We start from the raw sequence: 99,713 nt of genomic DNA on the forward strand, positions 1-99,713 counted from the left end.
CGCCCATCTCGGCATTGGCCGCGGTGCGGTGGCGCTGGAACAGCTTCGCGTAGACCTCGTTGAGGCGCAGCCGCGGCACGATGGCCGGGTTGAGCTGCACGCTCCACTGGCCGCGCACCTTCTTCACGATGACGTCGGGCACCACGTAGGCGACGTCGGAGGCGCCGAAGCGCCAGCCCGGGCGCGGGTCCAGCCGGCGGATGCGGTCGCACACGGCCTCCACGCGCGCCGGGCTTTCACCCAGCGCGCGCGCCAGCGCGGCGGTGTCACGCGAGGCCAGCGCGGGCAGGTGATCGGTCACGATGGCACGCGCCAGCTCACGCGTCCCGTCACAGTCGATGGCCGGCAGCTGCAGCAGCAGGCATTCGCCCACGTCGCGGGCAGCCACGCCGGCCGGGTCCAGCGACTGCACTCGCTTCAACGCGATCTGCATCTCCTGCGCGTCGGGGAGCGGGTCCAGGCCGGTCACCGCGTGCAACTCGTCCAGCGGCGTGCGCAGGTAGCCGTCGTCGTCCAGCGACTCCACCACCGCCCGCGCCAGCGTCAGGTCGCGCACGGACAGAGGCAGCACGTTCAGCTGGCCGTGCAGGTGCGCCGTCAGTGAGGTCTCCACGGCCATCAGCTCCAGCGCCCCCAGCTCCCCGTCATCGCTGCGGCGCTGGCCACTGCCGCCGTCGGCCATCCACAAGTCACGGTCGCCGCCATCGGCGGGATCGGCCGGGTCTCCCAGGTCGCCGACCGGCAGGGCCAGCTCGGCGGCACCGTCGCTCGTCACACGCTCCAGCGGTGTGGCGAGCTCGGCACCCCGCGCGCCATCGAGTTCGACCGGCTCCACCGCCTCGCCGGTGGCGTCGCCCTCATCGACCTCCAGGAACGGATTGCGCCCGGCGGTGTCACGCAGCGTGGCGGCAAAGTCCAGCGACGACATCTGCAGCAGGCGCACCGCATGCTGCAGACGCGGCGACAGCGCCTGGCTCTGGCGGTGGTCGGCGCGGAGATCAAGCGAATTCACGGCGGCAACTCCTAGGGTTCCAAGCTGCGCTTGCCCTTGCGCAGCCATCTGCTGCTCAACGCAACGTCCATGCCTGCCGTGACCGCGTGAACCCCAAATCGGGCGCAAATGCGGCGCACACCCCGCAGGCACGCGGCTGCGGCGTCATGCCACCAGTGCGGTCAGGCGCTCGGCGGCACCGCGCGCTGGCAGCTTTTACCGAACCACCGTCAACCCGCCGCGCCAGTGTCGGCAAAACCTGCCGGATTCCTGGGGCGTGCAAGCCGCCGCGCTGCCGGCGGGCACGCCGTTTGCCTTGGCGCTGACGCGAGCCCTTTGCCTCGCTTGGAGACCACTCATGAAGCACATCCTCGCCGCCTCCCTGATCGCCGTCGCGGCGCTCGCCACCACCGGCTGCGCAGTCACCAGCGGACAAAGCACCGTGGGCCAGTACGTTGACGACGCCACCGTGGCCACGCGCGTCAAGGCCCGTTTTGCGGAAGACGCCCAGGTCAGCGCCATGCGCATTCAGGTCGAGACGCTGAACGGCACCGTGCAGCTGTCGGGCTTCGCGACCACGCAGGCCGAGAAAGACCGCGCCGCTCAGATCGCGCGAGCCACGCCGGACGTGAAGGAGGTTCGCAACAACATCATCGTGAGGCCGGCGGCGAAGTGAGGCGCCTCGCCCGGCTCGCCGCACTGAACGCGGTCGAGCCGGGCCCCCCCGGAGGGGACGGCGATGCATGCGGCATTGAGCCGCATGCACATCGCTCGCCGGCCGGCTTGGTGAACTGGAGTCGGACATCAACAGTCCCTGAGGACTGTTTGTGCCTACGACAGGCCAAGGGCCCTTGGCCATTGGCAGCCCGGCGCTCGGCCCATAGACACCACACAAGAACAACGACATGGAATCGCCTCACGCATCAATCACAACGCCGCGCAGTGGCTGGGCCTTGCGCGGGCTGCTGCTGATCGCGCTGGTGTTCGCCGTGCGCGAGGCCCGGCCGCTGCTCGCGCCGGTGCTGATCGCCGTGCTGTTGACGCTGGCGCTGGCACCGGCCGTGCGCTGGCTGCGCCGGCGCGGCGTGCCGGAGATGCTGGGGGCGCTGGTGGTCGTGGTGGCGCTGATGGGCAGCACGGTGCCGCTGGCCATGAGCCTCGCCCGGCCGGCCGCTGCCTGGTGGGAGGCGGCGCCCACCACCGCCGCGCAGCTGCTGGACCAGATGGACAAGCTGCGCGCCGCGATCCCAGGCATGCGCCCCCAGCGGGCGGGGCGCGCCGTCTTGGCCTCGCCTGACCCGCTCCGCGAGAAACTGGCCTCCGAGGGCTTCGCGCTGACCGGCGTCGTGCTGACGCGCAGCATCGCATTCGCGGTGTCGGTCACCGCCACCGTCATCCTGCTGTATTTCCTGCTCGCGTCCGAGCACTGGGTGCTGCGCCGCATCGTGGAGGCGGTGCCGCGGCGGCGCACGCGCGCGCTACTGCTGGGCGGCCTGCGCACCGCGCAGCGCGAGACCGCGCACTGGCTGGCCATGGTGGGCGTCGTCAACAGCACCGTCGGGCTGATCATGGGCCTCGCACTGTGGATGCTGGGACTGCCCAACCCCACCCTGTGGGGCGTGCTGACTGCCGTGTTCTGTTTCGTGCCCTACATCGGCCCGATGGCACTGGCCGCGATGCTGCTGCTGGCCGGCGTCAGCGCGTTCGACACCGCGCCGCAGATCCTCGCGCCGGTGCTGGTGTTTGCCGTCATCCACGGCGTGGAGGCCAACCTCTTCACGCCGCTTGTCATCGGCCGACGGCTCGTGCTGAGCCCGGTGGCGGTGTTCCTGTCCGTCATGTTCTGGGGCTGGCTGTGGGGCATCCCGGGTGCGCTGATCGCCGTGCCGGTGCTGATCGCGCTGCGCAGCGTCAGCCGGCGCGTGCGCGGCCTGCGGCTGCTGCGCTGCTTCCTGGAAGGCGACCACCGCGGGGCGCCCCCGTCCCTGCGCATGCTGCTGCGCCGCCCCGCCGCCGCCGGCTCCCGCGCTTCCCGCAATCGCTACACCTGAAGGCCACCGTGCCCCACCGCCTCACCCTGCTGCCCTTATCGTTGCGACCCACGTTCGCCGACTTCAGCCTGCCCCGCCTCCACATGCCCGCCACGTTGCGCTCCCGACTGCTCCTGCTGGTGATGTCCGTGCTGCTGCCCGCGCTGGCGGGCGTCGCCTGGCTCATCTTCAGCACCTATGAAGCCGAGCGCGACGCCCACCGGCGCAACCTGCGCGACACCACGCGCGCGATGTCGCTGCTGGTGGATGTCGAGCTGGCGCGCCGGGCCAGCATCGCGCGCACGCTGGCGCAACTGCCCGAGCTGGACGGCCCGCTGCCGCCGGAGGGCGAGCGCCGGCTGGCGTTCGAGCGCCAGGCCCGACGCGCGATGCAGGGCCTGGCCGGCTGGGTTGAGCTGCGCGCGCCCGGCCGGGTGCTGCTCAGCACCCGGCTGCCCGCAGGCAGCGCCGACGAAGGGCCGGCGCCGGTCGCGCTGAGCGCGGTGCCGGCGATGCAGCAGCTCGCCATGGTCGGCGGCCCCGGCCGCGAGATGTATGCCGCCTGGCTGGAGCCGGTGCTGCGCAACGGCCAGCTGGTCTACAACGTGGCCGTCACAGTGAAGCCGGCGGAGCTGCAGCGAATCGTGCAAAGCCAGGGCGAGCCGGACTGGGTCGGCTCGGTGCTGGACAGCGCCGGCCGCGTCGTGGCGCGCCAGCCGGGCGGCGAGGCCTACGTGGGCCGCGAGATCCGCGCCGGGCTGCGCGAGCAGATGACCGGCAGCCGCGAGGGCCTGTTCGAAGCCGAGTCGCTGGAGGGTCAGCGCACGACCGGCTACTACAGCACGTCGGCGCTGGGCTGGTCGTACGTCACTGCCATGCCCACCAACGCCTTCGCCGGCCACCTGTCCAACGAGGTCGCGCGCGTCATCGTGACCGCGCTGGCGCTGCTGGTGCTGGCGATCAGCAGCGCGCTATGGGTGGCGCGCCGCATCGAGCAGCCGCTGCGCGCATTGAAGGCCGCGGCCGAGGACATGGAGGCCGGCCGCGTGCTGCCGGCGCAGGACACGGGCATGGCTGAATGCGACGAGGTGGCGGCAGCACTGGCCACTGCGAGCCGGCGCATGGCGCAGGCCCGCGGCGAACTGGAGCAGGGCATTGCACAGGCGGTGGACCGCACGCGGCAGATGGAGCAGCTCGGCGCGCAGAGTCAGCGCGTGGAGGCGCTGGGCCGCCTGACCGGCGGCGTGGCCCACGAGTTCAACAACCTGATGGGCATCATCAGCAACAGCGTGCACCTGATGCAGCGCCACCCCAGCGCGGCTGACCTGCAGACGCCGCTGGGCGCTACTCAGCGCGCCGTCGACAAGGGCAGCCAGCTGACCCAACACCTGCTGCGCTTCGCGGGCCAGCGGCCGGTGCGCGCGCAGACCGTGTCGCTGACGCTGTACCTGCCGGAAGTTCAGACGCTGATGCGCAGCGTGCTGGGACGGCGCATTGAGATCCGGCTCGACATCGCCCCTGACGTGCGGCCGGTGCACGTGGACCCAGGCGAGCTGGAGCTGGCGCTGGTCAACCTGGCGTTGAACGCCCACGACGCAATGCCGCGCGGCGGCGAGCTGCGCGTGAGCGCCCGCAACGCGAATGCCGCCGACAAGCAAGGCTTGCCGCAAATGCCACCGGGCGAGCATGTGCTGCTGACCGTGGGGGACGACGGCGTGGGGCTAGACCCGGCGCTCGTCGAGCACGCGTTCGAGCCCTTCTTCACGACCAAGCCGGTGGGCCGCGGCAGTGGCCTGGGGCTGAGCCAGGTGCACGGCTTCGCGACACAGGCGGGCGGCACCGCCACGCTGGCCAGCACGCCCGGCGTGGGCACCACGGTCTCGCTGCTGCTGCCGGTGGCGCGCGACGCCGCCCCGGTGAGCCAGGCGCCCGCCGGAGCACTGCCGTCCAGCATCGCCGACGCCACCGTGCTGCTGGTCGAGGACGACGAGTCGCTGGGCGACGTGACCGCCGCGCTGCTGGTTGGCCAGGGCGCGCGCGTGCTGCGCGCCAGCCGTGCCGAAACCGCGCTGCGGCTGCTGGACGCAGGCGCCAGCGCCGACATCGTGCTCAGCGACATCGTCATGCCAGGCGACATGGACGGCGTGGCGCTGGCGCGCCGCCTGCGCGACCTTCGCCCCGGCCTGCCGGTGGTTCTGATCAGCGGCTACAGCAACGCGGTGATGGCCGAGGGCGAGTTCGTGCTGCTGCGCAAGCCCTGCCCGCCGGCCGAGCTGCTGGCGGCGCTGCAGGTCACGCTCGCGCGCGCCCGCCGCGCGGCCGGACTGGCCTGACGCACGCGACGCGCATGCCGGGGCGGGCACGCGGCCTGCCAAGGTGAAAGGCCCGCCGGCGCGGTAAGCCGCGCGGCACCCTTCCCTCACTTCTTGAAAGGCAAGCGTCATGAGCAACGACGACATCATCGACACCCTCAACGACCTCATCGAGACCAGCAAGGATGGCGAGTACGGCTTCCGCACCTCGGCCGAATACATCGGCGACCCGGCGCTGAAGCAGAGCTTCCTCACCCGTTCGGAAGACTGCCGCCGCTCGGCCCTGGAACTGCAGGGTCTGGTGGGCCGCCTGGGCGGCAAGGCCGAGGACAGCGGCACGGCCGTGGGTGCCATGCACCGCGGCTGGGTCGCCGTGAAGGGCACGCTGGCCGGGTACACCGACAAGGCCATCCTGGAAGAGACCGAGCGCGGCGAGGACAGCGCGCTGGCCTCCTACCGCAAGGCGCTGGACGAGCCGCTGCCTCCGGAAGTGCGCAGCGTCGTGGAGCGCCAGTACGAAGGCGTGAAGCGCAACCACCTGCAGATCCGTACGCTGCGGGACGCTGCGCGCGCCGCTGCGAGCTGATCTGGCTTGGGGGCCGACGCCGGGCCGCCGCAAAAGTCGGCCTGCGTTGGGCGATGTGCAGGCGGCTCAATGCCGCATGCATCGCCGTCCCCTCGGGGGCTGAGGCCGGACACGACGAGTCCAGTCGATTCGTCGTGCCTGCCGAAGAGCGGCGGCTGCGTCCGCCGCGCGGTCTGCAAGACCGCTCAGGCGAGCCCGCGTTCAGCTGAGCTCGCCTGGACCAAAGGCTTCAGATCGCGCCAACACTCCCCGTGATGGGCAGCACGATGCCGGTGATGTAGCCTGAACACACCGGCGAGGCCAGAAACACGTAGGCCGGGGATAGCTCTTCGGGCTGGGCGGCGCGGCCCATGTCGGTGTCACGGCCGAAAGTGGCCACCTCGTCCGCCGGCTTGTCTGCCGGGTTCAGCGGCGTCCATACCGGACCTGGCGCCACCGCATTGACACGGATGCCGCGCTCGATCAGCTGGCTGGCCAGCGACTTGGTCAGCGCATGGATGGCGCCCTTGGTGGCCGAATAGTCCAACAGTGCGGCGCTGCCGCGCAGCCCCGTCACTGAGCCGGTATTGATGATGGCCGCGCCGCGCTGCAAGTGCGGCACTGCCGCGCGCGCCATGCGCAGGTAGCCGCCGATGTTGGTGTCCAGCGTCTGCTGGATCTGGTCATCGTCCAGGTCCAGGATGGACGGCACATGCTGCTGGAATGCGGCGTTGTTGACCAACACGTCCAGGCGCCCGAAGCGGGCGATGACCTGGGCCACCGCGCTGTCGCACCAGGCCGCGTTGCGCACATCGCCGCACAGCAGCAGGCACTGCCGGCCCTCGGCCTCGACCGCATTGCAGGTCTCGCGCGCATCCTCATCGGACGCGTGGTACGCCACCGCCACGTCCGCCCCCTCGCGCGCAAACAACACGGCCACGGCGCGGCCGATGCCCGAGTCGCCGCCGGTGACCAGTGCGACGAGATCCTTCAGCTTGCCGCTGCCCCGGTAGTCCGGCGCCATGAAGCGCGGCGCCAGCGCAAGATCGGACTCCTGCGCGTCGCCCTCCAGATGCTGCGCCGGCAGTTGCACCGGCTGTTCACGCGCGCCGGCCTGCACAGGCGGGTTCTCGATTTCGCTCATCGCTTGCTCCGTTGCATTCGTGCGGGCCGAGCGCCGGCCTGTCGTAGGAACAAAAAGTCCGCAAGGACTGTTAATGTCCGACTCCAGTTCACCATCCGGCCCCCCCAGGGCGATGTGCGTGCGGCTCGAGCCGCACGCACATCGCCATCCCTGGTCAGTCTTGCCCGCGTTCAGCAGCAAGTCCGGACGGGGGCCTCAAACCGTTCGTTCAGCTTCCTTGCCGGACGGAGTCTGCGCGTCCAGCCCGCGGTCGGGCGACTCGGCCACCTGCGGGGTGTCATCGGCATGCTCGATCAGCTCCTCGATGATGAAGCGGCCGTAGTGCTGCGCGCGCTCCGCGCCGTGGGCACGCGCGGTGTCGGCGATGGCGCGCGCCTGCTCGTCGTCGGCAGCAGCCACCACCAGCCAGTGGTAGCCGCGGCGGGCCAGCTCGCGGTGCGCGAGGATCAGGTTCATCTCCTGGCCGATGGCCGCGATGGGGCTGGCCGTCGCGATGTCAGCCTCGATCTGCGTCAGCATCTCCTGGTCGCTGTAGCGCCGCACGGCATCGTGCGCCAGGCCCAGCGTAGCCAGCGCGGTTTCGGCGCGAGACGCCGCGGCCGCATCAGGCAACGAGATGACCAGATGCCCGACGGGCTTGAAGACACCGAAGCTGCGGTTTTGATCGTTGGACATGGCTTTCTCCGGTCGAGTTGCAATACCCCAACGTGGCAAGCGAGATGCCCGCGTGTCAGCCGGCGGCAGCGCTGCGGACCACGCGATGCACCAGGTGCAGCTTGCGCACTGCCGGTGCGGACAGCACGAATGGATAGAAGTCCGCCATGCCCATCGAGCGCGACAGCTCGTTGAGCACGCCGGTCAACTCCATCCAGCTGTTGATGAGCTGCAGAAAGCCCGCCGCGTCGGGGTCGCTGGCACCATCACCGGCATCGGCTAGCACCTCGGGCCCGAAGCGTTCGTAGCTCAGCTCCACGCGCTCGCCGTCCAGGCCGAAACTGCGCGCCGTGTCCAGGGTGTCCACCAGGTGCAGGTAGTGCGCCCAGGTCTCGGCCCAGTCTTCCCACGGATGACAGCTGGCGTAGGCGCTGACGAAGCGCTGGCCCCAGTCCGCCGGCGGCCCCTGCTCGTAGTGGCGCTGCAGCGCGGCGCTGTAGTCCTCGCGGTCATCGCCGAACAGCGCGCGGCAGGGCTCCAGCCATTGCGCCGACGGCAGCACCAGCAGCTGCCAGTAATAGTGGCCGCACTCATGGCGCAGGTGACCCAGCAGCGTGCGGTAAGGCTCATGCAGGTCGCTGCGGCGCTTCTCGCGGTTGGCGTCGTCGGCCTCGGACGCATCGAGCATGATGACGCCATTGGCGTGACCGGTGATGACGGCCGGCCCCTCGGGCGGTGCCAGCAGCAGGTCGAATGCCAGGCCAAGCTCGGGGTCTTCGGCGCGCGAACGCACCGGCAGCTTCAGCCCAAGCAGCGTCGACACGAGCCGGCGCTTGGCCTGCTCGATGCGGTTCCACCACACGCTGGCCTCGGGCCGCGTCAGGTCGGGCACCGTGCGCGTGAGCCGGCAGCAGCGGCACAGCGTCTCGCCGGCCGCCACCTCGCCTGCGTCCAGCAGCCAGTTGCAGGCGGCGGCGCTGTTGAGGTTGGCACAGCGCTGGTAGCGCGCAGAGCCGCGCACGGGCGCGCCGGCCTGCCGCCAGCGCCCGCCGCGCAGCGGCTCCAGCGCGAGCAGCGTGCCGCGCAGCGGGGCATAGCCCAGCGCGCGCTTGCAGGCCAGGCACTGGCTGTTGCGGAAGAAAACGGGGCGTCCGCAGGCACAGCTGAAGGCGCGCGCCGTCGTGGGCGACGGCAGCAGGTTCACGGGAGAAGGCAGCAGGTTCACGGGAGAAGGCAGCAGGGGCATCATTTCAGTCATTCTCAGGCGGCCAAAGCCAGCGCCGGCACCGCGCGGCTCGCGCTGGCCAGCTGTATCAGCTGCTGCTCGAAGCGCCGCAACACGGGGGGCCAACCTGCCTGCAACGTGGCCTCGCGCGCCTGCCGGCGCATCGCGCCACCAGGTGCCGAAGCCTCCAGCGCGCGCGTGGCGGCGTCCAGGAAGGCGTCGGCGGCCGCCAGCCCGAGACTCGGCGGCGTCAGGCAGCCGCTGACGCCGTCGCGCACATGTCGTGCGGCCGCACCGGTGTCGAAAGCCGCGACGGCCAAGCCGCTGGCCAGCGCCTCCAGCGTCACGTTGCCGAACACGTCGGTGAGGCTGGGGTAGAGGAACACGTCCGCGCTGGCGTAGTGGCGGGCCAGCGCCGCGCCGGTCTGCATGCCGACGAAGCGCACTGACGGGTGCTGGCGCTGCAGCCGCTCGCGCATCGGGCCATCGCCCACCACCACCATGCGCAGGCCGGGGCGGCGCGCGCTGAGGCGCTCGAACGTGTGCAACGCAAGGCCCACATTCTTCTCGGCCGCGAGGCGGCCGACGTACAGCATCACGCGGTGCTCGGTCCCGGCACGCCAGTCCTCGCGCAGCGGCGCGTCGCGCCGCGTCGGCGAGAACAGTTGTGCGTCTACGCCCTGGCCCAGCACCTGCAGCCGCTCGAAGCCCTGCGCAGTCAGCAGGCCGGCCAGCTCGGCGGTGGGCACGAAGTTCAAGTCGGCCAGCGCGTGCACGCGCTTCAAGTGGCCCAGCACGACGGGCGCCAGCCAGCCCAGGCCGTAATGACTGCAGTAGCTGTGGAAGTTGGTGCGGAAATCGGCACTGGCCGGCACGCCCGCAGCACGCGCTGCGCTCAGCGCGGCCCAGCCCAGCGGGCCAGGGGTGGCCACGTGCACCAGATCAGGCAGGCCGCCGTGCTCGCGCCACAGCGCGCGCAGCACGCCGGGCGTGGCCAGGCCGACACGCAGGCCCGGGTACAGCGGCAGCGGCGCGCCGCCGCAGCGCCACTCGTCGGCATCGCGACGGGACGCCTCGCCGGGGCGGCGCGGGTGGATCAGCTGCACCGCATGGCCCGCGCCGCGCAGATGCGCCAGCGCGCGTTCGGCGGTCAGCGCAACGCCGTTGATCTCGGGCGGAAAGGTATCGGTGACGTAGGCGATGCGCACGGTGGCGTCCTCGATGCGGATGGGCAATCCGACTTAACAGCAAAGCCTGTGCCTGCCCCTGCGCTTCAAGCGCCGGCCATGGCGCTGCGTGAACGCAGCAGGCCCATCAGCTGGCGTTCGGCCCCATTCAACCCTGCATGCGCGGCCGGGGCGCGCGCCCACGGCGATGCGCTCAGCGCGGCGCGGGCGGCCTCATCACTCAGCGCGTCGCCAGTGGCCAGCACGCGCGGGTGGATGTAAGCCTTGCGGCAAACGGCGGCGGTGTTGCCCAGCTTGCGCGCCACCTGCTCCACCACCTGGGCCGGCCGGCACGGCTGCACGCCTTCACCGCAGGCCTGCAGCGTCAGCTGCAGTGCCAGCACGCTTCCGTGCCAGGTGCGGAAGTCCTTGGCCGTGACGCGCTCGCCGGCCGCCGCGGCCAGCCACGCGTTCACGTCCGACGAGTCCACTGCATGGCTGGTACCGTCCTCATCGACGTAGCGGAACAGCTCCTGGCCCGGCAGCTCACGGCAGCGCCGCACCACGCGCGCGACGCGGCGGTCGGTCACGCGCACGCTGTGGCGCACGCCACTCTTGCCGACGAAGGAAAGCGCCAGCGAATCTCCCTTCACGCCCGCATGGCGGTTGCGCAGCGTGGACAAGCCGAACGAACCGTTCTCGCGCGCATAGGCCGCATTGCCGATGCGCAGCCACGTTGTGTCCAGCAGCCGCACCAGCGTCGCCAGCACGCGCTCGCGCGTCGGCTCGTCGGGGCCGGACAGCGCCTGCTCCACGCGCCGGCGCAGCCGCGGCAGCGCGCGGCCGAAGCGGCGCAGGCCATCGAACTTGGTCTGGCCGCGGCCGGCCTGCCAGTCGGCGTGATAGCGGTACTGCTTGCGCCCGCGTGCATCGCGGCCGGTGGCCTGCAGGTGGCTGTCGGCGTGCGGGCTGATCCACACGTCCACCCAGGCCGGCGGAATGGCGAGCTGTCGGATGCGCGCCAGCGTCGCCTCGTCACGCACGCGGCGCCCGCGCGCGTCCACGTAACTGAAGCCGGCACGGCCGGCGCGTCGGGTCAGGCCGGCCTGCGCATCGTTGATCCAGCGCAGCACTGCGGGTGTGGGTTTGTCGGTCGCCATGCGCCTGCAATGCAAACCTCAGGCCAGCTCCGGGCGCGCCACTGGCCGAGCCGGACGGCGCCGATCTGCGCGCGACGATCTACTCGTCGTCGCGGCGCGGCGTGCTCGGCTCGGTCGCCGCGCCTTCCGCCGCGTATTCCTTCAGCCGGTTGTAGAGCGTCTTCAGGCTGATGCCCAAAGCGGCGGCCGTGCGCTCTTTGTGATGATTGAAGTGGCGCAGCGTCGCCAGCATCAGCATGCGTTCGGCCTGCGCCACGCTGGACCCGATGGGCAGCGTGATGCTGGGCACGTTGTCCAGCGGCGCAGGGGCGGGTGCCGGCGCCGGCGTGGGCGGCGCATCCATCGCGGGAGCACCGAGCGGGGCCCAGCCGGACACCTGCCCCGAGCTGCCGGGCAGCCAGGCGTCATCGATGGTGTCGCCCAGGGCCATCACGTAGGCGCGCTGCACGGCGTTGCGCAGCTCGCGTACGTTGCCAGGCCAGGGGTAGGCGGTCAGCGCCGTCAGCGCCTCGGGCGTGAAGCGGCGCACCGCGCCTTCCTGCTCGCTGATCGCGGCCAGGAAGTGGTTGGCCAGCAAGGGCACGTCGGACGAGCGCTCGCGCAGCGGCGGCAGCTCGATGGGGAAGATGTTGAGCCGGTACAGAAGGTCTTCGCGCAGCTTGCCGGTGGCCACCGCCTGGTAGGGCGAGCGGTTGGTGGCCGCGATGATGCGCACGTCGGTTTCCTGGCTGGTGGTGGAGCCCACGCGCATGAAGCGACCGGTCTCCAGCACGCGCAGCAGCTTGACCTGCAGCTCCAGCGGCATCTCGGTGATCTCGTCCAGGAACAGCGTGCCGCCGCTGGCGCGCTCGAAGAAGCCCTGGTGCTGGCGCTCGGCGCCGGTGAAGCTGCCCTTCTCGTGGCCGAAGATCTCGCTCTCGATCAGGTTGGGGCTGATGGCGCCGCAGTTGACGGCCAGGAACGGGCGCTTGCGGCGTCGGCTGAGGTCGTGCACGGTTTGCGCGACCACCTCCTTGCCGGTGCCTGACTCGCCGGTGATGAACACCGATACGCTGGTGACAGCCACGCGCGAGATCTGCTCGTAGATGCGCTTCATCGGCGCGCTGCGGCCCCACAGGTGGCCGAAATGACCCGACTCGTCAAGGTTCGCCGTTAGGTCCTGCACCTCGGCCTGCAGCGCCGCCGGCTTCATGATGCGCGACAGCACGCCCTGCAGCTGCGTCAGGTTGACGGGCTTCACGAGGTAGTCGGCTGCGCCCAGGCGCAGCGCCTGAATGGACGTCTCGAGGTTGGCGTGGCCCGTGCACAGCACGACCTCGGAGTTGGCCACCAACTTGGGGTCGGCCAGCAGGTCCATGCCGTTGCCATCGGGCAGACGCAGGTCCAGCAGCAGGATGTCGGGTTGCTGCAGCGCGATCTGACGGCGCGCATCGCGCAGGTTGTGCGCCACGGCCACCGTGAAACGCTCGCCCGCAATCAGCGCGCGCAGCGACTCGGCTGAGTCATGGTCATCGTCCACCACCAGGGCATGCGGCATCGAACTCTCGTCCTTTTCTTGGCTTGCGGACGCCTTGCGGCGGCCAATGGTTGCCATTCTCGGCAGATTTCGGAAGATTTCAGGGGCTCGACACACCGTTAGCACCCCCACGGACCGACAAAAGGAAGGCGGCGGGCACGGCCATTGCCGTCTGTCCTACAAACCGCCGCGGCACTCGCTGCGGGCGACTTGAAAGATTTGCCGAAACTTTGCCCGGGACGGTCGTTCCGGGCGCGAGGACGGCTGCGCCACCGCATTCAACGGAGACCCTCATGAACCGACCCAACGCCCCCAGCACGCCCCCGGTACCGGGGGCGCGTCCCGACGACAACTCCGTGGCCGGCGAGGAAGATCCTGGCGCCAGCTTGGGAGAACCGCCCCGACCCGCGCAGGCGCAACCGCCGCGGCCGGCGGTGCCGACGCGGCCCACTGCTGACTGACAGCGACTTCAGCACCCGCCGCGGGCATGGTGTTTGCGTGAAGCCGTGGCGGCCGCCTTTTCCGGTCGCCCTTGCAAACCCATGAAAAAAACTCGCGTCTGGTGGCGAGCCGGCACGCTGTGGACGGTGTTGGCGCTTTGGATCCTCGGGGCCGCCGCCTGCGGCAGCCTGCTGCCCCGAGATCAGGGCGTGCAGCCGCTGCCAAGGCAGCAGACCGCCGAACGCGTGACGGTGGTGGATCGCAATGGCCCCGTCAGCGCCGCCACCGAGGCGCGCGAGCTGGCGCGGGTGAAGGCGGAAGGCAGCGGCGCGCTGATGGAACGCCACCTGGGCGTACTGGCCGCCAAGGGCGACACCCAGCTGATGCGGGGCAACACGGCCAAGCTGCTGATCGACGGCCCGCGGACCTTCGCCGCGATGAAGGCGGCCATCGCCGCGGCCAAGCACCGCCTGCTGGTGGAGTTCTACATCGTCGAGGATGAGGGCGTCGCGGCCGAAGTTGCCGACATGCTGATCCGCAAGGCCGGTGAGGGTGTGCATGTCGCCTTCCTGTACGACGCGGTCGGCTCGCTGGGCAGCGACCGCGCGTTCTTCGACCGGCTGCGCGACGGCGGGGTGGCGGTCTGCGCGTTCAACCCCATCAACCCGCTGGAGCGCCCCGGCCACTGGGGCCTGACGCACCGCAACCACCGCAAGATGCTGGCGGCGGACAGCGATGTGGCCTTCACCGGCGGCATCAACCTCAGCAACGTCTACGCTGAGGGCTCGTTCGGCAGTGGGCGCCGCGTGCGCCCGCCGTCCGACGCTGAGAAGCGCGGCTGGCGCGACACGCAGGTGGAGGTGCGCGGGCCGGTCGTGAACGCACTGGCGGCGGAGTTCCGCGAGTCCTGGTCGCGCCAGGGCTGCGAAGGCACGCTGCCGCCGGCCCCGCCGCCGCAGGTCGCCACGCCGGGCCAGCGCGTCATCAAGCTGGTGGCAGGCGACCCCGACAAGGGCGTGAACCCGACCTACACCGCGCTGCTGCGCGCCATCGATGCGTCACAGCGCAGCATCCAGCTGACGATGGCCTACTTCGCCCCGGGCGACCAGTTGATCCAGGCGCTGTGCGACGCGGCGCAGCGCGGCGTGGCCGTCTCGCTGGTGCTGCCGGGGCGCAGCGACGTGAAGCTGGTCATGCATGCAGCGCGCGCCCGCTACGCCCAGCTGATGGAAGCCGGCGTGCAGATCTACGAGATGAAGCAGTCCGTCATGCACGCCAAGACGGCCGTCATCGACGGCGTGTTCTCCAGCGTCGGCTCCAGCAACCTCGACTGGCGCAGCATCGTCGGCAACAACGAGATGGACCTCATCGTGCTGGGCGAGGACTTCGGCGAGCAGATGCAGGCCTTGTTCAAGCGCGACGTGGCGGCCTCGACTGCCATCGAGGCTGCGCAGTGGAGCCAGCGCGGCATCGGCCAGCGCTTTATGGAACGCTTTGCGCGGTGGATCGAGCCGCTGTTGTGAGCTGGGCGGGCACAGCGTTTGCCAACACCTTCGGGTCACCTTTCAACCCCCTCACCCCCGGAGGCAGCATGGCCGTTGATGATTTCACGCAGACTTCCCTCTACAACCCGACGCCGATGCCGGGCGCCCTCGCGGCGGTGCCGGACGAGCCGCAGCAGGCCCGCGAGGCCGACAAGCCCCGTCGCCCCGGCGGCAGCAAGACCGGCCGTCTGATGTGGCGCAGCCGCACGCGGGCTGCGGGCATCCGTTTCGAGTGGGCGATGCGTTCCTTCGGCCCGGTGCTGCGCGTCGTCGCCACCTGGACTGACCGCCACGGCCAGGCCCACCACACGTCGTACTCAACCGAATGCAACGGCCTGGAAGGCGCCCTGGACCGCGCCATCGCGTCGCGGATCTCATGCGGCGCGCCCATGCCCGACCGGCAAGACTTGCTGCAACGGCTGCGGCACGAGTACGAGACGTCGCCGTTCGCCAAGATGCGCCGCGCGCAGCTGCTGGCAGCCTGACACGCCGGTTGCCGGCCGGGCCGGCGACCCGTTTTCAGGACGCCAACGTTTGCAGCAGCCGCTGCGCGTGCACCGCCATCATCCGCTCCTCGTTGGCGGGGATGACCAGCGCCTCGAAGCTGCCAAGGAACTCCAGCCGGCCCAGCACGGCGTCGCGCAGTGAGCCAGCGTTCTCGCCGATGCCGGCGGTAAACACCAGTCCGTCCAGCCCGCCCAGCGAGACCGCCATCTGCGCCACCTGCTGCGCGACCTTGTGCGCGAAGTAGGTCAGCGCGAAGGCGGCGCGTGGGTCTTCGCTGGCCAGCAGCGTCTGCACGTCATTGCTGATGCCGGACAGGCCCTGCAGCCCCGAGCGCTCGTACAGCGCGTGCTCCACCTCGTCCACGTCCATGCCCAGCGCCCGGATCATGTAGGTCACCGCGCCGGCATCCAGCGCGCCGCAGCGCGTGCCCATGGGCAAGCCGTCCAGCGCGGTCATGCCCATCGTCGTGTCGACGCTGATGCCGGCCTGCAGCGCGCACAGGCTCGCCCCGTTGCCCAGGTGCGCTACGACGACGCGCCCGGCCGCCAGCGCCGGATGCTCGGCCGCCAGCCGGCATGCAATCCACTCGTACGACAGGCCGTGGAAGCCGTAGCGGCGCACGCCCCGCTCCCGCAGCCCGACTTCCAGTGCAAACGTGTGCTGCAGCTCGCCGTGGCCGGCGTGGAAAGCGGTGTCGAAGCAGGCGATGTCGGGCACGCCGGCGATGAGCCGGTCGGCCGCCGCGATGCCGGCGAGGTTGAAGGGCTGGTGCAGCGGCGCCAGCGGCGCCAGCGCCTGCAGCTGCGCCATGACCTCGGGCGTGACGAACACCGGCGCGCGGAATGCAGGGCCGCCGTGCACGACGCGGTGCATGGTGGCCACGGGCGTCCAGCCGTCGTCATGGGCGTCAATGAGCCCCAGCACGGCCTGCAGCGCGCCGTCGTGGTCGTGCCGCGCCAGCAGCTCGTCGACCGACGCGCCACCGGCGGGGAAGCGCGCCGTCAGCCGTGCCGCGCCGCCGATGCCGGCGACCTTACCGGTCGCGACGACGGCCAGCGTGTCGGCATCGAACACTTGGAACTTCAGGCTGGACGACCCGCTGTTGAGCACCAGCAGCACGCGCATCACACCACCTGCGCCTTCGAGCGCGCTGCGGCCAGCAGCACGGCCAGCGCGCACGACAGCAGCCGCGTGCGCTGGCTGTCGGCGCGGCTGGTCAGCACCACGGGCACGCGGGCGCCCAGCACGATGGCCGCGGCCTCGGCCCCGCCGAGGAAGGTCAGCTGCTTGGCCAGCATGTTGCCGGCCTCGATGTCGGGCACCAGCAGGATGTCGGCCTGCCCCGCGACTGGCGACACGATGCCCTTGTCGCGCGCCGCGTCGGCGCTGATGGCGTTGTCGAAAGCCAACGGGCCGTCGATGCGGCAGCCGACGATCTGGCCGCGGTCGGCCATCTTGCACAGCGCGGCGGCATCCAGCGTGGCCTGCATCTTGGGGTTCACGGTCTCGACCGCCGCGAGCACCGCCACATTGGGCAGCTCACCGCCGCAGCCAAACACGACGCGCCACAGATCGACTGCGTTCTGCACGATGTCGGCTTTGGCCGTGAGGTCGGGCGCGATGTTGACGGCCGCGTCCGTGATGATGAAAGGCCGCCCGTAGCTGGCCACGCTCATCACGTAGGCGTGCGAGATGCGCCGCTCGGTGCGCAGCCCGCTGCCCGGGTGAACGATGGCGCCCAGCAGTTCGTCGGAATGCAGCGAGCCCTTCATGACGATGCCCACGCGCTGCAATGCGGCCATCTGCACTGCCTGCTCGGCGGCGGCGTGACTGTGCTCGGTGGGTATCAGCTCCCAGGCGGAGATGTCCACGCCGGCCTCGGCGGCGGCGGCGGCGATGCGTTGGCGCGGGCCGACCAGCACCGGCGTGATGAGCCCTGCTTCATGCGCCTCGGCCACCGCGCGGATGACATTGGCCTGCACGGGGTGCACCACGGCGGTGGCGATGGCCGGCACGGCGCGGCAGCGGTCGAAGATGGCGTCGATGGCGGAAGTCATGTCGGGCGGGCTGTGGCGGGCGGGGTGACGGGCCAGCGTAGCGCAAGCATCGGGCTTTCCCCTGAAGCGTCGCCGGCCCCACCCGCCCTCGCCCTGGGGCTTTGCCCCATGGCGAGGGCGGATGGTACCGATACCATCAATATCCATTCGCCCACCGGCCTTCAGTCCCGCACCATGCGCCTGCCCTCACGCCCCACCCTGCTTTTTGCCGTGCTGCTGCTGGCAGGCTGCGCCACGCCTCGCCACGACCCTGCCACGCCGCACTGGCTGGCGGCGTGGGGCAGCGCCCAGCTCGCTCAGGGCGGCCCCGCGCCTGACGGCACACCCCGTGTCTGGCAGGCGCCGCTGGCGGACGTGAGCCTGCGGCAGGTGGTGCGCACGACGGTGGCCGGCGACGCCGTGCGCGTGCGCATCAGCAACCTGTTCGGCCGGCAGCCGCTGCAGCTGGGCGCCGCCAGCGTGGCGCTGGTGCAGCCCGGTGGGGAAGCCGGCACCCCGCGGCTGCACGGGGGCAGCTTGCAGACACTGCGCTTCAACGGCAGCCGCACGCTGACGCTGGCGCCCGGCGCCGAGGTGTGGAGCGACCCGCTGCCCTTGGCGGTGCCGCGTGGTGCCGAGTTGGCCGTGCAGATGCATATCGTGCAGTCGCCCGCGCAGGCGACGGTGCACCCGGGCTCGCGCATCCGCAGCTGGGCCGCACCGGGCAACCGGGTCGACGCCGCCGACTGGCCCGACGGCGCGGCCCGCGAAGGCTGGTGGCACCTGGCGGCGGTGGACGTGCAGACGCGGCGCACGCAGCCAGTGCTGGTGACGCTGGGCGACTCCATCACCGACGGCTACGGCGTGGCTCCCGGCAGCTACCAGCGCTGGACGGACCTGCTGGCCGGCCGCCTCGCCGCACAGGGCCGCGAGGCGGCCGTCGTCAACACCGGCATCGGCGGCAACCGGCTGCTGCAGGACGGCCTGGGGCCCAGCGTGCTGACGCGTTTCGAGCGGGACGCACTCGCGCGCAGCGGTGCGACGCACATCGTGCTGCTGGTGGGTGTGAACGACCTGGGGACCAGCCACCGCCAGCGCACCACGACGCCGGAGTCGCGCGCCGCGCTGCTGGCCGACATGAAGGCCGGCTTCAGCACGCTGCAGCAGCAGGCACGGGCGCGCGGCGTGTGCCTGTTCGTCGGCACGGTGATGCCCTACGGCGGCAGCGGTTACTACCAGCCGCAGCCCGAGAACGAGGCCGACCGCCAGGCGCTGAACGCGTGGATGCGCCGCGACGCAGGCTTCGACGCCCTGGTGGACTTCGATGCGCTGGCGCGCGATCCGGCGCGGCCCACTCACCTGCGCCCGGAACTGGACAACGACGGCCTGCACCCATCGATGGCGGGCTACCAGGCGATGGCGGACGCTTTCCCGGTGGCACTGCTGGACCGCCGCTGCCCGGCGCGCTGAAACGGCGACAATCGGCATAGGGGGGCCTCCATCTTAGGAGGCGCCCCTGCCACACCACCCGGCATGCGGGTCCGCGCCGGGCGGTTCGAGAGTTTGAGGTCATGAGAGGCGAGGCAGGCCCAGTTGGTCGAACCAAGCAAGGGTGAGCACGCTGTTGAGTCCTGTCGTGCTGTTGCGCCACCAGCGCCGGCTGTTAGCCGCCACTCGGTGAGCCACTTCGGCCCGAGCGCCCATCGACAGCAGTTCGCGGTACATGGTTGTTCCGCGCTTCCACTGCTTGAGCTGTAGGGCTCTGAGTCGATGGCGCAGCCACTCATCCAGCTCGCGCCAGACTTTGGGCGTTTGCGCCATTCCGAAGTACCCCTTCCAGCCCAGCAGGTAGGGCCTGAGCCCAGCCACCACTTGCGCCATGCTGCGTCCGCCTGAGCGGCCCGTGAGTGCCCGGATGCGCGCCTTGAAGTTGTCCATGGCCTTGTGGGCCACCTTGCACTTCACCTCGCGCCCCTTGGCCACCCACAGCTCGTAGCCCAGGAACTTGCGCCCGAAGGCGCTGCACACGGCACTCTTGGCCTCATTGATCTGAAGCCTCAGCTTGCCGTACATCTTCCTGAGCCACACCATCACTCGCTCGCCGGCTCGTCTGCTGCGGACGTAGACATTGCAATCATCGGCATACCTCGCGAAGCTGTAGCCCCGCGCCTCCAATGCCTTGTCCACCTCGTCGAGCAGCACGTTGGCCAGCAACGGGCTCAGCGGCCCGCCTTGCGGCGTGCCCTGTTGGCGCTCCACCACCACCCCGCCATCCATGATGCCGGCGTTCAGATACGCACGGATGAGCCGTATGACGGCGGCGTCCGGAATGCGTCTCTTGAGCCGATCAACAAGAATGTCGTGGCAAACCCGGTCAAAGAATTTGGCCAGATCCACGTCTACAACTACGCGCTTGCCTGACTGGACGTACGCCCGCGCGGCCTTCACCGCATCGTGCGCCCGCCGCCCCGGCCGGAACCCGTGGCTGTGTTCGCTGAAGGCGGGGTCGATCAGCGGTTGCAGCACCTGCAGAAGTGCCTGCTGGATCAGTCGGTCCGTCACCGTCGGGATACCCAGCTCGCGCTGGCTTCCGTCCGGTTTGGGAATCATCACCCTGCGCACCGGCGCAGGGCGGTACCGCCCTCCCAGCAGCTCTTGGCGGATCTGCGGCCATGTCGTTTGCAGCAGGCGCTGTGTGTGCTCGATGTCGAGCCCGTCCACGCCCGCCGCGCCCTTGTTGGCCTTGACCCGCTTCCAAGCCGCTTGCAGGTTCTCTCTCGTCAGCGCCGCCTCCAGCAGGGTGCCAGCCCCCGCCTCTTGCATTGCTGACCCTGTGCCCTGGTGTTCCTGGGACGGGCCGCGGGCTTCGTCGCTGGCCGGTTGGAACGCGGCTTCACCGCGCCCTTCCCCCACCCGCCCGGATGGCTCCGGCATCTGACGCATGGCCTTTGACATTCCCAGGTCCTCGGTCACTTGCTCTCGTTTGGTCCTTCGCCTCTCGCTGGTGGCCCCATCGGCCCCGCTACCCGGCTACTACGACCGCTGCTGACTCCTCGCTCCGGCATGGCCGTCGCCCTTTCAGGCATGAGGCGAGGTCTCCCCAGGTAATTGCGCACTCCTTCATCGCACAACCGCCGCATCTACGCCGCTTCGCCTTGGTCACAAGAGCTTCGTGGTCTTGAGCCCACTCGCCCTGCTCGGCAGCGCCTTCTATGCGGTTCTTGTTCATCGGCTCGCGATTTACGCTTCACGCTTCCTCCCCACACTCGGTCGCCCTCGTGCAGTTGCGCTTCACTTCGCTCGCTGTGACCAGCTCGCGGGAGGACTTGCACCTCCAGGATGTGCGCCCATGCTGGGCGCACTCAAAGAGAAGGGCTCCCTCATGCGGGAGCCCTTTGCATTCGGTGTTCGGTATTCGGGCCGACGCCGGGCCGCTCCCGAGCCGGCCCATCTGGCGATGCATGCGGCTCGATGCCGCACACATCGCCGTCCCCTCGGGGCACCGGCTGGGCTCGCACGCGTTCAGCAGCGAGACCAGACGAGGGGCTCAGAAGCTCGCGCGCAACCCGACCTGGTACGTGCGACCCGGCTCGTAGACCGCGTAGGGCGCATTGGCGAACTGGAAGTTCGTGCGCTGCTGGGAGCGGGTGACATTGAAGATGTCGAAGGTCGCCTGCAAGTCCTTCTTCCAGCCAAAGAACTCACCAATGTTCAGGCGCGAGGTGAAGTCCACCTGGTCGTAGTCCATGCCGTAGAAGGCCGCCGCCGTGATGCCGTTCTGGCCCGTGCCGCTGGACTGCGACCCCTTGGTGAAGGTCTTGGTCACACGCAGGCCGCCGAAGCGTCCTTCGTAGTAGGCGGCCAGGTTGTAGGTGTACGGAGGCACGCCGGTGGCCACGTTGGCGCCCGACTGCTTGACCTTGGTGTAGTTGGCGCTGACGCCGATGCCCTTCAAGTACGAAGAGATGATGTCCAGCGGTTGCTGCACCGTCAGCTCCAGGCCCTTGATCTTCAGCTCGTCGGCCGTGTTCTGCGTCTGCGTCAGCGTGATGCCCAGCGCATTGATCGCGGCGAGCGCCGCTCCCGTGGGCGCCGTGGCAAGGTCGCCCGGCACCGGCAGGCCGGCGCGGGTATAGAGACCTTGCTTCTGCGTGTCAGTCAAGCCGCCTTGGGTCCAGTTGACGCCGTAGGCATTCAGGTCGGCGAAGGTCGTGCTGATCGTGCGGTTCGCGGTGAAGCCCTGGATGCCCTTCTGGAACCAGGCCACGGCGATGTAGCCTTCACGGCCGGTGTACCACTCCAGGCCCAGGTCGGTGTTTTCAGACTTGTAGGGCTTCAGATCAGGATTGGTGAGCGTGCCGTTCTGGGCCGCCGGGTCGGTGAAGTTCAGCGCCAGCGCGCGCAGCTGCGTCGGGTCGGCACGCGTGATCGTCTTGGACACCGAGCCCCGCGCCAGCAGGTTGGGGCGCAGGCTGTAGGCGACGCTGGCGGACGGCAGGAAGTTGCTGTACGTGGTCTGCGTGTAGGTCTCCAGGCGCTGCGACGGGTAGCGGCCGCCATCGGCCAGGTTCAGCGCCGCGTTGCGCGGGTCGACCGGCAGCGTCAGCGTGGCGAAGGTCTGCTGCGTCGTGGCATAGCGGCCGCCGGCGTTGTAGCGCAGATCCCTGCCGAACAACGTCGTCTCACCGTTGATCTCGGTGAACACCGACGACACCTGCTCCTGGAAGAAGCCGGGCGCCACGTTGTTGTTGGAATTGGCCGTGCCGAACGTGGCGGTGTCGCGGGCGGCCTGGTAGTTGGAGTCCTTCGCGAACCGCGCCCAGTCCACCGTGGTGAAGCCACTCGACGTGGGAATGAGGTAGCTCGGCACGGCCGCGTTCGGGATCGTGGAGCCGAGGAACTGCAACGAGGCTGGCGACGCACCCGCCGTGAAGCCCGTGCCGTAGCCCGGGTATGCGCCGGCTGCCGGACCGGCAGCGCCAGCGCCGTTGCAGGCGCCGCCGGTGTTGGTCGTGTTGGGGTTGGGCAGGAACACGTTGACGTTGCGGCGGCAGGCGATGTTCTCCCAGTAGGCGGAGTTGTCCAGCGTGTTGATGCGGCGCGAGACGCTGTCGTAGGCGCTGCCGATCTTGATGTCGAAGATGTTCGCGTCGATGTCGATGCTGCCGCGCAGGCCGTGCGTGCGGATTGAGCGCAGCTCTTCCTGGTGGTTCAGGCGGCCACCGTTCCAGCCGTAGGAACTGGGCTTGTTCAGGATGTCGGTCGCGCCGGAGGCGTCAATGGCGCGGATCGACGGCGTGCCGCTGGTGTTGTCGTACTCGGTCGTGATGCCCGAGCCGAGCAAGGTCTGAAAGCCCACCGTCGGCGACTCGCGCCGGAAATCGCTGCGCGTCATGTTGGCCTGGACGTCGACGCTGATCGCGTCGGTGATCCGCACATTCAGGCCGGGGTTGACGCTGTGGAACTTGGTTTCCTCGTTGTAGGGCCGATACTCCAGGAAGTACTGCGAGTTCGCGAAGGTGCCCTTGGTGACCGTGCAGCCATTGGCGCAGTCGGTCTTGTCCACGGTCATGTTGACGGGAATGGCCGAGCCATTGCGGCCAATCCAGTTGATGTCGACGCGGTCGAACTCATTCTTCTTGTGGCCGTAGATGACGTCAAGGAAGTACCTGGCCGAGCTGTTGGGGCGCAGTTCCATCGACACGATGGCGTTCTTGCGATCACGGCTGCCCTCGGAGAACATCGTGCGGCCCAGACGGGGAATCAGCGCGTTGTCGATCTGCTGGATCGTCAGGCCGGGGTTCTTCGACAGCAAGTAGGCTTCATCGATCGTGGCGCCGGTCGTCAGGCCGTTGCCGGCGTTGGCGGGCACGACACCCGGAATGGTCCAGTTGCCGCCGCCCGTGTTGTTGCGCCCCGTGCCCAGGCTGGCACCCTGGGCTTGCGACAGGTTGGCATTGGTCCAGCCGATGGACTCGAAGCCGGTGGTCTTGACCTTGTTCGTCGACCAGGCCACACCGGCCAGCACGCCGAAGACGTTGTTCCATGTGTTGCTGACGAGGGCCGAGCCGCGGTTGCCCCACTTCTCGGCGTTTTCGCCCTTGGTGCCGGTCAGCGAGAACGCGGTACGGAAGCCCTTCTTGTCGAACGGGCGCGCGCTGCGCATGTCTACGATGCCGGCGGCGCCGCCTTCCAGCATGGACGCGGTCGGGCTCTTGACCACCGTCACGCGGCTGAACAGTTCGCCGGGCATGAAGTCCATGTCGACTTCGCGGTTGGCGCTGCCGGTGTCGGTGCGGCCGGTGGAGGCGGACGCGACCGGCGCGCCGTTCAGCAGGATGCGGGTGAAGTTGGTGCCTAGGCCGCGGATCTGGATCTGCAGGCCTTCACCGGTGATCTCGCGCGTCAGCGTGACACCGGGGATGCGGGAGATGGACTCGGCAATGTTGCTGTCGGGGAACTTGCCCATGTCCTCGGCCGAGATGGCATCGATGAAGCCGACCGAGTTCTTCTTGGCATTGGCCGAGCTTTCCAGCGAGGCGCGGATGCCGGTGACGACCACGGTGTCGAGCTGCTGCGAAGGCGGCTGCGCGGGAGCGGTCTGCGCATAGGCCTGCGCAATCAGGCCGGCCAGCAGCGTGGTGCCCAGCGCCAGCCGACGATCCAGGCGCGGGCCGCGCCGCTGCCGCGAAGAAATCTTGTTCATCTGTTGTCTCCTGTTTGATTCTGCGAACCCGGTGCTCCAGGCTGTGTCAAGGCGGCAACCACAAAAAATGGTAGCGCACACATTTTTGAATTTACGGTGGCAGTCTGGCGGAGTCAACGAGGGTGTGTACTAATGTATTAGTAAAGATCGACGCAAAAAGCCAAGGGATCACCACGACTGGCCAGCGAATCAGGTAGCGCTCACAATCAAGCCATCGCTGTCAACGCCGTTCACCCAGAAGATGCAGAACAACAACGCTTCCCTGCCGCGCGGCCTGCCCGACGATGCAACGCATGCGGTCTTGGTGGGTCGCGTGTGGTGCGCTGATGTTGATGGCCCGGTCGTGGTGGCGGTGCGCGGCGGCGAACTGGTCGACCTGTCCGGCCATGTAGCGACGATGGCGGAGCTGCTAGACCGCAGCGACCGGGTGGCGCTCACCCGTCAGGCACCGGCACGCGGGATAGGGGCCGTACACGATGTGCTCGCCGGCGCGCTGGCCGCCTCGCCCGACCCCGCCGTGCCCCGCCTGCTGGCACCCTGCGACCTGCAAGCCATCAAGGCCTGTGGCGTGACCTTCGCCGTGAGCCTGCTGGAGCGCGTCATCGAGGCACAAGCCGGCGGCGACGCGGCTCGCGCCCACGCGTTGCGCGAGTCGCTGAGGGCCAGCCTGGGCGCCGACCTCGCCAGCATCCGCCCCGGCTCGGCGACGGCGCAGCAGCTGAAGGCCGAGTTTGTCGCCCGCGGCGCGTGGTCTCCCTACCTGGAAGTGGGGCTGGGGCCTGATGCCGAGGTCTTCACGAAGGCGCAGCCGATGTCCGCCGTGGGCTTCGGCGCCGCAGTCGGCCTGCACCCCGACTCGCAGTGGAACAACCCCGAGCCCGAGGTCGTGCTGGCCGTCAACGCGCGCGGCGAGGTCGTCGGCGCGACGCTGGGCAACGACGTCAACCTGCGCGACATCGAAGGCCGCAGTGCGCTGCTGCTGGGCAAGGCCAAGGACAACAACGGCTCCTGCGCCATCGGCCCGTTCATCCGGCTGTTCGACGATGGCTTCACGCTGGACACCGTGCGCGCCGCCGCGGTGAGCCTGCGCATCGAAGGGGCCGAGGACGGCTTCGTGCTGGACGGCGTGAGCCGCATGCAGGAGATCAGCCGCGACCCGCTGGATCTGGTGCGCCATGCCTGGGGCGCGCATCACCAGTACCCCGATGGCTTCATGCTGTTCCTGGGCACGATGTTCTCGCCCATCCAGGACCGCGGCGCGCCCGGTGCCGGCTTCACGCACCGCCTGGCCGACGTGGTCACCATCGCCAGCCCCGCACTGGGCTGCCTCATCAACACCGTGCAGCGCAGCGACGCCATCCCGCCGTGGACCTACGGCACCGGCGCGCTGCTGCGCCACCTGCGAGGCCGGCCCCTGCCGGATTGAATCTCTGGTCGGACGCCGCGGGCTGGTGGCGTCCTGTCTGTTGCGGCGGCCCGCGCGAGCGGTCCGCCGCTTTTTTGCCCGGCGCGCCACTGATGCACTAAAGCGCCAGTGCCAAAATCATCCGCACACCTTCGCGATGAATTTCGTCCTCGATCCCACCCGCCACGCAGCCCCCCAGGTCGTCGAATCGCTGCGCGCCGCCATCGTCTCGCTGGAGCTTGCCCCCGGTCTGGCGCTCGACCGTGCCGAGCTGGCGCAACGCTTCGGTGTCAGCCAGACGCCGGTGCGCGACGCGCTGATGCGGCTGAGCGAGGAAGGCCTCGTCGTCATCCGGGCGCAGTACACGACGCAGGTCAGCCGCATCGACGTGCCGGCCGCCCGCGAGGCGCACTTCCTGCGCCGCTCCATCGAAATCGAGATCGCGCGGCAACTCGCCGATGCACCCGACAACGCGGTGATCGCCGAGCTGCGCCTTCAGCTCACGCACCAGGCCGAACTGGCCGCGCAGAAGGACTTCATCGGCTTCATGGCCGCCGACAAGGAGTTCCACCGGCTGATGTACGTGGCCGCCGGTCTGCCCCGGCTGTGGACGGTGGTGCTGCGCATGTCCGGCCACGTGGACCGGCTGCGGCTGCTGCACTCCCCGTTCGCCGGCAAGACCGCATCCATCCTTGGCGGGCACCAGGCCATCCTGGATGCCATCGCGGCGCGCGATGCGAACGCGGCGCAGGCCGCCGTCCGCGAGCACCTGTCCGGCACGCTCGCCTCGGTGGACGAGATCCAGCAGCGGCACCCCGAGTACCTCATCCTCTGACGCGCCGCGCTGGCATCTCGCTTGCCGACGCCGCTCACGCAACTGCCAGGAGCCGACCATGACCGCCACCCCGCAATACTCCAGCCAGGAACCCAGCCGCGCCGACGTCGACGCAATGCGCGGCCCCACGGTCCTCGAATTTGGCGCCAACTGGTGCAGCATCTGCCAGGCAGCGCAGCCGGCCATCGCCAGCGCGCTGGACGCGCACCGGGCGGGCGCGCCACTGCAGCATCTGAAGATCGAAGACGGCCGCGGTCGTCCCCTGGGCCGCTCGTACAGCGTGAAGCTGTGGCCCACGCTGGTGGTGCTTCAGGACGGGCGCGAAGTGGCGCGCGTGGTGCGCCCCGGCAGCGCTGCCGAGATCACGGACGCGCTGGCGCGGCTCGACACCGCGCCCGCAGCGCCCGCCGCGCCCAGCTCAGATGCTGAAGCGATGCAGCGTTGACGACCTGAACACCTCGCCCGGCCGCAGCACGGTGCTGGGCCAGTCCGGGCCCACAGGCCTGTTGGGCGAGTCGGGGCTGTGCTGGGTCTCCAGGCACAGCCCGGCACCGCGCCGGTAGGGCCGGCCGCCGCGGCTGGCCAGCGAGCCGTCCATCCAGGTGCCGGCGTAGAACTGGATCGCCGGCTCGGTCGTCAGGATGTCCATGACCCGGCCCGACGCAGGATCATGCAGGCGTGCGGCCGGGTGCAGCGCGCCATCCCGCGGGTGATCCAGCAGCCAGTTGTGGTCGTAGCCCACATCGCTGCCGATCGAACGCGCCTTGCGGAAGTCGAACGCAGTGCCGTCCACCGCAGCATGGTGCAGCGGAATGCCCTGCGCGTCGGGCACGGTATAGCGGCCGGCGTGCAGCGTGAGGCAGTGGTCCAGCGCCGCGCCGGACTCGGCGCCAGCCAAATTGAAGTAGGCGTGCGAGGTCAGGTTGACGACCGTGGGCCGGTCGCAGGCGGCCTCGTAGTCCACGCGCCAGCTCAGGTCGGCGCCCAGCGTGTAGCGCACGGCCACCTGCAGCGTGCCGGGGAAGCCCATCTCGCCGTGCGGGCTCTCGCGCTGCAGCAGCAGGCTGACGCTGCCACCCGCGCCTACCGGCTGCGGCGTGGCCTGCCACAGCGACGCGCCGAAGCCTGCCGGGCCGCCATGCAGGCAGTTGCGGCCGTCGTTGACGGCGAGTTCGTGGCGCACACCGTCCAGGTCGAAGCGGCCACCGGCAATGCGGTTGGCATAGCGCCCCGCGATGACGCCCAGGTGCGAGCCGGCGCCCGCCAGGTAGGCGTCCAGGTCGGCCATTCCCAGCACGACGCTGTCGGCCAGGCCAGGCAGCCACAGGCCGGTGACGATGCCGCCCCAGTCCAGCGCCGTCAGCACCAGGCCGTGTCCGTCGTCGAGGCGGTACTCGTGGACGACACGACCGTCCGGCAGGCAACCGTAGTCACGCGTGGTGATGCCGGCAGCCATCAGCGCACGAACCCGCGGGCGTTCACGTACAGCGCGTACAGCGAGTGGCTGCTGGCCATGAACAATCGGTTGCCCTTGGCGCCGCCGAAGCACAGGTTGGCGCAGCGCTCGGGCAGGTGGATGTGCGCCAGCGGCTTGCCCTCGGACGAATACACGCGCACGCCGTCCAGCAGCGCCGGGTCCACACCCGGCTGGCCGCCGCCGCCGAAGCCGCACCAGATGCGACCCTGCGTGTCCAGCGCGATGCCGTCGAAGGCGCCAGGGCCTTCGGCGTCGATCAGCAGTTGCTTGTCGCTGACCGCCGCGCCGTTGACGGCGTAGGACCAGATCAGCCGGTGCGGCTGTGCGCGGCTCTCAACCACCAGCAGCCGCTGGCCATCGGGCGTGAAGGCCAGGCCGTTGGGCCCGGCGAGGTCATCGATGACGCGCTGCAACCCACCGGTCTTCGCGTCGATGCGGTAGACGCCGTGCGGCTGTTCGGGCGTGGCGCGCAGGCCTTCCCAGTCGCTGGCGATGCCGAACTCGGGGTCGGTGAACCAGAGGCTACCGTCCGGCCCGCAGGTAATGTCGTTGGGTGAGTTCAGCGGCTTGCCATGAAACGCATCGGCCAGCACGGTGATGCGGCCGTCGAACTCCGTGCGCGTGATGCGCCGGCCCAGGTGCTCGCAGCTGACCAGCCGCCCCTGCGCGTCGCGCGCATGGCCGTTGGCATTGCCGGCCGGCTGGCGGAACACGCTGACCTGACCGCTGCAGTCGTCCCAGCGCAGGATGCGGTCGTTGGGAATGTCGGACACCAGCAGGTAGCGGCCATCGCCGAACCACACCGGGCCTTCGGCCCACTGCAGGCCGGTGGCGAGTTGCTCCACGCCCGCCGAGAACAGCCGCAGCTCGCGCCCCTCGGGGGCGAGGATCTCGAAGGCCGCGTCGGGCAGGCGCGAGGCGGGCTGGAAGGGGATGCGCGGGCCGCTCACTTGGGGCCCTGGCCGGCGAAGTCGAAGGGCCCCAGCACGACGAAGGCGCCGCCCTGGTAGCGCGCCTCGGGGCGCGTCGGGTCGATGTGCGGCTGCCTGGCCTCGACGGCGGCGCGCCAGGTCTCGGAGCTGTCCTGCGGGCGGTAACCGACATGCTTGCCCTGGCTGTTGTCCCACCAGGTCGTGCGGTTGTCGCTGGCGCCGTAGACGATGCTGTGGCCCACCACCGGCGCCGTCAGCGCGGCGACCAGCAGCCGCTCCATGTCGTCGTGGCTGATCCAGCTGGACAGGTGGCGGCGGTCCTGCGGCTCGGGCAGGCAGGAGCCGATGCGGATGCTCACCGTCTCCAGGCCGTGGCGGTCGAAGTAGAACTGCGCCAGGTTTTCGCCAAAGGCCTTGGACAGGCCGTAGTAGCTGTCCGGCCGCGGCACGACGTGGGCGGGAATGGTCTCGCCCTGGCTGTAGAAGCCGGTCACGTGGTTGGAGCTGGCGAAGACGATGCGCTTGGTGCCGCGGCGGCGCGCGGCCTCGTACAGGTTGTAGGCGCCGACGATGTTGGCCGGCAGCACGGTGGAGAACGGCTTCTCGACGGACACGCCGCCGAAGTGCAGCACGGCGTCCACGCCGTCCAGCAGCTCGTACATCGCGGCCTCGTCTTCCAGCGGCGCGACGACGACTTCCTCGCCGTCACCGGCCGGGTCCATCGCCGCGAGGTCGGACACGCGCAGCGTCTCGCAGTAGCGCTTCATGCGCGGGCGCAGCATGCGGCCCAGGGCGCCGGCAGCGCCGGTCAGCAGCAGGCGCTTGAAGCGCAGGCCGGTCAGTTGTTCCATGTCGTCATCCAGGTGATCGAAGAGGTCCAAGCCGGACGCCGGCCCGGCTGGAGACCCGGCACGCCCGCGTTCAGCGGCGTGCCTGGGCCAAGGGCTTGGGCCGGGTTCTCGGCGCAGCGTCGGACTGGCGGCGGATCAGCTCGAAATCCTTCAGCACATGCTCGCAGGGCAAGGGCTCGCCGGAGCGGCGCGCACGGATGTGGCGCACCAGCAGGTCCACAGCTGCGCCGGCCATTTCCATGATGGGCTGGCGCACGGTGGTCAGTTCGGGCCAGATGGTGGTCGCCAGCGGCGCGTCGTCGAAGCCCACCACCGTCAGGTCGCTGGGCACGTCCAGGCCGAAGCGGTGGGCAATGGCCACAGTGGCAGCGGCCATGTCGTCGTTGCTGGCGAAGATGGCCGTGGGGCGCTGCTCCTGCGACAGCAGGAATTCGGCCGCATCCAGCCCCGAGCGGTACGTGAACATGCCTTGCGCGACGACCTCCTCTTCCTCGATGTTCAGGCCCGCGTCGGTCATCGCCGCGTGGAAGCCCGCGAGGCGGCGCGAGCTGCTGCGCTGGTAGGGGTCGCCGATGATGAAGCCCAGGCGGTGGTGGCCCAGGTTCAGCAGGTGGCGCGTCATCTCGTACGCGGCCTGGAAGTCGTCGATGCCCACCGCGCAGACGTCCTCGGGCGGCTGGCCGGCGGACACGGCCACGGCCGGCGTGTCGGTCTCGGCGACCAGCTTCAGCAGCGGCTGCGAGTCGCAGAACGGCGGCGGGAGGATGAGGCCGTCGATGCCGTTGGCGATCATCTCGGCCACCGGCTTCTCCTCGCCGTCGCGCGCCGCGTCGCAGCGCTGCACGATGAGCTGCACGTGGCTCAGGCTGCTCTTGTTCAGCAGGCCGATCAGGAACTCGTTGAGGTAGCCGGCGCTGGGGTCGATGTACAGCATGCCGATGCGGATAGGCTCCGAACCCGCCAGCCGGCGCGCGGCCTGGTTGGGCAGGTAGTTCAGCGCCGCTATGGCGGCCTGCACCTTGTCGCGCGTGCCGGGCCGGACGTTCTGTTCGCCGTTGACGACGCGCGAGACCGTCATGGGCGACACGCCGGCCAGGCTGGCCACGTCGGCAATGGTGGCGACCTTGGTGCTACGCCCCTGGCGCGCGTTTGGCTTCAATGGGCACCTCGATAGTTCGTTGTTCTTGGAGAACGGCGATTTTCCACCATCGCCTTCAACAGCCCCTCATCCCTTGCCAGGGGCATACGGGAAGCTCTGCCGTTGGTAGTCCTGCAGGCTGCGCTCCGGTAGCCGCGTGCCGGCCGGCAGCGGCAGGCCGGAGACCGACTGGAAGTAGGCGATGCAGGCGTCGCGCCACCAGCGCGCCTCGCGCTCCTGCTGGGCGAGGTAGGCCGTCACCTGGGCGTGGCGGGCGGCGTCGATGTCGGGCTGCAGCGCGGCCCAGCGGCGGCGCATGTCGGCCACGGTCGCGACACCACGGTCGTAGCGCGCGATCAGCTCGGCCCACAGCGTGCGGCCCGACGGCATGGCGTGGTCCCACGGCAGGTGGTGGAACCACAGCAGCAGCTCGGGCGGCGTCGTGCGCGGGTCGGCCCAGCGCTTCGCGATGGCCGGCGCGTACTGCGCCAGAGCGTTGCTGCCGGTGGCCGTGCGGTCGAAGCCGATGCCGTCCTTGGACGCGCGGTGGAAGTAGGTCGGGTTCCAGTCGGCGCGCTCCAGGTTATCCACCCAGGGCGCGGGGCCGTAGTGGTGGCCCGTGCCCATCAGGTGGTGCAGGCCCAGCGGCGTCATGTAATCCACGACCGCTTCGCGCGAGTCCAGCATCAGCTTCACGATGGCGTCGCGCGCTGCGGGGCGGGCCGTGAAGGTCTGCGCCACCCAGTCGCGCGCCACGTCGGCCGCGCCCAGGTCCGGGTCCCAGGCCATGCGGCCGTAGGCATACCAGTTGGCCTGGTCGAACTGCGAGCCGCTCCAGTTGCGGTCCGCGCCGATGTTGGCGACACCAGCAATGGCGGTCAGCTTGTGCTTCGCCAGGCTGCCGTCCACCACGCGCGCCACCGTGCCGCCGTGGCCGGTGTCGGCCTTCAACACTTCCTCGAACAGCGGGCCCATATAGACCAGGTGCGTCGAGAAGCCCAGGTACTCCTTCGTGATCTGCAGCTCCAACGCCAGCGGCGTCCTGGGCGTGGCGCCGAACAGCGGGTGGAAGGGCTCGCGCGGCTGGAAGTCGATGGCACCGTTCTTCACCTGCACGATGACGTTGGGCGCGAACTTCCCGTCCAGCGGCTTGAACTCGTCGAAGGCCTGCGCGGCGCGGTCCTTGGCCTCGGGCGCATAGACGAAGGCGCGCCACAGCACGACGCCGCCATGCGGCGCCAGCGCTTCGGCCAGCATGTTGGCGCCGTCGGCGTGGTGGCGGCCGTAGTCCTGCGGGCCGGGCTGGCCTTCCGAGTTGGCCTTGACGAGGAAGCCGCCGAAGTCGGGGATGGTCTTGTAGATCTCGTCCGCCTTGGCCTTCCACCAGGCGCGCACGGCCGGGTCCATCGGGTCGGACTTCTTCAGCCCGCCCAGTTCCACGGGTGCCGAGAAGCGCGCCGACAGGTAGACCTTGATGCCGTAGGGCCGGAACACGTCGGCCAGCGCAGCAGCCTTGGCCAGCCAGGGCGCAGTCAATGAGTCGGCTTTGGCGTTGACGTTGTTCAGCACCGTGCCGTTGATGCCCAGTGACGCATTGGCGCGGGCGTAGTCGGTGTAGCGGGCGTCCAGGATCTCGGGCAGCTTCCACCAGTCCCAGATGGACGCGCCGGCGTAGCCGCGCTCGACATGGCGGTCCAGGTTGTCCCAGTGGTTCAGCAGGCGCAGGCCGATCTTCGGCACCGAGCGCTGGTCCAGCTTGGCCAGGTCGGCACCGGTCTGCGCCGCGCGCAGCCACGCATAGGTGCCGTACAGCAGGCCGATGTCGCTGTTGGCGGCGATGACGGTGACGTCGGCGCCCTGCAGCTTCGCGCGGCGCAGCGCATAGCCTTCCGTGCCGAGTTCGGCCCAGGGCATCGCCAGGCCCGCGGGGGCGCTGGCGGGCGTGGCCAGCACCAGCGCACCGGGTGCGATGCGCGAAGTCAGCGCCGGATCACGTCCGGTCATGCCGGCAACGCCGCGCTGCAGCTCGGCCACGGCGGCCTGCAGCGTGGGCGAATCCGCGCCGGTGCGGACGATGGTCCTGGCGCCGGCTTTCAGCTGCGTCAGTGCCGGGCCCTGCAGCGGCCGGTAGCGCAGCCACAGCTCGTAGCCGTCCTCGGCCATCGCCCAGACGGGCGCCAGCGCCAACAGCGTGGCCGCCAGCCATTTGCCTGTGAACTTCATCTCGTCTCCTGTTCGGGTTCGGACGCTTGCGCGGTTTCCCCGGCTTGCGCGAACCCAAATGGTAGCGCTACATTTGCGTCCGGCAACTGTCATTCGACGGTCGGCCGGCGACCATCGCTCACGGAGACAGAGTCTTGAACCACAACGCGCCTGGAACACCTGACACGTCGCTTTTGCGACAGGGGTTTACCCAGGCCAACCCCGCTAGCGCTACCAACGCAGCATCCGGACGGGCTGCGTGATGTCGACGACAAGCACCGCGGCCGTGGGCCGCCAGCGCTGGTGGATCTGCGCGCTGCTGTTCGTCGCGACGACGATCAACTACATCGACCGCAACGCGCTGTCAGTGCTGAAGACCAGCCTGCAGCAGCCCCTCGAGGCCGGCGGCCTGGCGCTGACCGATGCCGACTACGGCTGGATCACCTTCGCGTTCACCGCCGCCTACGCCGCCTTCCCGCCGCTGATCGGCACGGCCATCGACCGCTTCGGCGTGAAGCGCAGCTTGGGCCTGGCGCTGATCCTGTGGTCGCTGGCCTCGGCCGCGCACGGGCTGGTCGCGACGGTGATGGGCCTGGTCGTCGTGCGCTTCCTGCTGGGCATGGCCGAGGCAGCGCACTTCCCGGCCGCCATCAAGACGGTGGCGATGTGGTTCCCGCAGCAGGAGCGCGCGCTCGCCACCGGGCTGTTCAACAGCGGCACGGCGCTGGGCATCATCGCGTCGCCGGTCACCGTCTGGCTGGCCCTGACCTTCGGCTGGCAGTCCGCCTTCATCGCCATCGGCGCTGCGGGCCTGCTGTGGTTGGTGTTCTGGCAGCGCGGCTTCCACGCGCCCGAGGAGCACCCGCAGCTGTCAGCCGCCGAGCTGGCCCACATCCGCGCCGGCCAGCCGCCCGCCACGCAGACGCTGCGCCTGCCCTGGACCGCGCTGCTGCGCTACCGCCAGATCTGGCCTTTCCTTCTGGGCAAGATGCTGACCGACCCGGTGTGGTGGTTCTTCCTGTTCTGGCTGCCCTCCTACCTGGAGCGCGAGCGCGGTCAGAACCCGCTGAAGAGCGCCGGCCTCGTCGCGCTCATCTACCTCGGCTCCAGCGTCGGCTCCATCTTCGGCGGCTGGCTGTCCGGCCACCTGACGAAGCGGGGCTGGCCCGTGGGCAAGGCGCGCATGGTGACGATGGGCCTGTTCGCGGCCTGCATGCCGGGCAGCATCCTGGCCTACTGGACCGACAGCTTCGCCATCTGCGTGGCGCTCATCACGCTGGCCACGGCCTGCCACCAGGCCTGGTCGGCCAACCTGATGACCTCGGCCACCGACCTGTTCCCGACCCAGGTGTCCGGCGCCGTCATAGGCCTGGGCGCGACGGCCGGCGGCATCGGCGGCATGTTCATCACGCTGCTGACCGCGCTGACCGTGCAGTGGACTGGCACCCAGCAATGGGCCTTCGTCTACGCCGGCGCCATGCACCTGACCAGCCTGGCCATCTTCTGGTTCTGGTTCCGCGGCCGCTTCGAGCGCGTGAACCTGGACGCCGCGCTGGACCTGACGCAGCGCCACCGCGGCCTGCTGACGGCCGGCGGCGTGCTGGCGCTCCTGGGCCTGGGGCTGACCGCGCTCATCGCCGCGAACTGGCAGGCCTGCGTGGCCGCCGCCAAGTTCTCCGGCGCCGCCCAGGCGCTGACGGCCGCCATCGGCCTGGGCCTCATCGGCGCCCTGCTCACCTACGCCGGCCGTTCGCACCGCGGCCCGGCTTCCCTTCTTCCTGCGACCCCCTGACGATGATCACCAATCCCATCCTGCCGGGCTTCCATGCCGACCCCTCCATCTGCCGCGTGCCGGGTGCTGATGGCGACGATTACTACATCGCCACATCCACCTTCGAGTGGTGGCCGGGCGTGCGCATCCACCACTCAAAGGATCTCGTCAACTGGCGCCACCACAGCTACGCGTGCACGCGCACCAGCCAGCTGGACCTGACCGGCCACCCCGACTCCGCCGGCGTCTGGGCGCCCTGCCTGAGCTACTCGGGCGGCCAGTTCTGGCTGATCTACACCGACGTGCGCTCCACCATCGGCGCGTTCAAGGACACGCACAACTACCTGATCACGGCGCCCAGCATCGACGGCCCGTGGAGCGAGCCCATCTACCTGAACAGCTCCGGCTTCGACCCCAGCCTGTTCCACGACGCGGATGGCCGCCACTGGCTCATCAACCAGCAATGGACGCACAAGCCCGGTAAGCATCACTTCAACGGCATCCTGCTGCAGGAGTACGACCACGAAGCCAAGAAGCTGGTCGGCCCCGTCAAGAACATCTACGCCGGCACGCCGCTGGGCGTCGTCGAAGGCCCGCACCTCTATACGCGCAACGGCTGGTACTACCTGCTGACCGCCGAGGGCGGCACTTTCTACGAGCACGCCGTGACGCTGGCCCGCTCGCGCCATATCGACGGCCCCTACGAGACGCTGCCCGGCAACCCGCTGCTGACCGCCTGGCAGAAGCCCACCGACGGCCTGCAGCGCAGCGGCCACGCCAGCTGGGTCGAGACGGCCGGCGGCGAGTGGTTCATGGCCCACCTGTGCGGCCGTCCACTGGAATGGACCGGCCCCAACGCCGCCAAGCAGAACCCCGCAGGCGGCTACGAAGGCCTGCACTGCCCGCTGGGCCGCGAGACCGCGCTGCAGCGCCTGCGCTGGCGCGACGACGACTGGCCCGAGGTCGTCGGCGGACAGCAGCCCAGCCTGAAGATCGCCCCGCCTGACCTGCCGCCGCATCCGTTCCCGGCCGAGCCTGCACGCGACGACTTCGACAGCCCCGTCTTCAGCGGCCACCTGAACTCGCTGCGCAAGCCCTTCGACGAAAGCTGGGCGTCCCTCACCGCCCGCCCCGGCCACCTGCGCCTGACCGGCCGCGAGTCGCTCATGAGCCTGTTCGACCAGAGCCTGGTCGCGCGCCGCCAGCAGCACTTCAATGCCCGTGTCGAGACGCGCGTGGACTTCGAGCCCGACAACTTCCACCAGATGGCCGGCCTGGTCGCTTACTACAACACGCGCAACCACGCCTACCTGCACGTGACGCGCGACCTGGACAGCCACGAGCGCGTCGTCTGTCTGCATGTGAACCGCGACGCGGCCATCGCCGCCGTCAGCGAGCCCATCACGCTGGCGGCCGGCCCCGTGGACCTGGCGCTGGAGTTCAGCCACGACCACTACCGCTTCTACTTCCGCCAGGGCGACCAGCCCTGGAAGGCGGTGGGCCCGGCGTTGGACACTGCCATGCTCAGCGACGAGTTCGCGACCCGCTTCGTCAACGGCTTTGCCAGCAGCTTCGGCTTCACCGGCAACTTCGTCGGCATCGCCTGCCAGGACCTGGCCGGCACGCGCAAGCATGCCGACTTCGACTATCTGAGCTACCAGGCCAAGGACTGAGCAGCGCAGACTGCCGGCCCATAACAACGACAACGCGAGACAAGCATGAGCACCCACCAGCCCCTGTCCTTCATCGAGAAGGCCGGATACAGCTGCGGCGACGCCGCGGCCAATCTGGTCTTCATGTCGATGATCCTGTTCCAGCTGAACTTCTACACGGACGTGTTCGGCCTCAGCGCCAACACGGCCGCGGCCATCCTGCTGTGGCCGCGCCTGTGGGACGCGATCTTCGACCCCGTCATGGGCGTGCTGGCTGACCGCACCAACACGCGCTGGGGCAAGTTCCGCCCCTGGGTGTTGTGGACGTCCGTGCCGTGGGCCGTCGTCATGGTGCTGGCCTACACGGCGCCGGACCCGGCGTGGGGCTGGAGCACCGGCATGGTCATCGCCTACGCGGGCATCACCAACACGCTGCTGATGACGCTGTACAGCATGAACAACATGCCGTACTCGGCCATGAGCGGTGTCATGACCGGCGACCTGAACGAGCGCACCAAGCTGAACTCGTTCCGCTTCGTGTCGGTCAACGTGGCGCAGTTCGCGGTGGGTGGCTTCACGCTGCCCCTGGTGGCCAAGTTCGCGCAGGGGCATGACCGCGCCCACGGCTGGCAGATGACCATGACCATCTGGGCCGTCGCCTGCCTGGTGCTGTTCCTCGTCACCTTCTTCACGACCAAGGAGCGCATCAAGCCCATCGTGCAGACCCAGTCGTCACCCAAGCAGGACTTCTCCGACCTGCTGAAGAACGGCCCCTGGATCGCGCTGGTGCTGTACACGCTGTTCCAGTTCGGCATGCTGGCGTTGCGCGGTGGCGCGCACTACAACTACTACCACCACTACGCCGACAAGGCCGCCATGTTCGACTTCGTCGCGGCGCTGGGCCTGACGACGCCCGACGCGTCCAGCACCGGCAGCCTGGCCGACAGCCTGGGCTACATCGTGCACGGCACGCGCGACCAGCTGGCCAGCTCCAACGTGGCCGACGTGTTCAACAGCATCATCAACATGGCCGGCACGGCGACGACCATCGTCGTCATCCTGCTGTCCATGGGCCTGTCGGCGCGCTACGGCCGCCGCGCCATCGGCGTCTGGTGCTTCGGCCTGTGCACGCTGACGGCCTGCGCCATGTACCTGCTGCCGCCGGATGCCGTGTGGGCCATGCTGGGCCTGCACATACTGTCGGCCATCGTCTACGCGCCGACAGTCGCCGTCATGTGGTCCATGTACGCCGACGCGGCCGACTACTCCGAATGGCAGACTGGCCGCCGCTTCACCGGCATGGTGTTCGCCACCATCGGCTTCTCCCTGAAGGCCGGCCTGGCGCTGGGCTCGGCCAGCCTGCTGTGGCTGCTGGCCGGCTTCTTCGGCTACGACACGCAAATCCCGACAGCGCCTGGCGCCATCGAGGGCTACCGCGTCGCATCCAGCTTCGTCGTGGGCGCGCTGTTCGCGGCCTGCACCCTGTGCCTGCTGGCCAACAAGCTGGACAAAGAAACCACGCTGCGCATGGCCGACGAGCTCGACCAGCGTCGCCGCAAGGCCAACGCCAACGATGGCAACGACACGACGGGCGGCGCCAGCGCCGTGCCCGCCACCGCCTGACCGTCTCTTTCTTCGTACCAACCCATTTCCCGTAGTAAGGACCTCGCCATGAGCACCGCCTATTCCGATCTCCCCGTCGTCAAGTACGAAGGCCAGAACTCCACCAACCCGCTGGCCTACCGCTGGTACGACGCCAATCGCGTCGTGCTGGGCAAGACGCTGGCCGAGCACCTGCGCCCGGCCGTCTGCTACTGGCACAACTTCTGCTGGAAGGGCGAGGACGTCTTCGGCCTGGGCAACACCGTGTTCCAGCGCGAATGGTTCAACGAGGCGGACCCCATCAAGGCCGCGTACATGAAGCTGGACGCCGCGTTCGACTTCTTCGCCAAGCTGGGTCTGCCCTACTGGTGCTTCCATGACCGCGACGTGGCGCCCGAAGGCGCGACGCTTGCCGAGTCCAACCGCATCCTCGACGGCCTGCTCGAAGCCGCCGCCAAGAAGATGCAAGACGGCAAGGTCGGCCTGCTGTGGGGCACGGCCAACCTGTTCTCGCACGGCCGCTTCATGAGCGGTGCCTCCACCAACCCCGACCCCGAGGTCTATGCCTACGGCGCCGCGCAGGTCAAGCATGCGCTGGAGTGGACGAACCGGCTCGGCGGCCAGAACTACGTGCTGTGGGGCGGCCGTGAAGGCTACGAGACCCTGCTGAACACCGACCTCAAGCGCGAGCTGGCCCAGTACGGCCGCTTCCTTTCGTCCGTCGTCGAGCACAAGCACAAGATCGGCTTCAAGGGCACCATCCTCATCGAGCCCAAGCCGCAAGAGCCCACCAAGCACCAGTACGACTACGACAGCGCCACCGTCTACGGCTTCCTGAAGACCTATGGCCTGGAGAACGAGGTCAAGGTCAACATCGAGGTGAACCACGCCACGCTGGCTGGCCACAGCTTCGAGCATGAAGTGGCCACCGCCTGCGCCCTGGGCATCTTCGGCTCGCTGGACGCCAACCGCGGCGACGAGCAACTGGGCTGGGACACCGACCAGTTCCCGAACAACCACGTGCAGCTCGTCCCGGCCATGCTGGAGATGATCCGCGCGGGTGGCTACACCACCGGCGGCACCAACTTCGACGCCAAGGTACGCCGCCAGTCCATCGACCCCATCGACCAGCTGGAAGGGCACATCGGCGGCATGGACACGATGGCCCGCGCCTTCCTGAGCGCTGCTGCGCTGTTTGAGAGCGGCCAGCTGGAGAAGGTCGTGGCCGACCGCTACGCCGGTTGGGAAGGCGACCTGGGCAAGAAGATCCACGGGGGTGCATCGCTGGACGATCTGGCTTCGCTGGTGCACGCCCAAGGCATCTCGCCTGCCCCGCGTTCCGGCCGTCAAGAGCGCCTGGAAAACATCGTCAACAACTTCGTCTGATCGGGTCTCTGTCCATGTTCCTCGGCATCGACCTCGGCACCTCCGAGATCAAGCTGCTGCTTCTTAACGAGCAGCACCAGATCATCGCCACCACCGGCGTGGCGCTCACCGTTCAGCGGCCCCAGCCGCTGTGGAGTGAGCAGAACCCCGCCGACTGGTGGGCCGCGCTCGATGCCGGCATGGCCAAGCTCAAGCAAGACCACGGCGCTGCGCTGGCACAGGTGCGCGGCATCGGCCTGTCCGGTCAGATGCACGGCGCCGTCACGCTGGACGCGGCCGACAAGGTGCTACGCCCGGCCATCCTGTGGAACGACGGCCGCAGCGGCCCGCAGTGCGCCGAGTTGATGGCCGCCTGCCCCGAGCTGCCGGCCATCACCGGCAACCTGGCAATGCCCGGCTTCACCGCGCCGAAGCTCGCGTGGATGCGCCAGCACGAGTCCGACCTGTTCGCGCGCGTCGCCAAGGTACTGCTGCCGAAAGACTGGCTGCGCCTGCACCTCACCGGCGAGTTCTTCAGCGAGATGAGCGACGCCGCCGGCACGCTGTGGCTGGACGTCGCGCAGCGCCGCTGGTCTGCCGAAGCGCTGGCGCTGACCGGCCTCAACGAATCCCACATGCCCCGCCTCGTCGAGGGCAGCGAGGCCAGCGCCGCGCTGAAGCCCGAGCTGTCGCAGCGCTGGGGCCTGCCCACTGGGATCCCGGTCGCCGGCGGTGGTGGCGACAACGCCGCCAGCGCCGTCGGCATGGGCGTCGTCAAGCCGGGCGACGGCTTCCTGTCGCTCGGAACGTCGGGCGTCATCTTCCTGTGCAACGAGGCCTTCAGCCCCAACCCGGCACGCGCAGTGCATGCCTTCTGCCATGCACTGCCCGACACCTGGCACCAAATGAGCGTCATCCTCAGCGCCGCGAGCGCGCTGCGCTGGGTCACACTGATGTTGGGCATACCCGGCGGCGAGGCCGATCTGATCGGCAAGGCCGCGGCGATGACCGACACGCAGCGCCAGCAGGCGCCCATCTTCCTGCCCTACTTGAGCGGCGAGCGCACCCCGCACAACAATGCCAACGCGCAGGGCGTGTTTTTCGGCCTGACGCATGAACATGGCGTGGCCGAGATGGGCTATGCCGTGCTCGAGGGCGTGGGCTTCGCGCTGCTGGACGGCTGGCAGGCCCTGCAGGCCGGTGGTGGCCATGCCGAGCAGCTCTGGCTGGTGGGCGGCGGTGCGCGCAGCGCGTGGTGGGCCAAGCTGCTCGCCTCTCTTTTGAACGTGCGCCTGGTCAATGGCGTCGGCGCCGAAGCCGGTGGGGCGCTCGGCGCCGCCCGCCTGGCCTGGCTGGCCACCGGCGGCACGGTGGACCAGGTCTGCCGCACGCCCGACATCGCCCGCGTCGCCGAACCCGATCCAGCCTTGGCTGCCGCACTGCAGCCCCGCTTTGAACGCTTCCAGCGCCTCTACACCGCGCTGCGCAGCGAGTTCAGCTAACCCGTTTCTTCACCCTTTGAGGTCACGCCGCGTCAAGCGGCAGGGCCGCGCTTTGCCCAAAATATGAACAGCCTCGATCAGCTCCGCCAACACACCACCGTCGTCGCCGACACCGGAGACTTCGATCAGCTCTCCCAGTTCCGCCCGCAGGACGCAACGACCAACCCCTCCCTCGTGCTGAAGGCCGTGCAGCAGCCGCGCTACTACACGCTGCTGGAGCTGGCTGTCGCCTCGCATCCGGGCGCCGCTGTCGGCGCCGTGGCCGAGCACCTGCTGGTGGCCTTCGGCGTGGAGATCCTGAACGTCGTGCCCGGCCGCGTGTCCACCGAGATTGACCCTCGGCTGTCGCACGACACCGCCGCGTCGGTCACCACCGCGCGCCGCATCATTCAGCTCTACGCCGCCGCCGGCGTGCCGCGCGAGCGCGTACTGATCAAGCTCGCGTCCACCTGGGCCGGCATCCAGGCTGCCCGCGAGCTGGAGCAGCAGGGCATCCGCACCAACCTGACGCTGCTGTTTTGCCTGGCCCAGGCCAAGGCCTGCGCCGATGCCGGCGTGCAGCTGATCTCGCCCTTCGTGGGCCGCATCTACGACTGGTTCAAGAAGACCTCCGGCAGCAGCTGGGATGAGGCCGCGATGGCCGGCCCCAACGACCCCGGCGTGCGCTCCGTCGTCGAGATCTACACGCACTACAAGCGCCACGGCATCCAGACCGAGGTGATGGCCGCGAGCTTCCGCAACAGCGGGCAGATCATCGCGCTGGCCGGCTGCGACCTGATGACCATCAGCCCCAACCTGCTGGCCGAGCTGAACGCGGCGAGCACGCCCGTCGAGCGGCGCCTGCTGCCCGCAACGACCGTCGAAGCCAAGCCCGCCGCGATGACCGAAAGCGAGTTCAACGCCGCGCTGGCCGCCGACGCGATGGCCAGCGAGAAGCTGAACGACGGCATCCAGCAGTTCATCGCCGACACCGAAACGCTGGAGCAGCTGATCCGCTCCATCCAAGCCTGAAGACCATGCAAGACCTCACCCTCGCCGCCAACGCGCTGCGCATGCTGGCGGTCGACGCCGTGCAGCAGGCCAACTCCGGCCACCCCGGCATGCCCATGGGCATGGCCGACCTCGCCGCCGTGCTGTGGAGTCGCCACCTGCGCCACAACCCGGCCGACCCGGCCTGGCCCGGCCGTGACCGCTTCGTGCTGTCCAACGGGCACGGCTCCATGCTGCTGTACGGGCTGCTGCACCTGAGCGGCTACGACCTGCCGATGACTGAGCTGAAGGCCTTCCGCCAGCTGCACAGCAAGACGCCCGGCCACCCCGAGGTGGGCCTGACGCCCGGCGTCGAGACCACCACCGGCCCGCTGGGCCAGGGCCTCGCCAACGCCGTCGGCATGGCGCTGGCCGAGCAGCTGCTTGCCGCCGAGTTCAACACCGCCGACCAGACTCTGGTGGACCACCGCACCTTCGTGTTCTGCGGCGACGGCTGTCTCATGGAAGGCATTTCGCACGAGGCCTGCTCGCTGGCCGGCACCTGGGGTTTGGGCAAGCTCGTCGTCATCTACGACGACAACGGGATCTCGATCGACGGCGATGTGAAGGGCTGGTTCGGCGACGACACACCGGCCCGCTTCGAAGCCTACGGCTGGCGCGTCATCCGCAACGTCGACGGCCACGACGTCGACGCCATCGACGCCGCGCTGAAGCAGGCCACCGAGGATGTTGGCAAGCCCACGCTGATCTGCGCCCGCACCGTCATCGGCAAGGGCTCGCCCAACAAGGCCGGCGGCCACGACGTGCATGGCGCACCGTTGGGCGCCGCCGAGGTGGCGGCCGTGCGTGAGGCGCTGAACTGGACGCACCCGCCCTTCGTCGTGCCCGGCGAGGCGCGCGCTCCCCTCGATGCCCGCGAGCGCGGCGCGGTGGCGCAGCACGAATGGGAGGCCCGGCTGTCCGCCCATCCTCGCGCGGCCGAGTTCATGCGCCGCGTGCGCGGCGAACTGCCGACCGACTTCGCCACGCGCTGCGAAGCACAGCTTGCCGACACCGTCGCCAAGGCCGAGACGATCGCCTCACGCAAGGCCTCGCAGAACAGCATCAACCTGCTGGCACCCGCGCTGCCCGAGCTGCTGGGCGGCTCGGCCGATCTGGCGCCGTCCAACCTCACGCAATGGACCGGCTGCCGCTCCGTCGAGAAGGCAGAGTCCGGCGGCAACTACCTGCACTACGGCGTGCGCGAATTCGCAATGGTCGCCATCCAGACTGGCATCGCGCTGCACGGCGGCTTCCGGCCGTTCGCCGGTACCTTCCTGATGTTCTCGGAGTACGCACGCAACGGCATCCGCATGGCGGCGCTGATGCGCAGCAACTCGATCTACGTGTTCACGCACGACTCCATTGGCCTGGGCGAGGACGGCCCCACGCACCAGCCGGTGGAGCAGCTCGCGACGCTGCGCCTGGTGCCCAACCTCGATGTCTGGCGTCCTGGCGACGCGGTCGAGACGCTGGCGGCCTGGCAGACCGCCGTGGCGCACCGGCACACACCGACGTGCCTCGTGCTGTCCCGCCAGAACCTGCCCCATCAGGCGCGCAACCCGGAGACCGTGGAGGCGATCAAGCGCGGCGGCTACGTGCTCGTGGGCGAGGACAAGACCCGGCCCATGCAGCTGGTGCTCATCGCCACCGGCTCCGAGCTGGACCTGGCTGTCAAGGCGCAGCGGGAGCTGGCCGCGCAGGGCGTCAACGCGCGTGTCGTGTCGCTGCCGTCCTGCCATGTGTTCGAGCAGCAGGACGCAGCCTGGCGCCGTGCCGTGCTGCCTCCCGGCGTGCCGCGTGTGGCGGTGGAGGCCGGCGTCACGGCCGGGTGGCGCCAGTACGTCGGGCTGGAAGGCGCCGTGGTGGGCATCGACAGCTTCGGTGAATCGGCCCCCGCCGCCGCGCTGCACGCCCATTTCGGCCTGACCGTGCAAGCGGTCGTCGAGGCTGGCCTCGGCTGCGTGGGTCGCTGAGATGCGCGCCGCGCTGCCCTGCCTGCTGCTGGCGCTGGCCGCGCTGACCGCGGCGGCCCAGCCCGCGCCCGGCAGCAACCCGCTGCTGCGCGACCGCTTCACCGCGGACCCCGCGCCGCTGGTGGTGGGCGACACGGTCTACCTCTACGTAGGCCACGACGAGGCTCGCGACGGTGACCTGTTCCGCATGAACGAGTGGCTGGCCTATTCGTCCAAGGATCTTCGCCACTGGACCGCGCACGGCCCGGTGATGAAGCCCACCGACTTCAAGTGGGCGGTGCGCGACGCGTGGGCGGCGCAGGTGGTGCAGCGCGGCGGCAAGTTCTTTCTCTACACGACGGTTCAGCACGACGACACGCACCCAGGCAAGGCCATCGGCGTGGCGGTGGCGGACCACCCGCTGGGCCCATTCAAGGACGCCCGCGGCTCGGCCCTCGTCACCGAGAGCAGCACGCCCAGCCCCTACGGCTGGGACGACATCGACCCCACCGTCTTCATCGATGACGACGGCAGCGCCTGGCTGGCCTGGGGCAACCCGGTGCTCTACCTGGCCCGGCTCAAGCCCCACATGACCGAGCTGGACGGCCCCATCGAGAAGATCGCGCTCCCCAACTACACCGAGGGACCGTGGCTGTCCAAACGCAAAGGCCTGTACTACCTGACCTACGCGGCCATGGCGCACCAGGGGCATTGGGAGCATCTGGCCTACGCCACCGCACCGGGCCCGCGCGGCCCCTGGACCTACCAGGGCCTGCTGACCGGCCCGGCTCACAAGAGCTTCACCATCCATGCCGGCCTCGTCGACGACTTCCAGGGCCAGAGCTACCTGTTCGCGCACAACGCCGCGCTAACGCTGCCGGACGGCCGCAGCGGCGCGCTGGGCCGGCGCTCGGTGACGGCGGCGTACCTGCACTACGACGCCGACGGCCGCATGTGGCCGTTCACGCAGACCGAGGCCGGCATCAGCGCGCCGCTCAGGCCGCCTGCGGGCCAGGCGCCCGCGCTGCCTGACCCCGGCACCTCGGATCCGCGCGTGGCGGTGCAGCAGTTCGTGCAGGGCTACCCACGGGCCTGGCCGGGCCAGCCGGCACTGGCCTCGGTGACCGACCCGTTCGAGCAGGCGCCGCAGGCCGTGGGCTTCAACAGCGATGGCGGCGCGAGCCGGCTGGTGCAGACGTTCACGCCGGCAGCCGACCTCGCGCTGGGTCGCATCAGCCTGTATGCCGGCGACGGCCATGGCACTGGCGAGTCCCGCGCGCTGCGGCTGTCGCTGCGCGACGTGGCAGCGGGCACCGAGCTGCTGGGCGACGACGGCCTGGCCTTTGCCTACAGGCCGCAGGGCGCCGGCCTGCTGAGCTTCGACCTGAGCGGCCACCCGGCCGTCACACTGAAGGTCGGCCGCCGCTACGCGCTGGCGCTGTACGGCGAGAAGGGCGCATCGACCCTTTTCCTGCGCGCCAGCCGTCGCGATGCCTACGCCGGTGGCGAAGCGCTGCTGGACGACAGACCGCTGCGCGACAAAGGGGGCCGTCCGGCAGACTTCGCTCTGGCACTCTACGCACGCTGAGGAGACATTCAACATGACCCAAAAGACCGCCCTGCTGTTGATCGCGCTGGCTGCCGCCAGCGCCCAGGCCGAGGTGCGCCTGGCCACGGTGTTCGGCGACCACATGGTGTTGCAGCGCGAGCAGCCCATCCATATCTGGGGCCGGGCCACGCCGGGCCGCACGCTGGCCGTCGAGCTGGCCGGCCGCAAGGCCAGCGCCGCTGTCGGCGCCGACGGCCGCTGGCGGGCCACGCTGCCGGCGCTGAAGGCCGGCGGCCCGCACCGTTTGAGCGTCAGCGGCGATGGCAGCGCCGCCCTGCAGGATGTGTTGATCGGCGACGTCTGGCTGCTGGGCGGCCAGTCCAACATGGAGTGGCCGCTGTCGCAGACGGACACCGGCGCGCACGAGGTGGCGTCGCCGCAGAACGCGCAGCTGCGCCACCTGCGCGTGCCGCTGCGCGCCAGCCTCACGCCCGAGGCCGACATCGCGCCCGCGGCCTGGGTCGTTGCCGAGGCCGGCACCGTGGGCGAGTTCAGCGCCGTGGGCTACCACTTCGCGCGCCAGATGCAGGCTGTGCAGGGGGTGCCCATCGGTCTCGTCAACACGGCCTGGGGGGGCTCGCATCTGGAGACCTGGATGCGCCGCGAGCTGACGGCCAGCGACCCGGCGCTCGCCGCCGCCGTGAAGGCGCTGCCGGCCAGTGGCGATGAGTTCGTGCGGCAGCGCCGCGAGCTGGTCGAAGGCCGTGTGAAGGCCTGGCAACCCGGTCTGGCCTGGCAGGGCGTGGACGCCAGCGCGTGGTCCGCCGCCGGCGACATCGACGCCGACTGGCCCACGCTGAAGGCGCCGGGCGTGTGGGAAGGCCAGGGCCTGGCCGATGTGGACGGCGTCGTCTGGCTGCGCCGCAAGGTCGAGCTGAGCGCCGCCCAAGCGGCCGGCGCGGCGCAGCTGCACTTGGCCAAGGTGGACGACTGCGACGAGGTCTGGGTCAATGGCCAGAAGGTCGGCGGCCAGTGCGGCTACGACCAGCCGCGCGCCTACCCGCTGCCGGCCGGCGTGCTGCGCGCGGGCGCCAACTGGATCGCCGCGCGCGTGACCGACAGCGGCGGTGGCGGCGGCTTCCATGGCGATGCCGCCTCGATGCGGCTGGACACGGCAGCCGGCAACGTCAGCCTGGCCGGCCCCTGGCGCGCCCGTGTGGAGCAGGCGCGTGTGAACACCGCGCCCACCGCCAACGACGCACCCACGCTGGCGCACAACGGTCTCATCGCGCCGCTGCAGGGGCTGGGCTTGCGCGGCGTGCTCTGGTACCAGGGCGAAAGCAACACCGGCCGCGCAGCCGCCTACGCGGGCGACTTCCAGAAACTCATCACCGACTGGCGCTCCCAGTTCGCCAATCCCAAGCTGCCGTTCTTCTTCGTGCAGCTGGCGTCTTTCCTGCCGCTGCAGAACAACCGCCCGGGCCAGGGCGGCTGGGCCGAGCTGCGCGATGCGCAGGGCCAGGCCCTGAAGTTGCAGCACACCGGGATGGCCGTGGCGCTGGATGTGGGTGACGCCAACGACATCCACCCGCGCAACAAGCGCACGCTGGGTGACCGCCTGGCGCAGCTGGCGCTGCATGACCAGGGCGTGCGCGCGTCACCGGCCAGCGGGCCGCAACTGCTGAAGGTCGAGCTGCGCGGTGGCGAGACCTGGCTGCACTTCAAGCACACGGCCGGTGGCCTGCGCACCGCCAGGACTGGCGAGCCGCTGCGCGGCTTCGTGCTGGCCGGCGCAGACCGCCGCTTCGTGCCGGCCACGGCCCGCATCGAAGGCAACGCCGTGGTGGTCAGCAGCCCCGACGTGAAGGCGCCGCAAGCGGTGCGCTATGCGTGGATGGACAACCCCAGCGAGTCCAACCTCACCGGGGCCGACGGCCTGCCCGCCGCGCCGCTGCGCAGCGACGACTGGCCGCTGGAGACGGCGGGCAAGCGGTATCCGAACTAGTCGGCGCGCCGGCGGGCGTGGCCTCGTCGAAGTTGGCGCTCGCGTCCCGCTAGGGGCTCAGGGGTGGGCGCCGGCGCGCGCTTCGGCATTGCGCTTGCGCGTCGCGGCGGCCTTTCTGGCGGCAGCGGAACGCTCAGCCGCTGTGCGGCCGGCCGCTGCCGCGCCACCGAGCCGACCGCCCTTGCGGGACGGTGCTGGGTCCACTGCCTTGCCTCGCCCCGAGCCCGACCGCTTGCCGCCGCCGCTCTCTTTATTGACGGTGGCCCAGGCCCGCGCCTCCGCCTCCTTCTCCGGCAAGCCGCGGGCTTCGTAGCCCTTCTCGATGTGGCGGGCCTGGCGCTTCTGCTTGTCGGTGTAGGCCGACTTGTCACCGCGGGGCATGGCGGTCTCCTGGAACTGCGAGGCCCCCACCTTGCAACCGCCAGGCACGCTCGGGCGTAGGACTGGGCGCCGCTTACAGGCTGATCAGCCGGCAGCCCTTTCCGGCAGCCGGGGCCGCTGCGCCAGCAGGCGCTTGCGCACCGCATGGATGTTGTTGCGCAGCGCGTAGAGCTCTTCCGCATAGGACAGCGGGACCGCGATGCGGTGCGTGACACGGTCCAGCTCGTCCAGCTCGTCGAGCAATGCGTCGCGCTGGCCGGTGCCGGCCTCCAGCCGAGCTTCCACCTCGCGCAGCCGCGCATACCAGCGGAACACGCGCGAGCGCACGCGGAAGGTGTAGAGCGGCGGCACCACGCGCGACAGCGGCAGCATCAGCACCAGCAGGCCGCCGACCACCAGCCACATGCGTTCCAGCAGATTCCCGGCCCAGAAGGGCAGGTAGCGCGCCCAGGCCGGCGGCGTGCCGTTGATCGCACGGTCGCCCTCCGCGCTGACCGGCAGCTCGCTGGTGCGGGTGTTGGGGAAGTCGCGCGCACCGTTGAACCAGCCGGCCTCGCTGTGCTGGCCCAGCGCCGCCTGCGCAAACAGCTGGCGCAGCGCCGGGTGCGTCTGCTCGCGCGCCAGCAACGCGGTGGTGGTGGCCAGCAGCGGCACGTCGTGCGGCGGCAGATCGGCCGCCAGGTCCACCACGCCGCGCGGCAGGCTCACGGTCGACAGGAAAGGCAGGTGGCGGGAGTAGGCCTCGTTCTGCTCGAAGGCCATCAGCGCGATGGCCGGGTCGCGCAGCAGCGCGCGGATCAGGCCGGCCTGCGGCGCCGAGATCAGCACCGCGGCGTCCAGCCGGCCCTCGCGCAGCGCCGCGCCGGCATCGCCGGGTGCCAGGTTGGACAAGCGCAGGTCGGCCGGCTTCAGCTGGTTCAGCGCCAGCAGCTTCTCGACGATCTGCGGCACGCCGCTGCCGTCTTGGTCCACATTGACGCGCAGGCCGCGCAGCTGGTCCAGGCGCTGCAGTTCCCCGCCGGGCTGGCGGCGCGAGATGCCAAGATCGCGGCGGTAGAAGATCCAGACCGGCTCGTAGAACAGGCTGCCCAGCGACACGATGCCGGCCTCGGTGTCGGCCACCGGATCGGCCATGCCGCCGCGCACGAAGCCCACATCGGCCGTGCCCGCACGCAGGTGGGCCAGATCGTCAAGCGCACCTTCGCTGGGAATCAGCGTCACGTGGACGCGCTCGCGCGCCAGCGCCTTCGCATAGCCCTCGCCGAAGCTGGCATAGGCACTGCCGGCCGGGCCCGTGGCCAGCCGCACCTCGCGCGGCGGCTGCGGATCCAGCCACACATACGCCGCGACCAGCAGCCCGCCGCCGAGCAGCAGCAGCGGCCCCATCGAGACCACCATGTCGCGCAGCGTCTGCAGCAGCAGGTGCAGGCGGCGGGTGGCCTGCCATTGCTGGATCGGGGTCATGGATTGCAGGCCTGCGTGGGGCAGCAGCGCTCGCGCGCATGCGCGGCCGCCCGGGTGAGCATGAGGGTGATGCCGATGCATCGCATGGGCTGGGCCTTTGCCGGTGGAGGAGCGGCGCATCGTATGCGAGGGCTTTCGGCAGGACGGTCACGCCGCCGTTACCGCCAGGCAGCCGCCCAGCCCTCGTTCCCGCGATGACGCACCTTATTTCTGGCATTAGCATCCGCCCCCAGCGCAACACGAGAGGGTGATCGATGTTCAAGAAGCTGTGGGTCGCGGCCCTCCTCGCGCTGCCGTTGGCCGCCTCTGCCCAGCAGGCCGCCCCACCGGCGTCGACCATCGCCATCATCTCCACGCTTGGCGACCAGCTCAGCATCGTCAAGCAGCGCGGCAAGCGCGCCAGCAGCGTTGACGACTTCTCGCGCCGAACGCTGCAGGTGGACCCGCAGCTGCTGAACATGGCCGTGCTGCGCGGCCTGGACAGCGCGCTGGCCGCCGAGGAGCCGACATCGCGCCGCATCATGCTGCGCTGGAGCACCAACCCCGGTCTGGCGGAGCAGTTGAAGAACGCGTCCTTCGAGTCCCGCGATGCGCTGGTGCTCCATGCGCTGCGCGAGCGCCTGGCCCAGATGCCGCAGCGCGCCGACTGGGACCGCATCGAGGCCATCCTTCCGCGCTACGCGTGGGAGTCGCGCGAGGGCATGCCCAACCGGCTGGGCGGCATCGGTATCTACGTCAAGCCCACCGGCAACCAGTGGGAACTGCTCGACGAGGACGGCATCGACCGCAAGCAGGACCTGGCGGACCCCGACCGCACGACCACCAACCCGCGCACCGGCGAGCAGCAGAAGGACAAGTCGTACGTGGCGCCGTTCATCTCCTTCGAGCGCGTGACGCTGGACGCGAAGACGCTGGCCGTCATCGCCCGCAAGCCGCAGTTCTCGCACACCAAGTACAGCGACCCCAATTCCAAGTCCGTCGACGTCATCGAGCAGGTCTCACCGGCCGAGATCGTCACGCAGCTCAACACGCTGGTGGAGCAGGCCGTCTACCGCTCGGTGCGGGGCGCGGTGGAGGTCGGGCCGGCAAAGCCGGTATCGAAAGACGCGGGCCAGCCCTGAACGAGACGCCCCCCGCCCGGGCCGCGCGGGCGCAGGGCTCAGGCGTCCATCGGCTGCGCCAGCCAGGACTTCTGGCGCTGCAGGTGGGCGCGGGACAGCGCCGGGTAGTCCGCGGAGACGGCAGCTGCAACGCTGGCTCTTGCGCCAAGTTGCCGGCGCCAAGCCTGGACGCGGGGCACACCGGCAAAAAGCGGCGCGCTGATCGCGGCGTCCAGGACATCGAAGTAGCGGAACACCGGCGCGAACACGGCGTCCACCATGCCGAAGGCGTCACCAGCGAAGTACGGGCCCGACCCCAGCACCTTGTCGATCTGGGCCAGCTTGTCCTGAAACGCGGCGGCTTTCTGCTGACCGGTGACGGCATCCTTGGCGTTCAGGAATCCCCACGCGTCGCCCAGCGCGGCCGATCCGAACTCGACCCAGGCCCGCTGCCGGGCGCGCGCCAGCGGGTCATCGGGGTAGTGGCTGGCGCCGGGCAGCGTCTCCTGCAGGTACTCGCAGATCGCCATGCTCTCGAACAGCACGTCCTGGGCGCCGTGGCCGGCGTCCACCTGCAGCAGCGGCACCTTGCCGGTGGGCGACATCGCCAGGAACCAGTCGGGTTTGTGGCTCAGGTCGACGTCGATGCGCTCGAACGGCACCTGTTTTTCCAGCAGCACGATGGCAGCCCGTTGAACGAACGGGCACAGGGGATGGCTCACCAGGGTGAGTGTGGGCAGTGGCATGGCAGCACCTGAAGTCGGTTGAACGAAGGGGGCACGGCAGCGTTGCCGTGCCTTGCCGAGCGGCGTATCAGCGGTTGAGCAGGCGTCCGCCGTCGACCACGATTTCCGAGCCCACGGTCCAGCGCGACTCGTCGGACGCCAGGTACAGCACGGCCTTGGCCACCTCCTCCGGCGTGCCGAAACGGCCCAGCGGAACGGACGCGGCGATGTCCTTGTTGACCTGCTCGCGGTAGGCGTCGGGAATGCCCAGCTTGTCGTACAGCGGCGTCTCGATGGGGCCGGGGCTGACCGCGTTGACGCGGATGCCGCGATCCAGCAGCTCGGTGGACAGCGTCTTCGTCATGTTCAGCAGGGCCGCCTTGGTGGCCGCATAGACCGAAGAGTTCGCCGCACCGGCGTGGGCGCTGACGGACGTGTTCAGCACGACGGACGCGGTACGCGCGAACACCGGCAGCAGCGCCTGGAACAGGAAGTAGGGGCCCTTGACGTTGACGTCGAACGATCGATCGAACATCGCTTCCGTCCAATCCTGGAAGGGCAGCCAGACGGAGATGCCGGCGTTGAGGAAGGCGACATCGAGCTGGCCGTAGTGGTCCTGCACGGCTTGCGCCAGTTCCCTCTGGGCAGTCACGCTGGCCGAGTCGGCCCGCAGCACCGGGACTTCGGACCCCAGTTCGGCCTGGGCTTTCGCGATCGAGTCGGGGTTCACGCCGGTGACGATGACGCGGGCGCCTTGGGCCAGAAACTGCTTGGCGGTTTCGAGGCCAATGCCACTGGTGCCACCGGTGATGAGGGTACGTTTACCTTGCAAGCGCAACATTGAGTTCTCCTGATGAGACGACCACCTCGGTCGACGGGGTGAACTGTGCAGTCATGCACTCGGATCGATAAGATGGCCCACGTAAATAGGTTTCATGCAATGAGCGCATGAATTGGAGACTGCAGTGGACCGCTTCCTGTGGATGACTTGCTTTGCCCGTGCCGTGGAGACGGGCAGCTTTTCTGCTGCGGGGCGCGATCTCGGGCTGGGCCAACCCAACGTCAGCCGCTATGTGGCGGGCCTGGAGGAGCACCTGCAGACGCGGCTGCTGCACCGGTCCACGCGCAAGTTGACCCTCACCCCTGAAGGCGAGCGCTACTACGCCGACATCCGGCGCATCCTCGACGCCGTGGACGAGTCGGAGTCGTCCTTCCGGCAGACCGTGGATCCGTCGGGCCTGCTGCGCGTGGCCTGCCCAACCGCGCTGGCGCATGCCTTCGTGCTGCCCCACGTGCCCGCGTTCCTGGAGCGCCATCCCCGGTTGACGCTGGACCTGCAGATCAGCGACCGCTACGTCAACCTGGTGGACGAAGGGACCGAACTCGCCATTCGCATCGGGAACCTGGAAGACAGCGCCCTGCGCGCGAGGCGCGTGGGCTCCTACGAGCGCGTGTTCGTGGCCAGCGAGGACTACCTGGCCAGGCGCGGGGTGCCGCAGACCCCCGATGACCTGCGCGACCACGACTGCGTGATCTACACGTTGCTGTCGTCGGGTGCGACGTGGCGCCTGCGCGATGTCGACATTCCGGTGTCGGGCAGGCTGCGGGTCAACTCGCCCGACGCCGTTCGCGCAGCGGTCATCGCCGGCCTGGGGGTCGGGCATGGGCCAGCGTGGCTGTTCGACGAGGGGCTGAAGAGCGGCCGCCTGAAGTTCATTCTGACGGGCTGGTCACCGCCGGCCGTGCCCGTCCAGATGGTCTATGTCGCGAACCGGCTGATGCCCACGCGGGCCATTGTGTTCATGGACTTCATCGCCGACGTGTTCTCGAAGATTCCCGCGTTGAGCGCCACGACAGCGGCGCCGCAGCCTGGAGGGTGAGCGCCGCCTTCGCTCAGTACAGCCGCACCGCGCTATCGAACTGCCAGGTGCGCCGGATCTCGACGACGTCGTAATCCCGCAGCAGCGCCGGCGGGAAGGCCGGGTAGTTCTCCTGGCCCTGCACGAGGCGGCGGATCGCGTCGTCCACGGCCGGCACGCCGCTGGAGCGCACGAACGTGACGGACTCGACCGAGCCGTTACTGCGCACCGCCACCGTCACCATGGCCTGCGTGTGCGGCTGGCGCGCCACCTCGCGCACCGCGTCGGGGCTGGTGTTGTTCTCGATCTTGCGCGCCCAGGCCTCGCCGTAGGCCACGAGCGCGGCGTTGCTGTCCACGCGGCCGAACAGACGTCCGCGCCGCGCGGGGGCCCAATCGGGGCGCTGGCGGTCGGCGTCGCGCCGGGCAGCTTCTTCGTCCAGTTGGCGGCCGATGGCGCGCAGCCGGGCCTCGCGCTGCGCCTCCTCGGCCTGCGCCTGCAACTGTGCATCCGCCAGGCGAGCAACTTCAACACGCGCGCGCTCGGCCCGCGCCGCGTCCAGGCGTGCGGCCTCCTGGCGGGCGGCATCGGCGCGCGCGGCCTCCTGGCGCAGTCCCTCCAGCCGCGCCGCTTCGAGGCGCTGCGCTCCCTGCTCGACCTGCTTGCGCGCCGCGTCCAGCTGGGCCATCTCGCCGGCGCGGTCGGCCATCGCCTGCGGGCGCAGGCCGTCGCCCGCCCGGCGCAGCGACTCGACACCCGCCCCGGCGGCGCCGGCCAGCGTGGAGACGGTCACCGTCGGCAAAGCGCTCGCGCCGTCGAGTCCGGCCACGTCGACGCTGCGTTCGCTGCGCAGGCGCAGCCCATCACCACTGCGGCGCAGCGCCTCGACGGCCGGCGCGGAGGCGCCCTGCAACGCCGCGATGGCCGCGTCGGGCCGCGCCGTGCCCAGCTGCGCCAGTTCGGCGGCGTAGTCGCGACGCGCGAACAGCGCGTCGCGCGAGCGGGACAGCGGCTGCACCGCCGGCGCGGAGGCCGCCGACATCGCCGCAACGACCGCGTCAGGCAGCCCGGGCTCCGTCTGCACATCCCACACCGGCAGCGGCGGACGCTGCACGGCCAGCAGCTCGCGGGCCGGCGGTGCCGGTGGCAGGTCATCGGAGGCCAGTTGCCGCAGCTGGGCGATGGTCTCGCCCGGCGCGGGGGGCGAGGCTTCGGCAGGTTCGGCGGGGGGCGGCTCGCCGGGCACTGCGGGCGGCGCTGGCTGTGGCGGTGGCGCCTGCGCTGCCGCCACGGCGGGTGCGGCGGGTGCGGCGGGTGCTGCGGCCGACTGCAGCCTGACCCGCAGTTCGAGTTCGGGCACCTCGGTGCGGCGCTGCTGCCAGGGGAACTCCAGCCCCGGCAAGCCCTGCCCCTGGCCAAAGCTCAGGCTGAGCAGCAGGACGTGCGCCGCCAGCGACCCCAGCAACGCGGGCGGCAGTCGCCAGCGGCGGCGCAGACGCGCCCCAGCCGCTGCAAGGCCGCTCATGCGCACGTCACCGCTCCTCGCCACTCCGCGTCGATGTCCCTGCCTGTCATCGCGCGATTGTCAGCGCCCGGCCTCGGCGAGCCGGGGGGTGCATGGCGCCATCCCCCGAAGCCGGTGTCAGTGCAGGGGGCCCACGGTGTGCTCGTGCCCCGGCCAGCAGGCGTGCGGCGCCGCGCCGTCGTCGTCGGCCTGGTGGCGCGTGGCACGCCGCAGCGTCGTCAGCGGGTTGACCGGCGGGGCGAACCGCGGGTCCAGCGCCTTGGCGAGATGGGCGTGTAACCCAGCGCCTGGCGAACACGTCGCCGGCCCCGATCTTGTGAATGGTCCTGCTGGATCTGCAGGATGTTGTGGGACATCACGCCGTTGGCGTTCAGGATCTCGCCTCTGCGCGGGTCGGCCAGGTGGTGCCGTAGGCATTGACGATGGGCGCGGCGTCCAGCGAATGACGCTGTAGTACACGATACACCCCAGCATGGCACGGAGGCCATGTCCAGGCCCTGCTCGTCGTGGAAGTCTCAGTGGCTCGTGGCATGAGCCAGCGCAGACTGGCTGCGACTCGCCCCGGTATACCGGGCTTACGCAACAAAGCCCAAGATCAATACAGATAGTCAGTTAGAAACAATCAACGCCTTGATTGCAAGGGTCGCATGGCAAAGCTAGCATCATTTGTCGCTGCCGACATGCTCGCGCATTTTGGAGAGACCAGCGACATTCCGAAGTATGACCCCCGTAATCTCAATTCAGAGAACAGAGGAAAATAGATGAAAAAGTCAATCGCTTCACTTTTCTTGGTCGCCACGGCAAACGTCTTGGTAGCAATCCCGGCAATTGCTTCCTACGCCAACCCTGGATCTCAACCCTATTATGCGCCTTCGTATGACGAGGATGGCGGCTGCCGCGAAGCGGGGTACGCCGAAGATGACATGAGGTTTTACTCCTCCTGGAATATCCCTGCACTGGCCGATGGCGAAAGCGTTACGGTAACCGGAACCGTGCAGGTAATGGGAGGCACTTGGACCGCCCCTTGGCCGGAGCCGGAACCTTGGTCCGGCTCTGACTACACCTTCACGTGCAACAACGGCACAATATCCAGCCCGAACACCAGTCAGTACGGCGGATGGAATTAACGAAGTCCAACCATGGGCATCGGTAAATCATGGCTTCAATCGGAATGCGCTCTCCCTAGATTTGTGCCGTAGGCCAGTAAGCTGAGAGTTTGAAGGCTCCAAAAAACACGGAGCCAGCTCATGACCAGAGACCGTGCCCACGACGTTCAATCCCTGCCCGGATTGTCGCTGCTGGAGCTCAAACAGCTTCGGCAGCGATTCTTCGCGTACGTAGGAACTATTGAGCCTGTGTTCCCCCACACATTCCTGACGCCCACTGAACTTGCCGACGACGCCGGCTTGGGCGATCAGCTTGAGGTCTGGTTGGCCAGTATTCCGGCCCGCTATGCGTCCGCAGCGCCGAATCACCCGTTGCAGCGCTCGGCGGGCACCCATCGGCTCCATCACGTGCGCCACGCGCAAGGTCCGGGGGTATTGTTTGCATGGCATCCCTTGCAGCGGCTCACGGGGCCGAGATTCATTGCCGCCGGCCTTGCGGCATCACCAGGCCTGGAAGCGCCCGGTGATGTGCAGCAGGTTCATGAACTGCAGCAGGCCGTCGTAGTAGCGCCACTGGCCGGTGGGCGGCGCCAGTGCCCAGAGGTCGTCGACGAAGCGTTTGCCCAGTGACGCATCGACAAGCAGTGCGGCCACGGCATTGCTCGAGATCAGCCCCTTGGAGGGCTCGTCGTTCAGCGGCTTGCCGTCCAGCGTGTAGAGGTGCGGATAGGGCTTGCCGCCGGCGCCCTGCGCGGCAAAGAAGCTCAGCAGCTTGGTGCTGAGCCCCGCAGCGGCCGGGTTCTTGCCCCACCAGGCTTGGTCCACGCTCCAGTTCACAGCCGTGCGGAAGGCGTCGTAGCGGAAGTCTTCATGCCCCTCCAGAACCTTGGGTCGGCCGTCGAAATGCGCGTAGTCGGGCGTCAGGCCGGTCTTGGGATGTGCGGCCTTGGTGAAGTAGGCGCGGCTGATGTCGGCAATCTCGCGCCAGCGCTGGCGGTCCTCGGCGGTGGCGGCGCGGCGGGCCCAGATCTCGTAGAAAGCAGGCAGGTGGTAGGACGGGTCGCTGAAGTCAGCGGCATCGCCTACGGGAACGAAGACGACCTGGCCGTGCTGGGCCGAGAACATGGCGCGCGCGCCTTCCTTGACGCCGCCGTTCATCGTCTCCTTGTGCAGCATGGCGGTCAGGATTTCCTGCGCCTGGGCCTCGTAGTCGTAGACGCCCTTGCCGCTTCCCCAGCGCGACGCGGCCATCAATAGCGCGGTGGCCATGTACTCCTCGCCGTCGGAAGCGGGCACGGCGTTCTTGCCAAAGCCGGCACAGCCCTCGGGCTTGCACTGCCAGCGGAAGTAGCTCTGGCGCGGGCCGGAGCGGTAGCGCATGTGCGTCCAGGTCCAGTTCCACAGCGCGTCGAACTCGACCTTGCGGCCCCTCTGCACGGCAATCATCATCCCGTAGGACATGCCTTCGCTGCGCACGTCGTCGTTGCCCACGTCGAGCACATAGGAGGCTGGGCCGTCGGGTGTCGGCGCGGCGGGGTAGACGATGCGCTGGTCCTGGCCGCCCTCGAACAGCGATTGCCAATAGCCGTCCAGCTTGGCGGTGATGTCGGCCTCGCTGATGTCCGGCCGCAGCTCGCGCAGCAGGTTGCGGTAGTGGCCGGTCTCCGCTGCTGCACCCGGCGCCGCGCCGGGCGACGACTTGGCGGCAGCGGCGGGTACCAGCGACAACTTCTGCAGCAGTGCGTTGTCGTCCAGCCGCCAGACGCGGATGACGTGCCGGCCCGCCGGCAGCGTGACCGCATCGGCGCGCAACACGAAGCCGTTGCCGATGACGGCGTTGTACCAGTCGCGCTTCTCCGGCGTGTCCGCCGCGTTGGGCGTGGGGGTCAGGTTCAACGTCAAGGCCTGCGCGGGCCGGTCGCCAATGGCCACGGCCACGCGGACACCGCCGGTCTTGCGCACGTCCAGCGTGGGCAGCATGTGCAGCTGCAGCGCCCAGGTGCCGGGCTGAGCCAGGTCCACGTCGTACTCCAGGCGCACATTGTCGGCCACCGTCGTGGGCGCGCGGCCCTGCGGCAGCGCGACAACGGCGCCCGCGCCGTGGCCCAGGTTGGGAATGGCTGTCCAGGTCAGGCCCTTGGCGCTGCTGGCGCGGGCGAACTGCGTGGCTTCGATGGCGTGCGCAGCAGCCGCGGCAGCTCGCTGGGCGGCGGTCAGCTGCCGCTGCACCACCGATGCGTCGGCCGTGCCGGCCACACGCTGCACGGCGGGCAGGAGGTCCTTGTCCGGCTGCTGCCAGTTTGTGTAGCCGATGTGGGTCTGCAGCATCATGCCGTTCCACTTTCCGCCCGCGAGGGTGTGGTACTGGTCGCGTATGTCCCGGTCGCGCGCGAAGGCAGCCTCGGCACGGTCGGCAAACACGTTGGCGCGCGGGTCACCGGCCTTGGCGAGCTGGCGGTTCCAGGCCACCGCGTAGTACAGCCGGTAGAGATTGCCCAGCGCAATGACCGGGTGCTCGACCAGCTGGAAGTAGGCATCGAGCTGGTCCGCACGCAGCCCGGACTTGACTTGGGCGACGCGCGCCTCCAGCGCATCCCACTCAGCCACCCGACGGCCGAAGTCGCCGCCGTCCAGCGCATCGGCAGTGGCCTTGCCCAGCGGGAAGGTGGCCGGATCGATCAGCTCAGGCTTGCGCCGCGCCGCGTACTGGCCGTAGCGCGTGACCAGCTCGCCAATCTGGGCCGCGTGAGCCGCGCCGAAGGTGGCTGCCGCCCAGGCCTTCGGGTAGGCCTTCAGCGCGTCGGGCGTCATGGCCTTGGGCGCCCAGGCCATGTCCAGGAAGAAGTGGATGGGGAACTCCACCGGCTTGATGTCACCTACGTTGACGATCCACAGCGCGTCGGCACCATGTTCGCGGGCCAGGTCCATCTGCTGCCAGACCTTCTCGATCTGGTTGGTGTTCAGCCACTTGTAGTTGCGCGGCGCACCGACGTAGTCGAAGTGGTAGTACACGCCGTAGCCGCCCTTGCGCTTGGCGGCGGCAGGGTCCGGCAAGCGGCGGATCTGACCCCAGTTGTCATCGGCAAACAGCAGCAGCACGTCGTCGGGCACCTTCAGGCCCGCGTCGTAGTAGTCCTGCACCTCCTTGTAGAGCGCCCACATCTGCGGCGTCTGCTCGGTTGGCTGCTTGGTCACGTCCGCAATGATCTGGCGCTGGTCCTTGACGATGGTCTCCAGCAGCGTGGTCGCGGTGTGCTCGCTCATGGGCTCGTCGCCGTCGCCGCGCATGCCCACCGTCACCAGCGTGTCGAAGGCGCTGCCGTCCGGGCGGCCCATCATGCGCTGGATGCCGCCGCGCCAGAACTCGCGCAGCTGCGGCGCGTTCTTGGCGTAATCCCACGCACCGCCCTGGTTGCGCTGCCACTCGTCATGAGCACGGCTCATCGGCTCATGGTGCGAGGTGCCCATGACGATGCCCATCTCGTCGGCCAGCACCATGTTCTGCGGGTCGTCGGCCAGGAAGGCGCGCGGCGGCCACATCGCCGGCCACAGATAGTTGGCCTTCAGGCGCAGCAGCAGCTCGAAGACGTGTGCGTACATCTTGGCGTTGGTGCCGCCAAACCGGTTCTGCGCCCAGGTAGTGAGCGCGGGCGCCTCGTCGTTGATGAAGATGCCGCGGTACTTGACGTGCGGCTGGTCGCCACGCCGGCCGGCCGTGATGAACACATTGGCCTGCTTCTCGACCGGCACATCCGCCCAGAAATGCCAGGGGCTGACGCCGATGCGCGCCGACAGGTCGTAAGCGCCGAACACCGCGCCGCGCCGGTCCGAGCCGGCGATGACCAGCGCGCGATCGACACCCGGGAAGGGCTTGTCCACCACCACCTGCCGGAAGGCTTCCCATTCGCCCTTGAAACCTTTCAGGTCGTCCGCCTTCAGCTTGCCGCGCTGGGCCAGGTCGTCCAGCAGCGCGCTGCGTCCCAGCTGGGCGATTAGCACAAGCTCGCGCGGCGCACCGGACGTGCCGCGCAACAGCGGCGCGGCGCGGCCGGACACGCGCTGCAGGTCGGCTGCGAAACTGCGCCCCACGTGCTGCAGCGCGGGGTCGGCGCCGGCCTCCACGAGCACTGCGGCCGGGTGGCCCGCGCGCACCAGGCCGAAGCCTTGGCCGACGTCCCGCACACAGATCGAGGCCGGCTGGTCGCAGGCCACGGCGGCAATCGCGCCCACCGCCAACCCCCATCCCAGGGCGAGCTGCTTGAGGGTGGACAGCAAGGCTCGCCTGCCGGTTTGTGAAGTGAAATTCATGGACTCAAATGGTTGCGCGATCATTTGAAGTCTAGCGACTTGCATTCTTGTAGATTCCCCTGGGAAACCACTAAGTTTTGAATTTGAACGAATTCATATGATAGCGATAACAGATTGAGAATACGCCGCTCAATCCGCGCCGCGGGCGGCGCACTCCACCACTGCATTCCAAGATGACGATCACCGCCGAAGACCTGCGCAGCGCGCGCTGGTTCGCCAAGGACGACTTCCGCTCGTTCGGCCACCGCAGCCGCGTGCTGCAGATGGGCTACGGCCCCGAGGACTTCATCGGCAAACCGGTGATCGCCATCGTCAACACCTGGAGCGATGCCAATCAATGCCACACGCACTTCAAGCAGCGGGTGGAAGACGTCAAGCGCGGCATCCTGCAAATGGGCGGCTGGCCGCTGGAGCTGCCGGCCATCTCTTTGAGCGAGAGCATGGTCAAGCCGACCTCCATGCTCTACCGCAACTTCCTCGCGATGGAGACCGAGGAGCTGCTGCGCAGCCACCCGGTGGACGGCGCCGTGCTGATGGGCGGCTGCGACAAGACCACGCCGGGCCTGCTGATGGGCGCGATCAGCATGGGCCTGCCGCTGATCTACCTGCCCGCCGGCCCGATGCTGCGCGGCAACTGGCGCGGCAACGTGCTGGGTTCCGGCAGCGACGCCTTCAAGTACTGGGACGAACGTCGCGCCGGCCGCCTGAGTGACCAGGCCTGGGCCGAGATGGAAGCCGGCATCGCGCGCAGCCACGGCACCTGCATGACCATGGGCACCGCGGCCACGATGATGGGCATTGCCGAGGCGATGGGTGTCACGCTGCCCGGCGCTTCGAGCATCCCCGCGCCCGACGCCAACCACATCCGCATGTCCGCCGAATGCGGCCGGCGCATCGTGCAGATGGTGTGGGACGACCTGACCCCCGCCAAGCTGTTCAGCCCCGGCAGCTTCCAGAACGCCATCGCCGTCGCGATGGCCATGGGCTGCAGCACCAACGCCATCATTCACCTCGTGGCCATCAGCCGCCGCGCCGGGCTGGCCGTCACGCTCGACGACTTCGACGCGGCCAGCCGCCATGTCGGCGTCATCGCCAACATCCGCCCCAGCGGCGACCGCTACCTGATGGAAGACTTCTTCTACGCCGGCGGCCTGCCGGCGATGATGAACGTCATGCGCGCCAAACTCGATCTCACCGCGCTGACCGTCAACGGCAAGACGGTGGCTGAGAACATCGCCGGTGCCGAGGTCTTCAACGACGACGTGATCCGCCCGCTTGCCAACCCCATCTACGCCGAAGGCGCGCTGGCCGTGCTGCGCGGCAACTTGGCACCCGCCGGCGTCGTCATCAAGCCCAGCGCCGTCGCGCCGCACCTGCTCAGGCACACCGGCCGCGCGCTGGTGTTTGATGACTATCCCAGCCTGAAGGCTGCGGTGGACGACCCCGACCTGGACGTCACCGGCAACGACATTCTCGTGCTGCGCAACGCGGGCCCGAAGGGCGCCGGGATGCCCGAGTGGGGCATGCTGCCCATCCCGACCAAGCTGCTGAAAGCCGGCGTGACCGACATGCTGCGCCTGTCCGACGCGCGCATGAGCGGCACCAGCTACGGCGGCTGCCTGCTGCACTGCAGCCCCGAAGCCTTCGTCGGCGGGCCGCTGGCGCTGGTGAAGACCGGCGACCGCATCACCGTCGACGTGCCGGCCCGCACCATCCACCTCGAAGTCAGCGACGAGGAACTCGCCGAACGCCGCGCCGCCTGGACGCCGCCGCCGCCCCGCTACGAGCGCGGCTACGGCTGGATGTTCGGCCGCCACATCCTGCAGGCCCACGAGGGCTGTGACTTCGACTTCCTCGAAACCCAGTTCGGCGCGCCTGTGCCCGAGCCCGTGATTTATTGACATGAACCCCGATACCCGCAAGAAGCTCATGGGCGTCAGCACCGCGACGCTGTGCACCGCCCTGTTCAAGCGCGGCCTGAAGCACCAGTTCATCCAGGGAGTGCTGCCGCTGAACCCCGGCCTGCCCAACATGGTGGGTCCGGCCTACACGCTGCGCTACATGCCGGCGCGCGAGGACCTGAACGGCATCGAGGTGTTCAAGGACCGAGCCCACCCGCAGCGCGTCGCCGTCGAGCAATGCCCGGCCGGCGCCGTGCTCGTCATCGACAGCCGCAAGGATGCGCGCGCCGCGTCGGCCGGCGGCATCCTTGTCGCGCGGCTGATGGTGCGCGGCGTGGCCGGCGTCGTCACCGACGGCGGCTTTCGCGACAGCCCGGACATCGCCAAGTACACGATGCCGGCCTATCACTCGCGCCCCAGCGCCCCCACCAACCTGACGCTGCACCAGGCCATCGCCCTCAACGAGCCCATCGGCTGCGGCGACGCACCGGTGTTCCCCGGCGACATCGTCGTCGGCGATGCCGAGGGCGTCATCGTCATCCCGGCTCACATCGCCGACGAGATTGCCCACGAGGCGGTCGAGATGACCGTGTTCGAGGACTTCGTGCAGGAGACGGTGATGGCCGGGCGCAGCGTGCTGGGCCTGTACCCGCCCACCGACTCAGATGTGGCCGACCTGTTCGCCACCTGGCGCCAAGCTCGGGGCCGCTGAATGCTGATGAAAGCCGAGAACCACAACGGGCAAGCCCAGCTCAAGCGCGGCAACCGCATGGCGATCGTGCGCCAGCTGCGCGTGCATCCGGGGCAGTCGCGCGTGGAACTGGCGAATGCGCTCGGCCTGACAAAGTCCACCGTCAGTGCCCTCGTGCGCGAGCTCATCGACGAAGGCTGGCTGCTGGAGCGCGACGTGCTCGTCACGGGGGATCTCGGCCGCCGGCCCACACCGCTGTTCGTCGACCCGACCCGGCTGCTGCTGCTCGGCACACAGGTCGGCATCGGTGTCGTGCGCGTGGTGCTGACCTCGCTGACAGGCGAGATCCTGCAGGCCCGAAGCGCCAGCTACGACACCGAGCTGGACGTCGAGGCCTGCATTGGCGAGCTGACCCGCACGATGCTGACGGTGGCTGCGCGGCGCGATGCGGCGCAACAGATCATCGGTATCGGCGTGGGCCTGCCCGGTGGCGTGGACCAGGCCCGCGACCAACTCGTCTTTGCGCCCCACGTGCACTGGCACCAGGTGCCGTTCGGCGCGTTGCTGCGCGAGGCGCTGCGAGCGACGCCGCTGGCCGGCGTGCCCGTCTTCATGCAGAACGACGCCGACGTGGCCGCGCTGGGCGAGACCGAGTTCAACGCCTCGCCCGACGCCGATCCGCTGCTGCTGGTCCTGGTCGGCGAGGGCGTGGGCGCGGGTCTGGTCGTGGGCGGCCGGTTGCTGACCGGCGCGCGCGGCCTGGCCGGTGAAGTGGGTCACATGGTGCTACAGATCGACGGCCCGCGCTGCTCCTGCGGCCGCCGTGGCTGCGCGGAGGCGCTGATCGGCAACCGGGCGCTCATGCGGCAGGACGGCAGCGTGTCGCCCCAGCCCGACCTGGCCCGGGCCGGGCAGTACCTCGGCGTGCTGCTGCAGAACCTGGCCGTCGCCTACGACCCGGCCTGCATCGTGCTGGGCGGCCCGGCCGTTGAACTGGGCGACGCGCTGCTGACCCCGGTGCGCGCGACGCTGCAACAGTACGCCCAGGCTGCGCGCCTGCCCGAGCCGACGCTGCGCGTGGCGCGCTTCGGCGCTGACGCCATCGCCGTGGGCGCCGCCGCACTGGCGGGTTATCGAATCACGCAGCCCACGGCGGGCTGACGCGCCCGACGCGAACTACGCAGCGTCGAGAACTTCGCGCACCCGCGCCGCCAGCTCGTCCAGCGTGAACGGTTTGCCGATCAGGTTCACGCCGTGGTCCAGCACCCCGTTGTGCACGACCGCGTTGCGCGTGTAGCCGGTCGTGAACAGCACCTTCAGGTCGGGCCGGCGGCGGCGCGCCTCGTCAGCCAGCTTGCGGCCGTTCATGCCAGGCATCACGACGTCCGTGAACATCAGGTCGATGTCGGGGTGGGCGTCGATCAGCTTCAACGCGCCCTCGGCACCGTCAGTTTCCAGCACGCGGTAGCCCAGTTCCTCCAGCGCCTCGACGGACATCAGGCGCACCGCCTGTTCATCCTCGACAACGAGGATCAGCTCCCGGCCGTCGCCGTGCAGCGCGTTCGCAACCGTCTCAGCCTCGACCTCGTCGGGCGCTGCCCCCGGGCGGCGCGGCATGTAGAGCTTGACCGTCGTGCCCTGGCCGGGCTCGGAGTAGATGCGCACATGGCCGCCCGACTGCTTGACGAAGCCGTACACCTGGCTCAACCCCAGGCCCGTTCCGCGGCCGACTTCCTTGGTCGTGAAGAAGGGATCGAAGGCCTTGGCCACGACCTCGGGCGACATGCCGCTGCCGGTGTCGGTCACGGCGATCATCACGTACTGGCCCGGCTGCAGGCCGACCTGGTCCGCCGCATAGCGCTCGTCCAGGTGGCAGTTGGCCGTCTCGATGGTCAGGCGGCCGGCGCCGTCCGTCTCGTCCATCGCATCGCGGCCGTTCACCGCCAGGTTCAGGATGGCATTTTCCAGCTGGTTGGGGTCGGCATGGGCCCGCCACAGGCCGCCCGCCAGCACGGTCTCCAGCTGCAGGCCGGCACCCAGCGAGTGGCGCAGCAGGTCGGACATACCGGCCACCAGACGGTTCACGTCCAGCGTCTCAGGCTTCAACGGCTGCTGGCGCGAGAACGCGAGCAGACGCTGCGTCAGCTGCGCCGCGCGCCGGGCGCCGTTGCGGGCGGCGTCCACGTAGCGCATGGCTCGCGTGTCGTTGGACAGGAACTTGCGGTCCAGCAGGTCCAGCGAGCTGATGACCACGGCCAGCATGTTGTTGAAGTCGTGCGCGATGCCACCGGTCAGCTGGCCCACGGCCTCCATCTTCTGCGACTGCCGCAACGCATCCTCGGCCTTCAGCCGCTCGGCCACCTCGGCCTGCACGCGCCGCTCCAGCGTGTCGTTCAGCTCGCGCAGCGCCATCTCGGCGCGGTGGCGGGCCGTCACGTCCTGGAACAGCACGGCCACCTGGCGGCGCTCCGCCGGCTCGATGCGGAAGGCCGCCAGCTCCAGGTAGCGCCCCGTCGCCACCAGCTCCCGCTCGAAGCGGATGGGCTCACCGGTCAGCAGCACTTCCCGGTAGGTCTCCACCCACGCGCCGGCCTCGTCCGGCACCATCTCGCGCACCTTCTGCCCCACCACGTTGGCGATGCCCGCATTGGCCAGGTAGGCCGGGTTTGCGGACACGTGGACGTAGTCGCTCATCGGGCCGTGCGGACCGTCCAGGAACTCGATGACGCAGAAGCCCTCGTCGATGCGCTCGAACAGCGCCTGGTACTGCTGCTCGCTGTCGCGCAACGCAGCCTCGGCGGCCTTGCGTGAGGACTGGTCGAGCATCGCGCCGATCATGCGCACCGGCCGGCCGTCGGCCTCGCGCAGCACCGAGCCGCGGTCGAACACATCGGCGTAGCTGCCATCGGCGCGCCGGAAGCGGTACTCACCCGTCCATGCCGTGCCGTTGCCGTCGATGACGGCGTGGATGTCGGCCTCGACGCGCGCCCGGTCGTCGGGGTGGATGTGATCCAGCCACCACGCGGCGCTGCTGTGATCGAGGGCGTGACCGAACAAGGTGCGCAGAGACTGGTTCCAGACCACGTGGCCATCGGCCAGTCGCCAGTCCCAGATCGCGTCGTTCGTCGCGAGCATCGCGAGGCGGTATCGCTCGGCGCTCAAGTCTCCGTGGAGATCAGGGTTCTGCATCGTCGGCGAGGTGAGCGGCACATCCAGCGGTGGATGCCGCGCGGCAGTATCACACGCGCGTCAAGACTCTCGATCCGTGGGCTTTCTCAGTCGGGCGATGCCGCTGCGGGCCAGGTCCACCGAGCGCCTGGCGACATCCTGCACCTGGCTGGTCGCCACCGGCACCTTGTCCTGCGTCCATGCAGCCGCCTTCTGCACGGACTGCTGCACCTGCTCGGCCGCCGTGCCGGCTGCGGCCTGCAGCGCTTCGGGCGACGGCAGGCGCTCCCGCGTCCAGTCGGCCGCCTGCCGCGCCGTCGTGCCCAATTGTTCGGCTCCCGACTTGGCGCCGTGCCAGGCCTTGCCCGCCGCCGCGCCCAGCTCGTCCGGCGCCGGCAGCCGCTCGCGCGTCCAGTCGGCCGCTTCCTTGGCCGACGCACTCAGCTGCTCCGCGGCCTTGCCCGTGCCCGACTTCGCACTGAGCCACGCCTTGGCGAGCGGCCCTTCCGGCTCCTGCTCCAGCAGCTCGACGCTGACGGCCAACTCGGCCTCTTCCGCCTCGGACAGCGGACCACCGGCCTCCAGCAGGCGGCGCAAGAACTCGCCCAGGTCAGCGGCGATGGCGCGATGGTTGCAGTCCGGGTTGGCGTGCAGGAAGGCCGACAGCTCGGCCGCCATCTCCTCGACCCCGCCCTGCCGGACGCGTGGCTCGATCTGCGCCAGGGCCCGGGCGACAAAGTCGGCGTCCAGGCCCCACTCATCCACCAGGTGGGCCACCAGCGCCGCCCGCTCGGCGGGCTCAATCGCGCCGTCCACAGCCGCGAGCCGCAGCGCCAGCGGCGCGATGAGGTCGAACAGCGCCAGGCCCAGCGTGTCCAGCGGTGTGTTCAGGAACTTCGGGATCTCGATGACGCGCGAGCCCTTGGTGTCGCCCAGCCAGCGGTACAGGCCATAGCAGGCGCCGCCCGAGGCCAGCGCCGCGACCGCCACCCAGCCCACCGGCGTCGCCGCTGCGCCCAGCCCCATCGCAGCGGCCTTGGCCAGCGCCGCCCCGCCGCCCGCCGCCCCCAGCACGTCCCAGATCTCGCGCGTGCGGTTGATCATGCGCAGCGAGGCGTAGGCGTTCTCCCCGATGGCCAGCTTGGCCTTGAAGCGCAGCGGCTCGGCGACCACGCGGGTCACGCCCTCGAAGACGACGACGGATCGGCTGGCTGTCACTGCAGGTACTCCGGGCTGTGGCGATGGGCGCAAGCATAAAACCCCGCTCCACAGGCCCATGAACCTTTTCCCCGATTCGCCGACTACCGCAGGCATCCAGGAGAAATCATGCACTCACGACTTGCCTCGACCCTGCTCGGACTGCTGCTGGCATGCGCCGCCGCAGCGGCCCCACCGCCGCCCCTGACCGAGCTGCGCGAGGAGCCCCTGGTGGCCCGCGACGGCAGCGTCTTGCAGCTGACTCGGGCGCGCGTGCGGGTGCCGGAGTCACACGCGCTGCCAGACGGCCGCCAGATCGAGCTGGCCGTGGTGCGCATCCGCCGCGGGGACGCGCCGACGGGCAGTCCGCAAGTGCTGCTGGCGGGCGGCCCGGGCGACTCGGGCGTGCGGGTCGCGTTGGAGCTGGCAAGGCAGGGCGGCGCCGCGCTGGCCGAGGTGTTCGACGGCGACCTGATCGGCATCGACCAGCGCGGCACCGGCGGCTCGTTGCCCAACCTGCGCACGGCCGTGCGCTACGCATTCCCGCTCGACCAGCCGGGGTCGGCGCCCAGTTGGCTGCGTCGCGCCGAGCAGGCCAGCCGTGCCGTGGCCGCAGAAATGCGCGCACGCGGCATCGACCTGCAGGCCTACAACACCGAGGAGAGCGCCGACGACATCGACGCCGTGCGGCAGGCGCTGGCCGTGACGCGCTGGACGTTGTGGGGCCGCAGCTATGGCAGCCATCTCGCGCTGGCGACGGCGCGCCGCCACCCGGACGGCATCGAGCGCCTGGTGCTGGTCAGCCCGGAGGGGCCGGACCACACCTGGAAGCTGCCATCGCAGACGGACGCGGTGCTGCAGCGCATCGCCGAGCGCGCCGGTGCGCCCGACATGGTGGCGCAGTTGCGCGAGGCCACCGCACGACTCACCCGCGCACCGGTGCGGCTGGAGGTGCCGGACCCGGCGACCGGGCTCAGCACGGTCCTGGTGTTGGGCGCGCTGGACCTGCAATGGACGATCGCGCAGGTCATCGGCGATCCGCGAGCGCTGGCCACGCTGCCAGCGGCGGCGCGGGAAATGATCACCGGCGACTTCCGGCGCATTGCTCCGCTGGCGCTGCAGCTGCGCCGCCAGGCCGGCGTGGGTTCGGCTATGAAAGCCATGATGGACCTCGCCTCACACGCCAGCGCCGACCGCCTGGCACGCATCGACCGCGAGGCGCCCGGCGCCGTGCTGGGCGACACGATGAACTGGCCCAGCCGCCACCTGCATGCCGCCTGGCAGGCCCGGCCGCTGCCGGACGTGTTCCGCCAGCCGGTCGGCGTCGCCGTGCCCACGCTGCTGCTGGCGGGTGACCTGGATGCGCGCACGCCGGTGGAAAACGCTCGCGAGATCGCGGCGGCGCTGCCGGATGCGCGGGTGTTGGTCGTGGAAAACGCGGCCCACCAGTTCGACCTGTTCGGCCAGCCGCCGCTGCGACGCCTGCTGGCGCGCTTCCTGCGCGGCGACGGCGACCTGCCCAAGCGCGTCACACTGCCGCCACTGCGCTTCGCGGGCCTGGCCCCGGCACGACCATGAGCCCCGCCGACCCGCCCACCCACGATCCACTGACCGATGAATGGCTGGCAGTGCGCTGCCAGCTGGGCGAGCGCGAGGCCTTCGACGAACTGGTTGCGCGCTGGCAGCTGCCGCTGTGGCGCTACGCGCGACAGCTGGCAGGCAGCGACTCTGCCGCAGACGACGCGACGCAGGACGTCTGGCTGCGCGTGCTGCGCGGCATCGCCCGACTGCGCGAGGGCGCCAAGCTCAGGCCCTGGCTGTTCGGCATCGCGCACCGCGTGCTGATGAACCGTCTGCGCGAGCAGTACCGGACGCCGCTGGTGCCAGAGGGCGACGCTGATCTGGAAGCCCTGCCTGCCGACGACGACACGCTGCAGCTGGAGACCGACCTCGCCGCGCTGCGCGACGGCCTGGCCCGACTGCCCGCGCTGGAGTGCGAGGTGCTGACGCTGTTCTACCTGCAGCAGCTGTCGCTGGACGAGGTGTCTCAGGTGCTGGTCGTGCCGGTCGGCACCGTGAAGTCGCGCCTGCACCGCGCCCGCCGCCTGCTCAGGCTTCAACTGGGCGTTCAAGGAGAACGATGATGGACACAACCGCTGTTTCCGCGCTGCTCGACCGACAGTTGTCGACCCGCTCGCGCGTGGGCCATGGGCTGTTGCTGCTGGCAGCTGCCACGATGGCGACGATCACGGGCAGCCTTTGGGTCACCGAGCCGGCACTGCCCACGCGGACCGCGGTGGCCTTCGCCGTGTTGACGGGCATGGGCCTGTGCTGGGTGGCCTATGCCGCCTGGGTGCTGACTTCCCGACGTGTGCTGCTGGGCCGGCAGCGCGTGGTGGCCGCGCGCATGGGGGCGCTGTTCAGTGCGGTGGCGCTGGCCGGCGCGCTGGCGGTGGGCGGGCTCAGCGGCACGCCGGCGGCCTGGCCGGCGGCGCTGGTGTTTGCCGCAATGCTGGTGCTGGCCGTCGCGCTGGCGGTGCGCTCCCAACGCGACTACGAGCGGCTGTGCCGGCGGCGCGCGGAGCTGGCGCGCCTCAGGTCACCGGCGCCGGGTTGAACAGCACCAGCGCGTTGTGCAGCTTCCAGTGCTCGGCCCAGGTCTTCTTGCGGCCACTCGCCACGTCGAGCAGCAGGCGGAACATTTCCCAACCGGTATCCTCGATACTGGCCTCACCATCGGCGATGCGGCCGGCGTTGATGTCCATCAGGTCGTGCCAGCGGCGGGCCAGGTCAGTCCGCGTGGCGACCTTGACGACCGGGCATTCGGCCAGGCCATAGGGCGTGCCGCGGCCGGTGGTGAAGATGTGCAGGTTCATGCCAGCTGCCAGTTGCAGCGTGCCGCAGATGAAGTCGCTGGCCGGCGTGGCGGCGTAGACGAGGCCGCGCTGGTCCTGGCGCAGCTTCTCGCCCGGGGACAGCACATGCGAGATGGCCGAGCTGCCGCTCTTGATGATGGAGCCCATCGCCTTCTCGGCGATGTTGCTCAGGCCGCCGGCCTTGTTGCCGGGTGTTGTGTTGGCCGAGCGGTCGGCGCGGCCGCGGTCGAGGTAGCGGTCGTACCACCCCAGCTCGCGAATGATGGCGTCGGCGACCTCGGGCGTGGCGGCGCGGCTGGTGAGCTGCTCGACGGCGTCGCGCACCTCGGTGTTCTCGCTGAACATGATGGTGGCGCCGGCGCGCACCAGCAGGTCGGCGCAAAAACCCACGGCCGGGTTGGCCGTCACGCCGGAGAACGCGTCGCTGCCGCCGCACTGCACGCCGACCACCAGTTCGCTGGCCGGCACGGTCTCGCGCTTGCGGGCGTTCAGGCGCGCCAGGTGCGGCCTGGCGCTGTTGACGATGTCGTCCAGCATGGACATGAAGCCCACGTGCGCGTCGTCCTGCAGGCAGATGGTCTCGGGGCCGACCGCGGGGTCGCGTTCGTCCACGATGGTGAATGAGCCCGGCGGCAGCAGCCGCGCCGGCTGCAGCTTCTCGCAGCCCAGGCTCACCACCATCACCTCGCCACCGAAGTTGGGGTTCAGCGAGATGTTCTTCAGCGTGCGGATGGGAATGATGGCGTCCGGCGCGTCGATGGCCACGCCGCAGCCATAGCTGTGCTCCAGGCCGATGACGTCGTCTACGTTCGGGTACAGCGGCAGCAGCTCGGCCTTGATGCGCGCCACCGCCTGGGCGACGACGCCGGCCACGCATTGCACGGTGGTCGTGATGGCCAGGATGTTGCGCGTGCCGACCGAGCCGTCCTTGTTGCGGTAGCCCTCGAAGGTAAAGCCCGTCAGCAGCTCATGCACCGGCGGTTTGACGGTGGCGATGGGCAGGCCTTCCAGCGCGCGCGCGGAAGGCATCTGCAGCAGGCGCTCGTGCACCCAACTGCCGGCCGGGATGGCTTTCAGCGCATAGCCGATGGGCACTGCGTAGCGCAGCACGACGCCGCCCTCGGGAATGTCCACCAGCGCGACCTTGTGTCCCTGCGGCACCTTGTCCGTCAGCGCCAGCCCGGCGCCGGGCACGCCTTCGGGCAGCACGGTGCCGGCCAGCAACCCCCCGTCGTTGGCCACGATGGCGACGTTGTCCTCCACCCGCATTCGGATGGTCAGGGGCGGGCGTTGACTGGCGACTTCAGGCATGGCGGAACGGCAATCTGTTGCTACAGTGAATCAAGTCGTTGTACGTTGTCTAGTTGTCATACAACTCATGTCACTTTAGACGCCGACGCCTTCAAAAAACCACGGGTTAACCCTTGAATCAGCTCGTCCCCCGCCGCCGCCCCCGCACGCTCGCCCTGGAAGTCGTCGAACGCTTCGGCGAGCTGATCCGGTCCGGTCAGCTGCGGGCCGGCGCGAAGCTGCCGACCGAGGCGGCCATCATGGGCGAGTTCGATGTCAGCCGCACCGTGGTGCGCGAGGCCATTTCCAAGCTGCAGGCGGCCGGGCTGGTGGAGACGCGGCACGGCATCGGCACCTTCGTGCTGAGGCCGGGCGACGGGCCGTCGTTCAAGATCACGCCGGAGCAGTTCAGCACGCTGCAGGACGTCATCGCGGTGCTGGAACTGCGCATCGGCCTGGAGACCGAGGCCGCTGGGCTGGCAGCGCAGCGGCGCACCGCCGCCAACCTCGTGGCCCTGCGGCGCGCGCTCGATGCGGTCATCGGCGCCGTCGAGGCCGGGCAGGACTCGGTAGCGGCAGACTTCCAGTTCCACCTGGAAGTGGCGCGCGCGACGCAGAACAGCCACTTCATCGACCTGATGGCCACGCTGGGCAGCCAGATCATTCCGCGCGCCCGGCTGGAGCCCACAGCGGACATGAATGCCGAGCGCCTGGAGTACATGCGCCGCGTGAACACCGAGCACGAGAACATCCTGGACGCCATCGCCAGCCAGGACGCCGAGTCGGCCCGCGCCGCCATGCGCACGCATCTCAGCAACAGCCGCGAACGCCGCCGCCGCGCGGTCTGACTGGGCCCCGTAAAGATGGGCAGACCACGGGTTTCCACCGAGACTCTCGGATTTGACCGAAGTTGTACGATGACCTACAACCTCATCGTCGACGCGCTGTCGACGCTCCCCCGACCTCACCGGAGACCCGCCATGTCACCCCAAGAACTCAAAGCCGTCCTCGAAGCCGGCCTGCTGTCCTTCCCGCTGACCGACTTCGACGCGCAGCTGAACTTCGCGCCCAAGGCCTACGCGGACCGACTGGAGTGGCTGCAGCCCTATGGCGCGTCGGCGCTGTTCGCGGCCGGGGGCACGGGTGAGTTCTTCTCGCTGGAACCGGGCGAGTACACCGAGATCATCCAGGTCGCGCTGGACACCTGCCGCGGCCGCACGCCCATCCTGGCCGGCGCCGGCGGCGGCACGCGCGTCGCCATCCAGTACGCGCAGGAGGCTGAGCGCCTGGGCGCGCAAGGCGTGTTGCTGCTGCCGCACTACCTGACCGAAGCGAGCCAGGAAGGCCTGATCAACCACGTCGAGGCTGTCTGCAAGAGCGTCCAGTTCGGCGTCGTCGTCTACAACCGCGGCGCCTGCAAGCTGACGCCGCAATCGCTGCAGATCCTGGCCGACCGCTGCCCCAACCTGATCGGCTTCAAGGACGGCCTGGGCGACATCGAGAAGTTCGTTTCCATCCGCCAGACGCTGGGCAACCGCTTCGCCTACCTGGGCGGCCTGCCCACGGCTGAAGTCTTCGCTGGTGCCTACAAGGCGATGGGCTGCCCGGTCTACTCGTCCGCCGTCTTCAACTTCATCCCCAAGACGGCGATGGAGTTCTACAACGCGCACGCGTCCGGCGACACGGCCACCTGCGACCGCCTGATCCGCGACTTCTTCATCCCCTACCTGGCCATTCGCAACAAGGGAGAGGGCTATGCCGTGTCCATCGTGAAGGCCGGCGCCACGCTGATCGGCCACAGCGCCGGCCCGGTGCGCCCCCCGCTGAGCGACCTGCTGCCCGCCGAGGTCGAACAGCTCCGCGCGCTGATGGCCAAGCTCGGCCCGCAATAAGTTCTCACCGTTCCATCGACAACGACAACCGGAGACAAGCGATGAAGAAACTGCTGACTGCCCTGCTGCTGGGCACCGCGGCTGCCACGTCGGCGCTGGCGCAGGCCTGGCCCGCCAAGCCCGTCACGCTGCTGGTGCCCTTCCCGCCCGGCGGCTCCACCGACGCCATCGCCCGCGTGCTGAGCGCCAAGCTGCAAGAGGGCTTTGCCGGCAGCAGCTTCGTCGTCGACAACCGCGGCGGTGCGGGCGGCACCATCGGCACGGCCGCGGTCAAGCGCGCCGCGCCGGACGGCTACACCGTGCTCGTCACCTCTTTGGGGCCGCTGGTCATCGGCCCACACCTGATGAAGAACGTCGCCTACGACGCCACCAGGGACCTCGACTACATCAGCGTCGCCGTGCAGGCGCCCAACGTGCTGGTGGTGCCGGCCGCGTCGCCGCACAAGAGCATCGCCGACGTGCTGGCCTACCAGAAGGCCAACCCCGGCAAGATGAGCTTCGCGTCCAGCGGCAACGGCTCCAGCGACCACATCACCGCCGAGCTGTTCTGGCAGCAGACCGGCACGTCCGGCCTGCACATCCCGTACAAGGGCGGCGGCCCAGTCATGACGGACCTGCTGGGCAACCAGGTGGATTCGAGCTTTATGAACATCAACACCGCGCTGCCGCAGATCAAGGCAGGCAAGCTGCGCGCGCTGGCCATCACCAGCGCCCAGCGCTCGCCGGTGCAGCCCGACGTGCCCACGATGGACGAGCTGGGCATCAAGGGCGTGCAGGTGTACTCCTGGCAGGGCGTGGCTGCCCCCAAGGGCCTGCCGGCCGACGTCAAGCAGAAGCTGCACGCCGGCATCGTGAAGGCACTCAATGCGCCCGACGTGAAACCCAAACTGCTGGAACAGGGCTTCGAGATCGTCGGCAACACGCCCGCACAGTTCACTGCGTTTCAGGCGGCAGAGTTCGCACGCTGGAAGCAGGTCATCACCGAACGAAAAATCACGGCTGACTAGACAAGCCCACTCCCTACCGGCTTCGCCAGCCCCCTCAAAGGGGGCGCACCCGATGGCCTGGCAGAGCCAGCTCCATGGGTGCCGCTGGGGAAGGCACCACGCCCCTGGACTCCCATGAACTCCACCCCCGTCATCCAAGAGCTGCGCGTCATCCCGGTTGCCGGGCGCGACGGCATGCTGCTCAATCTCAGCGGCGCACATGCGCCGTTCTTCACCCGAAACCTGCTGATCCTGACCGACAGCGCGGGCAACACCGGCGTCGGCGAGGTGCCCGGTGGCGAGAAGATCCGCCAGACGCTGGAGGACGCGCGCCCGCTGGTCGTCGGCCAGCCCATTGGCGCCCACCAGGGCCTGCTGCAGCAGATCCAGCAGGCTTTCGCCGACCGCGACAGCGGCGGCCGCGGCCTGCAGACCTTCGACCTGCGCACCACCATCCACGCCGTCACGGCCATCGAGTCGGCGATGCTGGACTTGCTGGGCCAGCACCTGGGAGTGCCGGTGGCGGCGCTGCTCGGCGAAGGCCAGCAGCGCGACGCCGTCGAGATGCTGGGCTACCTGTTCTACGTCGGCGACCGCACCAAGACCGATCTGCCCTACCACTCGGAGCCCGGAGCCGACAACGACTGGTCCCGCCTGCGCCACGAAGTGGCATTGACCCCCGAGGCCATCGTGCGGCTTGCCGAGGCCGCACGCGCGCGCTACGGCTTCAACGATTTCAAGCTCAAGGGCGGCGTGCTTCGCGGCGATGAGGAAGTCCTCGCCATCCGCGCGCTGCACGAGCGCTTCCCGGACGCCCGCGTGACGCTGGACCCGAACGGCGGCTGGCGGCTGAAGGACGCGATCCGGCTGATGCGCGACATGAAGGGCGTGCTGGCCTATGCGGAAGACCCCTGCGGCGCCGAGGACGGCTTCTCGGGCCGCGAGGTGATGGCCGAGTTCCGCCGCGCCACCGGCCTGCTGACTGCCACCAACATGGTCGCCACCGACTGGCGCCAGCTCACGCACGCGCTGTCGCTGCAGAGCGTGGACATCCCGCTGGCCGACCCGCATTTCTGGACCATGGCCGGCTCGGTGCGCGTGGCGCAGACGTGCCGCGACTGGGGCCTGACCTGGGGCTCGCATTCCAACAACCACTTCGACATCTCGCTGGCGATGTTCACGCACGTCGGCGCTGCGGCGCCCGGCAAGGTCACGGCCATCGACACGCACTGGATCTGGCAGGACGGCCAGCGGCTGACGAAAGAGCCGCTGCAGATCGTGGGCGGCCATGTGCAGGTGCCAAAGAAGCCGGGTCTGGGCGTGGAGCTGGACATGGCCGAGGTCGAGAAGGCCCACGCGTTGTACAAGCAACACGGCCTGGGCGCCCGCGACGACGCGATCGCGATGCAGTACCTGATCCCCGGCTGGACCTTCAACCCCAAGCGGCCCGCACTGGACCGTTGAACTGAAAGCAGTACCCATGTTCAAGAACCTCATCAACGGCGAATGGCTGGACGGCGCCGCCGTCTCCCGCAACATCAACCCGTCCGACACGCGCGACCTCGTCGGCGAATACGCTCAGGCCGACGCGGCCCAGGCCGAGCTGGCCATCACGGCCGCCACCGCTGCCTTCCCGGCCTGGAGCCTGTCCACGCCGCAGCAGCGCTTCGACATCCTCGACGCCGTAGGTACCGAGATCCTGGCGCGCCGCGCCGAACTGGGCGACCTGCTGGCCCGGGAGGAAGGCAAGACGCTGCCCGAGGCCATCGGCGAAGCCGGCCGCGCCGGCTACATCTTCAAGTTCTTCGCCGGCGAGGCGCTGCGCCCGGGCGGCGAGACCATGCCATCGGTGCGCCCCGGCGTGGGCGTCGAGGTCACGCGTGAGGCCATCGGCGTCGTGGGCCTCATCACACCGTGGAACTTCCCCATCGCCATCCCGGCCTGGAAGATCGCGCCGGCGCTGGCATACGGCAACTGCGTCGTCTTCAAGCCGGCCGACCTAGTGCCCGGCTCGGCCTGGGCACTGGCGGAGATTCTGTCGCGCTCGGGCCTGCCGGCCGGCGTGTTCAACCTCGTCATGGGCCGCGGCTCGGTGGTTGGCGAGAAGCTGCTGCACGACCCGCGCGTGGCGGCCATCAGCTTCACCGGCTCGGTCGCCACCGGCCAAAAGGTCGCAACAGCTGCGGTCGCCCGCATGGCGAAGTTCCAGCTGGAGATGGGCGGCAAGAACCCCATGGTCGTGCTGGACGACGCCGACCTGGGCGTGGCCGTGAATGCCGCTGTCAACAGCGGCTTCTTCTCCACCGGCCAGCGCTGCACGGCGTCGTCCCGCCTCATCGTCACCGAAGGCATCCACGACCGCTTCGTCGCAGCCATGGTCGAGAAGATGAAGTCACTGAAAGTGGACGACGCGCGCAAGGCCGGCACCGACATCGGCCCCGTCGTCGACGCCAGCCAGCTGCGCCAGGACACCGACTACCTCGGCATTGCCCAGGATGAAGGGGGCACGCTGGCGCACGGCGGCCAGCGCGTCGAGACCAACGCCGACGGCGCGCCGGGCTTCTACCTGACGCCAGCGCTGATCACCAACACGACGGCCGCGATGCGGATCAACAAGGAAGAGGTCTTCGGCCCCGTCGTCAGCGTGATGCGGGCGAAGAACTACGACGAAGCGCTGGCCCTGGCCAACGACTCGCCGTTCGGTCTGGCGTCCGGCATTGCCACCACGTCACTGAAGCACGCCACGCACTTCAAGCGCCACGCGCAAGCCGGCATGGTGATGGTCAACCTGCCGACAGCGGGCGTGGACTATCACGTGCCCTTCGGCGGCCGCAAGGGCTCCAGCTACGGGCCACGCGAGCAGGGCCGCCATGCCGCCGAGTTCTACACGACCGTGAAGACGGCCTACACGCAGGCCTGATCCCTCGGGGCCCGCCGTGTCGGGCCCCTTCCCTTTGTTGGCGCGAACGCCCAGCAAGAGGCGCAGCCGCTGCATGGCCCGAAGACCTCCATGAACACCACCACCGCCTCGCAGGCCCATCCCGGCGCCGCGAGCAAGGCGCGCTCGCGGCTTTGAGCCGCTACCTGTTCGTCGTGGGCAACATCGCGCGGTTCGAACTCAGGAGGCGGGTTTAGCCAGCCACGCCTCGTAGGCGTCGACGGTCTTCTGCGGCCAGTTGCCCCACCAGGCGTAGCCGCGGCGGCGCTCGGCGCTGATGTCGTGCACGTCGTCGTGCAGGCTCTTGTCGCGGTCGCCGAACACCGGCTTCAGCGTCGTCGCGTCGTAGTAGCGCGCCCACAGCGGGCCGGCGCCGGGCTGCTCGATCAGCCGCTTGCCCTGCACCGCATCCACCATGACCCAGGCACGGTCCTTCACGGCGAGCTGCTTCAGCATCGCGACGCCACCCTTCACCGCCTCAACGACGGCCGGCGTCGGCTTGGTTATGCTCATCAGGTAGGCCAGCACGCGGCCGCTCTCGCCGCTGCTCAGCGCGGGCGGCTCGTAGTTGCGCGCCGACGTGGGGGCCAGCGTCAGCACGTCGTGCTGCTGGGCCCACAGCGTGGGCTTGCCGTCGATGCGGATCTGCATGGCCAGCAGCAACTCCACCGCACGCGCCTCGGCGGCGGCGAGCTCGCCGCGTTGCGCCGCGCTCAGGAAGTCGAAGCCGGCATCGCCGCGCGACGCAGTGCCCAAAAGCTCCATGACGTCGATCATCGCGTTGTCGTTCAGCGTGATGGCGTCGTGATAGCCGCCCTGCAGCGGCCACACCTGCGGCCAGCCACCGTTGGGGAACTGCGCGGCCAGCAGGTAGCGCAGGCCGCGCTCTGCTGCTGCGCGGTACACCGCGCCGGCCTCGCCCGGGTGGGCCGCCGCCACGCGCGCCAGAAAGCGGATCTCCCAGGTCGTCGCGTCGTTGTCGATGGTGCCGACATAGCTCCAGCTGCCGGGCTTGTCGAAGTCGCCCGGCGCGGGCGCCTTGGGGTTGCCGTCGGCCACCCAGGTCTGGCCCGGCTGGCGCGGCTCGCCGTCGCGCGGCTGGTTCTTGCCCCAGCCGCCGGCCGGCGTCTGGTAGCTCAGGATGTTGCGGGCCACCGCCACGGCGGCATCGCCTGCGTACCAGCCGGCCGACTGGTCCAGCGGCATCGACGCCGGGCCATTGCCGCTGCGCGGCGAGGCCGGTAGCTGCGTCAGCCCGCGGCGCTCGGCGGCGAGCGCGGCCTGGTCGAGCTTGCGTTGGGCGTCGGAGCGCGCCAGGTAGTCCTGCCAGGCGCTACGCAGCGCGACCGGCAGCGCCGCGACGCGCTGCGCCGTCAGCGGTTCGGCCGGCGGGATGACGCCGATCTGGGCCGCGAATGTGGGGCTGGCGAGCGCAAAGACAAGGGGCAGAAAGCGGCGCAGAAGTCTCATATTTGTCGTGGTTTGCGTGCGGGGGTAACACCCGCGCATTTCATCACTGCAGACTGGGATTGAAGGGTTTCTGTCGGGTAAATCGACGTGCCGCAAATGCACCCCCGGGTACACTCGGCCTACACCTGTCAAGCGGTTTCGACAGGGCTTTGTTGATGACAGGACTCGCCTCATGAGCTCCAGATTGAAAGTCGCTGGTTGGGTTGCCCTCGGGGCCGTCGCAGGTGCACTCACCACGATGCAACTGCAGGCGAACGCGCGCAGCAGCCTTTCCCCCCTCCCCCTCGAAGAGATGCAACAGCTGGCCGCGGTGTTCGGCCTGGTCAAGGCGGAGTACGTCGAGGCCGTCGACGAGAAGAAGCTGATCAACGACGCGATCGGCGGCATGGTGTCCGGCCTGGACCCGCACTCCCAGTTCTTCGACAAGAAGACCTTCAAGGAATTCCGCGAGGGTACGTCCGGCAAGTTCGTCGGCGTGGGCATCGAGATCGGCATGGAAGACGGCCTGGTCAAGATCGTCTCCCCCATCGAGGGCTCGCCCGCCTTCCGCGCCGGCCTGAAGAGCGGCGACCTGATCAGCCGCATCGACGACACCGCCGTGCGCGGTCTGTCCATCGACCAGGCCGTCAAGAAGATGCGCGGCGACCCGGCCACCAAGGTCAGCCTCACCATCTACCGCAAGGCCGAGAACCGCACCTTCCCCGTGACTATCATGCGCGAGGAGATCAAGGTCCAGAGCGTGCGCTCCAAGGTCATCGAGCCCGGCTACGCTTGGCTGCGCATCAGCCAGTTCCAGGACCGCACGGTCGACGACTTCGCCAAGAAGCTCGAAGAGATCTACAAGCAGGAACCTAACCTGAAGGGTCTGGTGCTGGACCTGCGCAACGACCCGGGCGGCCTGCTGGACGGCGCCATCGCCGTGTCGGCGGCCTTCCTGCCGCGCAACGTCGAGGTGGTTTCCACCAACGGCCAGATCGCCGAGTCCAAGGCCAGCTACAAGGCTACGCCGGAGGACTACCGCCGTCGCGCCAGCGACGACCCGCTCAAGCGCCTGCCCGCCGCGTTGAAGAACGTGCCGCTGGTGGTGCTGGTCAACGAGGGTTCGGCCAGCGCCAGCGAGATCGTCGCCGGCGCGCTGCAAGACCACAAGCGCGCCACCATCATGGGCGCTCAGACCTTCGGCAAGGGCTCGGTGCAGACCGTGCGCCAGCTCGGCCCGGAGACCGCGCTGAAGATCACCACCGCGCGCTACTACACGCCCAACGGTCGCGCCATCCAGGCCAAGGGAATCGTGCCCGACGTGCTGCTGGACGAGACCGCCGAAGGCAATGTCTTCGCCGCGCTGCGCATGCGCGAGGCCGACCTTGAAAAGCACCTGAACAACGGCCCCGAGGACAACGAAGCTCGCCAGAAGGCACGCGAGGAAGCCCGTGCCAAGCTGGAGGCCGAGTACGCCAAGCGCGCCGAGCCGCCGAAGCCGCTGCCGGAATTCGGCTCGGCCGAAGACTTCCCGCTGGTGCAGGCGCTGAACCAACTGAAGGGCCAGCCGGTCATCGCCTCGAAGACCGCCGTCGAACGCAAGGCCGAAGCCCCGTCGACCACGACCCCATAACGACAACGACTGACTTTTTTCAAGCACGCCAGGGCCTCGCAAGAGGCCCTTTTTTTTGCGTCCTTGGTGCTGGCGATAGGTCAGCGCCGGCGGGTGATCGCCAGCGCGCCCAGCGCCGCCGCCGCACCCAGTGCTGGCACCGCCCGCCAGCCGAAGCTGGCCAGCAACGCCGAGCCCAGCGCCGCACCTGCTGCCATGCCGGCGAACATCACGCTGACCAGCACCGCATTCAGCCGGCTGCGGGAGGCCGGGTCCAGGCTGTAGACCACGCTCTGGTGCGACACAAGCGCCGCCTGCACGCCCAGGTCGAACACGACGGCCACGACCACCAGCAGCCATAGCGAGGCCGGTGCCAGCGCCTGCGCGGCAAACGCGACGAACACCAGCAGCGCGCCCGCGCGGATGACGGCCTGCGGGCCGCGCCGGTCGGCCAGCCCGCCAGCCAGTGGCGCCACCAGCGCGCCGGCCGCGCCTGCCAGCCCGAAGGCGCCCGCCACGGCGCTGCCCTGGCCGAACTCGGACCCCGCCAGCACCAGCGCCAGCGTCGACCAGAACGCGCTGAAGGCCACGCTCAGCAGCCCCTGCGCCAGCGCCGCGCGGCGCAGCGGCGCATGCGTCGTCCACAGCCGGGCCATTGACAGCAGCAGCTCGCCATAACCCGCCTGCGTGGCCGGCTGGAAGCGCGGCAGGCCGCGCCACAGCAGCGGGATCAGCAGCGCGACAGCCAGCGCCGCTCCGGCGTACACGGCCCGCCAGCCCGCCACCGCCGCCACCGCGCCGGCCGCCACGCGCGACAGCAGGATACCCAGCAGCAGCCCGGTCATGACCTGGCCCACGCGCTGGCCGCGCTGGGCTTCGGGCGCCAGTGTGGCGGCGGCCGGCACCAGGTCTTGCGCCAGCGTCGCCGCCAGGCCGATGGCGATGCTGGCCAGGCACAGCACCGCGAAGCTGGGCGCCGCGGCGGTGAACGCCAGTGCCGCCACCAGCGCTGCGGCCTTGATGACGATGATGCGGCGGCGGTCGTAGCGGTCACCCAGCGGCGACAGCAGCAGGATGGCCACGCCGTATCCCAGTTGCGTCAGCGTGGGCAGCAGGCCGATGGCGGCGCTGCCCACGCCGAACTGCGTGGAAAGCAGGCCCAGCAGGGGCTGCACGTAATAGAGGGATGCCACCGCCAGGCCGGTGGCCGTGGCGAGCAGCAGGGTCAGCGCGGTGCCGAGCGGGGGTGGCGGGGATGTCGATGTCATGGGACGGCAGTGTGTCGTCCATGCCCGACCCCGGGTAGGTGCAGAACACGACTGACTGCCATACGCTTGGCGCATGAGTTCATCGTCAGACCGGCTGCTGTTGATGCAGACCTTCATCCGCATCGTCGAGGCAGGCAGCCTGTCGGCCGCGGCGCGCCAGCTCGGAACCACGCAGCCCACGGTCAGCCGGCGCTTGCAGGCGCTGGAGCAGCAGTTCGGCCAGCCGCTGCTGCAGCGCTCCACCCACGCGCTGAGGCTGACCCAGACCGGCGAACGGGCGCTGGCCCGCGCCAAGGCGCTGGCGGCGGACTGGGAGGACTTCGAGCAGTCGCTGCGTGCCGAGCCCGCCCGGCCCGAGGGCCTGCTGCGGGTGCAGGTGCCGCATGCCTTCGGGCAGGAGCACCTCGTGGCGCCGCTGGTGCAGGCGTTGAAGGACGCGCCCGGACTGCGCGTGGAATGGCTGCTGGACGACGCCACGCCCAACTTCATCGAGAAGGGGCTGGACTGCGCCATCCGCGTGGGCGGGCGTGCGGAGGGCGCGGTCGTGGCCATCCCGCTGGCGCAGGTGCCGCGGGTGCTGGTGGCCGCGCCGTCACTCGTGGCCGGGCGCTGCATCGAAACGCCCGAAGACCTGGCCGCGCTGAACTGGATTGCGCTCTCCACCTTCTATCGCCAGGAGCTGCAGCTGGTGCGCGACGACGGCGTGCGCGAGCGCCTGGGCATCCGCCCCGCGCTGGCCACCGACAGCCTGTACGCCGCACGCGAGGCCGCCCGGCTGGGTCTGGGCGCGGCGCTGTTGTCGGGTTGGTCGGTGCGGCAGGACATCGAGACGGGCCGGCTGGTGCGCCTGCTGCCCGACTGGCGCGGGCCGGCGCTGCCGGTGCAGCTGCTCTACCCCAACCCGCCGGCACCCACCGCCCGGCTGCGCTACTTCATCGAGGCCATGCGGCGCAGCATGAGCGAGCCACTCTGGCCCGATATGCTGCCGCCATGACCGACGACGACCTGCTGCGCTACTCGCGCCACCTGCTGCTGGACGAGATCGGCATCGAAGGCCAGCAGCGGCTGCGGGACGCCAGCGCACTGGTCATTGGCGCCGGTGGCCTCGGCTCGCCGGTGGCGCTGTACCTGGCATCGGCCGGCGTGGGCCGCATCACACTGATGGACCACGACACCGTGTCGCTGACCAACCTGCAGCGCCAGATAGCGCACGACATGGCCAGCCTGGACCAGCCCAAGGTCGAGTCCGCCGCCGCCCGCATGGCCGCGCTGAACCCCGGCGTGCAGGTGCACGCGCTGGCCGTCAAGGCCGATGCCGCTCTGCTGGACGAGGAAGTGCCGCGGGCCGATGTGGTCATCGACTGCAGCGACAACTTCGCCACCCGCCACCTCGTCAACGCCGACTGCGTGCGCCATGGCAAGCCCTTGGTTTCGGGCGCCGCCATCGGGTTCGACGGCCAGATCAGCGTCTATGACAGCCGCAGCGGCACGCAGCCCTGCTACGCGTGTGTGTTCCCGCCGGAGTCTGGCTTCGAGGACGCGGCCTGCTCGACGATGGGCGTGTTCGCGCCCCTCGTCGGGATCATCGGCAGCCTGCAGGCAGCCGAGGCGCTGAAGCTGCTGGCCCACATCGGTGAGCCGCTGACCGGCCGGCTGCTGATGCTGGACGGCCGGCGTATGCAGTGGAGCGAGATCGCCATGCAGCGCGACCCCGCCTGCAGCGTCTGCAGTGCCGGATGAAATCCGGCCGACACCCCTCATTGGGGCAGAAAATCCTGCCCCGCCCTGCCCACAATCATTCCCGTTCATGAAGTCCACCGAAGCCCCGACGCGCAACTTCCCCACAGCCAAGGAAGAGGCCCGCGCGCTGCAGCCCCACCCCGAGTACGACGGCCCGGGCAGCGCCTACCAGCTGGCGTTCAGCGACGAACAATTCCTGCTGCGCCAGGACATGCGCCATGTGCGCATGCAGCTGGAGCTGATGAAGCCCGAGCTGCTGCTGAACGAACAGGGCGTCAAGTCCACTATCGTCATCTTCGGCAGTGCGCGCATCCTGCCTGAGGAGTCCGCGCGCGCGTTGCTGGCCGCCGCCGAGCAGAGCGGCGACGAGGCCGCCCTGCGCCAGGCACGCAGCAAGCTGGCGATGAGCCGCTACTACGAAGAGGCCCGCCGCTTCGCGCAGATCGCGACGAGCACCTGCGCCAGTCACGAGCGGCCGGTGGTCATCGCCACGGGCGGCGGCCCCGGCATCATGGAGGCTGGCAACCGCGGCGCCTACGAGGTGGGCGGCAAAAGCGTCGGGCTGAACATCGTGTTGCCGCATGAGCAGTACCCCAACCCCTACATCACGCCGGAACTGTGCTTTCGCTTCCACTACTTCGGCCTGCGCAAGATGCACTTCCTGATGCGCGCCATCGCACTGGTGTGCTTCCCCGGCGGCTTCGGCACGCTGGACGAACTGTTCGAGACGCTGACGCTGATCCAGACCAAGAAGAGCCGGCCGCGCCCCATCCTGCTGTTCGGGCGCGAGTTCTGGACCCGGCTGCTCAACATCGACCTGCTCCTCGAGACCGGCATGATCAGTCCGGGCGACGAGAAACTCTTCCACTACGTGGAGACGGCCGAGGAGGCCTGGGAAGTGCTGCAGGCTCAACCTGAACTCGCCAAGCCATGACCAAGCTTCGAAACGTCTCCCTCATCGGCGCCCCCACCGACATCGGCGCTGGCGCGCGCGGCGCCAGCATGGGCCCCGAGGCCATCCGCGTGGCCGGGCTGGCCGAGGCTCTGCGCGCGCGTGGCGTGGACGTGCTGGACCGCGGCAACCTGCTGGGCCCGTCCAACCCCTGGCAGCCGCCCACCGGCGGGTACCGCCACCTGGACGAGGTGGTGGCCTGGAACACCAGTGTGCACGACGCCGTCTACGCCGAGCTGAAGACCGGCCGCATGCCCATCCTGCTGGGCGGCGACCACTGCCTGGGGCTGGGCTCCATCGCCGCTGTGGCCCACCACTGCCGCGACGTCGGAAAGAAGCTGCGCGTGCTGTGGCTGGACGCGCACACCGACTTCAACACCAGCGCGCTGACCCCCAGCGGCAACATCCACGGCATGCCGGTGGCGTGCCTGTGTGGCTTCGGCCCGCAGGAGCTGACGGAAATCGGTGGGCACGTGCCGGCCATTTCGCCCAAGTGGGTGCGCCAGATCGGCATCCGCAGCGTCGACGAGGGCGAGCGCGCCTTCGTGCACGAGCACGACCTCGAAGTGTTCGACATGCGCTTCATCGACGAGATGGGCATGCGCCACACCATGGAGCTGGCGCTGGCCACGCTGGACGACAACACCCACCTGCACGTCAGCTTCGACGTCGACTTCCTGGACCCGGTGATGGCGCCCGGCGTCGGCACCACAGTCGGCGGCGGCCCCACCTACCGCGAGGCGCACCTGTGCATGGAGATGATCCACGACACGGGCCGCATGGCCTCGCTGGACATCATGGAGCTGAACCCGGCGTTGGACGTGCGCAACCAGACGGCGCTGGTGGCGGTAGACCTGATCGAGTCTCTGTTCGGCAAAAGCACGCTGATGCGGAAGTGAACTTGCCCTGCTGCGCAGCCCGGCGATGCTTGCCTCACAGTTCGGCAAGCTGAGCAGTCGCCTACCGGTGGGCGGCTGTGCAGCGGGTCCGGACGGTCGCAGCAAAGTGATGAGTTCACGGTTTCGGCCGTATTGCGGTCGCTCGGCATCGGTGTCTGGGTGCCCAAGGGCCAGTGAGCCGATGTGCGAGGCCGCCGGTGCGCTGGGCGGTTGATCCGATGGGGCTGGTAGGACCAAGCTCAACTCGCCGCAGGAAGATCCCAGGGGTAGTGCCGACGAGTTCCTCAGCGCATGAGCGCTGAGGAACTCGTGGCGCGGATGACTACGACAATCATTGGCCCGTGGATCGGAAGCTTCGCCGGCATGTACGAACCCAGAGGGGATGTCGATGAGGGAGTAGTCCGAGGAAGAGATCCAAGATCTCACGGATCGGGTGTTCCTGGCCAGGGAGCTGCTTCAGGCAGGGGAAGTGCACTTCGCCGCGCAGCTTGCTGAAGATTTTTTCCGTAGCTTCGAAGCCATCCGGCTACGGCCGGACGGCAAGGTCGATCCTCACACCGTGGACGGCCGCATCCGTTCCCTCACGCTGGCAACGGTCGCCATGCAGCCTTGAGCCGTCGTTGCATGCCACACCGGCGATGTGCTGCCCAAGTTGCCGAAACGGCTGACCCAGTCACACCGGACCAGGCGCTCTGCAGTGCCTGAAACCGGCGCCCTGCTGCGCAGATGGCAAACGCGACCAGATGCGGAAGTGAGTTTTCCCCTCGGAGCAGCGGCCCGCGCCGCTCACTTGCACCGGTAGAGTGGCGGGCATGGACGTCACGCCCTACCTGCTGGTCCAGCTCAGCGACCCCCACATCACCCACCCGGGCCGGCTCATCTCCGGCCGCATCGACACCGCCGCCGCGCTGCGCCATGCGGTGGACCGCCTGCTGCGACTGCAGCCGCGTCCGGTCGCGGTGCTCATCAGCGGCGACCTGGTGGACGCCGGCCACCCGGCCGAGTACGCCAACCTCCGCGCGCTGCTGGCGCCGCTGCTGGACGCGGGCCTGCCGCTGGCGCTGCTGCCCGGCAATCACGACGCCCGCGAGCCGCTGCAGGACATGTTCTGCGGCCTCTCCGGCGTGCTGTGCGGTGAACCCGGCGCAACCGCCATCCAGTACGCGCTGGACCTGCCCGGCCCGCTGCGGCTGGTGGTGCTGGACAGCCTCGTCTGCGGCCACCCCGAGGGCGGCCTGGATGAATCCAAGTTGGCACATGCACAGGCGCTGCTGGCCGCGCGGCCGGACGTGCCCACGCTGGTGGCGCTGCACCACCCGCCGCATGCGACCGGGCTGGAGGTCATGGACGGGATGAGTCTTCATCAGGGCCTGGCGGGCTTCGAGGCGCTGATTGCCGCCCACCCGCAGGTGCAGCGGGTCGTCTGCGGCCACCTGCACCGCCTGACGCTGGGCCGCATCGCGCACGCCAGCGTCGTCAGCGCGCCGTCCACCGCCCACCAGCTGGCGCTGGACCTGCGCCCCGGCGCGCCGCTGGCGCTGGCGCTGGAGCCGGCCGGCTGGCTCGTCCACGCCTGGGGGCCGGGGCTGCCGCTGGTCAGCCACCTGGCGCTGGCCGGCGAGCCCGAGATCATCCGCGACCTCTGACGGCCACTCAGTAGGCGACGGGGTAGTCCTTTGGAAACCGGGCGCTGCTGAAGGCCTTCTTCTGCGTCCAGTCCTCGGCCGGTGCGGTCCAGTAGCTGTCGCTGGCAGGCAGGCCGAGAGCAAGCAGGCCGGCAGCGGCGATGTACATGCTGCCGTTGTTGGAGTACCAGTCGCCCAGCTCGGGCTGTGGACCGCGGAAGCCGATGTTCAGGTAGCCGGCCGCGTTGAAGTTGCTGGGGCCGTCCCAGATCGCCACGTGCGCCGCGTGCAGCGCCGCGCGCACCTGGCCCTCGGGCAGCGAGGCCGGCAGCTGCTTGCGCAAGGCCAGCAAGGCCAGCGGCTGGAACACGGCGGTGCGGTAGGTCAGCGAGCGGCCGATGGGCGGGTAGGTGCCCTCGGGGCCAATGAAGCGCTCCAGGTGCTCGCAGAAGCGCTGCGCGCGCTTGGTGGCCTGCGCCAGCAACTCGGCCGGCTTCGCCCCCCAGAACGGCGCCTTGCGGGCCACCAGCACCTCCAGCACCTCGATCAGCATGGGGTGCATCACGTAGGAGCCGTAGTAGTCGAAGTGGAAGTCCGCGCCGTCCTTGATCCAGCCGTCACCGATGTACCACTCGTTGATCTTGCGGATGGCCGCATTCATGCGCATCGGGTCGTGCGCCTCGCCGATGGACAGCAGCCAGGCCTCGTTCATCGCCGCGAACAGCAGCCAGTTGATGTTGGGCACTTCGATGCCGCGCAGGCCCTTGATCTCGGTGACGATACGCGCCTTCGTGGTGGCGTCCAGCGGCTCCCACAAGGTCTTGGGTGCGCGCATCAGCGCGTTGGTGAAGTAGGCGGAATCCACCAGCGCCTGGCCCTGGCCCTTCCAGGTCAGGCAGTCGGGGCTCTTGGGGTCGACCGAATGCGCATAGCTCTGCAGCGCCTGCTGCTGCAGGCGGCGGCGCAACTGCCCCTCGGCGGTGTCGTCCGCCGGCAGCGCCAGCCAGGGCGCGATGCCGGACATCAGCCGACCGAAGGCTTCGAGGTAGGCGACGGAGCGGTCGCGGCCGTCCCAGGTGGGGCTCAGCTCCAGCACGAACTTCTGCTTCAGCTGGCCCTGGGACATCGGCTCCAGCACCGGCTCGGCCATCTGCTGCATCAGCTTCAGCAGGTAGGCGCGGTCATGGCCGGAAGCGGCGGCCGGGGCCGCGCGCGGGGTCTGGCTGGCGGCCAGCAGGGCCGAGCCCGCGGCTGCAGCGCGCATGAAGTGGCGTCGTTCCATCGCTGATCCTTTACTTGTCGAGCAGGCGGACCATCTCTGCCCCGGCCAGCAGAAAGGCGCCGACGCCGAAGTGCGCCGTCGAGTTCACGTCCACCACCTGGCCGGGTATGGCGCGCTCGCCGATGGGCTGTACATAGCCGAGCCGGCCGTCCGGTTGCAGCGCCACGGTCGTCAGGTAGCGCCAGCCGCGCTGCGCGGCCGGCAGGTAGGTGTCGCGCGGCAACAGGCCGGCGTTGACGCCCCACAGCAGGCCGTAGGTGAAGAAGGCGGTGCCGCTGGTCTCGGGGCCGGGCGCATGGGCGGGGTCCATCAGGCTGCGCGTCCAGTAGCCGTCGGACTGCTGCAGCGGCAGCAGCGCCTGCGCCATGTCGCGGAAGCGCTGCTGGTACTCGGCGCGGTGCGGATCGTCCGCCGGCAGCTCGGCCAGCACGCGCGCGAGGCCCGCGAACACCCAGCCGTCGCCGCGCGCCCAGAAGTCCTTCTTGCCATTGGCGCTCTTGTGCTTCGGGTAGACGTACTTCGCGTCGCGGTAGTACAGCTTCTCCGCCGGGTCGTACATGATGCTGCTGGCGTGGCTGTAGTACGCGTGCAGCTTGTCCAAGTACTGCCGGTTGCCGGTGATGTTGTGCAGCTTGGTCATCACGGGCATGACCATGTAGAGGCCATCGGCCCACCACCAGTAATCGCTCTGAGGCGTGGACATCTGGTACTCCATCACCTCGCGCGCACGGGCGATCTTGCGCGGGTCCTTGTCCAGCAGGTAGAGGTCGGCATACACCTGGAAGCAGATCTGCCAGTCGCCGAACAACACGTAGTCGTCGGTCTCGCCGTAGCTGTACTTCCAGCGCGCCTTGTCGGTGGACTTGGCGCCCTGCCACTGGTTGTGCTCTGCCCACGCCTGTGTGTAGCGCAGGTAGCTGTCGTTGCCGGTGACGCGCCAGGCTTCCAGGTTGCCCGTGTGGTACGCCGCGACGTTCCAGAACGCCCACTCGGTGGCTGGCGTGCGGGCCATCCAGTAGCTGTTGGCCTTGTCAATGGCGGCAACGACATCGGCGCGGGTGGTCGTGTTGGCCGGCGGCGCGGCGCAGCCGGCCAGGCCGAGGCTCAAGCTCAGCAGGAGGCCGGTGAAAAGAGAAGTCAGCTTCATGGTCATTGCGTGGTGGTGGCCTGGGCGGGCTGTGACTTGTCGGGCGTGGTGCCGGCGCCGTCGAAAGGCCGCAGGCGGAAGGCCACGGTCGTGGGCTCCAGCCGGGTGCGGTATTGCATGTGGGGCTGGCCGACAAAGCTCCAGGTGTTGTCGCCCCCCACACCCCATTGCGCGCCGTCGATCAACAGCGAGCCCTGCGCGCGCGGCTGGATATCGCTGCTTTTCCAGGTGCCGGGCGGGCGGCGGTACAGGTCGCTGTACGGGAACGCCAGCGCGTTGACCATCAGCAGCTGACGGCCCTCCACGCGCACACCGCCGCCGCTGCTGTCACTGCCGGACAGCTCCAGCCAGCGCACGTCCACCTTGTTGCCGGTGTCCTGCGGGCGCATGTAGTCGTGGTGCTGTTCGGCGATGGCACCGCGCCACAGGCCTATGGCAGCGCCGGTCTTGCGGTCCACATAGCTTTCATGCGGGCCGCGGCCGTACCAGCCCACGGTGGTGAGCGCCTGCGGCGTGTCGAACCACAGGCCCACGCGCACCGGCGGCGGCAGGTCGCTCTTCAGCGGCGTGAGCTGGCCCTGCACGTCCACGGCACCGTCGCCGTGCATGGTGTACGTGGTGACGAAGCGCGCCGCACCGGCGCCCAGCGCGTGATGCACGACGACCTCGGCCCCGCCGCCGGGCAGGCGCCGCGCGGTGAGGTCACGCAGCTGGCGCTGCTCGGTCATCAGCTTCCAGGCGCCCTGCTGCCTGACCGTGCCGGTCAGCGTGTCGTTGTCGGTCTCGGCGCGGAAGAAGTTGGGCCGGCCGCCGCTGAGCAGTGGCCGGTTCGCCGTGCCGTAACGCGTCAACAGGCCGGTCTTGCGGTCCAGCGCCAGCGTGACGCCGGCGGCCGACAGCGTGGTCGCCTCGGCGCTCTCGGTCAGCTGCACCGCGCCGGGCGCGGGCTTCGCCAGCGTGAGGACCACCGGCGAAACGGCGAACTGTTCCCAGCCGACGACATGGCCTTCGGGCACCAGCGGCACACTGCCGGCCCGTGCTTTGGCGCGCACTGTGACGAGGTACTCGGCACCCGGCTTGCGCTGGTGCAGATGGACTGGCAGCGGCAGCGTCTGTGCCGCGCGTGCCGGGGTCTTCAGCCCTGACAGCGTGCCGGTGGCGATGCCGACACCGTTCTCCAGCAGCACCCACTCGAACGTGAAGCCCGACAGGTCGATGAAGTCGTGCCGGTTGCGCACGACCACCGTGCCCGCCTTCGCGTCGAAGGCCTCGAATTGGATGGGCGACAACACCTTTTGCACCTCGTACAGGTGCGGGTTGGGCGTGCGGTCGGGCTGGATCAGGCCGTCGCCGAACTCGATGTCGCCGCCCGGGTTGGGGCCGTACTCGCCACCGTCGCCCCAGTAGCGCCGGCCGTCCTTCGTATACCGGTACATCGACTGGTCCACCCAGTCCCAGATGAAGCCTCCCTGCAGCTTGTTCGGGTACTTGTAGATGGTGTCCCAGTAGTCCTTGAAGTTGCCACCTGAGTTGCCCTGCATGTGGGCGTACTCGCACTGGATCATGGGCTGCTTGCGCGTCGGGTCCAGCGCCCAGTCCACCATCTTCTCGATGTCGTCGTACATCGGCGCGTAGATGTCCACATAGGCGTTGGGCTCGTGGCTCCAGTCCAGCGTGCCCCACCCGAGGTAGGAGATCAGCCGCGACGGGTCGCGCTTGCGTGCTTCGGCTGCAGCCTTCTCGAACGTGGGGCCGATGCCCGCCTCGTTGCCCAGCGACCAGAAGATGACGGACGGGTGGTTCTTGTCGCGCTCCACCATGTTCAGCACGCGGCTCACGTGCGCGGCTTCCCACGCGGGGTCGTAGCCCAGCTGCAGCTCCGCGCGCCGCTCGGGGAAACGATTGCCGTGGTCCATGTAGGCGTGGCTCTCGATGTTGGCCTCGTCCATCACGTACATGCCGACCTCGTCGGCCAGCGCGTACCAAAGCTCGGCGTTCGGGTAGTGCGAGGTGCGCACCGCGTTGAAGTTGTTGCGCTTCATCAGCTCCATGTCGCGGCGCATGGAGGCTTCCGAGATGACGTGGAAGGTCTCGGGGTCGTGCTCGTGCCGGTTAATGCCGCGGATGGTGATGGGCCGGCCGTTGACGGCCACCAGCCCGTCCTTGATCTCCACCATGCGGAAGCCGATGCGCTGCGGCGTGGCCTGCACCAGCCGGCCCTGCATATCGAACAACTCGACCAGCAGCGTGTAGAGGTGCGGCGTCTCGGCCGTCCAGTGGCGCACGCCGGGGACCGGGGCCGTCAGCACCTGCGTCGTCGCCGCACCCGCGGGCACGGCGGCCTCCCGCGACAGCACCGGCCGGTCGCCGTCCAGCAGCGTCATGCGCAGCTGGACAGGTGCGCTGCGCGCGGTGAGCGCCAGGTCGGTCGACAGCACGCCGTCGCGGTACGACTGGTCCAAGCCCGCGCGCACGAACAGGTCCGTCAGCCGGACCTGCGGCACCGCTTTCAGGTAGACCGAGCGCTCGATGCCCGACACGCGCCAGAAGTCCTGGTCCTCCAGGTACGAGCCGTCGGACCAGCGGTGGATCTGCATCGCCACCGTGTTGGTCTGCCCCGGCTTCAGCAGCCGCGTGATGTCGAACTCGCTGGGCAGCTTGGAGTCTTCCGAGTAGCCCGCCTCCACACCGTTGACCCACACGCGGTAGGCCGAGCCGGCCGCGCCGATGTGCAGGATCACATCCTGCCCCGCCCAGCCGGCCGGGATCTCGAAGCTCTTGCGGTACGAGCCCACCGGGTTGGTGCCGTGCGGGATGAGCGGCCGGTTGGCCGAGTGCGGGTAGGTGATGTTGTTGTAGCGCGGCTGGTCGTAGCCCTCGGCCTGCCACATAGCCGGCACCTTGAGGGGCTTCCAGGCGGACACGTCATAGCCGGGCTGCTCGAAGCCCGCCGGCACCGCATCGGCCGACGGCGAGAAGTGGAAGGCCCACAGCCCGTCCAGCGTCTGGTAACGGGCCGAGCGCGTCTTGTCGCCCGCCAGCGCCGCGGCGCGGCTCTCGAAAGCGAAGTGCGTGGCCGCGGCCGGCAGCTTGCCGCGGGCGAACACCGCCGGGTTCTCCCAGTCGGGCCGCGAGGCGTCCACCTGCACGGGGTGCACGCGCGGCGCCTGGGCACTGGCGCCGGCGATCGCCGTCAGCAGCAACACCACGCCCAGCGGGACCGCAGCAATTTTTATCCGCACGCTTTCGTCCTTGTCTCTTGGATCTACGGGGTCGGGCAGCGTAGTTTTGGTGCGGCCACGCGAGGTATGAAAAAGACCGCGCGAGCTATACGAAAGTCAGGGCCGCCACTGCAGCACTCGCACCTTGCTGGGCGGCACGTCGGCCGTGCCTTCGCCGTCCACCTGCTGCACGGTCTGCAGGAACAGGTTCAGCGTGCCGCGCAGGCGCCACAGCTCGGTGTCGAAGCTGGGCTCCCAAGCACCGACCGGCTCGGTGGTCAGGTCGCGAACGGTCCAGCGCGGTGTGTCAACGTCGTGGATCTGGGCGACCGACACGCGGCTGCCGCGCTCCGCGTCGCGGAAAACCAGCAGCGCCGTGGGACGCTCGCCCTCCAGGCTCACCATCACCTGCGGCCGCGAGATCGGAATCGCCTTGGTGCCGCCGCCGCTCAGCGTGAAGGGCGTGCGGCGAAAGCCCAGCTCCATCTCCCGCCACGCGCCGCCGCGCTGGTAGACCAGCTGGTACTGCGGCACCGTGCTGCCGGCGCGCCGCCAATAGCTGGCGATGAACGGGTTGCCGTCGCGGTCGGCGGACATGGAGGTCTGGTTGATCAGCTCGCTGCCCTGCGGGATGCGTGCCGCGACCTCGGCGCTTGCTGCGGTGATGGGGAGCGTATAAGGCCGGCCATCCGACCTCTCCCAGCTTCGCCCCCCGTCGCGCGAGCGGGCATAGGCCAGGTCGTGGTTGCTGGCCACGTCGGGCGACTCGCGCCACACCCACGACACATGCAGCGTACCGCGGTGGTCCTGGTGCGCCTGCCAGTAGGCGTTGCGCCGGCCCTCGCCGCTGATGAGGTTGGCGTGCAGCCGCGTCCACGCCTGCGTGGCCGTGTCGTAGCGGTTGATGACCAGGTTGCCCCGGCCCGAGCCGCCGTCACGGTAGAAGAACAGCAGGCCGCCATCGGGCTGGCGGTAGAACTCGGGGTAGGACACCGAGCGCTCGTCCCGCCCGGTCATGGGCAGCTTGTCGCTCAGCACCAGCCCGCCGGGCTGCAGGCTGCGCGCGTAGCGCAACGCGTTGTTGTGGTGGTCCCAGGCGACATGCAGGTAGCCCGCCCCGTCCACCATGAGGCTGATGCTGTTGTGCGCGTCGCGCGCGTTGCCGGTGAATGGCGTGGTCTTCAGCGTCCACGCGTCGCTGCCGAGCTGGCGCCGGCCCAGCACGAGGCGGGCGTCGGCGTCGTAGAAGGCCACGTACTGCTGGTCGCCGTGCGTGACGAGCGAGTTCTTGCGGAACACCACCGCGTTGACGGAGTTGCGCGCCCAGCCGTCGGTCACGTCCACCACCGTCACCCCAGGCTCCACCGCTGCGGGCGGCGCACCCGCGCATCCGGCCAGCAGCGCCGCCGTCAGGAATGTCAACGTCATCTTCATCATTTCGATCCGAGGCCCCGCAGCACGCAAGGCCTTCCTCCACTCAGGTGACAATCATTCTCAACTACCGCCACCCCTCCTGGAGTCATCGAATGCCCGCTTTCCTCCGCGCCCCTGCCCGCCGCACCGTGTTCGCCGCGGCCGCGCTGTGCCTGGCCGCCGCCCTGCCCGCCCAAGCCGCCGAGGAAGTGACGCTGTACACCACCCGCGAGCCCGGCCTCGTCAAGCCGCTGCTGGCCGCCTTCACCGCGCGCACCGGCGTGGAGGTGAACACCGTGTTCGTGAAGGACGGCCTGCTGGAGCGCGTGAAGGCCGAGGGCACGCGCTCGCCGGCCGACGTGCTGATGACCGTGGACGTGGGCAACCTGCTGGACCTGGTGGAGGGCGGCGTCACGCAGCCCGTCAAGTCCGCAGCGCTGGAAGCGGCCATACCGTCGCAGCTACGCGGTGCCGACGGGCAGTGGTTCTCGCTGTCCATGCGCGCCCGCGTGCTGTATGCCGACAAGAACCTGCAGCTGACCGCGTTGCGCTACGAGGACTTGGCCGCGCCGAAGTGGAAGGGCAAGGTCTGCACCCGCGCCGGCCAGCACCCGTACAACACCGCGCTGGTCGCCGCCATGCTGGCGCACAGCGGCGAGGCCGCCACCGAGAAGTGGCTGCAGGGCCTGAAGGCCAACCTGGCTCGCAAGGCCGCCGGCGGCGACCGCGACGTGGCGCGCGACATCCTGGGCGGCATCTGCGACATCGGCATCGCCAACTCCTATTACGTGGGCCAGATGAAGACCTCCAAGGAAGGCAGCGACGCGCGCAAGTGGGGCGATGCCATCAAGGTCATCAAGCCCACGTTCGCCAAGAGCGGCGGCACGCACGTCAACATCACCGGGGCGTCCCTGGCCAAACACGCCCCGCAGCGCGCCAACGCCGTGAAGCTGCTGGAGTTCCTGACCTCCGAGCCGGCCCAGGCCATGTACGCCCAGGCCAACTACGAGTACCCAGTGCGCGCTGGCGTGGCGCTGGACCCGGTCATCGCCGCCACCATCGGCGAGGTCAAGCCCGACACGCTGTCCGTCGCCGAGATCGCGAAGTACCGCAAGCAGGCCAGCGCGCTGATCGACAAGGTCGGCTTCGACCGCTGAGCCGCACGTGAAACACCTGCGGTCCGTCGGGCCGCTGTGGCGGGCGGCGTCCATCGCCATCGCGCTGGGCGTCGCCGCACCGGCGCTGAACCTGGCATGGCTGGCGCTGGGCGGCGAGTTCCAGCACTGGCTGCATCTGGCCGCCCACGTGCTGCCCGACGCGGCCTGGAACACCGCCCTGCTGATGGCCGGCGTCGGCACCCTGGTGCTGCTGATCGGCACCGCCTGCGCCTGGGTCGTCACGGCCTATGACTTTCCCGGCCGCGGCGTGCTGCACTGGGCGCTGCTGCTGCCGCTGGCCATGCCGACCTACATCGTCGCGTTCGCCTACTTGGACCTGCTGCATCCCATCGGCCCGGTGCAGGGTGCCATCCGCTGGGTGCTGGGCTTCGACAGCCCGCGCCAGCTCCGGCTGCCCGACCTGCGCTCCCTGCCCGGCGCCATCGCGCTGCTGGGGCTGGTGCTGTACCCCTACGTCTACCTGACCGCCCGCGCGCTGTTTGCCACGCTGCCGGCGCACCTGCTGGAAGCCGCACAGTCGCTGGGCGAGACGCGCTGGGGCGCGTTCCGCCGAGTGGCGCTGCCGCTGACGCGGCCGGCGCTGGCGGTGGGCGTCAGCCTGGCGCTGCTGGAGACGCTGAACGACATTGGCGCGTCCGAGTTTCTCGGCGTGCAGACGCTGACGGTGGCGATCTACAGCACCTGGATCACGCGCTCCGACCTGGCCGGCGCCGCACAGCTGGCCTGCGCGTCCCTGGTGGCCGTGTTCGCGCTGATCTGGCTGGAGCGCCAGGGCCGGCGCCACCAGCGCTTCGGCTCCACGCGCCGCATGGCCGGCATCCAGCCGCGCCGGCTGCAGGGCGCGCGCGCCTGGGGCGCGACCGTCGCCATGAGCTTGCCGGTGCTGCTGGGCTTCGCGGCACCCGCCGCCTACCTGGCGTGGGAGACGGCCGAGCGGCTGCTACAGGGCAGCGGCATCTCCGAGGGCCTGGTGGCCGGCCTCGTCAACACGCTCGGGCTGGCGCTGGGCGTCACCGCCGCCACGCTGGCAGCCGGCCTGGCGGTGGCGTGGGCCGGCCGCAGCCAGGGCAGCGTCGCCAACCGCGACCACTGGCAGGCGCGACTGGCGTCCATGGGCTATGCGCTGCCTGGCACCGTGCTGGCCATCGGCCTGCTGACGCCCGCGCTCGCCGCCGACCATGCGCTGGCCGACCTGCTGGGCCTGCGCTCGCTGCCGCTGATGAGCACCGGCATCGTGCTGGTGGTGGCCTGCGCCATCCGCTTCCTGGCCATGCCGGTGGGCGGCATCGAGGCGGGCCTGGCGCGCATCCCGCCCTCGCTGGAGCACAGCGCGCGGGCTCTGGGCGAGACCGTCACCGGCACGCTGCGCCGCGTTCACCTGCCGCTGCTGCGGCCCGCGCTGCTGTCGGGCGCGCTGCTGGTGTTCGTCGACGCGATGAAGGAGCTGCCCGCCACGCTGCTGCTGCGGCCCGCCAACTTCGAGACGCTGGCGACGCTGCTGTACGCCGAGGCCGCACGCGGCACTTATGAGGAAGGCGCCATCGCCGCGCTGGCCATCGTGGCCGCGGGCCTGCTGCCGGTGGTGCTGCTGTCGCGCAGTTCGATGGCCGCGATCACGGAAAGGAGCGCATGAGCGCTGCACTGCACATCGAAGACCTGGCCCTTGGCTACGACGGGCGCGACGGCTTCAAGCCCGTCGTGCAAGGCCTGTCGCTGTCGCTGGCCGCCGGCCAGATCGGCTGCCTGCTGGGGCCGTCGGGCTGCGGCAAGTCCACGCTGCTGCGCGCCATCGCCGGCTTCGAGCCGGCGCGCGGCGGGCAGATCCGCATCGGCAGCGAGCGGGTGTCGTCCGCCACCGCCCACGTGCCGCCCGAGAAGCGCCATGTCGGCCTGATGTTCCAAGACTACGCGCTGTTCCCGCACCTCAGCGCGGCGCAGAACGTTGGCTTCGGACTGCGCCGGCTGGCTGCGACCGAGCGGACCGCGCGCGTCGCCGAGATGCTGGCACTGGTGGGCCTGCCCGAACTGGGCCACCGGCATCCGCACGAGCTGTCGGGCGGCCAGCAGCAGCGCATTGCACTGGCCCGCGCTCTGGCGACCAGGCCGGCGCTGCTGCTGCTGGACGAGCCCTTCTCCAGCCTGGACGGCGGCTCGCGCGAGCGCCTCACCGCCGAGGTGCGCGACCTGCTGCGCGTCGCGCGCCAGACGGCGCTGCTGGTGACCCACAACGCCGACGAGGGCGCCCGCTTCGCCGACTTCATGGGCGTCATGGGTGCCGGCCGGCTGGCGTCTTGGCAGGCCACGCGGCCCGCGGCCGACGCTCAGGCGCTGGCGATCCAGCCCTCCAGCGGGTCCACGTCGGACGGCCAGCCGTAGCGCGGCTGCGCTGCCGCCCAAGCCGCCTGCAGCATCGCCAGCACCGCGTCCAAGCTGTCGCCGCTGGCGTCTGCCACCAGCGTGTCGCGCTGCGCGTGGCTGAGCTTGAGCCGCAAGCCCAGGCGTGTGCGGCCCTGCTCCAGCGCGTCGACGATGTCCTTGCGGGCAATCAGCCGCTCGGGCGTCTGCGCGGCCTTGCTGTCGCTCTTGTACGAGCGCCGTGCGACCAGCTCGCGCGCCAGCAGGCCCGGGTACGCCTCCAGCGCGACGCGTGTCTCGTCGCCCGTCAGCAGCCCCGGCAGATGCACGCCCGCCGCGATCAGCCGCGGCACGCCCGCGTGCAGCATCCACGCCACCGGCGGGTTGACCCACTTCATGCTGGGGCTGGCGCCGGCAGGACCATCGCAGGCGCGGTGCGCGAACTTGGCCCCCACCGGGCGCGCATCGCAGAAGGCGGCGAACCGGTCGCGGATGTCGGCTCGGCTCATCGCCGCGTAGTGCGCCATCAGCGCGGCGTAGTCGGTCGGCCAGCCCAACTGCGCCACCAGCTCGCGCGGCAGGCCGAACGGCAGGTCGAAGCCGGCCACCCAGGGCCCGGGCCGGGCCAGCCAGGCGGAGAACCCGTCCAGGCTGTCCAGCGCTGTCAATCCGCTCAGCCGCACCACGGCCCCGTGACGGGTGCCCGACGCAACGCGGATGGGCTTGCGCGCGCCGGGTGCACTTGTGAAGTCGATACCGAAAACCGTGATGTCTGACATGGCCCGCATTCTGCGGGTGTGCAGAATGGGCTCAACCCATGCCCGCCCTGCTCGACGTCCCCACCCTGCCCGCGCCCGCGGACGCCGGCTTCGATGCCGACGCCTTCGACGCGCGCCTGGCCGAGCTGCACCAGCTGGCGTCCGCGGGCGCCTACGATGCCTCCAACGACGCGTTGGAGCAGCTGCTGGCCACCTGCCCGGACGCCGATCTGCGCCGCCGCGCCACGGTGCTGGCCTTGCTGGCCCACCAGTACCCGCGCCAGGGCAAGCTCACGGCGAGCGTCCGCTGCGCAACGCTGGCGCTGGCACTGGCGGACACGCTGGCCGACGACCCGCTGCGCGCCGATGCGCTGACCTCGCAGGCCTTCGTCTACGCGCAGCTGCTGATGGGCAGCGAAGCGCTGCAGGCCGGCATGAAGGCGCTCGCCGCCGCGCGCCGCTGCGGCGATGCGGTGCGCGAGGCCTGGGCGCTGAACCGCGTGGGCATCGCCTACGCCAGCCTGTCCAATCCCGCGCAGGCCTGCACGTCGGCCGAACAGGCGCTGGAGATCGCCAGCACCGCCTGCAACGCCGAGGTGCTGTTCTCGTGCCACAACAACCTGGCCTACTTCTGGCTGCGCCGCGTGGAGGACGCGACCGAGAGCGACGACGCCACCGCGAAGACCGCCGCCATCGCCAGCGCCCGCTACACCGCCGAGCAGGCCACGACGCTGGCGCGCCAGTCGGGCAGTTCGTTCCAGGTGGCGGTGTCGCTGTCCAACCTCGTCAACGCGCTGCTGGCCGGCGACCTGCTGGACGAAGCCCTGCCGTTGCTCAACGAGTTCGGCCACCTGGCCCACGACCACGGCTACCGCACCTTGGCCATCGAGGCCGATGCTCAGCGTGCGCTGTTCCTGCGCCTGCGCGGCGAGCCACAGCAGGCCGCCCGCATCCTGCAGGCGCTGCTGGGCGCCGCCACCCAGCCGCCGCCGCAGCTGCGCCGGCTGCTGCTGCGCTCGCTGTACCAGACGCACAAGGCCTGCGGCCAGTTCCGCGAGGCCCTGGCCCGGCTAGAAGAACTAATGGCGCTGGACCGCCAGATCAACCGTGACAACCTGGTGTTGCAGACCGAGATCATCCTGATCCAGGACCAGGTGGCGCAGGCCCAGGCACGCGCTGACAGCGCCACCGCAGACGCCCGCCGCGAGCGCGCCCGCGCGGCGCACCTGGAGCACGAGCAGCAGCGCCTGCGCGAACACGCGATGGCGCTGGACCGCGCCGCCCATGAGGACGTGCTGACCGGCCTGCACAACCGGCGCCACGCGGAGTTCGCGTTGCCGCTGCTGGTCGAGGGCGCCCGCGTGGCCGGCCAGGTCATCAGCGTCGCCGCAATCGATGTGGACCATTTCAAGCGCATCAACGACAGCCACGGCCACGCCGTGGGCGACGCCGTGCTGCAGCAACTCGCCCAGCTGCTGCGCCACCGGCTGCGCAGCGCCGACCTGCTGGCACGCGTGGGCGGCGAGGAGTTCCTGGCCGTGCTGGTGGGCATCGCCCCACCACAGGCAGCCGAGATCTGCGAGCGGCTGCGGTTGGCCGTGGTCGAGCACGACTGGGCCGCCGTCACGCCGGGGCTGGTCGTGCGCATCAGCGTGGGCATCGCCGGCGGCATGCCGCCGCAGGCTGCCGACACGCTGCTGCACCGCGCCGACCATGCGCTCTACGCGGCCAAGCGCAGCGGGCGCAACCGGGTGCATGTGGATTGAGGCGGGTGCCGGCCGACTGCGTAGAGGGCACCGGATGGGTGGAACCCGCCGACGTGGCGCGGGGTGACGGGGGACGCTGATGAATGTTTGCCGTCGCTGTGGCCACACGCGCCGGCCTCATCTTCTCGGGCGACCGCCGGCATTTGGTGCCGTCGACGGCCGGCTTTGCTTGGCTGGCTGACGCAGGAAAAGCGAAACGTTGAATTCCGCTGGCTCAGCCCAACACCGGGCTCTTACATGTTGGGTCCCATGTGATCATGTTCCCGTTCGCAGCTGGGCCTTGTTCAAAGCCAGGGACGTGCTGCGAGAGTTGATCCGAACCCTCAAGGCCGAGCAGTCGGTCGTCAAAGTCGCATGAGCCGAGTCCACGCCCG

77 protein-coding genes (1 of these 77 running past the window's edge) are annotated in these 99,713 nt (G+C 69.7%); 45 read left to right on the forward strand and 32 right to left on the reverse strand.

What is annotated here, in order from left to right; all coding sequences use genetic code 11:
- Positions 1-1,012, reverse strand: the 5' portion of a protein-coding gene (gene rpoN, locus ACG02S_RS21395) for an RNA polymerase factor sigma-54 (protein WP_394472516.1). 473 nt of this gene lie to the left of the window's left edge; the window shows 1,012 of its 1,485 coding nt (coding positions 1-1,012); the start codon lies at positions 1,010-1,012; its stop codon lies off the left edge, out of view.
- A gap of 337 nt (positions 1,013-1,349) precedes the next feature.
- On the opposite strand from rpoN, the gene ACG02S_RS21400 reads away from it, so the two are divergent.
- The 4 genes from ACG02S_RS21400 (at position 1,350) to ACG02S_RS21415 (ending at position 5,919) form a co-directional block, all read left to right on the forward strand.
- Positions 1,350-1,667 (forward strand): BON domain-containing protein, encoded by a 318-nt coding sequence (locus tag ACG02S_RS21400; RefSeq protein WP_394472517.1) that lies wholly within the window; start codon positions 1,350-1,352, stop codon positions 1,665-1,667.
- 229 nt (positions 1,668-1,896) lie between these two features.
- Complete coding sequence (locus tag ACG02S_RS21405) at positions 1,897-3,042, forward strand: AI-2E family transporter (protein WP_394472518.1); 1,146 nt, start codon at positions 1,897-1,899, stop codon at positions 3,040-3,042.
- A gap of 8 nt (positions 3,043-3,050) precedes the next feature.
- On the forward strand, positions 3,051-5,354 hold the full coding sequence (locus ACG02S_RS21410; RefSeq protein WP_394472519.1) for an ATP-binding protein: 2,304 nt from the start codon (positions 3,051-3,053) through the stop codon (positions 5,352-5,354).
- A gap of 109 nt (positions 5,355-5,463) precedes the next feature.
- Positions 5,464-5,919, forward strand: a complete 456-nt coding sequence (locus tag ACG02S_RS21415; protein ID WP_394472520.1) for a PA2169 family four-helix-bundle protein — start codon at positions 5,464-5,466, stop codon at positions 5,917-5,919.
- A 229-nt stretch (positions 5,920-6,148) separates the two neighbouring features.
- On the opposite strand, the gene ACG02S_RS21420 is transcribed toward ACG02S_RS21415, so the two are convergent.
- The 6 genes from ACG02S_RS21420 to ACG02S_RS21445 form a co-directional block, all read right to left on the reverse strand.
- Entirely contained in the window at positions 6,149-7,042 is an 894-nt protein-coding gene (locus ACG02S_RS21420) for an SDR family oxidoreductase (RefSeq protein WP_394472521.1), read from the reverse strand.
- 195 nt (positions 7,043-7,237) lie between these two features.
- Positions 7,238-7,717 (reverse strand): hypothetical protein, encoded by a 480-nt coding sequence (locus tag ACG02S_RS21425; RefSeq protein ID WP_394472522.1) that lies wholly within the window; start codon positions 7,715-7,717, stop codon positions 7,238-7,240.
- 55 nt (positions 7,718-7,772) lie between these two features.
- Complete coding sequence (locus ACG02S_RS21430; RefSeq protein WP_394472523.1) at positions 7,773-8,945, reverse strand: zinc-binding metallopeptidase family protein; 1,173 nt, start codon at positions 8,943-8,945, stop codon at positions 7,773-7,775.
- A gap of 11 nt (positions 8,946-8,956) precedes the next feature.
- On the reverse strand, positions 8,957-10,156 hold the full coding sequence (locus tag ACG02S_RS21435; protein WP_394472524.1) for a glycosyltransferase family 4 protein: 1,200 nt from the start codon (positions 10,154-10,156) through the stop codon (positions 8,957-8,959).
- Between the two features lie 38 nt (positions 10,157-10,194).
- On the reverse strand, positions 10,195-11,247 hold the full coding sequence (locus tag ACG02S_RS21440; protein ID WP_394472525.1) for a DNA topoisomerase IB: 1,053 nt from the start codon (positions 11,245-11,247) through the stop codon (positions 10,195-10,197).
- Between the two features lie 79 nt (positions 11,248-11,326).
- The gene (locus tag ACG02S_RS21445; RefSeq protein ID WP_394472526.1) at positions 11,327-12,784 is read right to left on the reverse strand and encodes a sigma-54-dependent transcriptional regulator; all 1,458 of its coding nucleotides are present in this window, start codon (positions 12,782-12,784) and stop codon (positions 11,327-11,329) included.
- Between the two features lie 272 nt (positions 12,785-13,056).
- Between ACG02S_RS21445 and ACG02S_RS21450 the strand changes: the two genes are divergently transcribed.
- The 3 genes from ACG02S_RS21450 to ACG02S_RS21460 all read left to right on the forward strand — a co-directional run bounded on the left by ACG02S_RS21450 (position 13,057) and on the right by ACG02S_RS21460 (position 15,233).
- Positions 13,057-13,224 carry a hypothetical protein gene (locus tag ACG02S_RS21450; RefSeq protein WP_394472527.1) on the forward strand — a complete coding sequence of 56 codons (168 nt, stop codon included), beginning with the start codon at positions 13,057-13,059 and terminating at the stop codon, positions 13,222-13,224.
- A gap of 81 nt (positions 13,225-13,305) precedes the next feature.
- On the forward strand, positions 13,306-14,727 hold the full coding sequence (locus ACG02S_RS21455) for a phospholipase D-like domain-containing protein (protein ID WP_394472528.1): 1,422 nt from the start codon (positions 13,306-13,308) through the stop codon (positions 14,725-14,727).
- A 68-nt stretch (positions 14,728-14,795) separates the two neighbouring features.
- The gene (locus tag ACG02S_RS21460) at positions 14,796-15,233 is read left to right on the forward strand and encodes a hypothetical protein (RefSeq protein WP_394472529.1); all 438 of its coding nucleotides are present in this window, start codon (positions 14,796-14,798) and stop codon (positions 15,231-15,233) included.
- A 34-nt stretch (positions 15,234-15,267) separates the two neighbouring features.
- Here the strand turns inward: ACG02S_RS21460 and ACG02S_RS21465 are convergent, their stop codons facing one another.
- Both ACG02S_RS21465 and ACG02S_RS21470 read right to left on the reverse strand, forming a co-directional pair.
- Positions 15,268-16,380 (reverse strand): acetate/propionate family kinase, encoded by a 1,113-nt coding sequence (locus tag ACG02S_RS21465; protein WP_394472530.1) that lies wholly within the window; start codon positions 16,378-16,380, stop codon positions 15,268-15,270.
- Positions 16,380-17,312, reverse strand: a complete 933-nt coding sequence (locus tag ACG02S_RS21470) for a bifunctional enoyl-CoA hydratase/phosphate acetyltransferase (protein WP_394472531.1) — start codon at positions 17,310-17,312, stop codon at positions 16,380-16,382. Before ACG02S_RS21470 ends, ACG02S_RS21465 begins: the two co-directional genes overlap by 1 nt.
- A gap of 174 nt (positions 17,313-17,486) precedes the next feature.
- On the opposite strand from ACG02S_RS21470, the gene ACG02S_RS21475 reads away from it, so the two are divergent.
- The gene (locus tag ACG02S_RS21475; RefSeq protein WP_394472532.1) at positions 17,487-18,761 is read left to right on the forward strand and encodes an SGNH/GDSL hydrolase family protein; all 1,275 of its coding nucleotides are present in this window, start codon (positions 17,487-17,489) and stop codon (positions 18,759-18,761) included.
- A gap of 99 nt (positions 18,762-18,860) precedes the next feature.
- Here the strand turns inward: ACG02S_RS21475 and ltrA are convergent, their stop codons facing one another.
- Both ltrA and ACG02S_RS21485 read right to left on the reverse strand, forming a co-directional pair.
- Positions 18,861-20,252 (reverse strand): group II intron reverse transcriptase/maturase, encoded by a 1,392-nt coding sequence (ltrA, locus tag ACG02S_RS21480; protein ID WP_394472597.1) that lies wholly within the window; start codon positions 20,250-20,252, stop codon positions 18,861-18,863.
- Between the two features lie 586 nt (positions 20,253-20,838).
- Complete coding sequence (locus ACG02S_RS21485) at positions 20,839-23,997, reverse strand: TonB-dependent receptor (protein WP_394472533.1); 3,159 nt, start codon at positions 23,995-23,997, stop codon at positions 20,839-20,841.
- 241 nt (positions 23,998-24,238) lie between these two features.
- Between ACG02S_RS21485 and ACG02S_RS21490 the strand changes: the two genes are divergently transcribed.
- The 3 genes from ACG02S_RS21490 (at position 24,239) to ACG02S_RS21500 (ending at position 26,682) form a co-directional block, all read left to right on the forward strand.
- Positions 24,239-25,423 carry a fumarylacetoacetate hydrolase family protein gene (locus ACG02S_RS21490; protein ID WP_394472534.1) on the forward strand — a complete coding sequence of 395 codons (1,185 nt, stop codon included), beginning with the start codon at positions 24,239-24,241 and terminating at the stop codon, positions 25,421-25,423.
- A gap of 136 nt (positions 25,424-25,559) precedes the next feature.
- Entirely contained in the window at positions 25,560-26,237 is a 678-nt protein-coding gene (locus tag ACG02S_RS21495) for a GntR family transcriptional regulator (RefSeq protein WP_394472535.1), read from the forward strand.
- Between the two features lie 58 nt (positions 26,238-26,295).
- Positions 26,296-26,682 (forward strand): thioredoxin family protein, encoded by a 387-nt coding sequence (locus ACG02S_RS21500; protein WP_394472536.1) that lies wholly within the window; start codon positions 26,296-26,298, stop codon positions 26,680-26,682.
- On the opposite strand, the gene ACG02S_RS21505 is transcribed toward ACG02S_RS21500, so the two are convergent.
- The 5 genes from ACG02S_RS21505 to ACG02S_RS21525 form a co-directional block, all read right to left on the reverse strand.
- Entirely contained in the window at positions 26,656-27,693 is a 1,038-nt protein-coding gene (locus ACG02S_RS21505; protein WP_394472537.1) for an aldose epimerase family protein, read from the reverse strand. The genes ACG02S_RS21500 and ACG02S_RS21505 overlap by 27 nt on opposite strands.
- Positions 27,693-28,664 carry an SMP-30/gluconolactonase/LRE family protein gene (locus ACG02S_RS21510; RefSeq protein ID WP_394472538.1) on the reverse strand — a complete coding sequence of 324 codons (972 nt, stop codon included), beginning with the start codon at positions 28,662-28,664 and terminating at the stop codon, positions 27,693-27,695. The genes ACG02S_RS21505 and ACG02S_RS21510 overlap by 1 nt, the downstream gene beginning before the upstream one ends.
- Positions 28,661-29,497 carry an NAD-dependent epimerase/dehydratase family protein gene (locus tag ACG02S_RS21515; protein ID WP_394472539.1) on the reverse strand — a complete coding sequence of 279 codons (837 nt, stop codon included), beginning with the start codon at positions 29,495-29,497 and terminating at the stop codon, positions 28,661-28,663. The genes ACG02S_RS21510 and ACG02S_RS21515 overlap by 4 nt, the downstream gene beginning before the upstream one ends.
- A 70-nt stretch (positions 29,498-29,567) precedes the next feature.
- Positions 29,568-30,656 carry a LacI family DNA-binding transcriptional regulator gene (locus tag ACG02S_RS21520; protein ID WP_394472540.1) on the reverse strand — a complete coding sequence of 363 codons (1,089 nt, stop codon included), beginning with the start codon at positions 30,654-30,656 and terminating at the stop codon, positions 29,568-29,570.
- Positions 30,657-30,722: 66 nt separating this feature from the next.
- A complete protein-coding gene (locus ACG02S_RS21525; RefSeq protein ID WP_394472541.1) occupies positions 30,723-32,858 on the reverse strand; it encodes an alpha-glucuronidase family glycosyl hydrolase in 2,136 nt (711 codons plus the stop codon).
- Positions 32,859-33,099: 241 nt separating this feature from the next.
- Between ACG02S_RS21525 and ACG02S_RS21530 the strand changes: the two genes are divergently transcribed.
- The 9 genes from ACG02S_RS21530 to ACG02S_RS21570 all read left to right on the forward strand — a co-directional run bounded on the left by ACG02S_RS21530 (position 33,100) and on the right by ACG02S_RS21570 (position 47,267).
- The gene (locus ACG02S_RS21530) at positions 33,100-34,629 is read left to right on the forward strand and encodes an MFS transporter (protein ID WP_394472542.1); all 1,530 of its coding nucleotides are present in this window, start codon (positions 33,100-33,102) and stop codon (positions 34,627-34,629) included.
- Between the two features lie 2 nt (positions 34,630-34,631).
- Positions 34,632-36,281, forward strand: coding sequence for a glycoside hydrolase family 43 protein (locus tag ACG02S_RS21535; protein ID WP_394472543.1), 1,650 nt, complete (start codon positions 34,632-34,634; stop codon positions 36,279-36,281).
- Positions 36,282-36,326: 45 nt separating this feature from the next.
- Positions 36,327-37,883: an MFS transporter gene (locus tag ACG02S_RS21540; RefSeq protein ID WP_394472544.1), complete on the forward strand. Its 1,557-nt coding sequence runs from the start codon at positions 36,327-36,329 to the stop codon at positions 37,881-37,883.
- A gap of 48 nt (positions 37,884-37,931) precedes the next feature.
- Positions 37,932-39,248 carry a xylose isomerase gene (gene xylA, locus ACG02S_RS21545; RefSeq protein ID WP_394472545.1) on the forward strand — a complete coding sequence of 439 codons (1,317 nt, stop codon included), beginning with the start codon at positions 37,932-37,934 and terminating at the stop codon, positions 39,246-39,248.
- Positions 39,249-39,262: 14 nt separating this feature from the next.
- Positions 39,263-40,729 carry a xylulokinase gene (gene xylB, locus ACG02S_RS21550; RefSeq protein WP_394472546.1) on the forward strand — a complete coding sequence of 489 codons (1,467 nt, stop codon included), beginning with the start codon at positions 39,263-39,265 and terminating at the stop codon, positions 40,727-40,729.
- Between the two features lie 63 nt (positions 40,730-40,792).
- Complete coding sequence (gene tal, locus ACG02S_RS21555) at positions 40,793-41,740, forward strand: transaldolase (protein WP_394472547.1); 948 nt, start codon at positions 40,793-40,795, stop codon at positions 41,738-41,740.
- A 5-nt stretch (positions 41,741-41,745) separates the two neighbouring features.
- Positions 41,746-43,734: a transketolase gene (tkt, locus tag ACG02S_RS21560; RefSeq protein WP_394472548.1), complete on the forward strand. Its 1,989-nt coding sequence runs from the start codon at positions 41,746-41,748 to the stop codon at positions 43,732-43,734.
- 1 nt (position 43,735) lies between these two features.
- Positions 43,736-45,301, forward strand: coding sequence for a glycoside hydrolase family 43 protein (locus ACG02S_RS21565; RefSeq protein ID WP_394472549.1), 1,566 nt, complete (start codon positions 43,736-43,738; stop codon positions 45,299-45,301).
- A gap of 13 nt (positions 45,302-45,314) precedes the next feature.
- On the forward strand, positions 45,315-47,267 hold the full coding sequence (locus ACG02S_RS21570) for a sialate O-acetylesterase (RefSeq protein ID WP_394472550.1): 1,953 nt from the start codon (positions 45,315-45,317) through the stop codon (positions 47,265-47,267).
- A 57-nt stretch (positions 47,268-47,324) separates the two neighbouring features.
- Here ACG02S_RS21570 and ACG02S_RS21575 read toward each other — a convergent pair whose 3' ends face one another.
- Together ACG02S_RS21575 and ACG02S_RS21580 are read right to left on the reverse strand one after the other, a co-directional pair.
- Complete coding sequence (locus ACG02S_RS21575) at positions 47,325-47,648, reverse strand: plasmid stabilization protein (protein ID WP_394472551.1); 324 nt, start codon at positions 47,646-47,648, stop codon at positions 47,325-47,327.
- A gap of 84 nt (positions 47,649-47,732) precedes the next feature.
- Positions 47,733-49,112 (reverse strand): TAXI family TRAP transporter solute-binding subunit, encoded by a 1,380-nt coding sequence (locus ACG02S_RS21580; RefSeq protein ID WP_394472552.1) that lies wholly within the window; start codon positions 49,110-49,112, stop codon positions 47,733-47,735.
- Between the two features lie 254 nt (positions 49,113-49,366).
- Between ACG02S_RS21580 and ACG02S_RS21585 the strand changes: the two genes are divergently transcribed.
- A complete protein-coding gene (locus tag ACG02S_RS21585; RefSeq protein ID WP_394472553.1) occupies positions 49,367-50,233 on the forward strand; it encodes a hypothetical protein in 867 nt (288 codons plus the stop codon).
- A 38-nt stretch (positions 50,234-50,271) separates the two neighbouring features.
- Here the strand turns inward: ACG02S_RS21585 and ACG02S_RS21590 are convergent, their stop codons facing one another.
- On the reverse strand, positions 50,272-50,958 hold the full coding sequence (locus ACG02S_RS21590; RefSeq protein ID WP_394472554.1) for a glutathione S-transferase family protein: 687 nt from the start codon (positions 50,956-50,958) through the stop codon (positions 50,272-50,274).
- A 67-nt stretch (positions 50,959-51,025) separates the two neighbouring features.
- Positions 51,026-51,778 carry an SDR family oxidoreductase gene (locus ACG02S_RS21595; protein WP_394472555.1) on the reverse strand — a complete coding sequence of 251 codons (753 nt, stop codon included), beginning with the start codon at positions 51,776-51,778 and terminating at the stop codon, positions 51,026-51,028.
- A gap of 124 nt (positions 51,779-51,902) precedes the next feature.
- Here ACG02S_RS21595 and ACG02S_RS21600 point away from each other — a divergent pair, with 124 nt between their 5' ends.
- Positions 51,903-52,817 carry a LysR family transcriptional regulator gene (locus ACG02S_RS21600; protein ID WP_394472556.1) on the forward strand — a complete coding sequence of 305 codons (915 nt, stop codon included), beginning with the start codon at positions 51,903-51,905 and terminating at the stop codon, positions 52,815-52,817.
- A gap of 13 nt (positions 52,818-52,830) precedes the next feature.
- On the opposite strand, the gene ACG02S_RS21605 is transcribed toward ACG02S_RS21600, so the two are convergent.
- On the reverse strand, positions 52,831-54,321 hold the full coding sequence (locus tag ACG02S_RS21605; RefSeq protein ID WP_394472557.1) for a TonB family protein: 1,491 nt from the start codon (positions 54,319-54,321) through the stop codon (positions 52,831-52,833).
- A 761-nt stretch (positions 54,322-55,082) separates the two neighbouring features.
- On the opposite strand from ACG02S_RS21605, the gene ACG02S_RS21610 reads away from it, so the two are divergent.
- Entirely contained in the window at positions 55,083-55,448 is a 366-nt protein-coding gene (locus ACG02S_RS21610; protein WP_394472558.1) for a hypothetical protein, read from the forward strand.
- Positions 55,449-55,928: 480 nt separating this feature from the next.
- Here the strand turns inward: ACG02S_RS21610 and ACG02S_RS21615 are convergent, their stop codons facing one another.
- Positions 55,929-59,702, reverse strand: a complete 3,774-nt coding sequence (locus ACG02S_RS21615; protein ID WP_394472559.1) for a glycosyl hydrolase family 8 — start codon at positions 59,700-59,702, stop codon at positions 55,929-55,931.
- Between the two features lie 206 nt (positions 59,703-59,908).
- On the opposite strand from ACG02S_RS21615, the gene araD reads away from it, so the two are divergent.
- From araD to ACG02S_RS21630, 3 genes are read left to right on the forward strand one after another with little or no spacing between them, the layout of a single operon-like run.
- Positions 59,909-61,636 (forward strand): L-arabinonate dehydratase, encoded by a 1,728-nt coding sequence (gene araD, locus ACG02S_RS21620; protein ID WP_394472560.1) that lies wholly within the window; start codon positions 59,909-59,911, stop codon positions 61,634-61,636.
- 1 nt (position 61,637) lies between these two features.
- Positions 61,638-62,348 carry a ribonuclease activity regulator RraA gene (locus ACG02S_RS21625; RefSeq protein WP_394472561.1) on the forward strand — a complete coding sequence of 237 codons (711 nt, stop codon included), beginning with the start codon at positions 61,638-61,640 and terminating at the stop codon, positions 62,346-62,348.
- The gene (locus ACG02S_RS21630) at positions 62,349-63,488 is read left to right on the forward strand and encodes an ROK family transcriptional regulator (protein WP_394472562.1); all 1,140 of its coding nucleotides are present in this window, start codon (positions 62,349-62,351) and stop codon (positions 63,486-63,488) included. It abuts the gene before it with no gap.
- 15 nt (positions 63,489-63,503) lie between these two features.
- Here ACG02S_RS21630 and ACG02S_RS21635 read toward each other — a convergent pair whose 3' ends face one another.
- Positions 63,504-65,489 (reverse strand): PAS domain-containing protein, encoded by a 1,986-nt coding sequence (locus ACG02S_RS21635; protein WP_394472563.1) that lies wholly within the window; start codon positions 65,487-65,489, stop codon positions 63,504-63,506.
- A gap of 87 nt (positions 65,490-65,576) precedes the next feature.
- The gene (locus ACG02S_RS21640; RefSeq protein WP_394472564.1) at positions 65,577-66,713 is read right to left on the reverse strand and encodes a tellurite resistance TerB family protein; all 1,137 of its coding nucleotides are present in this window, start codon (positions 66,711-66,713) and stop codon (positions 65,577-65,579) included.
- A 108-nt stretch (positions 66,714-66,821) separates the two neighbouring features.
- Here ACG02S_RS21640 and ACG02S_RS21645 point away from each other — a divergent pair, with 108 nt between their 5' ends.
- From ACG02S_RS21645 to ACG02S_RS21655, 3 genes are read left to right on the forward strand one after another with little or no spacing between them, the layout of a single operon-like run.
- Positions 66,822-68,270, forward strand: coding sequence for an alpha/beta fold hydrolase (locus ACG02S_RS21645; protein ID WP_394472565.1), 1,449 nt, complete (start codon positions 66,822-66,824; stop codon positions 68,268-68,270).
- The gene (locus ACG02S_RS21650; RefSeq protein WP_394472566.1) at positions 68,267-68,836 is read left to right on the forward strand and encodes an RNA polymerase sigma factor; all 570 of its coding nucleotides are present in this window, start codon (positions 68,267-68,269) and stop codon (positions 68,834-68,836) included. The genes ACG02S_RS21645 and ACG02S_RS21650 overlap by 4 nt, the downstream gene beginning before the upstream one ends.
- Positions 68,836-69,309 carry a hypothetical protein gene (locus ACG02S_RS21655; protein ID WP_394472567.1) on the forward strand — a complete coding sequence of 158 codons (474 nt, stop codon included), beginning with the start codon at positions 68,836-68,838 and terminating at the stop codon, positions 69,307-69,309. The genes ACG02S_RS21650 and ACG02S_RS21655 overlap by 1 nt, the downstream gene beginning before the upstream one ends.
- Here the strand turns inward: ACG02S_RS21655 and garD are convergent.
- A complete protein-coding gene (gene garD / locus ACG02S_RS21660; protein ID WP_394472568.1) occupies positions 69,287-70,879 on the reverse strand; it encodes a galactarate dehydratase in 1,593 nt (530 codons plus the stop codon). The genes ACG02S_RS21655 and garD overlap by 23 nt on opposite strands.
- 113 nt (positions 70,880-70,992) lie before the next feature.
- Here garD and ACG02S_RS21665 point away from each other — a divergent pair, with 113 nt between their 5' ends.
- The 5 genes from ACG02S_RS21665 to ACG02S_RS21685 all read left to right on the forward strand — a co-directional run bounded on the left by ACG02S_RS21665 (position 70,993) and on the right by ACG02S_RS21685 (position 76,656).
- Positions 70,993-71,706: a FadR/GntR family transcriptional regulator gene (locus tag ACG02S_RS21665; RefSeq protein WP_394472569.1), complete on the forward strand. Its 714-nt coding sequence runs from the start codon at positions 70,993-70,995 to the stop codon at positions 71,704-71,706.
- 132 nt (positions 71,707-71,838) lie between these two features.
- Complete coding sequence (gene kdgD / locus ACG02S_RS21670; RefSeq protein ID WP_394472570.1) at positions 71,839-72,750, forward strand: 5-dehydro-4-deoxyglucarate dehydratase; 912 nt, start codon at positions 71,839-71,841, stop codon at positions 72,748-72,750.
- A gap of 41 nt (positions 72,751-72,791) precedes the next feature.
- Positions 72,792-73,757 (forward strand): Bug family tripartite tricarboxylate transporter substrate binding protein, encoded by a 966-nt coding sequence (locus ACG02S_RS21675; protein WP_394472571.1) that lies wholly within the window; start codon positions 72,792-72,794, stop codon positions 73,755-73,757.
- A 114-nt stretch (positions 73,758-73,871) separates the two neighbouring features.
- Positions 73,872-75,200: a glucarate dehydratase gene (gene gudD / locus ACG02S_RS21680; RefSeq protein WP_394472572.1), complete on the forward strand. Its 1,329-nt coding sequence runs from the start codon at positions 73,872-73,874 to the stop codon at positions 75,198-75,200.
- A gap of 16 nt (positions 75,201-75,216) precedes the next feature.
- A complete protein-coding gene (locus ACG02S_RS21685; protein WP_394472573.1) occupies positions 75,217-76,656 on the forward strand; it encodes an aldehyde dehydrogenase family protein in 1,440 nt (479 codons plus the stop codon).
- A gap of 198 nt (positions 76,657-76,854) precedes the next feature.
- Here ACG02S_RS21685 and pelA read toward each other — a convergent pair whose 3' ends face one another.
- The gene (gene pelA / locus ACG02S_RS21690; protein WP_394472574.1) at positions 76,855-78,144 is read right to left on the reverse strand and encodes a pectate lyase; all 1,290 of its coding nucleotides are present in this window, start codon (positions 78,142-78,144) and stop codon (positions 76,855-76,857) included.
- A 172-nt stretch (positions 78,145-78,316) separates the two neighbouring features.
- Here pelA and ACG02S_RS21695 point away from each other — a divergent pair, with 172 nt between their 5' ends.
- Entirely contained in the window at positions 78,317-79,756 is a 1,440-nt protein-coding gene (locus ACG02S_RS21695; protein WP_394472575.1) for a S41 family peptidase, read from the forward strand.
- An 80-nt stretch (positions 79,757-79,836) separates the two neighbouring features.
- Here ACG02S_RS21695 and ACG02S_RS21700 read toward each other — a convergent pair whose 3' ends face one another.
- Positions 79,837-81,003, reverse strand: a complete 1,167-nt coding sequence (locus ACG02S_RS21700; protein WP_394472576.1) for an MFS transporter — start codon at positions 81,001-81,003, stop codon at positions 79,837-79,839.
- A gap of 73 nt (positions 81,004-81,076) precedes the next feature.
- Between ACG02S_RS21700 and ACG02S_RS21705 the strand changes: the two genes are divergently transcribed.
- The 6 genes from ACG02S_RS21705 (at position 81,077) to ACG02S_RS21730 (ending at position 86,240) form a co-directional block, all read left to right on the forward strand.
- On the forward strand, positions 81,077-81,997 hold the full coding sequence (locus tag ACG02S_RS21705) for a LysR family transcriptional regulator (RefSeq protein WP_394472577.1): 921 nt from the start codon (positions 81,077-81,079) through the stop codon (positions 81,995-81,997).
- Complete coding sequence (locus ACG02S_RS21710; RefSeq protein WP_394472578.1) at positions 81,994-82,743, forward strand: HesA/MoeB/ThiF family protein; 750 nt, start codon at positions 81,994-81,996, stop codon at positions 82,741-82,743. The genes ACG02S_RS21705 and ACG02S_RS21710 overlap by 4 nt, the downstream gene beginning before the upstream one ends.
- A 67-nt stretch (positions 82,744-82,810) precedes the next feature.
- Complete coding sequence (locus tag ACG02S_RS21715) at positions 82,811-83,677, forward strand: LOG family protein (RefSeq protein WP_394472579.1); 867 nt, start codon at positions 82,811-82,813, stop codon at positions 83,675-83,677.
- Entirely contained in the window at positions 83,674-84,594 is a 921-nt protein-coding gene (rocF, locus tag ACG02S_RS21720; RefSeq protein WP_394472580.1) for an arginase, read from the forward strand. Before ACG02S_RS21715 ends, rocF begins: the two co-directional genes overlap by 4 nt.
- A gap of 433 nt (positions 84,595-85,027) precedes the next feature.
- Positions 85,028-85,207 (forward strand): BAR domain-containing protein, encoded by a 180-nt coding sequence (locus ACG02S_RS21725; RefSeq protein ID WP_394472581.1) that lies wholly within the window; start codon positions 85,028-85,030, stop codon positions 85,205-85,207.
- A 199-nt stretch (positions 85,208-85,406) separates the two neighbouring features.
- On the forward strand, positions 85,407-86,240 hold the full coding sequence (locus tag ACG02S_RS21730) for a metallophosphoesterase (protein WP_394472582.1): 834 nt from the start codon (positions 85,407-85,409) through the stop codon (positions 86,238-86,240).
- Between the two features lie 7 nt (positions 86,241-86,247).
- On the opposite strand, the gene ACG02S_RS21735 is transcribed toward ACG02S_RS21730, so the two are convergent.
- The 4 genes from ACG02S_RS21735 to ACG02S_RS21750 form a co-directional block, all read right to left on the reverse strand.
- Positions 86,248-87,501 (reverse strand): DUF2264 domain-containing protein, encoded by a 1,254-nt coding sequence (locus ACG02S_RS21735; protein ID WP_394472583.1) that lies wholly within the window; start codon positions 87,499-87,501, stop codon positions 86,248-86,250.
- A 10-nt stretch (positions 87,502-87,511) separates the two neighbouring features.
- Positions 87,512-88,648 carry a glycoside hydrolase family 88/105 protein gene (locus tag ACG02S_RS21740; RefSeq protein WP_394472584.1) on the reverse strand — a complete coding sequence of 379 codons (1,137 nt, stop codon included), beginning with the start codon at positions 88,646-88,648 and terminating at the stop codon, positions 87,512-87,514.
- 2 nt (positions 88,649-88,650) lie between these two features.
- Positions 88,651-91,890, reverse strand: coding sequence for a glycoside hydrolase family 2 TIM barrel-domain containing protein (locus ACG02S_RS21745; RefSeq protein WP_394472585.1), 3,240 nt, complete (start codon positions 91,888-91,890; stop codon positions 88,651-88,653).
- A 96-nt stretch (positions 91,891-91,986) separates the two neighbouring features.
- Positions 91,987-93,297 carry a BNR repeat-containing protein gene (locus ACG02S_RS21750; protein WP_394472586.1) on the reverse strand — a complete coding sequence of 437 codons (1,311 nt, stop codon included), beginning with the start codon at positions 93,295-93,297 and terminating at the stop codon, positions 91,987-91,989.
- Between the two features lie 98 nt (positions 93,298-93,395).
- Between ACG02S_RS21750 and ACG02S_RS21755 the strand changes: the two genes are divergently transcribed.
- The 3 genes from ACG02S_RS21755 to ACG02S_RS21765 are packed head-to-tail and all read left to right on the forward strand — an operon-like array spanning position 93,396 to position 96,836.
- A complete protein-coding gene (locus ACG02S_RS21755; protein WP_394472587.1) occupies positions 93,396-94,439 on the forward strand; it encodes a Fe(3+) ABC transporter substrate-binding protein in 1,044 nt (347 codons plus the stop codon).
- 7 nt (positions 94,440-94,446) lie between these two features.
- Positions 94,447-96,093 (forward strand): ABC transporter permease, encoded by a 1,647-nt coding sequence (locus tag ACG02S_RS21760; protein WP_394472588.1) that lies wholly within the window; start codon positions 94,447-94,449, stop codon positions 96,091-96,093.
- Positions 96,090-96,836 carry an ABC transporter ATP-binding protein gene (locus ACG02S_RS21765; protein WP_394472589.1) on the forward strand — a complete coding sequence of 249 codons (747 nt, stop codon included), beginning with the start codon at positions 96,090-96,092 and terminating at the stop codon, positions 96,834-96,836. The genes ACG02S_RS21760 and ACG02S_RS21765 overlap by 4 nt, the downstream gene beginning before the upstream one ends.
- On the opposite strand, the gene ACG02S_RS21770 is transcribed toward ACG02S_RS21765, so the two are convergent.
- Positions 96,782-97,594 carry a DUF429 domain-containing protein gene (locus ACG02S_RS21770; protein ID WP_394472590.1) on the reverse strand — a complete coding sequence of 271 codons (813 nt, stop codon included), beginning with the start codon at positions 97,592-97,594 and terminating at the stop codon, positions 96,782-96,784. The two genes, ACG02S_RS21765 and ACG02S_RS21770, sit on opposite strands and share 55 nt — an antisense overlap.
- A 38-nt stretch (positions 97,595-97,632) precedes the next feature.
- On the opposite strand from ACG02S_RS21770, the gene ACG02S_RS21775 reads away from it, so the two are divergent.
- Complete coding sequence (locus ACG02S_RS21775; RefSeq protein WP_394472591.1) at positions 97,633-99,339, forward strand: diguanylate cyclase; 1,707 nt, start codon at positions 97,633-97,635, stop codon at positions 99,337-99,339.
- Positions 99,340-99,713: the final 374 nt, after the last annotated feature.

It is taken from the genome of Pelomonas dachongensis (assembly GCF_043555865.1).
Classification (GTDB): Bacteria; Pseudomonadota; Gammaproteobacteria; order Burkholderiales; family Burkholderiaceae_C; genus Pelomonas; species Pelomonas dachongensis.

Coding starts and splice junctions, on each gene's coding strand:
- ACG02S_RS21400 (WP_394472517.1), top strand. CDS start 1,350: ATGAAGCACATCCTCGCCGCCTCCCTGATCGCCGTCGCGGCGCTCGCC.
- ACG02S_RS21405 (WP_394472518.1), top strand. CDS start 1,897: ATGGAATCGCCTCACGCATCAATCACAACGCCGCGCAGTGGCTGGGCC.
- ACG02S_RS21415 (WP_394472520.1), top strand. CDS start 5,464: ATGAGCAACGACGACATCATCGACACCCTCAACGACCTCATCGAGACC.
- ACG02S_RS21420 (WP_394472521.1), bottom strand. CDS start 7,042: ATGAGCGAAATCGAGAACCCGCCTGTGCAGGCCGGCGCGCGTGAACAG.
- ACG02S_RS21425 (WP_394472522.1), bottom strand. CDS start 7,717: ATGTCCAACGATCAAAACCGCAGCTTCGGTGTCTTCAAGCCCGTCGGG.
- ACG02S_RS21430 (WP_394472523.1), bottom strand. CDS start 8,945: ATGATGCCCCTGCTGCCTTCTCCCGTGAACCTGCTGCCTTCTCCCGTG.
- ACG02S_RS21440 (WP_394472525.1), bottom strand. CDS start 11,247: ATGGCGACCGACAAACCCACACCCGCAGTGCTGCGCTGGATCAACGAT.
- ACG02S_RS21445 (WP_394472526.1), bottom strand. CDS start 12,784: ATGCCGCATGCCCTGGTGGTGGACGATGACCATGACTCAGCCGAGTCG.
- ACG02S_RS21450 (WP_394472527.1), top strand. CDS start 13,057: ATGAACCGACCCAACGCCCCCAGCACGCCCCCGGTACCGGGGGCGCGT.
- ACG02S_RS21455 (WP_394472528.1), top strand. CDS start 13,306: ATGAAAAAAACTCGCGTCTGGTGGCGAGCCGGCACGCTGTGGACGGTG.
- ACG02S_RS21460 (WP_394472529.1), top strand. CDS start 14,796: ATGGCCGTTGATGATTTCACGCAGACTTCCCTCTACAACCCGACGCCG.
- ACG02S_RS21465 (WP_394472530.1), bottom strand. CDS start 16,380: ATGCGCGTGCTGCTGGTGCTCAACAGCGGGTCGTCCAGCCTGAAGTTC.
- ACG02S_RS21470 (WP_394472531.1), bottom strand. CDS start 17,312: ATGACTTCCGCCATCGACGCCATCTTCGACCGCTGCCGCGCCGTGCCG.
- ACG02S_RS21475 (WP_394472532.1), top strand. CDS start 17,487: ATGCGCCTGCCCTCACGCCCCACCCTGCTTTTTGCCGTGCTGCTGCTG.
- ACG02S_RS21485 (WP_394472533.1), bottom strand. CDS start 23,997: ATGAACAAGATTTCTTCGCGGCAGCGGCGCGGCCCGCGCCTGGATCGT.
- ACG02S_RS21490 (WP_394472534.1), top strand. CDS start 24,239: ATGCAGAACAACAACGCTTCCCTGCCGCGCGGCCTGCCCGACGATGCA.
- ACG02S_RS21495 (WP_394472535.1), top strand. CDS start 25,560: ATGAATTTCGTCCTCGATCCCACCCGCCACGCAGCCCCCCAGGTCGTC.
- ACG02S_RS21500 (WP_394472536.1), top strand. CDS start 26,296: ATGACCGCCACCCCGCAATACTCCAGCCAGGAACCCAGCCGCGCCGAC.
- ACG02S_RS21505 (WP_394472537.1), bottom strand. CDS start 27,693: ATGGCTGCCGGCATCACCACGCGTGACTACGGTTGCCTGCCGGACGGT.
- ACG02S_RS21515 (WP_394472539.1), bottom strand. CDS start 29,497: ATGGAACAACTGACCGGCCTGCGCTTCAAGCGCCTGCTGCTGACCGGC.
- ACG02S_RS21525 (WP_394472541.1), bottom strand. CDS start 32,858: ATGAAGTTCACAGGCAAATGGCTGGCGGCCACGCTGTTGGCGCTGGCG.
- ACG02S_RS21530 (WP_394472542.1), top strand. CDS start 33,100: ATGTCGACGACAAGCACCGCGGCCGTGGGCCGCCAGCGCTGGTGGATC.
- ACG02S_RS21535 (WP_394472543.1), top strand. CDS start 34,632: ATGATCACCAATCCCATCCTGCCGGGCTTCCATGCCGACCCCTCCATC.
- ACG02S_RS21540 (WP_394472544.1), top strand. CDS start 36,327: ATGAGCACCCACCAGCCCCTGTCCTTCATCGAGAAGGCCGGATACAGC.
- xylA (WP_394472545.1), top strand. CDS start 37,932: ATGAGCACCGCCTATTCCGATCTCCCCGTCGTCAAGTACGAAGGCCAG.
- xylB (WP_394472546.1), top strand. CDS start 39,263: ATGTTCCTCGGCATCGACCTCGGCACCTCCGAGATCAAGCTGCTGCTT.
- tal (WP_394472547.1), top strand. CDS start 40,793: ATGAACAGCCTCGATCAGCTCCGCCAACACACCACCGTCGTCGCCGAC.
- tkt (WP_394472548.1), top strand. CDS start 41,746: ATGCAAGACCTCACCCTCGCCGCCAACGCGCTGCGCATGCTGGCGGTC.
- ACG02S_RS21565 (WP_394472549.1), top strand. CDS start 43,736: ATGCGCGCCGCGCTGCCCTGCCTGCTGCTGGCGCTGGCCGCGCTGACC.
- ACG02S_RS21570 (WP_394472550.1), top strand. CDS start 45,315: ATGACCCAAAAGACCGCCCTGCTGTTGATCGCGCTGGCTGCCGCCAGC.
- ACG02S_RS21575 (WP_394472551.1), bottom strand. CDS start 47,648: ATGCCCCGCGGTGACAAGTCGGCCTACACCGACAAGCAGAAGCGCCAG.
- ACG02S_RS21580 (WP_394472552.1), bottom strand. CDS start 49,112: ATGACCCCGATCCAGCAATGGCAGGCCACCCGCCGCCTGCACCTGCTG.
- ACG02S_RS21585 (WP_394472553.1), top strand. CDS start 49,367: ATGTTCAAGAAGCTGTGGGTCGCGGCCCTCCTCGCGCTGCCGTTGGCC.
- ACG02S_RS21590 (WP_394472554.1), bottom strand. CDS start 50,958: ATGCCACTGCCCACACTCACCCTGGTGAGCCATCCCCTGTGCCCGTTC.
- ACG02S_RS21595 (WP_394472555.1), bottom strand. CDS start 51,778: ATGTTGCGCTTGCAAGGTAAACGTACCCTCATCACCGGTGGCACCAGT.
- ACG02S_RS21605 (WP_394472557.1), bottom strand. CDS start 54,321: ATGAGCGGCCTTGCAGCGGCTGGGGCGCGTCTGCGCCGCCGCTGGCGA.
- ACG02S_RS21610 (WP_394472558.1), top strand. CDS start 55,083: ATGAAAAAGTCAATCGCTTCACTTTTCTTGGTCGCCACGGCAAACGTC.
- araD (WP_394472560.1), top strand. CDS start 59,909: ATGACGATCACCGCCGAAGACCTGCGCAGCGCGCGCTGGTTCGCCAAG.
- ACG02S_RS21625 (WP_394472561.1), top strand. CDS start 61,638: ATGAACCCCGATACCCGCAAGAAGCTCATGGGCGTCAGCACCGCGACG.
- ACG02S_RS21630 (WP_394472562.1), top strand. CDS start 62,349: ATGCTGATGAAAGCCGAGAACCACAACGGGCAAGCCCAGCTCAAGCGC.
- ACG02S_RS21645 (WP_394472565.1), top strand. CDS start 66,822: ATGCACTCACGACTTGCCTCGACCCTGCTCGGACTGCTGCTGGCATGC.
- ACG02S_RS21650 (WP_394472566.1), top strand. CDS start 68,267: ATGAGCCCCGCCGACCCGCCCACCCACGATCCACTGACCGATGAATGG.
- ACG02S_RS21655 (WP_394472567.1), top strand. CDS start 68,836: ATGGACACAACCGCTGTTTCCGCGCTGCTCGACCGACAGTTGTCGACC.
- garD (WP_394472568.1), bottom strand. CDS start 70,879: ATGCCTGAAGTCGCCAGTCAACGCCCGCCCCTGACCATCCGAATGCGG.
- kdgD (WP_394472570.1), top strand. CDS start 71,839: ATGTCACCCCAAGAACTCAAAGCCGTCCTCGAAGCCGGCCTGCTGTCC.
- ACG02S_RS21675 (WP_394472571.1), top strand. CDS start 72,792: ATGAAGAAACTGCTGACTGCCCTGCTGCTGGGCACCGCGGCTGCCACG.
- gudD (WP_394472572.1), top strand. CDS start 73,872: ATGAACTCCACCCCCGTCATCCAAGAGCTGCGCGTCATCCCGGTTGCC.
- ACG02S_RS21685 (WP_394472573.1), top strand. CDS start 75,217: ATGTTCAAGAACCTCATCAACGGCGAATGGCTGGACGGCGCCGCCGTC.
- pelA (WP_394472574.1), bottom strand. CDS start 78,144: ATGAGACTTCTGCGCCGCTTTCTGCCCCTTGTCTTTGCGCTCGCCAGC.
- ACG02S_RS21695 (WP_394472575.1), top strand. CDS start 78,317: ATGAGCTCCAGATTGAAAGTCGCTGGTTGGGTTGCCCTCGGGGCCGTC.
- ACG02S_RS21700 (WP_394472576.1), bottom strand. CDS start 81,003: ATGACATCGACATCCCCGCCACCCCCGCTCGGCACCGCGCTGACCCTG.
- ACG02S_RS21705 (WP_394472577.1), top strand. CDS start 81,077: ATGAGTTCATCGTCAGACCGGCTGCTGTTGATGCAGACCTTCATCCGC.
- ACG02S_RS21710 (WP_394472578.1), top strand. CDS start 81,994: ATGACCGACGACGACCTGCTGCGCTACTCGCGCCACCTGCTGCTGGAC.
- ACG02S_RS21715 (WP_394472579.1), top strand. CDS start 82,811: ATGAAGTCCACCGAAGCCCCGACGCGCAACTTCCCCACAGCCAAGGAA.
- rocF (WP_394472580.1), top strand. CDS start 83,674: ATGACCAAGCTTCGAAACGTCTCCCTCATCGGCGCCCCCACCGACATC.
- ACG02S_RS21730 (WP_394472582.1), top strand. CDS start 85,407: ATGGACGTCACGCCCTACCTGCTGGTCCAGCTCAGCGACCCCCACATC.
- ACG02S_RS21735 (WP_394472583.1), bottom strand. CDS start 87,501: ATGGAACGACGCCACTTCATGCGCGCTGCAGCCGCGGGCTCGGCCCTG.
- ACG02S_RS21740 (WP_394472584.1), bottom strand. CDS start 88,648: ATGAAGCTGACTTCTCTTTTCACCGGCCTCCTGCTGAGCTTGAGCCTC.
- ACG02S_RS21750 (WP_394472586.1), bottom strand. CDS start 93,297: ATGACGTTGACATTCCTGACGGCGGCGCTGCTGGCCGGATGCGCGGGT.
- ACG02S_RS21755 (WP_394472587.1), top strand. CDS start 93,396: ATGCCCGCTTTCCTCCGCGCCCCTGCCCGCCGCACCGTGTTCGCCGCG.
- ACG02S_RS21765 (WP_394472589.1), top strand. CDS start 96,090: ATGAGCGCTGCACTGCACATCGAAGACCTGGCCCTTGGCTACGACGGG.
- ACG02S_RS21770 (WP_394472590.1), bottom strand. CDS start 97,594: ATGTCAGACATCACGGTTTTCGGTATCGACTTCACAAGTGCACCCGGC.
- ACG02S_RS21775 (WP_394472591.1), top strand. CDS start 97,633: ATGCCCGCCCTGCTCGACGTCCCCACCCTGCCCGCGCCCGCGGACGCC.